Here is a 109,983-nt window from a genome sequence, read left to right as displayed (position 1 = left end):
ACATTTATTTAACCAATGTGATTACATTGGCTGTACTTAAGTACAAAAAGTGCTAAATTTCTAGTACATACACCTCTTTTTATACAAAACATCAAACTTCTACTGGGATATAAAATTAAGCATGATTAAACAGGTTTTAAGAGATTTACTGTGTAGTTATTTAGCAGTAATGAGCTTTAACTCATTGGCTCAAAGCAATGATGAATATGATAATCTATTGATTGAACTGCAAAAATTAGTTTCTGAAAAGAAATACACTCAGGCTTATCAAAAAAGTAATAGCGAATACCAGTACCTGGGCGAACCCGTATACGACTTTTTATTAGGGGTCAGTGCACTTAAAACAGGGCATGCGGCGCCAGCTGTATTTGCCTTTGAACGCGTGGTTGAAAATAATCCTAGATGGTATGAAGCTCGCTTGTACTTAGTTCGCGCTTATTTAACCGTTAATAATTTACCTGCTGCCGATACTCAAGCTTTAATACTGATTAACTCACCTAACACACCTAATAACATAAAATCTTCGGCACAGTCGTTACTTGATACAACCACACTTAAAAAGCAAGAAGCTGGGCGTTCTTATAAGCAAAATATTGAGCTTGCACTTGGCGTTGATGGCAACGTAAATGCGGGTACGGCAGAAAATACGATTATAATTCCTAATATTGGTGAATTTTTATTATCGTCAGAAAGTAAAAGTACGCAAGACAACTATGCGCGACTAAATTACAGAGGAAAGTACTCTCACCCCATAGATCAAAAAAGTTTAATCACTTTGAGCGTTAATACCGGGTGGTACAAGTTTGCAGAACTCAGCCAATACGATCGTATAAATGCGCATATTAATGCTGCCTATCAATATAAACAAAATGACATAAGTTGGTTTGCACAAGTATCGACGACTCCATTGATGCTTGATGGCGATCTTTATCGTACTGAATCCGCTTTAACAGCAGGTGCTAGTTATAAGTTGAATAAACAAGTTAATTTATTTAGCTCTGCGACTGCGGGGGTTTTAAACAATAGATTTGATGAAAAGCTCAATAATTCGTTTTATGCAATAAACGCAGGAGCTAGCTATGCAACTAAGCAATGGTTTCAAAGTTTAAGTGTTAACGCTAAAAATGAAGAAGCCGATATTACTGAAGGTGAATTTAATAGCCGAAATATTACTAGCTTGTACTACCAAGCAAACACTCAACTAGCTCAACATTGGCAGTTGTTGTCTCTTGCTGGATACCAATGGATTAATTATAAAGATGATCACCCTTTATTTTTACAAGAACGTGCCGATAACCTTCTTATGTTCTCAACTTCTGTTCGCTACTTAGTTAATCGTGATTTAGCAATACAGTTGGCTGCCAACTATCAAGATAAATCCAGTAATATTTCTTTATTCGAATATGACCGTTTAGATATCAATTTAAGCGCTTCTTACTCATTTTAATTTAAGGTATTTATGAAACATTTACTCCCTGTAATTACCACTTTACTGTGTGTAAGTTTTTATACACAAGCGAATGATCCTGCTGGTAAAACTATTTTAGCGCGAGGCTCTGTACTAGCGGTTGATGGAAGCTCTGAACAACAACGGCAGTTGCAGCGCAGAGATACCGTTTTTGGTGTAGATCGCATTACGACTGGAGAGAAAAGCAAAGCGCAATTTTCAATGTCGGATGGTGGTTTAATCGCTTTAAAAGAAAATTCAGAACTAAATATTGCTAACTACGAATTTGATGATAATACCCAACAAGGTTCTGCTTCTATTGAGTTACTTAAAGGTGGTTTACGCTCTATTTCGGGTGTGATTAAAAAAAATGGCGGCTCTTATAATGTAAAAACCCCCGTTGGCTCTATTGGTATACGTGGAACACATTTTGAAGTTCAGCTCGTTGAAGGCAATGTGTTTTTAGCTGTATGGGATGGCGCAATAGATTTAACTTTAGAAAATAGTAGCGTAGTTTCTTTGGGTGATAACGAGGCATTTTCGTTTGCACAAATTACAGCCTCTGGTGAAGTATTAAAAACGACGCGTGCGGCACGTGTGTTTGATCAAAATATAGTAACGATCGACCCTAAAGATGACAACGAAGAAGAGACTGAACAAGCATCTGTAACTGAAGTTGAAGTAAATGCTTTTGAAGCAGATACAGATACTATGGATATATATTCTGAACAACAATTTCAAACAGTTAGCAGCGCATCTTTAGTCGATCAAATAGCTCAGCGCCAAGGTGTATTTAACTATGAAGTATCAAGCTTTAATGTAAATTCGAGTGTGGGTGCTGTTACTGACTTTGCTATGACTATGGCTGTTGATTTTGATAATGGTACGGTACCTGATGGCGAAATTAGTTTTAATGACGCCGGCGGAAATTGGTATGCGGCTTACAGCGGTTTAATAAATTTAAGCGAACTTGACCTAGCCGTTACATTTGCATCCCATGGCAACAATAAAGCCGAGGGCGATGTTGATGCAATATTTTTGAATGACTTAGACAATATTACTGGCAACTTTAATCTTAACGAAATAAATAATCCGGATGTAAATGCTAGCGGTTCTTTTAAATTAGAACCATAAACACATTGGATACAAAGCTTTTATTATGGAGTATTTAAAATGACAGCAAAAAATATATTTTTGCTTGGTTCTATGGTGTTTTTGTTAAGTGCTTGTGGAGGCTCAGAAGAAAGCCCTGCTCAAGAGGTTATACAGTCACCTAGCGCGGAAATAACACCGTCAACTGTTACAAGCTATATAAATTTGGCTGGCATTATAGCAAGTACTCAAACCCAAAATACAAAAGTTTTAGGAGCTGTCACTTCAAGTAGAGGAGTTGTTGGCTCAAGCATAGCCAATACACGCGCTGATATTGTTTTTTCACAAATAAACGAAACAGTGCAAGGCAATGTTTCTTTTTTACTTGAAGCTTCGGATGCTGATGGCATTGCTGAAGTTAATTTGGTGCTTCCTAGTGTCAATAAAAGCATATCACTTTGTTCTTCTGATTGTGGCTTTGACTACGAAAAATCAATTATAGGCCTCAGCCCTGCGCTTTATGGCGTAACTTCAGGTGAAATACGCCTAGAAATATGGATAACTGACACTTTAGATAACCAAGTCCTTGCTGATGCAATTACTTTTAACTGGCAACCATATCAAATTGAAGGGGTTACAGCTCAGCGAGACGAAGATAATATTAGTATTTCGTGGCAAGCTAACCCCGAACTTAATCGTTATAATGTTTATATTGCAACTCAAGCGGGTGTCTCATCTACTAATATTAATGAATTAGAAAACGGGCAACAATTTTTAAGTATTCAAGATACTACATTAAACATTACCGAGTCATTGACAGATAAAAGTTATCAAGTACTTATTACCGGTGTTGATGGCAGTGGTGAAAGTGGCTTTGCTAATACAATAAACATAGCACCAGTGGGTGGAGAGCTTGCATTTGCGCCAGAAGCTAATGCCGATCAGTTTCAGATAAATGAAGATCAAACTCTACAAGGCAACGTATTAACAAATGATACGAATCAATACAGTGGCGATTTACGTGTAAATGCTGATGCATTAATTCTACCGCAGCATGGCACTCTTAATATAGATGAAAATGGTGATTTTACTTATATCCCTATTGTAAACTTTAATGGTGAAGATGCCTTTAGCTATCAAGTTGCTAACGAGCTAGGCATGACAGACACCGCAGTTGTAGAGATAACTATTTTAGCTGTTAATGACGCCCCTATTGCGCTTGATAATACTTATAACATTACAAACAATGGAGCCTTAGTTGTCCTATCGCCTGGCTTACTTATTAACGATAGCGATATAGACTTAGATAACTTAACTGTTGATACAACGCCTGTTAGCGAACCGACAAGAGGGCAATTAACTCTTTTTGATAATGGTGGCTTTGAATACCAAGGCGAGCAAAACATGCAAGGTGAAGACAGCTTTCAGTATAGAGTTGTTGATGCACAAGGTGCTCAGGCTATTGCTAATGTAACCATTGTAAGTTCAAACACTAACGTAGCCCCTGTAACAAAAAATGATAGCTATAGTTTAAGCGAAGATGAAACACTTGTGGTTACAGCAGCCAATGGTGTGCTTAGTAACGATACTGACCCAAATAATGACAGTTTTTCAGTTGATGAAACATTTATTGTAGCACCAACACATGGCCAACTATTATTAGCAATTGATGGCAGTTTTAGTTATATACCAGATGCTAATTTTAATGGTGTTGATCAATTTCAATATCAAGCTATCGACTCTTTAGGAGCGACTTCTACAGCGACAGTAACTTTAATAATAAACAGTGAACCTGATAACCCTGTCGCACAAAATGATGCCTATCAATTTGGTAAAAATAAACTATTTGAAGTAACTACGCAAAATGGCCTACTAGTTAACGATTTTAATATTGAAGCTGGCGATTTATCAGTTAATACGACAGCAATTAATACGACTCAAAATGGCGAGCTTACATTAAAAGTTGATGGCTCGTTTACTTACCAGCCAGACTTAGGTTTTATTGGTGTAGATAGCTTTACTTATTCAATTTCAAATGAGCAAGGCTTAACCGCAACAGCCCAAGTAACGTTAAGTGAAAGCGGTGTTAATACTTTTCCAGAAGCCAATGACGATCAATATACGTTAGATGAAGACAGCTCTGCATCTCTATTAGATGTGCTAGCTAACGATACAGATGAAGATGGCGATACAATTTCTATTTCTAATGTAGAAAATGTTGTTGGAGAGGCGACTATTGTTGCCGGAAAAATAGAGTTTACTCCACCAGCCAACTTTTCAGGTGAGATAGTACTAACTTACACCATTACTGATGGCTATAGCGCTGGTAATGAAGGTATAAACGACAGAACAGCTAGTGTGACTATTACAGTCACACCCGTTAATGATGCCCCTATTGCAAATGCTGATTCAGTAACGATGAACGAAGATGCCCCTGCGGTATTAGTTAACGTATTAACTAACGACTCCGATATTGATGGCGATATTCTTGCAATAACAGCTGCTACTGCAGATATAGGTTCTGCATCTATTGTTGATAATAAAATCCAATACACGCCTGTTGCTAATACAAATGGAACTGCAATTATTAGTTACACAATAAGTGATGGTAGCGGCGGTACTGCAACGACTAACTTAACAATTACTATACTACCAATAAATGATACTCCAATTGCAAACGCTGACTCAACTACAATGGATGAAGATGCTGCGCCAATACTAATAAACGTATTAGCAAATGACTCTGACGTGGATGGTGATAGCCTCATGATCAGCGCTGTCTCGGCAGATACTGGCTCGGTCTCAGTGATAAGCAATCAAATTCAATACACTCCTGAGACTAACAGCAACGGTTTAGCAACGGTTACTTATACCGTAAGTGATAGCAGCGGTGGTTCAAGTACAACAACATTAACTATTACTATTACTCCCGTAAACGATGCCCCAGTTGCAAACGCAGACTTGGCTACCATGGCTGAAGATGCAGCGCCGATACTAATAAACGTATTGGCAAATGACTCAGACGTGGATGCCGATAGCCTCACTATCAGTGCAGCCTCGGCAGATACTGGTTCGGTCTCAGTAGTTGGCAATCAAATTCAATATACACCGGCAGCCAATGTAAATGGACTCGCAACTGTTGTTTATACGGCAATTGATAGCAACGGTGGTGCCAGTACAGCAACACTATCTATTACTATTACTCCCGTAAACGATGAACCCATTGCAAATGCCGACACCGCGACTATGGATGAAGATGCTGCGCCGCTACTCATTGATGTGCTGATTAATGATACAGACGCTGATAGTGATAGCCTAAGCATAACAGCAGCGTCAGTCGATAGCGGTTCAGTATTCGTTGTCGATAACAAACTACAGTACACACCGGCTGCAAATAACAACGGTATTGTTGTTGTCAGTTATACTGTAAATGATGGGAATAACGCTACAGGTACTGGTAGTTTATCAATTACGATTACTCCTATTAACGATGCTCCAGTTGCGTCAAACCAAGGTTTTAATATTAGCGAAAACGCAACCGATGGTGACACTATTGGGACTGTTAGTGCCTCAGACATTGAGAACCAAAATTTAAGTTACACCCTACTCAGTGGTGCTCCCATATTCGAAATAAATAATGATTCTGGCTTATTAACTGTAAAAGGTGAAAGCCCGTTTGATTTTGAAACAACTCCTCAGTACATATTGAGCCTAGCTATTACTGACGACGGTACGCCTAACGAAACAACTACTATTAATATAATAATTGATGTCACTGATGATGCGGAGCCTCTAGTTCCTGTTGAAGATGAAACATTTGGTCGTCCTATAACAGGTGAACTTGAGCTTTCGGGTGTTTTTTCAAGTGGTAAATTTAATGACAGTATTGAGCTAAATAATAACCTTTACTTTGTAGGTTTTAGTAATAACAGCGACAAAGATATTGTTATTGCATCCTATACAACGAGTGGTGTAATAAATACAGCATTTAACAGTGATGGCGTTAAAGTATTAGATTTAGAAAATGATGAAGAAGCAACTGCTATTATCTCTGATGGTACAAGCCTCTTTGTTGCTTACACTAGTTTTGATGGCACAAATACCGAAGCATGTTTGTTGAAAATGAATACCGCTGGCGTATTAAGTAATAACTCTGGAGATAATAATTCAGGTATTCACTGTACCGCATTAGCAAGCACTCTCGTTATTAATGACCTTGAGTTTAGCGACAATAAAATTCAAGCTGTTGGTAAGTCATTTAATGGTAACGACGACGATAGCTTATGGATAAAATACGATATATCTACACTCGCTTATGAAGCCGGAAGCCCTAAAATAGTCGATGTGAGCGGCGCTAATAGAGATGACGAAGCGTTTGCTATTAAAAACTTTAATAGCTCTGACCTTATGGTTGCCGGCAGTGTAACAAGTGCAACTGGCGATAAAGACGTACTTATTCGTTATTTAATTTCTGATGGTGAAAACAACGGAAGTTTTAATGGTAGCGCAGCATTATCGTTCGACTTGTCTGAGAATAATAAAGATGACGAATTATTTGCAATTGGCGGTGCTAAAAACACCGACTTTACAGCTTTTGCAGGTGGTTACATAACTCGTAACAGTGGTGAAAAAGAAGCCGTGGTTTTGGCTATTGATAAAACGGGTACTCTTATAACGAGTTTTGGTGATGCAGGTACTGCTATTTACGATATTGATGGTAACGGTGGTGCAGGTAATGGTGGCGCGAACGTAACAGGCGTAAAATACGAGCCAATTAAAAATGGAATTACTTTATCTGGCACTACCGGTGTTTCAGCTAACGAAAAGTTATTTTCTGCCCGTATTTTAACTTCAGACGGCTCACTTGATAGTACTTATGGTGCATCAGGTATTAATATCATTTCAGATATCAATGGAAAACAATTTGCAAAATCAGCAACTATAGATGCTAATGATACTGTATGGATATCGGGTGTTGTTGACGACTCAACCACCAAACCATTTGTTGCTGCAGTTGACGAGCAAGCCACATTATTTACCAACTTTGCAGACGTTGGTTATCTTGCTTTTGATACTATAAGCGCAGAATCTGACGATGAATCAATGCACGTTTTACAGCTTAGCAATGGCCCTGATGCTGGGAAATATATTCTTGCATCAACTGCTAAATCGGGCTCAACTACTAAGTTAGTATTAACACGCTTTACGAGTGCGGGTGATATCGATACTGGCTTTAGCGAAAGTGGCCATAAAGAAATTGCCATAGGTTTGAGTAACTCACGCATCGCTTTAACCGAGCAAAGCGACGGTAAATTAGTTATTGCAGGCTCTAAAAATAGTGAAAATGGTGAAGCGGGTTTTGTAGTTAAAGTTGATCAGTCTGGTAATTTAGACACATCATTTGCAACAGACGGGGTATACACAAGCTCTGTAAGTGGCGCAGAATTGGTAAACCTGACAGATATTGCACTTGATAATAGCGGTAACATTATTTCTGTTGGATCAATCGTAACAAGCGGTACTCCTAGCCCAATCGTTATAATGTTAACGCCAGAAGGCACCCTCGAGCCTAACTTTGGCACTGGCGGAAGTATCATAGGCTCAGCCTTTGAGTACTATAACCGCGTACATACCGACAATGCAGATATTTTCATTGGTGGTAAATCAGTATTAAGTGGCACTTCAAAGCTAATTGCATTGAAGCTAAGCTCAAACGGTACTGAGGTCTTTAAATATGTAGGTGAAGAAACCACAGATACCGACAATAAAATAGCGCAGATTTTAACTGACACAACCGGGAAGTTATATTTAATAGCAAACCTTATTGATTCGCCAAATAAAGCCAATGTTATTAGGTTGCTTGTTACGGGTGCGCTTGATACTAGCTTTGCTTTAAATGGTGTCGGTGAATATACCTTGGCGTCAAGCGGTAACACTGAGCTAAGTAGTGCAGCGCTCGATAGTAGCAATCAACTTATTTTAGCCGGCATGGCTAACAATAAAGGAATGTTAGCGCGTATTTTAACTGACGGTACTTTAGATAATACGTTTGGAGCCAGTGGTGCCGGATTTTATGAAGCAAGCCAATGTACCAGTACACATGTATTTACTTCAATCATCTTACAAAATGACACCCAAGTTGTTGTAAGCAGCACCTGTAATGACACTAACTCTAACAATGTTAGTATTTCTAAATTCAATTTTGTAGAAGATGGAGCTTAGCCTTAAATTATGAAAGTTGAATTTTTTGGTGTTAGAGGCTCAATGGCTTCAGCAGGAAGTAATACACACATTTTTGGAGGAAATACCTCATGTGTGTACATTGAACAAAGTAACGGTAAAGATCTTATTTTAGACTCTGGTACCGGTATTGTAGAACTCGGTACACGTTTACTAGAAACACAAAGCCCTATCAATATTTTGCTAACGCATAACCATTGGGACCATATTCAAGGGTTTCCTTTTTTTAAACCAATCTACCAACCCAACCGCAATATAACCATTGTAGCTGGCAACGTTGATGATAAAAAAAGCCAAGATGCCATATTAAAGCAAATGAGTGGTTCGTATTTTCCGGTGTGTTATCAGGATTTACCTGCCAACATTACGCTTAGTACTGATTTATCGTCTCAAAAGCAATTTACACTTAATGGTTTTTTGGTTTCGACTGCTCCACTAAATCACCCTGGCGGTGGTACTGCTTATTGTATTAAAGCAGATGAAAAAAAGGTGGCTTACGTTACCGACAATGAGCTAAATCCGCCAGAAAAAGCAAACACAAGTATTAGCGAATGGGTCAATTTTATTGAAGGCGCTGATTTACTAATTCATGATGCTCAATTTATAGATGCAGACTTGCCTCTTAAACATGGTTGGGGGCATAGCACCATAGATCAGGTGGCTGAGCTTGCTATAAAAGCGAGTATTAAAAATGTGGTTATTATTAGCCACGATCCATCAAGAACCGATGAACAGTTATTGGCTATAGAAAAATATTTACACACGCAGTACGCTCAACAGGTAAAAATAGAGTGCGGCCGAGAAGGACGAGTTTTTGATTTTTAGTCTATCAAGGAGCGTTACTCATTAGCTCCTTAAAACCAATTACTTCAAAGCACTTTTTCATTGGCGCTGTTATTACATTATTAATTGCATCAATAGAGCTATTTTCAACTGGGTCGCTTGCAAAGTTAGTTAATCGCGTAGAAGGTATAATATACGACTCTCGGTTGTTACTAACACTTTCAGAGACGCCTAGGCGTATTGATGAAACCGTTGTAATAATTGATATCGACGAAAGGAGCATGCAAGAACAAGGACGCTTTCCTTGGAGTCGCTCAAAAGTAGCTGACCTTGTTACAAAGCTTACTGATGCAGGTGTTATTGTTATTGCATTCGATATATTTTTTTCTGAGCCGGAAGAAAATCCTGTTACAAAAATTATGTCTAAAATTCCAGATTTATCAAAAAAGTACACTATTCCCTTTGCTGAAATTACTAAACAGGTAGATGCAGACACAAAACTAGCAAGCGCATTATCTAAAAATGATACTGTTCTTGGTTTTTTATTAATTGATGAACAACTCACTAATCAAAACTTGCCAGCTAAAAGCAGTGTTGTATGGGCAAATGCAGATCATACTAATTCACAAATAAACCAGTTCCCTGGTGCTATTGTAAATATTCCTCAGTTACAAAATGCTACAACGGGCACCGGTTTTATCAATGCACATAGCGATGAAGATGGCTTTATACGTAAAGCAGCTCTTATAAATCGAGTTGGCAATAAGCTCTACCCTTCTTTAGCACTTGAAGTTGCTCGACTTTATACCCTTGCTGAAAACATAGAAACTCGTTCCAATATATTAGATGGTATAACGTTATTCGAAGGTATAAAGTTTCAAGATAAGTGGATTCAAACTGATGAATATGGGCAAATATTAATTCCTTACAAAGGGCGTGCACATAGCTTCCCTTATTATTCGGCTACCGATATTTTGACCAAAAAGATTGGTTTAGAGGAATTAGAAGGCACTGTAGCGTTTATTGGTACATCGGCAATTGGACTCGCTGATTTAAGATCAACACCTGTTGGTTTACAGTATCCCGGTGTGGAGGTTCATGCCAATATATTTGAAGGGTTAATGCACCCAGAGCTACTGCCATCTAAACCTAATTGGTCACTGGGAGCAAGTTTACTCATCATTGCATTGACGGGTAGCGTACTGTCGTTTTTTAGCCACGGTAAGAGCGCACGTTTTATTATAATTTTGTCTCTTACAGTCACAAGTGTCGTTATATTTTCAAACGTGTATTTATGGTCAGTACAAAAAATTAGTTTACCTTTATTAATGCCTCTTTTACTTATCATTATATTAGCGGGTTACTACATCATTGTTGGATCTATCGCTGAAATGAAACATAGCCGAAAAATAAAATCGATGTTTGACCAATATGTACCTCCTGAGCGTATAGATCAGATGATATTACAAGGTAAAAGTTTATCTCAAAAAAGTGAGCGAAAAAATATGACGGTGCTATTTGCCGACATCCGTAGCTTCACTTCTTTATCCGAAAGTATGTCACCTCATCAATTAAGCGACTACCTAAACGAATATCTTACAGCTATTACCAAAATCATATTTGATCATAACGGAACTATTGATAAGTACGTAGGCGATATGGTGATGGCATTTTGGAATGCCCCGCTAAAAGATGAAAACCACGCTCGCCATGGTGTTGAAGCCGCAATGGGTATGATTAACGGGTTAACGCAAATAAATCAGTTATTTGCAGAAAACAATCAGCCTGCAATAAAAATTGGTATCGGTTTAAGTACTGGCGATATGAATGTAGGTGATATGGGTTCGGTTTACCGTAAAGCCTATACAGTTCTTGGTGATACTGTTAATTTAGGTGCTAGAGTAGAAAGCTTGACCAAATTTTATGGCGTAGCTATTCTTGTTACAGAAGAAACGATGAAGGAATGCCCCCATATTTCATTTCGTTTAATAGATAAAGTGCAAGTTGTCGGAAAAACAACGGCTGTACAGTTGTTTGAGCCTATAAACTTTACAGATAAGCTCGATGAAGAGCAGTTAAATGAAGTTGAAAAATCACAGCAAGCCATAACTCTTTTTTATAATAAAAAATGGCCACAAGCACTTAGCTTATTTAAAGAACTACAAAGCACGACCGTATTTAGCTCTGACGTTTATGGTATTTTTATCGAACGTATTAAGGGCACTGATTTGCAAACACTCGCTAAGGATTGGAATGGTGCCTTCAAACATACTAAAAAGTAGTAAACATATGCGACAGCACATTATAGATAAAACAAATCTTCAGCATTTTATCGATATTAGCATTAGGCTAACAACAGAAAAAAATTCGTCTAAGTTACTTGATGAAATACTGCAAGTTGTGATGTCGATAGCAAATTCTGATGCTGGCAGCATTTACTCGATTACCCCAAACAAACAACTCAAGTTTGAAACGGTAATAAATAAGTCATTAAATCTTTATTTAGGTGGCACTTTAGGGAGCCCTGTAGATTTTCCTAATATAGATCTTTTTATTGATGGCAAACCAAATGAAACAGCTATTGTTGCTCACTCCGCAAACTCTGGCGAAGTGATTAATATTCCTGACGTGTATGATGCCCTGCCCTTTGATATGAGCGCAGCTCGCAAAATGGATGCACGCACGGGTTATCGCTCTGAGTCCATGCTAACAATTCCCTTGAAAGATCATGAAGATGATATCATTGGTGTCATTCAGCTTATAAATGTTAAAGACGAGCAAAATAAAAATATTCCTTTTAGTGAAGAACTCGCCACTTTAATTCGATCTTTTGCCTCTCTAGGCGCTATTTCATTAACTAACTCAACACTGATTAAGGGAATGGAAGATCTTTTTTCAACCTTTGCTGAAACAATTGCAATGGCAATAGATGAAAAATCACCTCATACCGGCGGCCATTGTAAAAGAGTGCCAGCGCTCACATTAATGTTAGCTGATGCAGTCCATGATATAGATAAAGGCCCATTGGCTTCATTTTCGATGAGTGAAGCTGACCGCCATGAACTTGATATAGCAGGCTGGTTACATGACTGTGGGAAAATCGCGACTCCCGATCACATTATGGAAAAGTCGACAAAACTAGAAACTATTTTTGATCGAATAAAATATGTAGATGCTAAATTTGAAATAATTAGCCGAGATTTAAAAATAGCGTATCAGCAAAAAATCATCTGTGCGATGAAGCTGCAAAAACCTATCGAAGTTCAACAATTTGAACGACTACTTGATACCGAACTTAAACAGTTGGCATTAGACCGTGCATTATTACAGCGTGTGAATGTAGGAGGCGAGTTTTTAGGTGATGCAGAACTTGAGCACATTGAACGCATTGCAAACAAATACCAACTCGTTATAAATGATATTAATACACCATTGCTCTCAGCTGATGAAGTTGAAAACTTAACAATACGAAGAGGCACGTTAACGGAAGCCGAACGTGAAGTAATGAAGCGTCATATGGATGTAACTAAAAATATTTTAGATGCCCTACCGTTCCCTAAACACTTAAGCAATGTTACTGAATATGCTTTAGGTCATCATGAAAAACTTGACGGTACTGGTTACCCTAGAGGTTTAACCAAAGAGCAAATGTCGGTGCCTGCAAGGTTAATGGCTATTACGGATATTTTTGAAGCGCTGTCTGCGGTAGACAGGCCTTACAAAAAAGCAAAACCGGTCAGTGAATGTTTATTTATTTTGGGGTCAATGGTTGCTAAAAACCATCTTGATGCTGACATTTTTGCTATTTTTATTGAGTCACAAGTTTATAAAAATTACATCAATGAGTATGCAAATCCTGAGCAGTTAGATGAGATAGATTTAGATAACTTACCAGGCTACACACCTATAAGTTAATAACTATAAAAGCGCATTTCCATCTAAAAAGCTTTATTGCAAACAAAACTATTCAAACAAAAAAATGCCACCTTACGGTGGCATTTACACACGGGGTTATTTCTACTTATAGAAATCCTTTTACTTTTTATTTGTTTTTTAGTGTTGTTTTATTAACAAAAAATATGGTCATAAAGGTAGCATTAAGCGCTTTATGTAGCAACCGTAAAAGAAAAAGTTCATCTTTCTGCCATATTTCTGAAATAAACTAAAACGCAATTAAATTCGCTTCTAAAAAACAGCTATATCTTTATACACACGTATTTTTCTTCTAGGTATTCATCAAGCCCTTGATGCCCGCCTTCGCGGCCTAAACCTGATTGCTTAACGCCACCAAATGGTGCAACTGGGTTGGATATAACACCTTCATTTACGCCGACCATACCAAATTCAAGCCCTTCACTAACTCGGTAGACTTGCTTGATGTTTTGGCTGTAAAAATAAGCTGCTAGACCAAATGGTACATCGTTAGCCAAGGCAAGCACTTCGCTTTCTTCATCAAAAGGAATAACCGTTAATACTGGACCAAATACTTCTTCGTGGTAAATATCCATCTCGGTAGTTACGTTATTTACTATTAATGGGTTTTGAAAGCTGCCACCTAAGTCACTATTATCGCCAATCAGCGTAGCGCCTTTATCGAGTGCGTCTTGTACTAACTGTTGTACTTTCTCTTTGGCTTTAGGATAAATGAGTGGACCAATATCGACATCGTCTTCAAAACCATTTGCCACTTTTAACGCTGCAACCTTAGGGGTGATTTTTGAAAGTACTTTATCGAGAATATTACGCTGTATAAAAATACGGTTTGCAGCAACACATGCCTGCCCACTATTTCTAAATTTAGCCGCCATTAATCCTTCAACTGCTTCATCTAAATCTGCATTATCAAAAATAATAAAAGGCGCATTACCACCGAGCTCCATTGATGTACGTTTAATTGTGTCTGCACATTGCGATAGTAACTGCTTACCTACACCGGTAGAGCCGGTAAATGTAAACTTACGCACGACTTCTGAATCAGTCAGCATTTTACCGACTGTTTTAGCATCTTGTGATACGAGTACGTTAAATGCACCTTTAACAAAACCAGCTTGATCGGCCAGATAAGCAAGTGCAATAGCACATAGTGGCGTGTGTTCAGAAGGTTTAAGTATAAAACTACAGCCCGCAGCGTAAGCTGGAGCTACTTTACGAGTAACCATAGCAACAGGGAAGTTCCAAGGCGTTATACCCGCCACAACACCTACAGGCTGCTTAAAACTAGTTAAACGATGCGAGTTATCTGTTGGCGGAATTACATCACCGTAACTGCGCTTGGCTTCTTCTGCAAACCATTTGATAAAACCAGCACCGTAATCAATTTCGCCAAGCGATTCTTTGAGCGGCTTGCCTTGCTCTTTGGTCATTAGCTCTGCAAGAGTTTGTTTGTGCTTTATAACTAGCTCATACCAGCGCATTAACGTTTCGCTTCGCTCGGTCGCATTCGTAGTTTTTAACTTAACAAAAGCCCCTTGAGCTGCAGTTATTGCGCTATTTACACCCTGCTCGTCAATATCGCTTACATCAACAATACTTTCTTCGGTCGCGGGATCGTTAACGCTAAAGTGCGTATCAGTTTTATAAAATTCGCCGTTAATAAATGAGTCTGAGAAAGTTAAATTATTCAAAATAGATCTCCTAAAGGCTACGTATAAAAATTACAGGTACGTGTTAATTTAGTAACAAGCGAGGTGTAAAACCTCACCTACATCAACACATACGCCAAACTTGTAGGTGCGAATTTATTTCGCGCTTATGCAACATAGCGAGGTATAAAACCTCACCTACATCAATACATACACCAAACTTGTAGGTGCGAATTTACTTCGCGCTCATGTAATTTGGTTTTAATGCAGCTTTAATGCAAAATAAAGCGAGATATAAAACCTCACTTACAAAAATGAACGCATACAAACAAAAAAGCCGCTGTATCAAACAGCGGCTTTTAATATATACATCGTTAAAAACTAGTGCTCTTCATTAACGATATTGAGATTGTACTTAGGTATTTCAACCACCAAGTCCTCATCTCTTATAATTGCTTGGCAACCAAGGCGTGACTCTGGCTCTAAGCCCCATGCTTTATCTAGCATGTCATCTTCTAGCTCATCACTTTCTTCAAGTGAATCAAATCCTTCACGAATCACTAAATGACACGTAGTACATGCACACGACTTTTCACAAGCATGCGCAATGCTAATACCATTTTTAAGCGCAGCGTCGAGTACTGTTTGGCCTGTAGGTGCTTCGATTGCAGCGCCGTCAGGACATAATTCAGGATGTGGAAGAAAAACAATTTGTGGCATTCTAATCTCTCTTAAATGTTGTCTACTGACTGCCCTGTAAGGGCTTTTTTAATTGATGCATCCATTCTGCGCGATGCAAAGTCGCTACTCGCATTATCGACTTTTTCGATAGCTGCTTTAATTTCGCCAGGCTCTTGTGCATTTTCGCGCACTTTTACCAGTTCTGCAATTTCAGTGCGTAAGTTAGCTAGTTGCATATCATCAAGCAATGCACCATCAGCTGCAAGTGATGCATTAAGCGCTTCTATTACACGCAGTGCTTCTACTTGTTGCTCTTTGAGCATACGCGCTTGCATATCGCCTTTCGCGTTACTCATTGACTCTTTTAGCATGTTAGCTACTTGGTCGTCAGATAAACCAAACGACGGCTTAACTTGAATTTCAGCTTGTACGCCTGTTGATTTTTCCATTGCAGATACACTTAATAAACCATCTGCATCTACCTTAAAGGTCACACGAATATGCGCAGCGCCTGCCGCCATTGGTGGAATACCTTTTAAGCTAAATTTAGCAAGCGATCGACAATCATCAACAAGCTCACGCTCACCTTGCAGCACATGCAACGACATTGCCGTTTGGCCGTCTTTGAACGTTGTAAATTCTTGCGCGCGTGCTACCGGAATCGTTGTATTGCGTGGAATGATTTTTTCAACCAAACCGCCCATAGTTTCAAGGCCTAGCGACAACGGCAATACATCAAGTAATAACATGTCAGAATCAGGCTTATTGCCAATTAACACATCAGCCTGAAGCGCAGCACCTAAAGCGACAACACGATCAGGGTCGATTGAAGTTAGCGGCTCTTTATCAAAAAAGCTTTGTACTTGGCTACGTACTAGTGGCATACGGGTTGAACCGCCCACCATAATAACTTGCAGTACTTCGTCGTTTTCTATGCCAGCATCTTTTACAGCACGACGACACGAACGCAGTGTTTTTTTAACGAGAGGCATAGCCATTTCGTCAAACGTTTCGCGTGTTACTTCTACTGTGTATTTTTGATCGTCAAACTCAAGACCCACGTTTACTTTGGCGTATTGGCTTAGTGCTTCTTTACAGGCCTTTGCTTTATTGATGAATAAACGTAAAACTGAAGGTGATAAAGATGAGACACCCGTTTGCTGCTTAAAGTAATCAACTAGTAATGAGTCAAAGTCATCACCACCGAGGCTTGAGTCGCCGCCAGTGGCCATTACTTCAAACACACCCTGGTGTAATCTAAGTACTGATATATCAAATGTACCACCGCCTAAGTCGTAAACAGCAATAATACCTTCTTGGCCAGAATCTAAACCATAAGCAACCGCTGCTGCTGTTGGCTCATTTAATAAACGTAGTACGTTAATACCAGCAAGTTCTGCGGCATCTTTAGTACTTTGGCGCTGCGCGTCATCAAAGTACGCAGGCACTGTAATTACAGCCCCTAAAATTTCTTGATTACCAAAGCTTTGCTCAGCACGTGATCTTAATGCAGCTAAAATATGGCTTGATGCTTTAATTGGGCTGATTTTGCCAGCCGCAGTTTCTATTGCTAGCGCACCATTGTCTTCACAAAACTCATACGGTAATTGGCCATAACTTTGCTCTATTTCAGCCTGAGTTTTGCCTAAAAAACGCTTAACCGAAATAAGTGTATTAGCAGGATCTTGCGTTGCTGCTTGTGCAGCCTCTGCGCCAACAGTAATACCGCCTGCTTGATAACGAACAACCGACGGTAACATAGCCGCGCCAAGATCATCAGTTAACGTGCGGGCTTCGCCACTTTGTACTGTTGCAACTAATGAATTGGTTGTACCAAGGTCAATACCAATAGCTAGTTTATGTTCGTGTGGTGCCGCGCTCTGCCCCGGCTCAGCAATTTGCAATAATGCCATAATGCTCTTTAAACTCGTGTTGCTCGCTTTGCAGCAAGTAATTAATCGTCAAATAAACTGTCTTCAATGCGCTCTAGTTCGTCACGCAACTTATAAACAAACTTCAGTTTACGAATATTATCTGCGGCAAGTTGATATTGCTGCTCATCGTTACTCGCTAGTTGCTCGGCAAGTTGTGCACTGTACTGCGCGTTTAGTTGCTTAATTTGTTTTTCAAAATTTGCAATCGCAGTATCAGGATCGCTTGATGATGTTAGCTCTTCAAGCTCTTCGCGAAGTTCCATTTGCTGCATTAAAAACATTGGATCTTGCAAGGTTTGCTGCTCTGCACGAATATCAACGCCTAGCTCACTCAACATATATTCAGCACGCTTTACTGGGTGCTTTAATATTTGTAGCGCATCGTTAATTTCGGCGGCGCTTTGCACAGCCATTAACTTATCGCGGCTGCTCGCATTAGCGTGGCGATCTGGATGTACAGTACGTTGTAATTCCAAGTAGTGCTTGTTAACTGTTACTAAATCAATATTGTAGTCAACTGGTATTGCAAATAACTCAAAATAGCGCATAACTTCAACCAATAAAATTCAGAAATTAATTTCAAAAATAACAAAGCCCTACATTAACTGGCAGGGCTTATTTATACTACAAAGATATTTAAATCTTAAACGGTAAAGCTTTCGCCACAACCACACTCATCTGCTTGGTTAGGGTTTCTAAATTTAAACCCTTCATTTAAGCCTTCTTTAGTGTAGTCGAGCTCTGTGCCGTCGATGTAAACTAAGCTTTTAGCGTCAACAATTAATGTAACACCTTTAGCCGCAAAAGTTTCATCGTCTTCATTTAAATCGTCAACAAACTCAAGTACATAAGCAAGACCTGAACAGCCCGTCGTTTTAATGCCAACGCGCAGGCCTAAACCTTTACCGCGGTTTGCTAAAAATGATTGTACGCGGTTTGCTGCCGCATCTGTCAATGTCACTGCCATGAGTTTCTCTTCTTACTTCGCTTGTTTGCTTTTGTAGTCTGCAATTGCTGCTTGAATTGCATCTTCGGCTAAAATTGAACAGTGAATTTTCACTGGTGGTAATTCTAGCTCTGCACTGATATCAGTGTTTTTGATTGTCGCTGCTTCGTCTAGCGTTTTGCCTTTAACCCACTCTGTTACAAGTGAAGATGAAGCAATTGCGCTACCACAACCGTAGGTTTTGAATTTTGCATCTTCAATAACGCCAGTGGCAGATACTTTGATTTGCAATTTCATTACGTCACCACATGCTGGTGCGCCTACCATACCCGTTGCCACTGACGGATCGTTCTTATCTAGAGTACCTACGTTACGTGGGTTTTCTACGTGGTCGATTACTTTATCACTATAAGCCATTATTCTATCCTCATTACCTGCTAGGGTATGTGCTCACACTATTAGTGGTGAGCCCATTCAACTGAATCTAAATCAATACCTTCTTGATGCATCTCCCAAAGTGGAGACATCTCACGTAGGCGACCGATAGAGTTTTTCATTAATTCGACGGTGTAATCAATCTCTTCTTCGGTAGTAAAGCGACCAATACTAAAACGAATTGAGCTATGTGCTAATTCGTCGTTACGGCCAAGTGCACGTAATACATAAGAAGGCTCTAAGCTTGCAGATGTACAGGCTGAACCTGACGATACTGCAATGTCTTTTACTGCCATAAGTAACGACTCACCTTCAACAAAGTTAAAGCTGATATTTACAATGCCAGGTACTGATTGGTCTTGTGTGCCGTTAAAGTATACTTCGTCCATATCAGCCATAATGCCGTCGATTAAACGATTACGTAAGGCGCTGATGTGTGCGTGATCTTTTTCGAAATCTTGCTTAGCGATTTTAAACGCAGTACCCATACCCACTAATTGGTGAGTAGCTAGTGTACCTGAACGCATACCACGTTCATGTCCGCCACCGTGCATTTGCGCTTCAAGGCGAGCACGTGGTTTACGACGAACGTAAAGTGCGCCAACACCTTTAGGGCCATACACTTTATGTGCAGAGAACGACATAAAATCAACTTTAAGCTGTTGCACGTCAATTAATACTTTACCCGCGCTTTGCGCTGCATCTACGTGGAACATAATTTTACGTTCGCGACACATTTCGCCAATAGTCGCGATATCTTGAATTACACCTAGCTCGTTATTAACGTGCATGATGCTTACAAGTACTGTGTCGTCACGCATTGTGTCGGCAAGTTTTTGTAAATCAAGTAGGCCGTTTTCTTCAACGTCCATGTAAGTTACTTCAAAACCTTGGCGCTCAAGCTCACGACATGTGTCGATTACAGCTTTATGCTCAGTTTTAGCGGTAATAACGTGCTTACCTTTTTTCTTGTAAAACTGTGCTGCACCTTTAATAGCAAGGTTATTTGATTCTGTTGCACCCGATGTGAAAACAATTTCACGTGGGTCTGCATTAATTAAATCAGCAATATCTGTACGCGCTTGGTCAACAGCTTCTTCTGCTTGCCAACCAAAACGGTGTGAGCGTGACGCAGGATTACCAAACTTACCGTCCATTGTCAGGCATTGCATCATTTCTTTAGCAACACGTTCGTCAACAGGCGTGGTCGCTGCGTAATCTAAATAAATCGGTAACTTCATTTCTCTCTCCGCTGCAGGTCAACCTTAAAGTTGACAGCTTACTTGAATGTTTTCCAACTGCTTAATTGCATTATTGATACTGTTATCTTGGCGCGATGCTATTTCTTTCACATCTGATTTTTCCACCAATTCAGCAAGGGTAATATTATTCAAAAATTCTTCTATGCGTGCGCTTAAGTCTGACCACAAATTATGTGTTAAACAGCGCATACCACTCTGACAGCCGGTATCGGCACCTTGGCAACGTGTTGCATCGACCGATTCGTCTACGGCGCTAATAATATCGCCAACAGAGATAACGCTCGCTTCACGTCCTAGTAAATAACCACCACCAGGTCCACGAACAGAACTTACTAGGCCATTTTTACGTAAACGAGCAAATAATTGTTCAAGGTAAGACAAAGAAATTTCTTGTCTTTGTGAAATATCAGCAAGGGCTACAGGACCTACACCTGTGTGTAGTGCAACATCCAGCATAGCTGTAACGGCATATCTGCCTTTTGATGTTAACTTCATAACGCCCCCTGCACAAAAGAGTGCAAATTTTAATTACCAGAGTAAATTAGTCAAGTATTATCACTTGATAAAAATTTGATTTAGAAACTCATACTTTTAAATTGTAGAGTAAACAAATTTTCAATACTTGACCTCTTTGGTCAAGTATTACAGCTATTGTAATTACCTGAGTATTTTAGTCAAGTATTAGCTAGTTATTTACCTATTGGTTTTTATAACTAATAGCTATACCTAAGTTACTTAGGGATAGCCTTATTAATTGAGGTGAGAATACCGCGTAAAATATTCATTTCGGCATCTTCAGGGTGAGCTCGGTTAAACAAACGGCGTAATTTAGTCATAACTAAACCAGGGTGTTGTTTGATGATAAAACCTGTTTTGAAAAGTGTATCTTCAAGGTGATCATAAAACAGCTCTGTTTGCTTTGAGCTTGGGTAAACAGCATCGTCTTCTTCAACTTTTTTAGGTTGTTGATTTAAAAATGCCATACGCGTTTCGTAGCTAAGTGTTTGTACGGCCATTGCTAAATTAAGCGAGCTGTATTCTGGATTAGCAGGAATACATACATGGTAATTACAAAGCTGTAATTCTTCGTTAGTTAAACCACTGTTTTCACGACCAAATACTAGCGCTACAGGGCCATTTACGGCTTCAGCAACGAGTTTTTCACCACATTCACGTGGTTCAACCATTGGCCACGAAAGCGTACGAGAACGCGCACTTGTGCCAATCGTTAATGTACAGTCAGCGATAGCTTCTTCAACAGTACCTACAATGACTGCATTGCCTAAAACATCAGTTGCGCCTGCAGCTAATGCACTTGCTTGGCTGTCTATTTCGCAAGCAGGATCAACTAAATAAAGTTTTGATAAACCCATGGTTTTCATGGCGCGAGCCGCCGAACCAATATTGCCGGAATGTGACGTGTTAACTAAAACAATGCGAATATCATCTAAGATCATTACTGTGCTACTTTGCTATGCCAAAAAATTGCGCAAATTCTAACATGAAAGTGCAATAAGATCCTAGATTCAAAAGGCTAGATCCTAAGATCTAGCCCAATATAACAATTCTTACATGGATCAGTTCTCGGGATATAACGCCGATTTGTTTTGATGCTTAAACCATTGCTGCTTTTACATAGACATCAAAACGGTTCTTTTTGGTTTTAATTTGCATACTTGGGGTTTTGTCATTTAAAAATGGGGCGTAATCGGGGCGTTTTACTACTACGCGCTTACTGGCGAGTGGGTAGGCGAATTCGAGTAAATCGTCAGCGTCGGTATCTGCACCAACAAGCTCTTGAAATACACGCATTTCTTTTTTAACTAATGCTGATTTTTCGCGGTGCGGGAACATAGGATCTAAATAAACCACATCGGGCATGCTTTCACATTGCGATAGTAGGGTATGGCTTGAACCAAATATTAGGCTCATATTTTCTTTCATCCACAAACCAATTTCAATATCGCTATAGGCTCGCTTTAAGCCATCGTATAAAAGTGCAGCTACAACCGGGTGACGTTCATGTAATATAACTTTGCACCCTAGCGAGGCAAGTACGAAGCCATCTCGCCCAAGGCCTGCGGTAGCATCGAGTACAACAGGCGTTGCACCTTTATTTAAGCCAACCGCTTTGGCAATTGCTTGCCCTTTACCACCGCCAAACTTACGCCTATGGGCGGCAGCACCGGTTACAAAATCAACGTTAATTGCACCTAGTTTGGGCTCGTCGGTTTTAAATAGGCTTAACCCTTTATCGTCGTAATGTAAGCTAAAGCCACTGCAATTTTGCGCCCATTGGGCTAAACCAAAGCGTGTTTCTAATTCATTTAAATAAGGACGTAACTCTTTAAAAGCACACTGAATAACCACAATAAACTCCGACGATAAAATACGCCTGTAGTATATCAACCGCTTTACTTTAAAGCACTAAAATAGCTCTATATCGCTATGATGATTAGTATTAACCTTTGCGGCTTCCGCTTTAGTGCGTAAATTAGATATAAGTTCATTGCGGCTTTCGGCAACCTGTTTAAGCTGATATTTGATAAAGGCTAAATCACTATTAGCCGATACAAATAACTGCATCGTTTGATCCAGTTGGGATATATATAAGGTGAGATCCGCAGGATTTGCTTGTGTTTGTTGTAGCTTAATGGCGCAGTCAAGTTCATGTAGCTGCTCTATAAATATTTTAGTACTTTTGTTTTGCTCTACATTTTGAGTAGTTAACTGCTTAACAATGTCTTGAAGGGCTGTACTTATTTGAGCTGCCTGCTCATAACTGCTTTCGCTTCTTTCCATGGTAACAACCTTCTCGTTGGTCACTTCTAATATATGCGGGAAAAGATCTTTGTAGCGCCCGTACAAAGCATCGTTATCAACAGGCATATTTTTTATCAAAAGGGATACTTTGGGATAATTAATAATAGTACTGCTACCAATATCAACAAATCGTTGAGCATGTCGATGTTGCTCTAGCAGTTCTTGCTCTAGCGGGCAAACACCACTTTGCTGGCTGTAAAAAATACCTTTGCTTTGATACCAAAACACAACCACAACATCTAAATTTAAAGGTGCAAAAAAAGTAAAAAAGTATTCGCTTAACGATTGAAAGTTATTAGCGTGATAACTTTGTCCAACGTAGCGCATTATACGCCCCATATCGCCCGACTCTGTCATTGCTATTTCAGCTGTTTTATTCGCTTTTACTATATCCAATTTAAGTTTTGCGCATTTTTGCCTATATTCGTAAAGTACCTTTATTCGCGCTATTAACTCTTCTGCGTTAAAAGGTTTTGTAATGTAATCGGATGCGCCGACGCTGTAACCTTTTACCCGATCGCTTAGCTCTATTTTAGATGAGAGAAACATAACGGGAATATCTTGAGTATTTTGACTTTGCTTTATTGTTTTACATACGTCATAACCTGACATACCTGGCATTTCAATATCGAGTAAAATAATATCTGGGTTGTATTTATTGGTTAGCCTTAATCCTTCATCGCCATCTTTTGCATGAATTATTTTACAAAACCCTGCTAAAGACTCTTCAATTATATGATGAACATACTTGTCGTCATCAATTGCCAATACCAACTTTGCCATGCCTTAGTCCATTTTATTAGGTGTGCTAAAAGCATAGTACGGTAGGATGAAATTACTAAAAATTATTAGATAATAATTTTAAAATAATAAAAAAGCGCCATTAAGGCGCTTTAATTTGGTTTGTGCTAAATATTAATTTTTAAACAGCAATACCGCTATGGCGTAGTAACGCGTCGACATTTGGCTCACGACCACGAAACTTTTTAAATAATTCCATTGGCTCTTCGCTACCGCCTTTTTCTAAAATGTTTTGCATAAAGGCTTGCCCTGTTTCGGCGTTAAAAATACCTTCTTCTTCAAATTTAGAAAACGCATCAGCAGAAAGTACTTCAGCCCATTTATACGAGTAATAACCTGCACTATAACCGCCGGCAAAAATATGACTAAAACCATTTTGAAAACGGTTAAACTCAGGCGGTTTAACGATTGATGTGCGGCTACGTACATCGTTTAGTACTGCTTGAATTTGGCATTGCTCACCCACTTTGTAATCGTTATGGATTTTAAAGTCGAATAACGAAAACTCAATTTGACGTAGCATTTGTACGCCTGAGTTATAGTTTTTAGCAGCAAGTAACTTATCAAGTAACTCTTTAGGTAACGGCTCACCCGTTTCATAATGACCTGAAATAAAGCTCAGGGCTTCTTCGTCGTAACACCAGTTCTCTAAAAACTGACTAGGAAGCTCTACCGCGTCCCATGCAACACCATTAATACCCGCAACAGGCGCGGCATCAACTTGTGTCAGCATGTGGTGAATACCATGACCAAACTCATGAAATAAAGTAGTTACTTCGTCATGAGTAAACAGCGCCGGTTTATCGCCAACCGCCTTATTAAAGTTACACACTAAATAAGCCACTGGAGTTTGTAGTTCGCCGTTAGCACGCACTTTACGGCCCATACAGTCGTCCATCCACGCACCACCTCGTTTGTGGTCGCGTGCATATAAATCTAGATAAAAGCGTCCACGAAGCGTATTGCTACTATCTACAATTTCAAAAAAGCGTACATCTTTATGATAAGTATCAAAATCAGTAACTTCTTTTACGCTAATACCAAATAAGCGATTAACGGTTTCGAATAATCCACTTAATACTTTATTTGCAGGGAAGTAAGGACGTAGCACTTCGTCTGAAATTGCATACTTTTCTTGCTTAAGCTTTTCGCTGTAGTAACCAAAATCCCATGCCTGTAATTCAGAAATACCATGCTTTTGCTTAGCATACGCTTTTAGCTCGGCCACTTCTTGCTCTGCTTGTGGTTTTGATTTAGCTGCTAGGTCTTCTAAAAATGAAAATACTTGTTCTGGTGTTTCGGCCATTTTAGTCGCCAGTGACTTTTCAGCGTAATTGTTGAATCCTAGTAACTGTGCAAGTTCATGGCGAAGCGCAAGCTCCTCGCTCATAATATCTGAGTTATCAAACTCACCGGCGTTAGGGCCTTGGTCTGATGCGCGCGTAGAAAACGCAGTGTAGGTTTCCCTGCGTAGTTCGCGGTTATCTGCGTAAGCCATTATTGGTAAATATGATGGAAAATCGAGTGTAAATAACCAGCCATCTAATTCTTTACTTTTTGCGGTATCGGCTGCAAGTGCAAGAGCTGATTCTGGCAAGCCAGCTAAGTCGCTCTCATCAGTAATATGCTTGTGCCACGCTAAAGTCGCATCCATTACATTGTTGCCAAATTTTGAGGCAAGCTCAGATAAACGTGCGCTTATTTCACCATAGCGTTTTTGTTGTTCTGGCGCTAAAGCAATACCCGATAATTTAAAATCACGCAGCGCATTAGTAATTGTTTTTTGCTGTGCTGTAGTCAGCGTTTTAAATTCGTCGCTGTTATAAAGCGTATTATACGCGTTGTATAAACCTTGGTGCTGACCTACAAATGTTGAATATTCAGATATTAACGGTAAGCATTGCTCGTAAGCTTCGCGTAATTCGTCGTTATTCATTACTGAATTTAAATGCGATACAGGGGAAAACATGCGCGATAATTTATCGTCAGCTTCTTCAAGGGGTAATACTAAGTCATCCCACGTGTACGAACCTTTAGCTAACACGTCATCAATGGCTTTACGACAAAGCTCAATACCGTCTTTTAGTGCGGGTACTACATACTCAGGCTTTATTTTTGAAAATGGTGGTAAGCCTTCAAGGCCAATTAGTGGGTTGCTCATAAATACTCTCTTTGCGTTAATGCATTAGGTTTTAAATTGGGTCTAAAAGTAAAAAAACAACTCAACTGCTTTTAAGTTGTGTAATTTTAATAGGGTTGCTCCAGAGCAAAACACAAATAACCCATTAATGAGTCAGCCACTTTATAACGCTCTAGTACCGTATCAACTAAATTATTGCTACATACTTGCTTTTGAGTCAGCGGGCTAATGGCTATAAAGTCTTTTCGCTTGAGCTCATTTATTAATGGGTGCTCTTTTTCAAAACCTCTTGGTGGGCGTTTTAGCGACTCTCCTGACATTTCAAAAATAGATTTAAATTGCTCATCATAAATTGCTTTTTTATAGCTATTTGGATTTTCATCTATGCAGGTTCTGATTGCGTTAAGCGCCTTTGATTCTGGTCGCCAAATACCAGCACCTATAAAACATTCGTCATTTGCTAAGTGAAAATAAAAACCCGGGGCGTGTACGTTTTTTCCCATAAAATGGCGAAATTGAATCCCTACATTAATTTTATATGGGGTTTTATCTTTACTAAAACGCGCATCCTTATGGATTCTCATTAAACTACCGCCCACTTTTTTATCTGATGCGACAAAATGGCTAGAAACCTCAGTAAGTGGTGCTTGCATTTGCCTAATGAAATCTAAAGCGGGCTCTCTTACGTATTCCTCATACTGTGATTTATGGTCATTAAACCAGTCTCTATTATTGTTTTGATCAAGCTGAGCAAGAAATTCGAATGTTTTTTTACTAAACATAGGTCACCTAAACACTCTTTATTTTTAAAACTTAATGTTATGCTAATGCGCATAAAACTCAACGCCTAAGGACATAAAATGACACAACACTTTGATTATATTGCAATCGGTGGTGGCAGTGGTGGTATTGCCTCTGCAAATAGAGCGGCAATGCGTGGCGCTAAAGTAGCACTTATAGAAGCAAAACACATGGGCGGCACGTGTGTAAACGTGGGCTGTGTACCTAAAAAAGTAATGTGGCACGGTGCTCAGGTTGCTGAAGCAATTAATTTATATGCCCCAGATTACGGCTTTAATGTTGAAGTTAAAGGCTTTGATTGGAGCAAGTTAGTACAAAGCCGTGAAGCCTACATAGGTCGAATTCATAAAGGTTATGACAGTGGCCTTGCTAGCAATGGCGTTACTGTAATTAAAGGCTTTGCTAAATTTGTAGATAATAAAACAGTTGAAGTAAACGGCAAGCACTACACAGCCGACCATATATTAATTGCAGTAGGTGGACGCCCAAGCATTCCGCATATTGAAGGTGCTGAGCACGGTATCGATTCTAATGGCTTTTTTGAATTAAAAGAGCAACCTAAACGCGTTGCAGTAATAGGCGCAGGTTATATAGCTGTAGAACTTGCTGGTGTATTACATGGTTTAGGTACTGAGACGCATTTATTTGTACGTAAGCATTCTCCGCTTCGTAACTTTGACCCTTACATAGTTGAAACGCTTGTTGATGTTATGGCTGCTGAAGGCCCTACTCTTCATACAGAATCTGTACCCCATAAATTAGTTAAAGAAGACGATGGCTCAGTAACGCTACATTTAGATAATGGCAAAAGCCATAACGTAGATCAGGTTATTTGGGCTATTGGCCGCGAGCCAACAACCAATGCTATTAACGTTGGTGCAGCTGGCGTAGAAGTAAACAGCAGTGGTTTTGTAAAAGTTGATGAGTATCAAAATACCACAGCTGAAAATGTATACGCGGTAGGCGATATAATCGAAAACGGTATTGAACTTACACCGGTAGCAGTTAAAGCAGGGCGTACTTTATCTGAGCGTTTATTTAATAAAGAACTCCCAGATGATTTAAAAATGGATTACAGTTTAGTTCCTACGGTTGTATTTAGTCATCCACCGATTGGTACTATTGGTTTAACTGAGCAAGAAGCTATTTCTCAGTATGGCGAAGAAAACGTTAAAATTTATCAATCTGGTTTTACGGCTATGTACACAGCGATAACTAAACATCGCCAGCCTTGTAAAATGAAACTTGTATGTGCCGGCCCAGACGAAAAAGTAGTTGGCCTACATGGGATTGGTTTTGCGGTTGATGAAATGATTCAAGGTTTTGCAGTCGCCATGAAAATGGGCGCAACTAAAGCTGATTTTGATGCCGTTGTTGCAATTCACCCGACTGGCTCGGAAGAATTTGTAACGATGCGCTAGGCGCTAAACTCTAAGTTATTAATTATAAAAAGCCCTTGCTAAGTAAACAGTAAGGGCTTTTTAATGCTTGTTATATTTTGCACAACAAACCACTTAAAACGTCACATTAAAAACATCCATTCAACATTAAATAAATATCTAAGCCATTATTTTAACAGCAAAAATTTTAGACCAATAAAAATATTAAAAGTTTAAATTTTGTTTTGGCTTTAAGGCATTTTTACAATTAGAATCTCGCGCATTTATAGTTTCTCTTGGTTATTTATGTTTTTACTGCGATCTTTTATTTATTTATTATGCCTAGCCGGTGTTGCTTATTTAATTCAACTAGAAGGCTTTGAATTAAAACAGTATGCACTTTACAGTGAAGAAACTCTTACTGAACATATGCAAGATGTTTTAACTTTTTTAAGCTGTATTTTGTTTTTTTACGCTTCGCGAATTAACTTTCAACTCAAAATACCGGCAGTATTACTTGCTGCGTTATCGGCAATGATGTTTGTAAGAGAGTTTGATACCTACCTCGACTTATACTTTTTTGATGGCGCTTGGCAAAGTATCGTCTATTCAATTTTAGCTGGCGTGTTTGTTTATTTAACAACAAAGAGAGGAAGTATTTTTGACTCTTTAAAAGCCTATAGCCTCACTCCTAGTTATGGAATTTGCTTATCAGGCATGGTTACTTTACTCGCATTTTCGCGAATGATGGGCAAAGGTGCATTTTGGCATTCAGTAATGGGCGATGACTACGTACGTGCGGTAAAAAACATTGTTGAAGAGGGTATAGAAACGCTTGGCTATACTCTAATCTTTATTTCAGCCATTGAGCTTGTACTCATATGCCGAAAAAAAATGGCTAAAAATCACAAACATTGCACTGATGAAGTAACTCAATAGCGTCGCTCGATTTTTATTGGTTACTCTTTTTGCACTAAATTTGCTAATTGGTTTAATAAATCAATATACTTAGCCTGTTTTTATCAACTCGCGTTTAATTGGATATTATGACTAAAGATATATTGCTGCATCCGTTTCTTCTTTCAATTGTAATGATCACTATTGCATTTGTATTAAAAGTACTTGTTGATAAGCTCGCTAAAAATCGCGCAGAAAAAAAGGAAAAAGATATTCGTTACATCGCACACAATATTAAGCACTTTATTAATTTTGTAATGATGATATCGCTGCTATTTGTGTGGTCTACTGAAATTCAAAACTTTGCACTTTCTATTGCTGCTTTTGCTGTGGCGATTGTGCTTGCAACGCGCGAGTTTATTCAGTGTGTGATAGGCTTTTTTTACCTCGTAACAACTCGCCCGTTTAGAGTCGGTGATTGGATACAAGTAGGTGATTACTTTGGTGAAGTAGCTGAAACTGATTGGATAAAAACAACCATGCATGAAATTGATATACATACTTATCAATTTTCAAGAAAAACCATATACATACCTAATAATAAGTTAATTACCAGCTCTATTAAAAACTTAAACTTTGTAAAACGCTTTGTTACACATCATTTTATTATTGTCCGTCGAGAGAGCTTTAACCCGTACCCTATTCACGACACACTCACTGAGCAAGCTAAACTGTACTGCGAAGAATTTCAAGAAGTAGCAAGTCGTTATAATTCAATGATTGAGCGTAAACTCGATGCAAAAATATCTGGTCCAGAGCCGGTAATTCACTTTGGTACAACCGATTTAGGTGAATTTAAAGCAAGCTTCACCTTGTTTTGTCCGACAGAAAAAGCGCTTGAGATAGAGCATAAATTAACAGAGTGCTTTTTTGCGTTATGGTATAAAGAAGCTGAAAAAAATAAAGAGGATGAAGGAGAAGTATAAACCCCGCCTTCATTAAAACAAAAAGCGCGAATTTACTTCGCGCTTGAGTAATATTTAAGCTGTACCACCGACCGTTAACTGATCAATTTTAAGGCTTGGTTGGCCTACGCCTACCGGTACGCTTTGACCATCTTTACCACAAACACCCACACCTTTATCAAGTGCTAAGTCGTTACCAACCATCGATATTTGCTGCATTACTTCTGGGCCATTACCAATAAGCGTTGCGCCTTTAATTGGTTGGGTAATTTTACCATTTTCGATTAAATACGCTTCTGATGCGCTAAATACGAACTTACCTGACGTGATATCAACTTGTCCGCCGCCAAAATTAGGCGCAAATACACCTTTTTTAACGCTACTGATAATATCAGCTTGGCTGTGCTCACCACCTAACATGTAAGTATTAGTCATGCGAGGCATTGGTAAATGTGCATACGACTCACGACGTGCGTTACCGGTAGGATTTACACCCATTAAACGCGCGTTTAGCTTATCTTGCATATAGCCTTTTAAAATACCGTTTTCGATGAGTACGTTGTAAGCGGCTGGTGTGCCTTCATCATCCACATTAAGTGAGCCACGGCGATCAGCCATTGTGCCATCATCAACCACAGTACACAGCTCAGATGCTACTTTTTGGCCCACTTTACCACTAAACGCAGACGCGCCTTTACGATTAAAGTCGCCTTCAAGGCCATGCCCTACCGCTTCGTGTAAAAGCACGCCAGGCCAACCATTACCAAGTACAACTTCCATCGTGCCTGCAGGTGCATCAATAGCCTCAAGATTTACTTTAGCTTGGCGTACCGCTTCTTCTGCAAATTCCATCCAACGCGGTTTACCATCAACAAGCTCTTTAAAGTAACCATAATCTAAACGTGCACCACCGCCTGCGCCACCGCGTTCACGGCGACCATTTTTTTCAAGCAGTACTGAGCAGTTTAAACGAATAAGCGGGCGAATATCGGTGGCAAACGTACCATCACTTGCTGCGATTAATACTTCTTCGTATACCGCTGACATTGAACTAATTACTTGCTCTGCATCGGGTGCTAGTTCACGAATATAGTTTTCAAGTTCGCGTAATAAGCTCACCTTGTCGGTATCGCTCATACTCGAAATTGGCTGATGCGGTGCAAACTGCTCTTTAGCTTTAACATCACTAAATACTTTAATCGCTCTATCTTCACCAGCATCTGCAATGCTACGAGCCGCTGTAGCCGCTTTATTAAGCGCTTCAAGATTTATTGCATCAGAGTAAGAAAAACCTGTTTTTTCGCCGCTTACAGCACGTACACCAACGCCGCGCTCGACGTTATAAGAGCCTTCTTTAACTAAGCCGTCTTCAAGCACCCATGATTCGTGGTGGCTAGATTGAAAATATAAATCGGCGTAATCCACTTTATGCTGATGTATATAAGCGAGCGTTTTTTCGAGCTCTTCTCTATTTAGCTGGCTGTCGTGTAGTAAATGCTGTTCAACCGAATTCATAATAAATGCTCTCTAAATCGTTGATGAGACTGCACGGGCATATCTCGTCTAATTTTTTGTAACTGGTCTAAGTCTGCGTTGCAACTTATAAAACCGGTGCCTGTTGGCAATTCACTCAGGATATTTCCCCAAGGTGAAATAATAATACTGTGGCCATATGTTTGTCGGCCATTTTCATGTGTACCGTGTTGAGCCGCTGCAACCACATAACATTGTGTTTCTATTGCGCGCGCTGTTAATAACGGCTGCCAGTGTGCTTGCCCTGTAGGGACTGTAAATGCACTTGGTACTAAAATAATATCGGCGCCTTGGCGTACTAGTTCGTTGAATAAGCCACTAAAGCGCAGATCATAACATACTGTTAAGCCTATTTTACCAAAGGGAGAATCAACAACAACCACATCGCTACCTGCTTGGGTAAAATCTGACTCTCGATAGCTACCTGTTTGATCATCCACGTTTACATCAAATAAATGTATTTTGTTATACGTTGCAACCAGCTCGCCTTGATTATGATATAAGTGCGATGCTGCATAATATTTATGTTCGTTAAATGGCTCAGGTATTGTGCCTGCATTTAACCAAATATTATGGTGTTGGCACAATTCACTAAGTTGTAGTTTGTATCGCTCAACTTGCTTAGCAACACGTAACGTATCGTTACCACTTTTACTAAACACTAAAAAAGCCTCAGGCAAACAAACAAGTAATGGCCTTGCTGTTGGGAGGGTTTTAAGAGCACGCTTTAAGCTTGCTAAGTTGTCATCAGGGCTTAGCCCTGAACACATTTGTAGGGCAACTATTGTGGGTGTGCTTATGTTTGCTGTTTTGTTCATTGCGTTGCTGTTACTTGTGCATCTTTAAGCTTTAAATCGACTGATGCTTGTGGCTGATTTTGCGCAGCTTGCGGTAACGTAACTTCACGACTTTTTCTGTCGAGTTCTTGAACTATAGGATCGTTCATTTTACCCGTTACTTTAAAATTTATCTCTGAGATAACGCGTGCAGAGTGAATAACTTTATCAATTGCTAAGGCAGCAAGCCCTGTTACTGGATTTACCATCCATGCAACTATAACCGGAATGCTCGAGGTTACTTGTGGCGCTACAGCAAGGTCATAGTCTATATCTAGCGTATTTAAATTTGCGTAGCCTTTAATAGTTAAATCGGCGGGCACACCGTCCATTTTGGTATCTTTAGTGTAAGCGATACCTTCTTCTAGCTGCATAGAGCCTTGCATGCTGTTATAAAAAAAGCCCTTTGAAAAGACATCTCTAAAATCAAGTTTTAGCTTACGTACTAATGAATCAAGACTCAGTAACGAAAATACGCGTGCACCACCATCGCTTATTTCAGTTAAATGACCTTCGCCTAAATCCCAAATAACCTCACCACTTAACGTTTTCACATCAAAATCATAAGGAGCAGCTTGCCAAGTAAGATCATAATTTAAATCGGCTTTTGAGTCCTTAATTGCAGAGGTAATATCAAACTCACCAAACAATGCGCCTATGTCATCACTTTTAAGCTCGCCACTTAGCGTTGTTAAGCCATTTTGCCACTGCCCTTTAGTGCGTAGCACATGATCGCCTTTATCGACCACAAGCTCTGATATTGATAAGCGCTCGCCATCACCTAATAATGACGCACTCACTTTATCAAGTTGGTAGCGGTCAATTTTGCAGTCACTGCATTCAAACTCAATGGCAGGTATTTGAGTAAGCCAACTCAAGTCTTCCTCGGGAAGTACATCTGTTATTTCAAGTACTTGTTCATTGTGCGGTGCAAAATTAAGCCTTAAGTAATCGGCATTAATTCGTATTGGCTGGCTAGGCTGTGATGTAGGAATAAACACCCCAGCTCTAAGTTCTTTAGCATTTAGCTTTAGATATAAATCGTCTTTTGATGGTGCTAAACGCATTTCAAAGTCATTAAAAATGATGTTACTCGCATCAAGCATACCTATATTTGCGACCACCTCATTGAGCGGTGGCATAATCCCTTTTGATTTTTTATCTGGGTTTGCTTTACCGGCTTTAATTATTTGATCAATCAGATCAAACCAAGGCACTAATTCACTCTGTTCAAGATTTATATTTACGCTTAAGTCTTTTTGGTTTAATCCTAAATCTTGTTTTCCGAGCACAAAATGGACATTGCTAAACTGTGATTTACCGTTTTCTAAAATAGCATTAAAGTAAAACTGTTGATTAGCGTTTGCTGTAATGAGATTAGAAATGTCATCACCTTGTACTACTGCATCAAGCGCCCACACTTGTTCACTATTTTTATTATAAGGTGCAGGTAAGTTACTCGTTAAGCCAAGTAGTTCTGAGTTTACCTGTGCACGGTAATTAAAGCCTTGCTCGGTAAAATTAAGTACTAAGCCAATATCAACATCACTTTGCCCGCTTAAATAATTTTTTAATATACCTTGTCCACTATCTATTAGTGTATCGGCGTCAATTTTGGCGTTTATATCTATATTTGCTTGGTAATTTTTTGCATCACTTTTACTGCTGTAATTAATAGTTAGCGGCATGCCCAGCCACTTCGCAGTCGCATTTTTAAGTGTGATGTTGTCGTTTTTAAAATTAAGCTCGCCAGTTAAGTTTTTAAGCTCAATTCCTGGCGTTGCTATAAATACTGGCAAGTCATTTAAATTAACCTTGCCGCTAACACTGGCTCCGCCTTTAAATTTTGAGCCTACTAAAAGCTCAATACTGGCATCGGCTTCCCCTTTGCCCTGCACAACTTTAAAAATTTCAGCGAGAGGTTTGGCAATAGGTGTCGCTGCGAAAAAGTCATGTAACTTTTCCATTTGTGCTTTTTTATCAATTTGCACAATAAGTTCATCTGCATTCATTAAATCTGCAATGCTTACCTGTACACTATTACCAATATCTAAATTAACCAACTTACCTTGCTGGCTATATATATCCATACGCTCATTTTCAAAATGTAGCTGTACATTGGCATTAGTGACCAAAGGCCAATCAGGATCAAACTCATAGGTTGCGTTGTCTATTTGCGCTAATACATTAAACTGACCGCTGCCATCGGTGAATGGAAAGCCAGATAAAGGTCCTGCAAATAAGACTTGTGCTTTAGATACTTCTCCGCCTTTAATTGCACCATTTAAATAGCTAACGAGCTCAGGGCTCATTGCTTTTAATGGGAAGTAATGACCTGCAATTTTGGCATCTGGGGCGAAGGCTTCAGCGTAAAGATCTAATCGAGGATCATCTGTTAGACTAATTTGTAATTCTGCAGCAAGAGTAACTTCATTATTATCAAACCATATATTGTCACTACTTATATGCCAGCCATCATCTCGTTTAGCTAAATCTAGCTCTACATTTAGCTGATTATAATTTATGTCGTTACTAAAGCTTTCGCCTGTAACTAATGTGCCGTTTTCACCAAATAAATTTATTCGACCACTACTTTGATTAAGTAAACCACTTACTCTAAGTCCTTGTGCTGCAGGTACCGACCTTAATTCTTGCCAACCAATATTGTCAGCCTCAAACCATAATTGCCATTTCTGTGCATTAGAAAAATTTAAATAAGCTTGATCTATTTGCCCGCTAGGTTGGCGCTCTAAAAATGGTTCAAGTGCATTAAAATTACTTAGCCCTGCTAGGTTACTCAGTAATTCAAAATCAACTTGATGGAGCCACACTTTATTTTGCGACCCTAGTTGAGCTTCAAACTCTAAACTTGGCCATGCTTTATCGTTACTATTAAATGTTAAACCGGTGCTTTTTAAGTGCCAGCTATTTTGTTCTGGATATAAATGGAATCCACCTTCACTCAGGCTGACTTGTTGGCTTTGCTCTTCTCGCTGCCAACGCACAAAGCTTGGTAGCCACTGCATTTTTATATCGCTTACAAGGCCTTTATCTAGTTTTAGCCACGCTTGTAAATTAATATCGCTATGCAGTTGTTGCTTTTGCGTATTTATATATTGTGCTAGCCAGTTAGATACATCGACCTTATTAGCCTGCACATAAATGTCGCCCGCAACTTGCTCTAGGGTATCGCCAGTAAGTGCAATGCGCGCATCAAAGTCACCAACCGAAATACCCGGCAGTGCTAAGCTCCCACTGCCAAGATGTTGCTCATCTTCATTTTGCCAAACAATATTTTTGAGGAGTAACTTACGTTCTTTACCATCTTCTAGAACAAAGTTAATACTGGAATTTTCTATTGCAAAATGACCCGTTTTACCCAAAAACAGTTCTTCAATTAGCTCTTTTTGCTCAAAAGAGACTTCGTCGTTATCAGCGGTTTTAAATAAGTTGGTGATATTTACACTGGTATGAAACCCATTAATAACAAAATAATTAGATCTAAGTTGCAGTGCTTTTAGGCTTTCCCATAAGTTTAGCTCTAAGCTGGTTTTAGCAATGGTGAGTGATATTGGCGCGGTTTCGTTATCTTTAAACGATAAATTCTCTAGTACTAATGCAGGACCACTGCCCTGCCAACTAGCTGATATCTCACCGATAGATAAGCTTATTTCAAACTTTTCGTGTAAATAGCTTTCTATATTACCTTTGTATTCGTTTGCATACGGGAGGGTATATTTTAAAATTGAAACAATAACGGCCAGTAATACCAAAATTATGGCGCAGGTCTGCCATAACTTTCTAAAACAAAAAAAACAGACCGCTTTTGCTTTCATTACATCATTACCACATCAAACTGTTCTTGGCTGTATAAGCTCTCTGTTTGAATATTGACTTGCTTACCAATAAATAGTTCAAGCTCGGCAAGGTTATGATACTCATCGTTTAGTAGGGCTTCGCTCACAGCAGGCGCTGCATATACCATAAACTTATCGGCAGCGTATGCTCGGTTAACACGCACTATTTCACGTAGTATTTCGTAGCAAACCGTTTCAACTGTTTTTTGCGAACCACGACCAGAACACGCAGGACATACATCACATAAAATATGCTCTAAGCTTTCGCGTGTACGTTTACGCGTCATTTCAACAAGCCCAAGCGCTGAAAGCCCATTAATATTTGTTTTAGTGCGATCTTTTGCGAGTGCCGATTCAAGTGAATGTAATACTCGGCGCTTATGATCCTCACTTACCATATCGATAAAGTCGATAATGATAATACCGCCTAAATTACGCAGCCTAAGCTGGCGCGCAATTGCAGAGGTTGCTTCTACGTTGGTATTAAAAATCGTTTCTTCTAGGTTACGATGTCCTACAAATGCACCAGTATTAACATCAACAGTCGTCATTGCTTCTGTTTGATCAATAATTATATAACCACCGGATTTTAGCGTAACTTTACGATGTAGTGCTTTTTGAATTTCGTTTTCAACGTCAAACAAATCAAATATAGGTCGCTCACCTGGGTAGTATTCGAGTACTTGAGACAGTTGTGGAACAAACTCTTCAGTAAATAACTTTAGCTCTTCATGAGTAAGTTTAGAGTCAACGCGAATGCGCTCCATATCTTCGCCTACGTAGTCACGTAGGGTTCTAAAGGCAAGCGTTAAGTCTTCATGTAGAATACTGGCTTTACTGGTTTTTTTGCGACGAGCTGTAATTTTTTCCCATAGTTTTCTTAAAAAACCGGCATCGTGTCGTAATTCTGCTTCGCTAGCGCCCTCGGCTGCTGTGCGAACAATAAAACTGCCATTTTCATCGCCATATTCTGCGACTATTTTTTTAAGGCGTGAGCGCTCTTCTTCAGTTTCAATACGCTGACTAACCCCTACGTGGGTCGCATCTGGCATAAACACTAAATAACGAGAAGGAATGGTAATATCAGTGGTAAGTCTTGCGCCTTTAGTGCCTAGCGGATCTTTTACCACTTGCACCATAATGTACTGGCCTTGACGAACTAACTCTCTAATATCTTGTACTTTTTTTATTGGTACGTCGTCTACACCTTCAACAATGGAGGCACTATTTACAATATCGGATGCATGCAAAAACGCCGCTTTTTCAAGGCCGATATCAACAAAAGCAGCCTGCATACCCGGAAGTACACGACTTATTTTTCCTAGGTAAATATTGCCTACAATACCTAGATTACCAATTCGCTCTAGCTGTATTTCTTGCAGTACACCGTTTTCTATTAGGGCAACACGGCTTTCGCTCGGTGTGACATTGATCAGTAATTCTGTACTCATGTTACCTTCTTAAGAATGTTTTTAATAATTGTTCGGTCTCATATAAAGGTAAGCCTACAACGGAAAAATAGCTACCTGCAATGTGGGTAACAAAACGCCCGCCTAAGCCTTGAATGCCATAGCCACCGGCTTTATCTTGTGGCTCTCCTGTCTCCCAGTAGGCATTAATTTCTTCATCTGTTAGGGCTTTAAAAGTAACATCAGTGCTTACAACACAGCTAATTACATCATTTTGCGTCGCAAGTGCAACAGCGGTGAGAACTTGATGTGTATTACCTGACAGGCGTTTTAATGTGTTTGTAAAATCGTTTTTATCACGAGGTTTACCCAGTGATTCGTTGTCGATAACAACCACGGTATCACTACCAAGCACAGGACGATCAGTATATCCAAGCTCAACACCGCTTTGTGCTTTTAAGCGCGCTAAACGCTCAACAAGAGCTCCAGGTTGCTCGTTTGGAAGTGGGCTTTCATCTGCATCAACACTAAACTGTGTAAATTCGACACCTAATTGGCTTAATAACTCTTTACGGCGGGGAGAGGCTGATGCCAAATATATTGAGGTAGTCATTACCTGATCCTAAAATGTCTGCGATATTTACGAAGCAGTAAAAAGACCCAAAACCAGCTAACCATTCCGGTTGCTACTGGCCATAAATACTGTGGATTAAAGTAAACATCTAACAAAAAATGATTTAGCCAAAATTGCATTAAATGGTACAGCGCTAAAAATAAACCAACTAATAAGCTTTGTTGCCAAAGCGAAAAGTTACGAATTTTTTGAAAGTTACTTGCGGTTATAAATATACATACTGAGAATGTAAGCGAGTTCACACCTAGTGGTGAGCCAGATGCTAAATCTATTAATAAACCAACAACCCATGCAGTACCAATATTTAAACGATGCGGTACTGCCAATGACCAATACATAAGTACAAGTAAAACCCAATCAGGCCTAAATGGTTCAAATGAAAATGGCAGTGGCATTAGTGCCATTATTAACGCAAAAAAGATGCTTAGCGCAATTAACAATGAATAACGGTTAATCATCGCTGATTTGCTCCTGTTGATTACGCCATAAAATAACCAGCAAACGAATGCGATCTAACTGTGCAATTGGCTCTGCAAAAACTTGTGCAAACGGGCGGCCTTCATCACGATTTATTTCGGTTACTACAGCCACAGGGTATCCTTCAGGAAATGTGCCACCTAAACCTGATGTAACAAGTACATCGCCAATTCGCACATCTAAACTGTGTGGAACGTGCGAGAGCTTAACTACATTAATTTTACCTATGCCTTCAACTACTGTTCGTACATCGTTTCGAAGTATACGTACAGGTGTTGCGTGTGTGGTGTCGGTCATTAGTAGTACGCGTGAAGTAGTTGAGCCAACTTTTGTAAGTTGCCCTACTACACCCATCTCATCAATTACAGCTTGGCCTTCACTGAGCCCATCAGTAGTACCACGATTAATAACAACCTGATGACTATATGGATTTGAATGTACAGAAAGTACTTGAGCAATAATTTTACGATTTGGTTGCTTTGCTGATGAGCCTAATAAGGCGCGTAGTTTTTGGTTTTCTCTGGCTAGAAATTGATACTGCTGAAGTTGCTCGCTTTGTAGCATTTGCTTTTTTTTCAGCGCTTCGTTTTCAGTAAGAAGTTGATCCCGCGTGTGTAGACTTTTAGCACTTAAGCTAAATAATTCGTAGGGTAAGTTGGCAACATAAATGAGTGGGCTAACTAAAGTATTTAGGCTGGTACGAACAACGGTACCACCTTGCGTATATCTGTCTCCAACTATGAGTACGATACTCAAAAGCACTGCGACAAAAAGTCGCAGTTGCAAAGAGACTGTGCGTCCAAACATTAATTTCATTAGTCGTAACTAAAAACGTCACCACCATGAACATCGATCATTTCAAGTGCCTTACCACCACCACGTGCAACACATGTAAGTGGATCATCGGCAACAACAACCGGAATACCCGTTTCTTCCATTAATAAACGGTCTAAATCTTTTAACAATGCGCCACCACCAGTAAGTACCATACCGTGCGCAGAAATATCTGAAGCCAGCTCTGGTGGTGATTGCTCAAGCGCAACCATTACTGCACTCACAATACCCATTAACGGCTCTTGTAGAGCTTCTAAGATTTCGTGTGAGTTGAGTGTAAATGAACGCGGAACACCTTCTGCAAGGTTACGACCACGTACTTCAATTTCGATTGGCTCATCAGTTTTAAACGCAGAGCCAATTTGATGCTTAATATTTTCTGCTGTCGCTTCACCGATTAAGCTACCAAAGTTACGGCGTACATAATTAATAATAGCTTCGTCAAATTTATCACCACCAATACGAACAGATGATGAGTAAACAACACCATTAAGTGAAATAATAGCAACTTCAGTTGTACCACCACCAATATCAACAACCATAGAGCCTGTTGCTTCTGATACTGGTAAGCCTGCACCAATAGCCGCTGCCATTGGTTCTTCAATTAAGTAAACTTCACGAGCGCCTGCACCCATTGCAGATTCACGTATTGCACGTTTTTCTACTTGAGTAGCCCCACATGGTACACAAATTAGTACACGCGGACTTGGGCGCATAAAGTTATTGTTGTGAACCTGTTTAATAAAGTGTTGTAACATTTTTTCTGTTACAAAAAAGTCGGCTATAACACCGTCTTTCATTGGACGAATCGCTTTTATATTACCCGGTGTACGACCTAACATAAGCTTTGCTTCTGTACCTACAGATGCAACACTTTTAGGCCCACCAGCACGTTCTTGGCGGATAGCAACTACTGAAGGTTCATTTAATACAATGCCTTCGTCTTTTACATAAATTAGGGTATTGGCTGTACCCAAGTCGATCGATAGATCGTTAGAAAAAATACCACGGAGTTTTTTAAACATGAGGCTGGATGACCTTTGAAATACGTTCTTATATTAGCTGCCTCACTTTAACATGCTCAACTGTATGAGCAATATAAAGCGCAGCGCCTTTGTGAATTTATGAAAAAAGGAAGCAAAGCTTCCTTAATTGAATTTTATCGTTCGCGAACTAAGCGAAAACCAATGTAGTTAGATCTAAAATCAGGCGCTAAAATTAAACGCGTAGATGCGCGAGCAAGGCTTGGTGCAAAGTTCCACGCTCCGCCTCTTACTGCTACATCAGACTCACCTGATTCTTTATCGGTCCATTCCCATACATTGCCTACGGTATCGTATAATCCAAATGCATTTGGAGAAAAAGAACCTACTGGTGATGCACGTCTGTTTGACCATTCACTACCACACCAACCACAGTTAGCTAGGTTTTTACCAATTTCGTTACCCCAAGGGTATTCTGTTTCGGTTCCTGCGCGTGCTGCGTATTCCCACTCAACTTCGTTAGGTAAACGAAATTGCTGTCCTGTTTGACCCGATAACCACTCAGCGTAAGCTTTTGCATCGTTATAAGTTAAACATACAGCAGGAAAGTCACTACCTTGCTCAAAACCAGGATTACGCCAATTTAAATTTGCTTCCCATACTGGTTCGCCATTTAAATAATACGCACACCCTTTATTTTTTTCCGCTTGAGTTTTATAACCTGTATTTGCTACAAACTTTTCGTAGGCACCCACGGTTACTTCTTTACTTTGCATAGCGAAAGAATTCGCTATTACTTTTTCAATTACTGGACGTTCATTAGCTAAACCATTGCCGTTGATATCGCCCATTTTAAATTTGCCTGCAGGAATAACGACAACCGGCGTTTCAACGTTTGCATTTAATACATTAACGTTTTCACTAACCTGGCGTGTTGTTACTTCTGGTTGCTCTCGAGTATAGGTCGGTGCAGCAATCGACTTAGGCTTTTTTACTAAATTTGCATTAATTGTTTGCGCTTTATTCAAATCAACACGTGCTTGATAAGGTTTATAACCAAGTTTACGTATTTCAATGTTATGAATGCCCGGCGGTAAACGTGTAATCAAGCGTGTTGAGCCAAAGCTTACACCATCGATAAACACTTCATCATCGTATACGTTTGATCGTAATGTCAGCTCTACTGATTGATCCTTCTTCTTATTAAGGATAGAAGGGTAATCTTTTTTTACCGATGCAGGTTTAACTGAATAATCACGTATTGGCTGCTCATTTAAACGAGAAACCGAAACCGTGTTGCTATTATCCGCGCTATTACTGAATGTTAACTGACTATCAGTAAATGTATTGTTATACGCTGGTTGATAAGCAGCCGTAAGCGGCGTGCCATACTCAGAACAATAGCGGTTATCTATGCTTAATAAGCTACATAAACGGCTGCTATTAACTTCGCCACGCATAGTTACGCTTAAGTTAACGTTGTAATTACCTTGGCCGCTAAATGCACTGTTAACTACATGGCTACTTAATATTTGTACTTGAGCGCCCGCCAAATTACGTTTTGGCTCAACAATGCGCTCTTCTGTTAAGTTTGCAAAAATTTGATCAACAAAGCGTTTAGTTGCTTTTTGTAGACCCATTTGCTGACCGCGTTGCTCACACGCTGCTAGCGTTTCTGTTCGCTTACAGTTAATAGTATGGTTAACCTCAAGCGTACCTTCACGTGTAAACTCGTTACGTAAACGCTCCACGCGGGCTGTAGTTAACTGCTCTTTTAAACTTTCTAATGTATTTAAAAGCGTATGCTTAGCAACACGAATCTGTTCTATGTCTTTACGGTGGGATGCAATTGCCGCCAACTGCATAGAAATATCATCTTTATTTTGCTTATGATCAATCACCGCTTTTTGATAGCGTGATTGAGCCGCACTAATATTAATAGTGGGATCATCAATTAAACGACGGTACATTTCGTTCATCGCATCGAGCGCTTGGTTTTTTTCTTTATCTAGCTCTGTAGAACGAGAACGAAGTAGCTCTAATTGATTTTGTAACTGACTTTCTTCTTTAAGATGTTTTTCAAGTATTCTTGTCGAGTTATCGTATTCTGTCTGTTTAACACTAATCTCTGAGTCAATTCCAGTCACTGTAGCTGTGTCTTGTGCAAATGCACTACTAGCTAACAAACTAGCTGAAATTAACAGAGATAAAGGAGTAATTCGCATATATTCCAGTCCCAAAAAGCGGCAATTATTTGGTCGTTATTATTTTTTATAATTAAAGCCTTATGCTATGTACTTGCAGCACAAAACACAAGCTTTGTTCAATTATTATATTAGTTTACAACTATTCGCGTGTTTCACGCCAGTAAATAACCCGATCATTTCCTCTAAAGCGTCCAAATTGTAAAATAGTACGAGGATCAAGCTGTGTTCCATCGCCCTGCCAATCCCACTTTAACCAATCATAAGTATTATATTCTAAGGTAAATTCACCCAAACCATTTGGCTGTGCATAAATACCGTTATCTGCCGGATACACTCCCGCCTCTAGCTGGCCAGATGCATCATTTCCGTATTTATAGGTTAATTGTGGGCTGCTAGGTGCTATTTGAGTGATTTGGGTATGATCAAATACACTACAATTATCTTCAGCGTTATTTACAAATCCACTGCCGTTGTAATACTGAGCCTGCATAGGAATAAGTAAAGGGTCGAGATCGGAGCCTGCGTTATTACCAAGTACTAAGCGTCCAAATCTAAACTCTATTGGTAATGCATTTAGTCGCACGCTATTACAACCACCCGAGCATGCTGTTTGTGTATTAGGTTTATCATTTGCATCAATGAGTGTTGCCCCTTCTATGTCAGAAAGCGTTGCCATTAAGCTCACCATAGCGAACGGTCCGTCTGCTTGTCCTACACCGAATCTTTTAAGTGTCGTGTTGAGTTGGCTCATTTGCCATTGGCCATCGTTTGTATCTCCCCAGTTGTTATTTCCTAGGTTTACTAAGCGGCTAGCAAAATTAGTTGCAGGTACATAGTTACCTACTTCATTATTTTCGGCATTAACGTCTACACTCGATTTATCAAAGCCCTCTTTATAATTAGCCATTAGCTCACCATTTTGATTTTGTGCTTGTACTGTAAAGCTAAGTTCAAAGGGTTGATCAAGGTAAGTTAAATTACTGCCGTATTGCGTGCATTGCGCGGCAGCTTGAACCCCCACTACCTGAAACTGCGAAGGTGCAAAGCGACCAACGTTGTACAGCTCTCCTTTTACGTCTCCGGCACCAAAATAATCGGCATCTTGAAGGCCTGCGGTTAAATCAATTATGCCAACTTGGTCGTAATTATATTGCGATATAGATTCACTCAAACTACCTGTATCACTAAAAGATGATGTAATCATCGCTTCAAGCGTACCTTGAGTGCCTGGCGTAGGCGCTTTTAGTAATGGCTCTACAAGCGGTTGCTCTGTAATAAAATGCTTAGCAATGGTGTTATTTGTAATATTGCTGTAGTTGTCTGGGAAACCATCGTTGTTAGTGTCTTGCCCTGTTTGCCACTGCACCGCATTCATTTTTAAATCAAATGCTTCGCCCGTTAGTCTAAATAAACTCCCATTGGCATCTGCTGCATAGCCATCACTTGCAACTTCCATCGCTAATCCAAATGGCTTTACAACATATTCATTTGAGCTACCCGTTAAATTTACTGATAAATTAGTTAGTGGGTCTAAAATTAAGTTGGTTTTTACATTTAAGCTCAACCTTCCTGCATCGGGATAATTTATAACAATCGGGGCTTTAGACTCACTATCAAAGTTAAGTATGAATGATTTAGAGGCTTGCTCTACCGCAAAGGTATTATTGTTATTACTAAGTGAAACCGTATCGGAGCAACTTGCACCAGCACTGCATGTGTACGATAAATCTAAGCTTACATCGCCACCGGCGGGAAATGCGGCTTCGCATACACCTGTTGTAGTACTTGTTTTTACCGCTTGAATAGATAGCGCTTTTGTATTAAATCCAGTATTTGAAGGCTTTGCTGATAACTGAGTAGGAATTGTAGTATTACCATCGGTTTCGTTATTAAAAATAAACCCTGCATCAGAAAACGTAACTTTACAGCCGCTTAATCCAACATTATTACCTGCAATATAACAACGAAGCGGTGCAGAAGGATCCGCAGTGTTATATCCAAATGTAACACTGCCTGTGGTGCGTTTAGCAAATTCGACAACTGCTGAGCCTGTAAAATTAATATTCTCCCCTGTAACCCAGCTTTGCTGACCACTATTATCTGGAGAAAGATTCAAACTAGAGGGCTCTGCAAATAATAAATCGCAGGCGTCATTAGCGCAGGCTGTGAGTGTCATTTCTTTAGCTTCACACGTTAGGCCTTTGTTATCGCTGATTGTTAAACGATAATGATCTAGGGTTTCTGGTGTATAAATTCCACAAAAACCAGGGATGCTTTCTGGTACTGGTAGAGCGTCAAACGTTGAGCTCCCTTCGGTAATTATTTGTGTACCCGATGTAATTGAGCCCTGATACGTTACATTTTGCGCGATTCTTACCTCACCAGTGGCAACAATATAGCCCGCAATATTTGCATCGGCTGCAATAGCAACCGCACCATCCACATAAATAGCCAAGTATGCGCCAGTTTCTACTACTATATTTGTTTTACCTATATTCAAAAATGAAGTTGATAAAAGTGATGTTGTGTCTTTTAAAAAAATACGTGTAGGCGCTGTTACCCTGTACTCTGTTTCCAGCATACTTAACTGCAACTCATCGTAATAATAATCGCCAGCTAAAGATGTAGGTACGGGTCCTGTTGAACTACCATCGTTTGTAACCGTTGGCACCTGCGCCGCTTGATTGGGCTCTAAAGAGTTATAACCACCAGCAACACACGCCTGACCATTACATAAAGGAGGGCTCGTCAGCGCTGTAGAAATTAAATTTGTGGTGGTGACAAACTGCGCATTACCATCGGTTATTTCTACCCCCTGCACCAGCTGTACTTCACCGTTGTTATAAGTAGAAATAGCGCCTGGGAATAACGTATCACAATCTAAAATATCACCATTAAATACAAAGGTACTGGTCATGGCGAGTATTGATGCTTCCTCGTTTACGTGACGGCGCTCGTTATCGCCATCACGATCTTCGTCAACAACAAGCCCTAGCCTGTCAGTTCTTAGGTTACAGCTGCGTAACCACCCGCCATCATCTTCTTGGCGTGAGTTTTTACTTGCAACCACCAAAGGAGCCACACTAAAGTTATTAGTAAAACTAAAGTAATTACAGCCATCGCTCCAACCGTCAATTTCAAAGCCTGTGAAAAAAGTTTCCCACGATACCTCAACGCCATTATCGTCAGTAAATGTGCGGTTACTTCCTGGCTCCACTGCCATGTAAGCAACAGTTTCGTTTTTTATGAGCCCAAGTGCTGTTTCAGATGCCTCTAAAGCAATATTAACGCCGCTGGCAGATAGCGAATTACTTTCTACTGCAACTGTTAAAAACGGAATTAATGCCTCAGAAGGTGGATTGCTGTCTATGCTATTGAGTGTTTGTAACGAATGGAAAAAGTTTGGCCTTTGAGTAAACGGTTCAGCAAATGTTAAAGACTTATAGCCTTTAGGTGTCAGTGGAGCAAAGCCAGACTTAGAGCCATACTGTAATTCGAGCAATAAGTCTGTACTGCCCACTTCCATAATTGTGCCGTCTGGAAATTGATGCACACCATACTCAACAGCTAAATAGTGCGCCCCCATACTAATATGTCCACCATCTTCTCCTGAAGGTTCAAGCGGTAAGGCCTCAAAGCTAGTTGTGGTTATATTACGTATTCTTATTATTGCAGGGTTTCCACCTTGGTTTGTTGAGAGCATAAAGACAGCAGGAGGCGTTATATATTGCTGTTGAAAATTTACTTTTGTCCAAACAGGCGATGTGTATGTATCTTGCAGCTCTATATAACGGCCCTCGATTTTTGGAGGCACTGCATTTGCGTGATTACAAAGTAACACGCAGCTAAAAAATATAATGACTAATGCACTTTTTATCATGGTAAAGTTTTAGCCTCCACACTGAGTGTTCTTTGTGTTTCCCAATAATCCTTTCTGCAATCATTTCCTACAGGGCAATTAATTGCGGCGCACGTTGCACTACTTTGTAAGTAATAAATATTAACAAGCCCGTTTGTTGTGCTGCTGTCGGGTAGGTCTATATATTCATCGCAACTCACCAGCACGTTACAATTAGCTAAATATGCAGTTTGAAAGGTTAAATTAGTTGTAACTGATGCACAGCTTTGCACTGAGTTGTTTACTGGAAATAGTTGCGTTAAGCCGCTTTCTAGGCCGCTTTGTGCTGCCATAAAAGCGCGAGCCCCGTAGTACTCAATCGTATTTTGTTGAGATGCACCAGAAAGCACTTTAACTAATGCTAATCCTAGTGCTAATAAAGCAACAATAATTACCAAAGAAACAATTATTAAGTTCCCTTTTTGTTTACTGGGTAAGGCTTTTCCGTGATGATTTTTTTTAAGGTACATTAGGAATATGCACCTCATGGTTAAAATTCATTACTTCAGTATCGTTAAATTGCATTTGCGCATTCACATTAAGCACAGCGTTTCTTTTTAGGGAGAGTGAATCAAGAGTAAAAAACAAATCGCTAGCTAAATTATTGGCAATGTAAATACCTAATAAATCACGTTTAACACCACTGCTTATTTGTAAGCTCACGGCATCTAGTTGATTAACAGTAAAACCGTAATTGGTATATCTATATAAATACTGCCCTTCAACGCAAAAACTTACAGGTTGAGAGAGTAAATAAAGGCGTTTACTCGGCGACTCTTGGGCAAATGCTTTGCTAAATTGCCACTCATCAATTTCGCTCGCTGAACTATTAAATGCTGATACTTGCAAGCGCTTACTATTATTCTCATCGTATATATCAGCACTGCTTAATGGGTAAATAGTTGCCCAATCTCCAGCTTGCGGCTGCGTTAAATTATTAAGTTCAAAATCAACAGCGCTAACATTATAAGGCGCTACGGTAGGTAGGTAATTTGTATAGTGAGTCGCCGATAAAAACGGCGTAAATTCTAAGCACTGCTGAGCACTGCACGCTCCGCTAGTGCTGTTATCGCAAGAAAGCCTTAACGAATTTGGTGTAGCGTGGCGAAGTTCTTTACTAAGTCGCGTTATTAAAAATCTGGCCTGGGCTACTGCTTCTTGGCGTTCAACACCTTGCGAATAAATACTGACCCCAGCACCAATAAATGAAAATGCACTTACGGCTAAAATACCAATAATAACCATGACAAGTAATAGTTCTATAAGGGTAAATGCATTTTGGTATTTAGCTGCTTGCATTAGTAATTCCCTTTATATGCACTAAATCCGTAAACTTCCCCTAAGGGTGATGTTACTTCAATAGTAATACGCTTAAAGGTTTTGCCATCGTTAATGGTCAATTCGTTAAAGTCGCTATCGTACTCAACTTTAATAACTAAGTTAAAGTCACTGTACTCGCTTAACACCTCACCTAAGCTATTAGTAATAGGCTGATTAGAGAGTGCAATATAGTCATCTACATCGTTATAACTGGTTCGGGTTTCTAGGCCTGTACTTAAGTCATCCGCGCCTAAATCATCTATTGCGGTACAAGGCTCTGCACCTAAGGTTGTTTCGCCGCAACGTCTAAAAGGTGCGCTTCTATCACTGTGCTCATCAAACGACTTACTTTGGATTTCGTTCATTAATGATTGACCAAATTCAGAGGCTCTTAAAGCAATAATTGGCTCTGCACTTTTCTTTGCTTGAGGGGCAATGAGCGCGGTAATAATGCTCAATGCAATCGCAAACATGACGATGCCAATAATAAGCTCAATTAAAGTAAAGCCTTTTACTTTAAGGGCACGCATAGATAAGCCCTTCACCACTTATGCATACGCCAGCTAATCCAACATCTATTCGACACTGCGAAGTGCAGGTTTGATTTGATTTACCTAAAGGATCAAAACTAATTTGGGTAAATATATTCGCGTTACTATCTAAAGCACTAAATGCTATATCACTTCTTTGCGTGTTTATTTGTACCACTAAATGATCGGTGTTATTAATATCTGCTCCACCGGTACATGTATCGGGTGTGGGGGGAGCAATAAGTGTGGAGGTAATATAAAGAGTATGGCAACTTGTTGTCGCTGTATTTTGCATTGCACGTAGCTGCACTGTTCTCAGTGCATTTAAAGTACGATCGCGATACGAATAGGCGTCTTCTGTTGAGCTGCCCAGAAATTTGGGAACTGCCGTTACCGACAGTATTCCCAATATCACTAGAGTAATAATTAACTCAATGAGTGTGAAGCCACGCAATCGTTGCTTACTACTGCTTATCATTTATGTAGTTAACAGCCCGTAGTAACAAGTGTAATAGTAGGTGGAGTTACTACAACAGATCCAGAACCACCGTCACTAGCTTCTGTATACTCAATTCGACAATCGTCTGTTTGTACATAACTATTAGGAAAGATAATTACCTGTTCACCATCAGTCACGGTAGTTTCTACAAGGTTAAAATCACCACCATCCACTGTTGCTCCAGTAGCAGTTCCGTCCGCAAAATCTACATCCAAAAATGCATTGAATGCAATGAGTGAAGCTGCTGGATAACCATATACAGTTGGAACAGGGGCACCAGTATCTACAGTAACTTCCGCTTCATCTTTCTTGTGATCACTAGCAATAATAGATTTGCCATTCACAATATTCATGCCACTGCGAATAGAGCCCTGTAAGCCTTCTAGAGTTGAAGCATTTGCATCACCTTGCAAGTTTAAAAAACGAGGTGCGGCGGTAACTGCTAAAATACCTAAAATAACAATTACGATGATCAATTCAACAAGTGTAAAACCTGCTTGTTTATTCATTGGTAAACTTTTTAACGATTGCGTTTTCATAAGTAAGCCTCTTTTTAATTACTTAATTTTTAAATATTTTTACTTTGCCTGTTTTAGCAAAGTATGAAAAACCTGTTAAACCTGATATTTCACTCGTATTAGTAGGTATACTTTTAATATCAATGGTATGAGTTAAATAGTAGTCGCATTGCGTACTTTCTGCATTGTACCTAACTAAAAAACTTACACTTTTTATTCTTGATATTTCATCACTTAACGTACTACTGGGTGCGTCTTGTAAAATTACATTTAAAACTTGGCGACATTTATTAGCATTTATAGCTTCTGCACGAGTATCTTTTTTTTCTGTTTCATCGCTTGTTGGTGTACCTAACACTCCATCAATACCAACTATTACACCTCCATAATTAACAAATGTTTTGTTTGACCTACTGCTTGGTCTTCCTTCTAATTCCCATTGACCCCTAACCATGCCAACGGCCGATGAGAAAGCACCTGCAATAGCGTCTACGCTCGCATTATGCGCTTGATTTTTAATACCTATATATTGAGGTATAGCAAAGCTCAAAATTACTGCCAGTAAAATAACAACAATAACTAACTCAAATAATGAGAAACCTTTTGAGTAAGCCTTTGACGCAATCACTTGGTTAATTACCTTTAATCGCTGACATCATGTTCCACATAGGCATAAAAATACCCAACGCTAAAATCAGCACCATAATGGCAACAAACACAGTTAAAATAGGTTCGATTTTTGCAGTTAAACTACGTAGATCGTAATCAACTTCACGCTCATAATAATCAGCAGCCTCTTGTAATAGCTCATCAACCCGACCAGTTTCCTCTCCCACCGCAACCATCTGTAATACAAGCTGAGAAAACAGCTCAGAGCTTTTTGACGCTCTAAGTAAACTATCGCCCTTTTCTATATCTTGGCGCATAGTAACAATCGCTTTTTCCATATAACTATTATCTACTGCATGCGCAGTAAGCGATAACCCCGTGGTCATAGGTACACCAGAGCGCAATACCATAGCTAGACTTTGGCTGTAGCGCGCAAGCAAAGTACGTTTTAGAATATCGCCAATAAATGGAATTTTTAATTTATATTGATCCCACTTAAAGCGCCCAGTATCTGTATTTAAATAACGCTTCCATGCGAATACCGCGCCAATACCCATGATCAACAACAACCACCAGAAATTAACAAAGAAACTGCTAGTACCAATTAGTATTTGTGTCATTAATGGCAATTCGGCATCAAACTTGGCAAACATGCTCGCAAAGGTAGGTATTACAAAAATATTCAAAATAACCATTGCTGCTACAAGAGCCAAAATAACAAAAGTGGGGTAGCGCATTGCTGCTTTTATTCGTTTGCGGGTTTCTTGCTCTTTTTCAAAATAAATAGCGAGTTGGTAAAATGCATCCTCTAATCGACCAGAACCTTCACCAACCATAACCATTGACACGGTTAAACGGCTAAATACTTCGTTATGTATCGCCATTGCACTGGATAAGTCACGGCCTTGCTCAAGTTGCCTGGTAACTTCCATCAATACATTTTTAAATTCTTTATTTTGTGTTGTATCTGCCAGCCCAATCATTGCTCGTATAATTGGAATACCTGCTTTTAATAGCGAATACATTTGCCTAGAAAACATAATCATGTCGTCTAGTGTTATTTTTTCGACAAATAAATTATCAAAAATTTTAATATTATTTTTTGTTTCAACTAAAGAAATTGATATTGGTATAAATTGACGCTTCATTAAACTATCGGCTACGCCAGCTTGGTTACTCGCTTCTAATTGGCCTTTTACCAATACACCTTTGCTGTCTTTCGCTTTATAGCTATATAGTTGCATCAATATCCCCTACAATTTCTGGGATATATTCAGCCACTTTAAATACTTCATCTAAAGAGGTAATACCTTGCTTAGCGTAATTTAGTGCCATTGTTGAAAGTGGTGAAAAGTTAGCACTATTTTTAGCTGCTTTTGCAAAACCTTGTGTGTCGTTAACCCGTAATGCATCCATCATCGCATCATCCATTTCGAGTAGCTCAAAAATACCAACACGCCCTTTATATCCACTGTGATTACATGCAGTGCAACCTTGCCCTTTAGAAAATTGAGCATCTGTAATCTCTTCGCCTAAATATTTTAACCAACTTAATTCTTGGCGATCTGGCAAGTACGGTACTCTGCAGTCATTACATACTCGTCTTACTAATCGCTGAGCAATAATCGCGCGCAGTGAACTTGCAACTAAATAGGCTGGTGCGCCCATGTCGATTAAGCGCATAGCACTGGTAATTGCATCGTTGGTATGTAACGTTGATAGTACGAGGTGGCCTGTTAAAGCGGCCCTTAATCCAATATCTACGGTTTCTTGGTCACGCATTTCGCCAACCATTATAATGTCAGGATCTTGCCTTAGAGCGGTCCGTAAAATACTTGCAAAGCTCAGCCCTATTTTATTATTTATTTGTACCTGGTTAATACGGCCAATACGATACTCAACGGGATCCTCTACTGTAATAATTTTACTTTCTTGTTGGTTTAACTCACTTAATGCACCGTATAGTGTGGTTGTTTTACCTGAGCCTGTTGGCCCAGTAACTAAAACCATGCCATGAGGACGTTTTATAATGCTGCGTACACGTTTTAATATGTGTACTGGCATGCCTGTTTCATCTAACGATAATAATCCTGCTGATTGATCAAGCAAACGCATTACAACTGATTCGCCATGCTGAACGGGCATAGTAGATAGGCGCACATCAATACTATGGCTACGCACTTTTATATTAAAGCGACCATCCTGAGGGAGGCGTTTTTCAGATATATCTAATCCCGACATAAGCTTTAAACGTAGCACGAGTGCCGATGCTATTTTTACTTGGTTAAGAGTGTGCTCTTGTAATATGCCATCTACACGTTGACGAATGCGAAGCAAACCTTCATCTGGCTCAATGTGAATATCAGATGCGCGAACTTGCACAGCATCTTCAAATATTGATTGCAGTAGCTTTACAACGGTTGCATCAGATGTTTCATCACCTAAAGAGTTTAAATCAAACTCTTCTACGTCTTGATATTCTTCATGGAGTTGTGCTGCAAAGTTAGTAATTTCATCTGTACGACGATATACGTTGTCAAACGCAGCCATTATTTGACTTTCTTGTACAACAGCTAAATCTATTCGTTTAGGAGCAAGCATAGTTGCAAGTTGATCAAGCCCCCTTAGATCAGCAGGATCGCTCATCCCGACTAAAACAGAGTCACCATTGTCTTCAATTACTAATGCTCTGTAGCGACGTGCATAAACCTCAGATAAAAGCTTAGATACATCAGCTGATATTTTTCGCTGTGATATATCTAAAAAAGGTACTTGTAATTGCTGCGCTAAAAAACGTAATAGTTGTGGTTCACTAATAAACTCAAGTGTAATAAGCGTCGAACCTAATTTACGACCCGTCGCAGCTTGAACGTTTAGCGCTTCGCTTAGTTGCGCTTCGGTGATCATGTGCTCATGAACAAGTAAATCCCCTAAGCGCATTTTTAAACTAGGTCTCATACGGCCTCCTTTAGCGCAACTAAACGCTGTAATGCATGCTGCGTCATAGCTGTATTTAATCCACCTAAATCTAGAGCCACTTTGTAAAGCTGTTTAGCATCGAGGTACTCTCCTAATGCATCTTTTGAGGTTGCAAGTGCCAGCCACCACTTAGCTTGACTAGGCTGTAGTTGTGTAAGATGTTTAAAGCTTTCAAGTGCTTTATAGTGCTTACTCGCACTTTGTGCTGCAGTACCTTGCAACACCCAAAAATCAAGATTCGCTTGAGCCTCAAATTCATCACTTAAAAGCAGTAATACTCCTTCATACTGCTGTTGCATAATGAGTATTTTGCTTAGCATTACACGCCATTCAAGTACGTTAGGGTTTTGGCGAATACCCGCTTGCAAAACCTGTTGTGCTGAATTTATATCTTGTTGTTTAAAGTAGGTTGCAGCTAGTAAATTTCGAGCCTCTACGTGTAAAGGCGATTGCGCTAAAATAATATTTAAATCACTAATGGCTTCGTTGTATAAGCCAAACTGTATTGCTTGTTTAGCTGCGGCTAATTGCTCAATCAATAAAGCCTGTGGCGACTTAGCTTCTGCCACGCTTTTAGTCATAGTATTTTGAGACTTAGTTTTAATCATTGGAGTAATTTTTGGTTTGCTGACAATAGCTTCACTAGTTACCAATATATTATCTTTAGCTAGTGCAGGGCCTTGTTTAACCTCGGCAATTACAACTGGCTCAGCCGTTGGTTGAGAAACCAGTAATGTTGCTTCACTCAACTTGGATTCAGCTAAATCATTCACTTCTGGTTTTATTTGCTCAACTTGCACAACCGTTTTCACAACATCTTGCTCAACTAAAGGTTCTACATTGCTTTTTTCATCTTGATAATCAGATAAATTAGAGCTTAGAACCGCGACCATTTTTTGCTGTGGTAACACAGACTCACGTTGAGTCTCTTTTTTGTCGGCGGTCGGTAAATATAGGTATGCTAAAAAAATGACACTTAGCATAATAAGTAAAATTACGGCTTTAAATGCAATATTTTTTACATCATATATCGGCTTTAAACTTATACCTTCTTGAATACTTACTTGTTTAGCTTCTCGTTGCTCAATATTTTTAAGCATATTATTTATAACGCTCATAACAACTGCCTCCATACCCATATGGCAGCAATAGCTAAAACACTAAACATTAACGCGCTGTAGCTCCAATATTGTCCGGTTCGATACTTTGCGCAGTCTTCAGTATCTTTTATGGCAAGTTGAATATGGCGATTTGTTATTATATTTAACCCTTCACCGTAAGCTTGTAATAGTGCTTTGTGGCATAAAATATTAACTAACCTAGGAATTCCACGGCTAGCTCTAGCAATTTTGAGCCCCATACTATTATTAAATAAAGGAGGCCTATTAAACCCTGCAACTTGTAAGCGGTGATTAATATAATAAACAACCTCAGCGCCAGTCATCGCCCGTAATTTATACGAAAAACTGATACGTTGGCGTAATTGCCTTACTTTGTTGTTTGCCAGCTTTTCATCAAGTTCAGGTTGCCCAAATAACACAACTTGAATTAGTTTTTCGCTTTCTGTTTCTAAGTTTGTAAATAATCTCAGCGCCTCTAGAGTCTCCCAACTCAAGCATTGCGCCTCATCTATCAAAAGCACTACACGCTCATTATCTTCTTGTAAGTCGAGTAAGTGATGATTTATAAGCTGCCCTAGTGCTTGCTGATCTAATGCTTTATCTACGTCCATACCCAGCTCAATGGCAATCGCCCATCTAAGCTCTTCTGGGCTTAAATAAGAGTTAGGTAAATAAGCCACAATGTAATCTGGCTCAAGTTGGTTTAATAGCTTTCTACAAAGTAGCGTTTTACCAGTCCCAACTTCACCAGTGACTTTAATAAACCCTTCACCCATTTCAATAGCTGTTGTTAACACTTGCATCGCTTCATGGTGCGGTTCAAGTGCACAAAAAAACTCTGTGTTAGGGGTTAACGTGAAAGGCATTTCACTTAAATTAAAAAAGCTTAAATACATAGTTAGTTTTCATACCATGTTTTTAAAAGCTGACGGCTTTCACCTTGTTGTTTTTTCCAAGTATCTGGCATAACAACCGTTGGTTTGATTAGAATAATCAGTTCTTTTTTCTCTTGGCGTTTACGAATACTTTTAAATAAATTGCCAAATAATGGGATATCCCCCAACACGGGGGTTTTTGATTCTTCATCCTGTGTTGATGTTTGCATCAAACCACCAATAACCACTATTTCGCCACTTTGAGCGCGAATAACAGTATCTGATTCTCGAATGTTACTTTGTGCTAGAGGCAACTCAAAACGTTGATCGTCTAATGTAATTACTTTTAGCTGCTCTTCTGTTTCAGTTACTGAAGGGTGAACATGCAAAATAACTGAGCCGTACTTGTCAATTTGCGGCGTTACATCTAGGGCAATACCAGAAAAGAACGGCGTTAAATCAATTTCAGGCGAGGTCGTTGTAGCAGTACCCGTTACCGTCGTACTTGATACATTAGTAACAAAATATTCGTCTTGCCCTACTTTTATAACTGCTTTTTGATTGTTTGTAGCGGTAACTCGAGGGTTAGATAGCATTTGCACATCACCTTGCGTTTCAAGCAAATTAATAACCCCGTTAAAGTCTCCTTTTTGAATGGTTAGCGATGACGCTCCACCAATTGCGGCTGAAATACTATTACTAATAGTAGAACCCGCTGTTGTAGCAAACGAAATACCGCCTTCTAAACCACTCGCTATACGCTCCCAGTTAACTCCCTGTTGGTACTCATCTTTTAAAGTTACTTCTATTATTTTTGCTTCTAGAATAACTTGGCGTTGCAGGTTTTCTTGGCTTTGACGCAAAAACTCTTTTAGCTGACTAATTTCGCTTGGTAATGCATTTACGGTTACCAAACTAGCTTGTGGGCTTGCAACAACATAGCGCCCATTGCTTGCGCCAATTAAAGACTTAAGGGCGACTTCTAATTCTTTCCAAAAATCATTTTTATTAATTGTTTGGATTCGAGAACCGTTTAAATCTAAGCTTTGATTATCGCCGCCAAACTCATTATTTTGCTGGTTACTACTACCTGAACTTGAACCACTCGAACTACTGCCACTTTGTGCAAATTGACTAACCCCACCAGCAACCACACTCACTGTAGACTGACCATGGCGCTGCATCATTAAATAATTTACAGGTATTGTTTCTGTGCGCATTTTGGCTGGCAGTACTTGTACTATTCGTCCTTCATTAACAATATCTAAAGGATACATACGCTTAATAACTGCAATGACTTCATTAAAAGTAACGCTTTTAAGATTTAAACTAATTGTACCATTTACCTCTGGATGCACAGCAACACTAAAAGGCGTATCGTCTGTTAAGCCTGCAAAAAAGGCGCCTATTTCAACGTCATTAGCGGCTACATCAAAACGCTTTATAGATAAATCATCACTTATAGTTTGCTCATTATTTATTGATGATAGTAGGCTTTGGGTAAGCTCACTCGGCATCTGTAAAGGCTCAATCGCTTTAGCTTCTACAGGTTTTTCAGCCAGCTCTTGTTCTATATGAGTTTTAACTTCTTTACCAGGCTTAAAGCTATGGCAAGCCGTTAAAAATGTAGGCAATAATAGGAGAACAAGCCACGGGTAAGATAAATTATTTTTTAATTTCATAGTCATATAATTCTAATTTTATTTGTTTATCGTCATTTGCTAGCACAACCTGTTTTGAGTTTATGCTTAGCACCCGAAAATCGTCTACAGCATCACCCACTCGATAAATATGGCCAGAAATAATAGCCTTAAATGCTGTACTGTTTTTAATAATAGATTGCAATTTAAGTTCTGTGTTTTGAGTTACACTCTTGTTGTTATTTACATACATATTTGGTTGAGTAGGATCGCGTAATTGCGCTAATGCACTGGGTGCGAAAGTGAACAAAAGTAATAAAAAACATAAATTATAATGCGATAAATTTTTCATTAGCGCTCACTGTAGCAATTTGTAAAGTTAATTCAGCTTGAGGGTACTCTAGTACCTGATAACTAAACTCCTGTATTAATAACTTATCTTGATTATTTTTTAATGCGGCTAAATATTTTTGTAAGCTAAAGTAGCTACCTTCTAAAGTAACGACCATCTGATGCTCAAAAAATAATGTTTGCGTATCATGTTCACCTAGTTTTTCTACATCGATAGCCTGTGCTGGTTTGACATTAAAGTTACTCACTTTTACGTCGCTACTATCTACGAGCAAATCTTTTAAAACGGCAGGTACATTTTTAGCCGCTACAAAGCCTTGGCTAAAACTATTAAGTTGATTATTTATTTCTGCTAACTCATCTCTGGTTTGTGCAATTTGACTGCGTAAAACCTTAGTGTAGTCGTAGTTTAGTGCTTGATTTAACATGGAGAGTTGCGCATTTATCTGCTGTAACTCCTGCAATGCTGCATTTTGTTCAGAGCGAATATGAGCAACTTCATCTTGCTGTGGAAAAATAACAAACCACAGGCCGAGGTAAATCACCATGAATAAGCCTACAAATACAGTGGAATACTTCTCACGCTTTTGCAGCGATGCAAATTGAGCTCGATACTTTGCCCAAATAGGCCAACCTTTGTCTTTCTTGTTGTTCATGGTTTAGCGCCTTTATCAGCAAGGTCGGTCGCCACATTAAATTCACTCAGACCATCTTTTGTTGACAGTTCTAAAACTGAAAATTCTTTATCAATAAAAAAAGGTGACTGCTTTAAATTATTAAACCACATAGGTAAAAATTTTGACTGCGATACTTGCCCTTGAAACGTGACACTTTGCCCTACAAATTTAATATGGGTAAGCCAGATATTAGGCTCGTGATACTTAGCTAAATCTTGCATAACCTGCGCATAGTCGGTTGCGGATTGATCTGAGCTTTGCTCTAAATAACTAAATATTTGCTGCTTATGCAAAACCTCTTGCTGAAGTGTTTTTAGCTCATTAATAAAAATTGTTTTATTTTGCTTCTCTGCTAGCTGCTGTTTTACAACTTCTAACTGAGCTTTTCCTTGTTTGAGATATTCCTTTTTTTGTTCTAAATCAAGCTCACTTGAATAAGTTTTATAACTGTAAAAAGCCCACGTGATTGCAATAATTAATAGCGCACCTAACCACAACGTAATCATTCCAGACAAAGGGACTGGATCTCGGCGTACTCGTAAGGTTTTTTGATAAAAATTAATCCGGGTTTTCATAGAACAGACTCCGGATCTGTTAATTGATAGGCTGCCCCGAGCGCATAATAAAAGTTTGGCTCTAATTGCTGCGCTAATTCTAAGTTAGGCGCAAAATCTACAACTTTTACTTGTAAAAACTCTGCAAGACCGGCTCTAAGAGTTAATGAAGATAAATCATCGCACTGTAGCTGTATGCTGCGAATTGGCGGTTGCTTGAGCTGGCTTTCAAAAAAGTCCATCGAACGCTGAATTTCTAACCCTAACGCCTCTACTAGTTCTTGGTTTTGATCCTTATCTGAAATACCTAAAAAACCATTTAATCGCCTAGCTAATACTAATTGTCCATCACGAATAATTAAGATTCGAGGTTCATGATTAGCATGCTGCACAATCAGCATATGCGCCTCTTTGTATGAGCCAAATAAAGTTACTAAAACCATTTCTTCAGAGGTCATTGCACGCAAAACTGGTTTAGTTTGTTCAAAACTGTCTATAAACGGAAGTAGCTGCAGCTTATTGGTAATAAATACATTCATTTTGCTGCTTTGCATTGGTAACGTTATTGGATAATCGATAAAGTCAGCTACAATGTTTTCAGAGGCTATATCAACTAAATCTTTTGTAGTCCAAGGCAGCGACTGAATGATTTCTTCATCACTAAGGTTTGGTTTATCCATTTGCACTATTTGATAAAAGTAGTGCGGTATGACTAAATTAACTGCACAAATATCAGTAGACACCTCATTTGTACAAGCAACAATTGCAGCGGTATAATCGGTTTGCTCAGACACATTTACACTGTGAGAACTGTGAACCATCCATTGGTCGCGTTGTTTTTTTAAACATACCGCGTTAACAGTATCTGCGTAAGTTGCAACACCAATAGCTGTATTTGGATCTAAACTACGATTTAACCATGAAAACAGCTTTTCTTTCATATAGCTACTATTGTTAATTGAGTATGAAATAAGTGTCGTACATTTTAACTACTTTGCCAAATTGAAAACCAATAAAATGCATGAAACATTCAAAATAGATGAAAATAACTATATTCAACAATTAGATAGCTCGTTTCTAAAAAAGAGAAATATTTGTTTAGGTATAAAACGTGATGATTTACTCCATCCGCTAATAAGTGGCAATAAATGGCGTAAATTAAAATACAATTTAGCGCATATGCAAAAGATAAATAAAACAGAGCTTCTGACTTTTGGTGGTGCGTTTTCAAACCATATTCACGCCTGCGCAGCCGCAGGAAAAGAATTTAATATAAAAACTCATGCGATTATTCGCGGACCAGAACTGGATAACAACAACCCAACAATCCAATTTGCAAAACATTGTGGTATGAACCTACATGTTGTTAATCGTATAGAGTATCGAAAACGCCAAGACACCGATTACCTTAATGCTTTGCAAGAGCGCTTTCCAAATGCTTATATCATTCCTGAAGGTGGTACAAATGAGCACGCTTTATTAGGATGTAAAGAGTTAGTACAAAGCTTACCCGAACATAACTACTTAGCTTGCCCTACAGGTAGTGGTGGCACGCTTGCTGGATTAATAGAAGGCAGTGCTTCAACAACACAAGTTATTGGTATAGCGGTATTAAAACAAGCTGATTATTTAAATCAAGAAATAAAAAAGCTCAGCGCTAAAGCTAATAATCAAACTAACTGGCAGTTACTCACAGAGTTTCATGGTGGTGGTTATGGAAAATTTTCACCTGAGTTATGGCAGTTCTGCCAAGATATAGGCCGCACACACAACCTACCGCTTGAGCCTATTTATAGCGGAAAAATGGTGTATGCATTGTGGCAACTTATTGAGCAAGATTATTTCCCATCTGGGAGTAAGATTATTGCGGTCCATACCGGCGGACTTCAGGGGCTAAATGGTCTTAAATATAGAGGCTTAATTTAATGAAATACCGCTTGCGTAAACTCTTGAAGTGGCTCTGAAAAGTAAAACCCTTGAGCTCCAACCACTCCCAACTTGGCAAGCGTAAACAACTCTTTTTGAGTCTCTACCCCAACGGCATATACGGGTAAATTTAAAAGGTTTGCGGCTTCGACTATCTTTTTTATTTGCCTTTGATTTTGATTTTTTTCATTTAACAAATGAATTAGATCGTATGATAATTTAAGCCCACATACTTGGTTATAATCAGCTAATACAGCTACTTTCTCACTGCTTTTTACATTATCAATTACCATTTGTGAACGGCTTTTTTTAATTATATTTAGTGCATTAGTTATCGATTTTCTATGAGTAAAAAATTCTGTCTCGCTTATTTCAAATTGTAATTTAGCACTTAATTTAAGTTCAGCTATTTGACTAGGTAGCCACTCCCAAAATACATCGTTAAACCAATTTTTAGGGTGCAGATTTACACTAACTGTTTGAGCCGAAGATTCACTCAGCATTAGCTTTTTAACTTGTGTTATTACGGCTTTATCTAATATTAAAGCGTCTTGATTACTATAAACCTGATTAATAAAATAACGAGCAGCTAGTAATCCAAGTTGGCTATGCCTAACCCTAATAAGCGCTTCATGTTGTAAAATCTCCCCACTAGAGAGCTCAAATAAAGGCTGGAAGAATAATATAAACTTATTCTTTTTAATATTTTCGATAACCTGTTTACTCGAGAGTGGTTTTTCTTGGTAATAATTTAACGCTAAGCGGTGATAGTGCTGTACTGAGCTGCTTTGCGATAGCATAAGTGCTGATTTTGCTAACTGATAAACCGCAATTTTATCTGCGCCTACTCGATAGTCGCACGCACCTATTTTAATGTTTTTATGAGTCATACTTTTTTGGTAATTTTGGCATAGTAAAAACACGCTCTGATGAAGCTTTTCAACGTAGCTGTCTAACTCGGGAGTAGATATATGTGGCAAGGTGATGGCTAAGTAATTGGAATTTAGTATTTTTACCGACACATCTTTAAATCCAGTCAATTTTCTAGTGATTAACACTTTAAAAATAGCTTCTTTATCGGTTTTCTTATCAAAGTCACATTCAATGAGTAAAAATAAGCTATGTGATGCTCTATTAACCCCATACAAAGAACTTAATTCGCATTTTTTTACTTGTTTAATTAATCGTATTTTATTTTGTTTTTGTTTAATAATTTTAGTAGGTTGTATCATTGTATTTTTGGGCGTAATTTTACGACTTACATTCAATAACCCCCACCAGCGATAAGACCAGCCAGCGGCGCCTAATATGATCAAGTTTAGCAATATAAATAAGTAACTTTGTGTTACCCAAGCAGGATAGTGATAGAGGCTCAGATTTAATGTTTTGTAAGAAAAAACTTCGCGCTCTATATTCACTAAATGCTTAAAATGCTCTGCAGGCTTTGGCACTTCCAACATAAAACCTTCACTTTTAGCTAATGCAGCCAACGCTTCATTGTTCATAGAAGGAGATAAATTCAGCTCGTAAACGTGTTTAACGAACTGCTGCCCAGAAGCATGAACTTTTTGATGTAATGCATCATTTAAAATAAAATTAAAACTAATAAGTATCATTAAAAATAAGACAAAAGAGATACCTTTGAAGTACTTGAAAAGCCAGATTTTACTCTTTTGCATAGCCTGCCACTCGTTAAATTATTAACTAAAGTGTTGTTCAATATCTATAGAAGTACAAGGCTATAAACTAAGTTTAAACGTTTATTAATAGTGCTAAACAAAAAACACTCAGATAAACGAGAACTTACATAAACAAACAACTATGCCCTTTATTTTATAAATAGATTAAATTGAATCCTCAAGCTTAAGCGCGTTTTGTTTGTACTATATGCAGCGAAGCTGTGTGCTTTGTTTATAGTGCCTAACTCACTAACTTCTGACATTGATAATTCAACCTTTGCTGAAATAAACATATGGGAAAAGGATGTATGAGATTTCATATAGCAACCGGTGAGGAAAATTCTATTTTATGAATTGTCTTTTTAAGTTATCCAAAATAGGCTCAAGCCAACGGACGATATTACGATAGGTACTTAATATGGATAATTATTAAATCACTTTAACGGCTCAGTTATTTAAACAGCGGATTATAGTTTCACGTAGATTTTTAGCTTTAATAGGCTTTGCAACATGCGCGTTCATGCCAATGGATAAGTATCGTGTAATATCATCTTTCATAACATTAGCTGTTAAAGCAATTATTGGAATATTTGCGATTGCTTTATCACTATCGTTACGAATAATTTTACTTGCCTCAACCCCATCCATAATAGGCATATGAATATCCATCAAGATAATATCGTACGATTGCGATTTCACGGCTTGAATACATTCGAGTCCATTGTCGACCAAATAAATTTGAGCATCCGCATTTTCTAGTATGTTTGTAACTATTAGTTTATTGATCGAGTTATCTTCCACAACTAATATTTTGATACCTGCTAGCGACTTTTCACTTACTGCATTTACCACAGGCACTTCATTCAGAGAGCCTACTACTTTACTTTCAATCGCCTCATACAAAACACTCGTGTATACAGGTTTCTGCAAAATAGTTTTTATACTTACTTTTTTGGCTCCATTATTTAGTAAACTTTCGTCACTCATTATAAGCACAATAGTGTTGGCATAAAGTTGAGGGTTAATATTAAAAATGCGTATTAAAAAAGTTTCGCTACTCATTGATGGCATTGCCCAGTCGACAATAATAACTTTAAATTTCTCTTTATTGTGTTCAATAATATCAATAGCTTGTTTAGCAGATTGACAGGCCGTACATGCTAGCCCCATAGCCGTTAGCTGATTTTCAATTACCTTAAGATCATCTTCATTATCATCTACAATTAGTACTTCAAACGCATCAGTAAAAGTTAGGTTAGGAGTATCATCAATTAACGCTTGGTTATTCAGTTTCACCTTAATTGAAGCTATAAATTCACTACCTACACCTTGAGTGCTTTTTACCGTTATATCTCCCCCCATCGATTGGCATAAACGCTTACTTATAGTTAAGCCTAAACCTGTGCCGCCAAACTTCCTGGTTGTAGAGCTGTCAGCTTGAGTAAAAGATTCAAATAAATCGGCAAGGCTTTGCTCGGCAATGCCAATACCTGAATCTTTAACAATAAAATACAAACAAACACTCTTAGGATCGGATAATGATCTTTTTGATTCTATTAATACCGATACAAAGCCCTGTGTAGTAAATTTAATTGCGTTAGAGCATAAATTTAGCAGTACTTGGTTTATTCGAACTACATCACCAATTAAATTGAGTTTGACCTCTTCACCAATGACAATATCAAATGTGATCCCTTTGCTTTGAGCTAACTCATCAAAAGTTGCTTTGATGTAGTCAACAACCGAATTTACAGAGAAAGGAAATTCTTCAAGGTTAATGTTTCCAGACTCAATTTTTGAAAAATCTAAAATATCGTTAATAACTACAAGGAGTTGATCTGAAGAATATTTAATTTTATTTAAATAATGTTCATATTCCCCAGGCAAACCTTTTTCGAGCAAAATGTTGGTTAAGCCAATAATCCCACTCATAGGCGTTCTAATTTCATGACTCATATTTGCTAAAAATTCAGACTTAGCGGATGTCAGCTTTTCGGCCTCGTCTTTGGCTTGCAACAGTTCTTCAGTACGCTGATCAACGCGAGACTCTAATCTTTGCTTTTCTTCATCAAGCTCTTTTAAAAGTTGGATGCGGCGTTGATTTAAAAACAATACGAAAACTAAAAAGCTGCTAAGAATACAGATAATCGCAGTAGCGCTGTAAATCAATGTTTTATTTTGCTCAAAATAGGTTGGCTCGTAATAAGATATAATCGACTTTTCTGGCAAGCTTTGTGAAGCTATATCGAACTTGTTTAATTGACGCCAATCGTAAGCATAAACACTTAGTTCTTCACCACTGATTGCACTTAGGCTTTTATTTTCATTGTATAAAATTATCGAATCGGCAATACGTGCGCCTATTTTTTCACCCGACAACACATACCCACCAACAACACCTGAACCTAATAGTACCTCCCAATAACTAAAAACGGGCGCTGAACTTGCTTCAGCTAATCGCTCTACTAGCTGATAAGGGCTAAGAGATTTATTATCGTAATACCTGAAAATGGGTGTAAACAATATAATTGAATCATCTGGCGCATTTTTTATTCTAGTGAGTAGCTCTGGCATTGAAAGATCAAACCACTTTTCTACGTCTAAATACGAAAAGTCACGGTTAATAACCGAAAATAGCCCTCGATAAAAGCTCATCCCAATATCATTTTTTGTATCTAATATAACGATTAATTTTTTAGGCTTCATTAAATTAACAGCGCTTGCTGTTGCTTGCGCGTAGTCTAATTTAGCTTGGATCACTGCTCCATTGGTGCTTTCAGGTAAACTAAATTGAGCGCCTGGTTCTAAATATATTCTTGGAGCATTTATAAAAAAATCATCTAATTGCGATAAAAGTACAGCTGCAGAAGGCGACTGAGTAACAATGATATCTATATGCTTATTTTTATATTTTTGCTTAAGGTAGTCCTTCATTAACTGTTTTTGATTTGCTTCATCAAAGCGGTTTACATCCATATTTTCAACGAAGAGCTCATAACTAAAAGAACGTTCTATAAGTTTTTTACGCAGTCCAGAATCAACACTTTTGTGCCAAGGCATATCTTGGTTTGTTGAATTTATAAATAAAACATGAGTAACATTTGAAGAAGATTGAGCGTTTGAAATTGGACTCAAAAATAGAAAAACAAGAAATAAAAATAAGATATTAGTTTTCATGTTTCTCATTGTGCAATCAAGGTAAAAGTCTTTTAATGGTAAGTGTTAACGATATATATATCAATTAAAGATAATGTAAATTTCACCATAATTTAACATGCTTACTAATACTATTTCATTTTATTGCTTAATGACGATATTCATTGATAGTTCTTGGGTGTCCTCACTGAACAACCCGTATAAAAAAGCCCCGTATGAACGGGGCTTTTCTGTAATAAATCTTTACACTTTAAAAGTTCCAGAACTAGAACGGGATATCGTCGTCAAAATCAATGGTCGGTTCCATTGGGTTTGATGCACCACCTTGCGGGGCGTTTTGCGGTTTAGGAGCGAAGCCACCTTGCTGTTGTGGTGCACTTTTTTGCTGTGGTGCATAACCACCTTGAGGCTGATATTGATTACTTTGCTGCTGTGGTGCTGGAGCCGGTTTTGGTTGTGCTGCTGGTGCGGCTTGTTGCTGTGGATTATAGCCACCTTGCTGTGCGCCTTGACCTTGGTTATTTTGACCGTAACCACCACTTTGTTGGCCACCTTGCGGCTGATTACCTTGGTAACCACCACCTTGTTGGCCGCCTTGATTACCTTGATAACCACCGCTTTGCTGATCGCCACCGCGTGCGCCAAGCATTTGCATTTGACCTGTAAATCCGTCAACTACAATTTCAGTTGTGTATTTTTCTTGGCCTTGTTGATCGGTCCACTTACGTGTTTGAAGTTTACCTTCAACATAAATTTGTGAACCTTTACGACAATATTCACCAACAATTTCAGCTAATTTGCCAAAGAATACAACACGATGCCACTCAGTTTTATCAACCATTTGGCCAGTGTTTTTATCTTTATAGCTATCCGAAGTTGCTAAGGTAATATTTGCTACACCGTTACCGTTAGGCATATAACGAACTTCAGGATCTTGCCCTAAATTACCAACCAAAATTACTTTGTTCACACCGCGTGCCATGGAACCATCTCCTATAAATGTTAGATTAAACCAGCGACTTTACGCGCTTGGTCTAGGTCAAATTCTTTATCATTAATCTTTAAATAGCTGCGACTTTCATCGCGAACCACAGTTGCTTCTATTACGCCAGGTAAAGCAACTAACTGAGAAGCAAGTGTTTGAGCATGCTCTTCAGAATCTAATTTGGTCATTAAACTAATAACTTTACTTTTGGGTGGGACTTGCATTTTCCACGCAATAATAAGCCATATTAACCCAACAAGTGCCGCTGCCGCAAACACAGCTTGCGTCGTTGTCGTTTGTGCTACATAACCACCTAACATACCGCCTAAAAAGGCGCCTAAAAACTGACTAGATGAGTAGCCACCCATTGCTGAACCTTTTTGGCTTGCAGGTGCTATTCGCGATACAAGCGCAGGCATAGTGGCCTCTAAAAAGTTAAACGCCACAAAATAAAGCAGCATACACACAGCAATGCCTACTACACTATTAACCCATACCGACATTGCTAACATACTAATAGTTAACAAGGCTACTGAGCCAATAAATGCTTGTTTTTCTTTCTCTTTTTTAATGGCTACAATCATTATTGGTACCATTAATAAGAATGCTAAAAATAGCACTGGAATATATAAATACCAGTGATGGTCTGCAACCAAGCCATCTTTAATTAACTGGCTCGGCAGTACGACAAATATAGTGGTTAGTGTTAAATGTAATAGCAATACACCTGCATTTAATCGTGCTAACTGAGGATGCTTAATTAGTTTTTTAATGTCGCTAAAGCTTGCTAATGTATCACCTTTGGGTGCTTTATTTACCGCATTTGGCACTAGCATGGTCACTATAAATATACCAAAAACAGCTAAAATAGCAGTTAACCAAAATACACCAGCAATACCCCACGAAGCAGCAACAATTGGCCCAAGTAACATAGCAAAGGCAAAGCTCATTCCTATGCTCATACCAATAACAGCCATTACTTTTGGTCGTTGCTCATCGCGGCTTAAATCTGAGGCAAACGCAAGTAGCGCACTGGCTATTGCGCCCATACCTTGTAGAGCGCGGCCTACGGTAACCATTTGAATAGAGTCAGCTAATGCAGCAACTACAGAGCCAATAGCAAATACGACTAAGCCACCAACAATAACCTTTTTACGACCAATTTTATCGGATAAGCGACCCATAGGTATTTGTAATACGGCTTGCGTTAAACCATACGCACCAATAGCAAAACCAATCCAAATAGGCGAAAAACCTTCAAGCGATTGTCCATAAATAGCCAATACAGGCATCAGCATAAACAAGCCGAGCATTCTAAATGCAAACACACTCGCCAGCGATACTGCGGCGCGCTTTTCTCGTGAATTAAGTGAAGATGCGGTCATTATCTGCGTGATCTTACTCTATGAAAAATTGAGGTTGGGATTCTACCATAAGCTTGGCAATAATTAATCGCCTATAAGTAAGGATTTTTCATTGATCAAGGATTAATATTGCTTCGTATTATGCGATACTGAGTAAATAATTTTGGTAATAAACGAGATAGCATGGAAAACATTGAAGTCCGAGGCGCCCGTACGCATAATTTAAAAGACATCAGCCTAACCATCCCACGTGATAAATTAATAGTTATTACTGGTCTATCTGGTTCGGGGAAGTCATCACTTGCATTTGATACACTTTATGCAGAAGGACAACGCCGGTATGTTGAATCACTCTCTGCGTATGCAAGACAATTTTTATCGCTTATGGAAAAGCCTGATGTAGATCACATCGAAGGCCTCTCTCCTGCAATTTCTATTGAGCAAAAATCAACGTCTCATAACCCACGCTCTACGGTGGGTACTATTACCGAAATTTACGATTATTTACGACTTATGTTTGCCCGCGTTGGCGAACCACGATGTCCTACACATGATTTACCACTTGCTGCGCAAACAGTGAGCCAAATGGTAGATACTGTTTTGGCACTGCCTGAGGGCAGTAAATTAATGCTGCTTGCGCCTATAGTAAAAGAGCGTAAAGGTGAGCATGTTAAGTTATTAGAACAGCTATCGAGCCAAGGTTATATTCGCGCCCGTATAGATGGTGAAGTATGTGACTTGTCTGATCCACCAACACTTGAGCTTCATAAAAAACATACTATAGAAGTAGTTGTAGACAGATTTAAAGTAAAAGATGGCTTACAACAACGCCTAGCAGAATCGTTCGAAACCGCACTTGAAATGTCTAATGGCGTGGCACATGTAGCATACATGGATGATAGCAGCGCTGAAGAAATTCTATTTTCAGCAAACTTTGCCTGCCCTACTTGTGGCTATGCAATGACTGAACTAGAACCGCGTTTGTTTTCGTTTAATAACCCTGCTGGTGCGTGCCAAACCTGTGATGGTTTAGGTATACGTCAATATTTTGATCCTAATCGCGTAGTGCATAACCCAGAGTTAAGCCTTGCTGGCGGTGCAATTAAAGGCTGGGATAAACGCAGCTTTTATTACTATCAAATGCTACAAGCCGTTGCTGAGCATTATAGTTTTAATTTAGATGTACCTTATCAAGATTTAGACAGCGACTCGAAAAAAATTATTTTAGATGGCTCTGGTAGCACTAAAATTGCGTTTAATTACCGTAACGACCGTGGCGATTTAATTACGCGTAATCACGAGTTTGAAGGCGTTTTAAATAACATGAATCGCCGCTACCGCGAGACCGAGTCAAACTCTGTACGCGAAGAACTTGCTAAATACCAAACAAGCCAAGCGTGTCCTAGCTGTCATGGCTCGCGCTTACGCGAAGAATCTCGAAATGTATTTATTGGGCAAACCAATTTACCAGCAATTACATGCATGAGTATTGGTGAAGCTATGGAATTTTTTGAAGGGTTAACGCTAACCGGACAAAAAGGCCAAATAGCTGAAAAAATACTAAAAGAAATTCGCGACCGTTTATCATTTTTGATTAACGTTGGCCTAAATTACTTATCACTTGAACGCAGCGCCGACACACTATCAGGTGGTGAGGCTCAGCGTATCCGCTTAGCGAGCCAAATTGGTGCCGGCCTTGTAGGTGTAATGTACGTACTAGATGAGCCATCTATTGGATTACATCAACGCGATAACGACCGCTTGCTACAAACACTGGTCCATTTACGCGACTTAGGTAACACCGTTATTGTAGTAGAGCACGATGAAGATGCTATTCGTGCCGCTGACCATATTATTGATATTGGCCCAGGCGCGGGCGTTCATGGTGGGCATATTATTGCTCAAGGAACACGCGACGATATTTTAGCAAGCAAAGAGTCTGTTACGGGCCAGTTTTTATCTGGCGTACGTAGAATAGAAATACCAAAAGAACGTCATCCAACGAACGACAAATGGCTAGAGCTATTTGGCGCAACAGGTAATAATCTTAAAAATGTGGATTTAAAAATCCCATTTGGTTTAATGACCTGTGTGACAGGTGTATCGGGCTCGGGTAAATCAACGCTAATAAACGACACTTTATTTAAACTTGCTCATACAGAGTTAAATGGCGCAACAACAGCCGAAGCGGCATCGTATAAATCAATTAGCGGTTTAGAGCATTTTGATAAAGTGATCGATATTGATCAAAGCCCAATTGGTCGTACTCCGCGTTCAAATCCGGCAACCTACACAGGTATATTTACCGGTATTCGTGAGTTATTTGCAGGTACGCAAGAAGCGCGCTCACGTGGCTACAAAGTAGGTCGCTTTAGCTTTAACGTTAAAGGCGGACGCTGTGAAGCGTGTCAAGGTGACGGCTTAATTAAAGTTGAAATGCACTTTTTGCCTGATGTGTATGTACCGTGTGATGTATGTAAGAGCAAACGCTATAACCGCGAAACACTCGAAGTACAATACAAAGGTAAAAACATACACCAAGTGCTTGAGATGACTGTTGAAGACGCTCATGATTACTTTGATAAAATACCGGCTATTGCCCGTAAACTTAAAACGCTGATGGACGTCGGTTTATCGTATGTTCGTTTAGGACAAGCCGCTACTACTCTTTCAGGTGGTGAGGCGCAACGTGTAAAATTAGCGCGCGAGCTATCAAAGCGTGATACAGGTAAAACGCTCTACATATTAGATGAACCAACAACAGGCTTACACTTTGCTGATATTGAACAGCTGCTTGTTGTACTTCATCGTCTGCGCGATCACGGCAATACAATTGTTGTTATTGAGCACAACCTCGATGTTATTAAAACAGCAGACTGGGTTATCGATTTAGGACCTGAAGGCGGTGCTGGCGGTGGTGAAATACTCATTGCAGGCACACCAGAAGAAGTAGCCGAATGTGAGCGTTCACATACAGGGCATTACTTAAAACCTCTATTAAATAAATAGAGGTTAAGTTTTGACAAATCAATCGGCATTAAAGTTATTTAACCGTCGAGATTACACTTAATTAAAAATGGCGAGAAGACTCACTTCTCGCTATTTTTTTGCTCTAACTTTCATTTATCAACATAATACCAATCCGCAATAATACTTAATCATTTTGCGGGGCTAAACGTGTCGCTACCTGTGTTAAAAAATTCTCATTTAGACAACTAAATAGCGAATTTTTTGCCTAGCTATCAACACGTTTTTCCACCCTCAAAATAGATCTCTTAATTAAGCGAATTGGTATAACAATCGAAAATGCTATTAAAGAAAAACAACACACTGCTACAAACTTAATCTAGAAAGATAGACACGCCCTAGTCATTCCAACTTATCTGTATTATTTGCATGTCTTTATATTTTGATGCTGTAAAGAAAATATGATTGTTATCACTAATAAAAAATGCGATAGGTTTAAAATCCACATGTACATCTTGTACTGTTTTATCTTCTAAATTAAGCCGAGCAACTCTTGAAATTGCATCAGAGTAGTAAAGGTAATTTCCATTAATGGCAAAAATTTGTGCTTGTCGCGCGTCTTTAGGCAATTCCCAATTCTGTTTATTTGATAATTTAATTAACTGATTATTAGTAATTGCATAGTTAGTACCGTCAGCACCTGAAATTAATTTATTGGCTTTAATATCCTCAAATATAGTTGTGTCTCGCGTTAATAAATTAAACTGACCAAATAGATTTTCTGAACCGCTTCGCTCTAAATAAATTATACTTTCATTATCTTTAGACCATACATAGTTTAGTATCTTTCGCCCTTTAAACTCAGCTATGGTATAGAGCTTGTTCGACATAACGTCAAAAAATGCAATATCACTATTAACTCTTAATAAAACCCGATCTTGCTTACTCGATACCCTTAGTCCACCAATAGCAAAGTTAGATTTCCCTTCATAAGTAAAGTTACTAAGCTGCTTTGTAAGTCCGTTTTGAGATAACCACAACTGACTGCTGCCAGAGCGCTCGGATACAAAAATATGCGCTGGTCCTTTCTCATTAATTACTTCTGCAATGATGTAGTCGTCTTCATCACTTTTGTAGAGTGCCTCATACTCAGGAGCATCGCTAAAAAGATTAGTCGCTTTAATTAACGAAAATGCTTGTGTTTTATTTGCTGAGTAAAAAAGGCTATTAGCAGATTGAACTGCAATATAATAAGGTGAAATTGCTGGGGTAACCGTTAGTGTGCGCTTAATAATATTATTTTTATCAAACACTATGGTTGAAAGCTCAGAGCCTTCAAAAACAATCACGCCTTTATCGTCTGCAAGCCAGTCAAACGCGAAGCTAATTACGCTTTTCTTTGCTTTAAATAACCGCTTAGTTTCATGGGTTTCAAAGTTGTAGCTAAATACAGAAAAAGGCTTACCCTTTTGACTAAGTACATATGCTATTTTACTACCAGAATGAGATAAACGAGGCATGATTACGCCATACATGACGCCTGGTGGTGGGATCACTATGAATTCTTTTTTAAGTTCTAAATCATATTTATATAAACCTGAACCCTCATGCTCATTTTTATATTCGGTGTAATAAATATGCTCACCACTTTCGTCTACTTGCGCATAACCTGTGTATCTAAGGTCACACTTTTTAATTAAGGTAGCCTCTCCTATAACAGGAAATTGGCTTAAATCGACGAGTACCATTTCACACTTTTGCTGCTTTAAGTTGGTCGCTTGTAACAACACAGAGCGCTGATTTAACTGCCACGATAAAATTGATACTTGAAAGCCAGGATAGGTAATTTCAACCTCCCTTTGATCAGATAGTCGCTTTACAAATGCATGCATTACGTCATTTTCAGGTTCAACATTTGTATAAGCTAAATATTGTTTATCTGAAGACATCTCAGGGTGAACCTCACTGCCTATATTCCACGTGCTTGCTACCTTATTAACCGTGATCTGTTTAATCTTTTCACTAGAAGGTGCATTAATAAAAAACAACCCAAACCATATTAAAAAGCACAGGCAAATAATGACGAATAAAGAATAAATCAAAAACTTTTTACTATTCTTTCTTTGAACCGGTTGCGAAATAGTTGCAGTAGCTACTTCTTCATTTTTGGCAGAAATACCCGTTGAGTCAGGAAAAATATTTGTAGACTCTTTAGAAACATTTACTTGCGTTAAACGTTCAGGTATTACTGTTAGGCTATACCCTTTACGGTAATGCGTTTTTAAAAGCGGTGCTTTTTCAATTGGGTGGGCAAGCTGCTTTCTTAACTCTGAGATTGCACGGTTAATCGCATTATCATCAACAAAGCTCTGTTGCCACACACTCTCAATAAGCTCTTGGCGGGAAACGATTTGTTGAGGCTTATCTATAAAGTGGAGTAATAACTTTACTAAAAGTGGATCTAATTCCCTTTCTAAATGGTTTGAAGTAATCACACAGCGATTACTAATAAATTGCCAAGGTCCGATTTGATAATTCATAGTCTTTACGTATTTTTATTTTTATAAACCGTATCACATCTATACTTTATTTTATAGAAAAGCATTTTAAACCTTATATTAGCATTATAATGTTTGAAGCTAACATACTAAATTAAAACAATTATTTACCTTTAAAACCTTATCTATTAATTGCTCATAACTAGATAAGCGACTCTTAATAAATTCAGCGATATTCTTTAAACCGTCATCAACAAGCAGCTTAGTAAAAAATCATTTGTGATTCTAAATTGGCTGCAGTTAAAAATATAAAAGGTTTAATTATGAACAGCACAATGAAAAAAGTACTACCGGCTTTACTACTAGCAACTGCTTTTAATACTACTTCAGTTATTGCAGCTGACACTAAACAAGACACCGTTCAAAATAATTTTGAGAAATGCATGATTGGTGAAAGCATGAAGGCAATTAACCCTGCTAATCAAAAACTACAAAAAACAAACAAAATAGACGCTTCTGAGTCTTTAAAAAACAATGTTGATACACAAACGTTACTTTCTTCACTGGATGAAAAAATATCAGCTGAGCTTGACTCTTCAATGAGCAAAATAAACTCGCAAATTGATAAAAACCTTTCAAAGGTAACATCGTCAATCACTGCATATTTCAGCAATGTGTTATCGAACTAAAAACAATAAAATTAAAAGTTATATTAAGGAATTATCATGAAAAAATTCACAAAAAAATTAGTATCTGCCAGCGTATTACTTAGTTGCAGCCTTTTAGCAAATACAGCACAGGCTCAAAGCTCTGTATGGAAAGTAAGTAATGGCAATGACTCACTATTTATTGGCGGTACAGTTCACATACTACCTAAAGCTGAAATGCCACTGCCCGCTGAGTTTAACCATGCTTATGAACAAGCAGATACAATTATTTTAGAAGCACCCTTACCTGATCCAGCCGACACCAATGCACAAATGCAAATGCTAGGTGCACTATCGTATACAAATAACGAAACGTTGAGTCAAAAGCTAGAACCCCAGGTTAAAGCTTCACTTGAAAATAAGCTTAGCGAGTTTGGCGCTAACCTAGCTAAGTTAGATGGTTTTCGCCCTGCTATGGTGAGTATTGTTTTAATGTCGATGGAGCTTCAAAAGCAAAACTTAATGGGTGAAGGGGTTGATGCTTATTTTACTAAAAAAGCGACTGAAGATAACAAAACAAAAAATTACTTAGAAACAATGGAATTTCAGTTAGAGCTTTATAAAACAATGGGTCAAGGCAACGAAAACGATTTCATTAAACGTAACTTAGCTGAGCTTCACAACTATGGCGATATGTTTAAAGGACTTTTAGCTGCCTGGCGCAAAGGTGATACAGACACACTGAATAAAGTGGCACTTGAAGGTATGCAGAAAAATGATCCGAATAGCTATAAACAACTCATTACAGATAGAAATAATGATTGGTTACCAAAAGTAGAAGCCATGTTTAACAACGACAAAAATGAGTTTGTACTTGTTGGAGTTGGCCACCTTGCAGGACAAGATAGTTTACTTACCTTACTTGAAAACAAAGGCTACAGCGTTTCTTTAGTCAGTGTTGATAGCACGGCAGATATAACAGTAAGAGGGGCTGAATAATGGATAAAACAGACAAACTAGCGATATCGCTACTGTTTCTATTTGGGTCTATCATGTTGATATGTGCTATATAAAAAATGCCGCTAACAAGCGGCATTTTTTTATTTTAATAAACTTACCCGCGAGGAATAAAACCAAGCGCATCGTATACCGATTTTAATGTTTTCTCAGCACGTACACTGGCTTTTTCAGCACCTGATTTCATTATGCTATTGAGTAGGTTTTGATCTTCTCTGATCTCTTTAAAGCGAGCTTGAATTGGCTCAATCATATTTACAACTGCATCAGCTGTATCTTTCTTTAAATGGCCATACATTTTATCTTCATACTCAGGCACTAGGTCTTCTATTGAGCGCTTAGTTGCAACACTTAATAAAGTAAGCAAGTTTGATACACCAGGCTTCTCGCTGCGATCAAAGTAAATACGTGCTTGTTCGTCTGAATCAGTTACTGCTTTTTTAAGCTTCTTCACAATTTGTTTAGGCTCATCTAATAACATAATGTAACCATTTGGGTTTTCGTCAGACTTAGACATCTTTTTAAGTGGATCTTGCAAGCTCATTACGCGTGCACCAAACTCAGGAATGTACGGCTCTGGTAATTTAAATACGTCGCCGTATAAATTATTAAAGCGTGTTGCTATATCGCGAGTCAGCTCTAAGTGTTGCTTTTGATCTTCACCGACGGGTACTTGATCAGCTTGATATAATAAAATATCCGCAGCTTGCAATACCGGATATGAAAATAAGCCCACGTTTACGTTATTTGCATGCTTAGATGACTTGTCTTTAAACTGAGTCATTCGATTAAGCTCACCCATTTGCGCGTAACAATTTAATACCCACGCTAACTGTGCGTGTTCAGGTACTTGTGATTGTACAAATAAAGCAGATTTTTCAGGGTCAATGCCACATGCCGCGTAAAGAGCAATACCATCCAACACTCGAGAGCTCAGTAATTCAGGCTCTTGGCGAACTGTAATAGCGTGTAAGTCTACTAACATAAAGAAACTTTCGTGGTCTTCCTGTAACTTTAGCCACTGGTTAATAGCGCCAACATAGTTGCCTATTGTCATACCACCGGTTGGCTGAATGCCGCTTAAAACTACTGGTTTACTCATGATTTTCCTTTATTTTGCTTAATTAATAATATTTAACGCTGCGTTAGAACAGGTATTATATCTAAGAAGTGATCGCATAGGTACTGTGGATTATAGTCCTTAAGATTTTCACCTTGGTTATAGCCATAACTAAGTGCAATTACGTCTATATTCGCGGCTTTAGCTGCAAGTATATCGCTTTTAGAATCACCTATCATTATTGCTTTATTAGGCTGAGCATTTAGTTTTTTGCAGGCAAATAGCAATGGCTCTGGCGATGGTTTTTTTGCCATGTCGTCACCGCATACAATCACATCAAAATGACTCGTTAGTGCCAGTTTATCGAGTAATTTTTCTGTAAATATTCGAGACTTATTAGTGATTAATGCTTTAGGCATACCACGAAGTGCTGCAAGCCCTGTTTCTACATGTTGATACAAAACACTATACTCACCAACTTGTTGTTCATAGTGTTTATAAAACTCTAATATTGCTTTAGCACTAAGTGACTCATCTAGATGTTCACTCACTTGCATATCGCCACTCAAAGCCCGTTTAACGAGGACCTCAACCCCATTACCGACCCAGCTTTCCACCAAGCGTTGGCTAACAATAGGGAAAGCAAGACCACTCAAGGTTAAATTAATAGCAATATACAAGTCGTAAACGCTATCAACCAAGGTACCATCTAAATCAAATAAGGCGACATCGTACTTCATTACTTAACACTTCCAAGCTGTTTACGCATTTGATCAATCACAACCTTGTAATCTGGTTGATTAAAAATAGCTGAGCCTGCAACAAACATATCAGCACCCGCTTGTGCTGCTGCTGCAATATTATCGACTTTAATACCCCCATCAACCTCTAAGCGAATTTCTCGACCTGATTCAATAATACGCTGTTTTGCTTGGCGTAATTTTTCAAGCGTATGAGGGATAAAACTTTGCCCACCAAAACCTGGGTTTACCGACATTAGCAAAATGGTATCGAGCTTATCAATAACATGGTCTAAATAGCTTAGGCTTGTTGCTGGGTTAAACACTAAGCCTGCTTTACAGCCGTGATCTTTAATTAACTGTATTGTACGGTCAACATGCTCACTGGCTTCAGGATGAAAGGTAATAATTGATGCACCCGCCTCTGCAAATAATGGAATAAGACTATCTACAGGCTTAACCATTAAATGCACATCGATAGGTGCTGTAATGCCGTAATCTCTGAGTGCTTTACACACCATAGGACCAATTGTGAGATTAGGTACATAGTGATTATCCATTACATCAAAATGAACCACGTCAGCGCCCGCATCGAGAACTTTATCAACATCTTCGCCTAACTTTGCAAAGTCAGCAGACAAAATAGAAGGGGCTATTAAATATTTTTGCTCTGGGTTAAACATGATTAACTCCATCAATAAATAGTGTATTGCGTTAATGTAACTTAATTGAAGATGTTACCCAAGTAATATGGCGTAATAGCCCCTATTTCAGGTAACTTTAAGTTTGATATTTAATCAATATTTGCTATGATTAAAAAAGTAACAAATTATTGGATTTCATCATGCGTGCTTTTAAAACTGGGATATTAATTGCGTCGGCATTACTGCTTATCGGGGCGTTTAGCTTTGGTTCAAGCTCTGAGCAAGAATTAAGCTCAGTGGGTAATTGTCATAATACACAAGTGGTAAGTGTTCAAAACACATTAACTACGTGTATTAAAGTTGAAGAAGAGTCATCGTGGTTTTCATGGTTAACTGGCGATAGCCGTAGTGCTCAGTTTCATTACCTCGATTTACTAGAGCTACTTACTAGCTCAGAAGATTCTAAAAACACTCCATCTTTAAAACCTTTATTTTAAATAATGCTGCAACTTTTTAGTGCGTTGCAAAGTGTGCTAGCAGCATTTTTTGGTGTTCAATCTGAAAATAAACGCCAAGTCGATTTTAAACAACACTCTCCTATCTCTATCATCCTAATCGCGATTGTACTATTTATTGCTTTTGTTATCGCAATTTACGCAGTGGTTGCTTGGGTGCTAAATACATAGCCATCAACTCGTCAACTTTATTTCTAGAGCCACCTTTGGGGCTAATAGTGCGCTTTACTTGAATTTGGTCAAGTGATGCTTGGCTATAAATTTTTCGAGTCCATACGGTATCGTGATTGGAAATGAGTACTGGTGTATCATTTTCAAAGGCAGCCTTCTCAGCCAAATTAGCCAAATTAGCCTGATCATCTAAATTAAACCCCCCTTTAGCGTAAGACGTAAAAGAAGCTGTTTTACTTAATGGTACATAAGGCGGGTCGCAATAAATAACAGCATTGTTAGGCACTAACTTAAAAACGTCATCGTAATCTAAACAGGTGAAGGTTGCTTTTTGTGCTTTTTCAGCAAAAAAATACATTTCTTTTTCAGGAAAATAAGGCTTTTTATATTTACCAAAAGGCACATTAAAAATACCTTTTAGGTTGTATCTGCACAGTCCATTGTAACCATGGCGGTTCATGTATAAAAACAATATTGAACGTTCATATACATCACGGCTTTGATTAAACTGCACACGATATTCGTAATAAGCATCTGCGTGATTATTCAAATCAACAAATAACTTTTTAGCATCACTAATGAGCTCATCCGGGGAGCTTTTAAGCTCTTTGTATAAGTTAATTAAGTCTGCATTTATATCGTTGAGAATATAGTGTTTAAAGTCACTATTTAAAAACACAGAGCCTGCACCAACAAAAGGTTCAACCAACGTATCAGCATGCTTGCTAGCTTGGTTTAATCGCGCATTAATGTTTTCAACTAGGCTGTATTTTCCGCCGGCCCATTTAAGGAAGGCTCTACTCTTTTGTTGCATTGGCTCTTTACTTCAATCTGGTGTTGCGCGATTTTACACTAAAGTAGTGTGTTTTACTGATCTACGAGTGCTATTTCTTGCTTTATTTTACTAATTTTTTTATAGAAAGGTTTATTTTTTTTAACCCCAGCAGATAAAGTATCCATTGCTGATTTTGCTTCGTTTATACTTCCAAAACTACCAAATGTAACAACCCACCATATTTTATTATTTCGCTTCGTTTGGTAAGTATGAGTTTGCTGCTGTAGATTGAATTGAGCAATAAAGCTATCGCTAACTTCCTGCTGAGTTACGGCTAATAATTGAATAACACTATTTGTATCTGTTTGCTGCATGTACCATATATTATCTTGGCTACTCTGAGTTTGCTCTGCTGTATTTACTTTTAGAGCTTCAGATTTAACCTCACTTGATACACTGCTTTTATTATTAGTACTAACATCAACATCACTGTCTAGTACGTTAACGGAGTTGGCAGACTCGGTAAGGCTTTGCATGATCGCAGGCACATCATTAATGTGTTCGCGTTCTAGCTTAATAGGTTGCTCAACTACTTTTGGTTTATTTAGGCTCGCTACTGGGTCATTTTTCTTTATAACCGGCTCACTTACTTGCTCTACAGATATTGCTGTATTTACGACTTGTGTTTCTTCCTGCTGATAATACTGTTGCCACCACTGTGTCATATCCGACTTATAAAGTAGCCCAATAATTAAAAGCATAATCAACAGCATCAAAATCAATAGGTGCAATCGCCAAGATACTTTGTCCTTAACGATAATATCGGCTATGTGCTCACTAGGTTGCCAAGCAAGCAATAAACTGGGATTACCTTGAGCCTCAGCTAAAAAAGTACTAAAAACAGGGTCTTCATCATAAGGTAAGTCTGAAAAATACCATTGTAATAACATCTTACTTTCTCGAAGCGTTAGCGGCTCCAAGTAAATTTCAACAGCGTTGTTTAAAGGCAGCTTAGACTGTGAAGCTATTATTATATATAGCGTATTTGGGCTGTTCTTAGAAAGTAACTCAAGCTCAATTAACATCTCATCAGATAATTGCCTACCGCCATCAAGTACCCATAAACATGGCCCACATGGTTGTTGCTGGAGCAACTGGTAATAGTTTTCAGGTAAACTTAAGTTATGATCGATCAGGGGAGAGTTAAAGCTTTGTTCTAATAACTCACTCATTAGCTGAGCGTCAGTCATTTGTGCACTTACTTGCACGAAGGCTTTATTAAAGTCGTTGTATTTATCTGTAATGAAGGTTTCGAGCATATAACTTTTACCTAGCCCAGAAGTGCCAAGTAAAACAATTAAATTTTGCCCGTACTCAAATTGCAGTGCGATTCTATCCACCAAAGCCGCACGGCTTGGTAAAATTTGTGACTGCATTTACTGCTCGATTAAGTCTCTAACTTGATCATCAGATACATTATCAACTAATGCACACTGGCCAAATTGGGTAGGTAGAATAAAGCGGATAGTGCCTTTTTTATTCTTTTTGTCTTTACGCATATGCGTTAAAAACTGCTCGCTAGTCATTTGCTTTGGAATTTCTGTTGGTAAATTATATAGCTCAAGCAGCTTAATAATTCGATCAACTTCGCTTGCGCTTAAATCTTGGCGTGTCTTGGCAAGTTTGGCTGCTAATACCATTCCTGTTGCAACAGCTTCGCCGTGTAACCAAACGCCATAACCCATCTGTGCCTCAATTGCATGGGCAAATGTATGGCCTAGGTTTAACAAAGCTCGTAAGCCGTGTTCTTTTTCATCTTGAGCAACTATAAGCGCTTTTATTTCACAACATCTAAAAATGATATGCTGTAAGCATGCTTCATCTAGTTGCTGCAAATTAGCTACATTTAGCTCTAAATATTCAAATAATTCGGTATCGTAAATCAGACCATACTTAATTACCTCAGCCATACCTGCTGCAAACTCTCGTGCAGGTAGAGTGTGTAATGTTTGCGTATCAATAAAAACCGCTTGAGGCTGATAAAATGCCCCTATCATATTTTTACCTAACGGATGATTTACTGCCGTTTTTCCACCTACCGATGAATCAACCTGTGAAAGCACTGTCGTTGGTATTTGAATAAACGGTACGCCGCGCTGATAACAAGCCGCTACAAAACCAGTTAGGTCACCTACAACACCACCACCTAACGCAATTAGACACGTATCTCGGCCACAGTTATTTTGTAGTAAAAATGCTGATATTTTTTCAAACCATTCCAGTGATTTATATTGCTCACCGTCAGGAATAATAAAAGATAGCGGATTTAGATCAGCTAATGAATCAAGTAACCTTTGCAAATATAAAGGCGCTATTGTGTCATTAGTAATGATGATAGGCCGACAATCACCAATGTGGTGAACCAGGCGGCCATTATCTTGAAGTGCAGATTGCCCAATATAAATAGGATAACTTCGCTCGTCCAAATTAACAGTTAATTTAAGCATGCTTGGCTATTCCTTTATTATTGGTTTTTAAAAATCTAATTTCTCGATGATTTGGTTAGCAACAACTTTAGCGCTTTGCTCATCGGTACGTACAACAAAATCAGCAACTTCTTTGTATAGTGGCTCGCGTTCTTCTGCTAAGCGCTCTAGTACGTTACGAGGTGCTTCTTCAGTTTGCAGTAATGGGCGACGCTTGTCGCGTTGCGTGCGTGCAACTTGCTTCTCTATAGGTGTCTCTAGGTATACAACGATACCTCGAGCCGAAAGCTTGTTCCGGACTTCTTTGCTCATTACTGAACCACCACCGGTAGCAAGTACAATACCTTGCATCTCGGTTAAATCGCCAATAACAGACTCTTCTCGAAGTCTAAAGCCTTCTTCACCTTCAAGATCGAATACCCATGCAATATCTGCACCTGTGCGGCGTTCGATTTCTTGATCAGAATCAACAAATTCAAGGTGTAATTGGTCAGCGATGTGACGACCAATCGTGCTTTTGCCAGCCCCCATGGGGCCAACTAGAAATATATTACGTTTCTCAGCCATATCTTTTAGTACAAACAAACTCTAAAATTTGAAATAAAACCCCGCCTAACGACCTGGCCCCAAAATTAAGGAGGGGATTATCTCAGTAATTGCGGGGGTATTTCAAGTCAATTAGCATAAAAAGCCATATAACGAGCAATTAATCTAAATAATCACCCGTTGGTTAACATAAAACCACTGTATTTTAATCAATTTGTATTTTTGGTGTCACAAAAATAAGTAATTCACGCTTTTCATTAAACTCACTTGTGGTTTTAAACAGTCTTCCTACGTAAGGAATGTCACCTAAAATTGGCACTTTACTCGTAGTATTAATGATCTGCTGCTGGAAAATACCACCGAGTACTACGGTTTGTCCATTCTCCACTAACACTTGTGTTTGAATCTCTTGGGTATCAATAGACACTGCTTCACCTGTTCCGGTTTGTACGGTATCGCCACGCGTGTCTTGAGTAATAATTAAGTCTAGAATTACTTTATTATCAGGTGTGATATGAGGTGTTACTTCTAAGCTTAGTACCGCTTTTTTAAAGCTTACGGTAGTAGCACCACTTGAAGCTGACTCAGTGTAAGGAATTTCAGTACCTTGCTCTATTCGTGCTTTTTGCTGATTAGCCGCTATGATACGCGGGCTAGCAATAATTTCGCCTTTATTTTCTTCTTCAAGCGCACTTAACTCTAAATCAATTAACGTACCGTTAGCCAATTTTGCTATATGCAAACCAATGCTGGCCGCAGGATTAGAAATTGGTAAATTTACATTTAATCGATCTGAAATGCTTGGCGCATTTGTAGTTGATGTTGCGTTATAAATACCTTCAGCGCCTTCAAGGGAGCCTGAAATACCAACACTACTACCTTGGTCACTAAAGCCCCATCGTACACCTAAGTCCTCAGTAACGTTATCGCGCACAGTTACCATCCGAGATTCGATTACAACCTGCTGTACTGGAATATCGAGTGTTTCTATCATCCGGCGAATGTTTTCTATACTCTTTACAGTATCTTTTACCAATAAAGTATTTGTACGCTGATCAACCGATACACTACCGCGGGCAGTTATAATACTGTTCCTATCTGTTTTTAATAAGTCAGCAAAATTTTCGGCTTTAGCGTAGTTTAATCGAATGTATTCACTATAGAGTGGTTCTAAGTCTTCAACTTGCTGTTTAGCTTTTAAATCTTTAGCTTCACGTGCTGCAAGCTCCTCTGCAGGCGCTACCATTAAAATAGAGCCATCCATGCGTTTATCTAGCCCTTTAATACGCAGTACTACGTCAAGCGCTTGATCCCACGGAACGCCATCTAAGCGCAGTGTTATATTACCGGTCACTGAATCACTGGTTACTAAGTTAAAATCGTTATAACCCGCAATAATTTGTAGTGCTGCTCGCACAGAGATATCTTGAAAATTTAAGGTCATAGGGCGACCTTGATACTCAACGCCACCATCTAAATAGGCGTTTTGCGTTTCATCTTTTTCTACCGTCAGCGTTAAAATATTATCTATTTGCTGGTACGTAAATGTAAACTGAGCGTTTGGCTCAATAACGACACGACTTAATCCGTCTTCTTTAAAAGTCTCGATATTACTTACGACAGTACCAAAATCTAATACATCTAATTCATAAAGTAGGTCATCTAAAATATCGGTGTGATGAAAGTCAGCGTAAATTTTCCCGCCACTCTCATGGACTTCAATTGCAGCTTGAGTGTCTTGTAAAAATACGAGTACTTTCGCTTCGCCCTTTTCACCACGTCTAAAATCAATTGATTGGATACGGTTAATGTAATTTCCACTTACGTCACCTGAGTCCATCGCTACATCTTCATTTTCAGATTCTGTAAGAGGATTATCAGACACGCGTATTGATACTAAGTTGTTATGAACTTCAGTTTCATAAATTTTTAATCTATCGAGGTTTACCGTTACTTTTAAACCACTGTTAGTTAAAACATTAGTAACACTGCTAATTCCAGCTTGATTAACTTCAACATCATTTAAACCAACCTCTAACTCTGCGGTATCAAAAAACATTTCGATTCGGGCTGGGCTATTAAACACCTGAACTTTTGGCTCAAGCGTTAACTCTTCATCAAAAACAAGCTGTAACTCAGTTTCGCCTTTAAGTAATGGATTATAACGAACATCATAAAGTAACGGCCCTGCAACGGCTGAATTTACAGTGACTAAAGCAACAGCAGCCAGTAATGTTCGTGAAATACGATGAAGCCAAAGTACATCCTTATGCATGCTATTTTTACCTTTTTTATTATTAATTTGCGCCATCTGTTGCCGCCTCTAACATTTCTAATTTAGTCAAGCGCTCTTTCCAACAGCCAGACCCATCAGGGATTAATTCCACTAACTCTATATAGTCGTTACTTACTGTTTTTACTTTGCCATCATAACTACCAAGGTAATTCCCTACCGTTACACGATGCAAAGTAGCATCAGCTGCTGTTATTAATGCCCATATTTGTCCACTAGAACCAATTGTGCCTTTCATTGCTAAGTTATCTAGCGGGTATTTTTCTAACGGTTCGCGGCGACGCTCTTGATCAGGGTGCAAACAGTTTTTTACTTGTGTTAATTTATTTTGGATTATCTCAGGCTGAGGCGCTACAAACGGGCTACGTAGCTGACCAGCACTGTACTCAAATATTTCAAACTTTGTCAGCTCAGGAATTGATTCAACCTTTGGTGTTGTGCTTGCTTTTACCTGATCAATAAATTCTTTTTGCTCAGACGTATCATCATTACAACCACTCAAAACAAACACCATTACTACAGGTACTACGCGAAGGAGCTTCATTTTTTAACTCCTTCTTCATAACGATATGTTTTTGCGACAACACTAAATGTTAACTGTTTATCGCCCGATGATAAAATAGAAAAGTCATGTAAGCTTACAATTCGTGGTAACTGAGCTACTTTACCCACAAACTCACCAAACTCATGGTAGGTTCCTATCACTTCTATTTTAATCGGTAATTCAGTATAAAATTCTTTCTCGACTTCTGGTAACCAACCTATTTTTAAAAAAGTCAGACCACTTGTTGTGCCAACATACGACAAATCATCAAGTAAACCAGGGGTTTCGTTAGAGGTAGGTAAACGTTTTAATAATTGTGAAAACTTATCTTCCATTTCAATCATTTGTTGACGATAGATCTCAAGCTTACTCGCTACTGCGTATTTAGTACGATAAGTTGTGCGTAACTCGACCTCTTTCGCAACTGCACTGTGGTAACTATCAATTTCATCAGAAACTAACAGGCTATAACTAAAAAACAATACAAGTCCGGCAACAAACGTACAGCAAATTGCTTTAACTGCAATAGGCCAATCGCCAATGTTATCGAGCTCTATTTCATTCCAATCAATTTCACTCAGTGCTTTAAAATCAAGGCTCATCGCTAACCTCACCAATTTTATCAAATGGTTTTACATAAAATTCCATATTAAAATCACTAAGTAAACGCGAAGATTGATCGCCTGCAACAATGCCTTGCATTGAAGGATTCTCTAGTAAATATGAGCTTTGTACTTGGCGCAGCATTGTTGATAAACGGTTATTAGATTCACTGCGTCCCAATACATGAATTTGGCTACCTCGGCGCTCGAGTTTTGTTAAATAAACCCCACCCGGCACTATTTTGGCAACTTCATCCATTATTTGCGTACCCAAATTACGGCTGCTTTGTAATTCTTCAATGAGCCTCATACGCTGTTGTAAGTTTTCTTTTCTTTTATCTAAACCTCTAATTTCACTAATTTTTTTATCTAGCATGCTAATTTCTGAACTTAAATAGTTATTCTTTAAGTTTTGACCGTCTTTTAATGAACTATAAAAAGAGCTTAATAAGTACATACTCGCAAAACAAAGTATAACGACACCAATAAGTATAGTTACAAATTTCTTTTTCGATTCTTCGCGCTGCGATTCACGCCAAGGAAGTAGATTTATATGTGGCATGTTGAAAAGCTCCTTAATGCCAACCCTGTCGCAATTGCAAACTGCGTTTTGTGACGTTGCATTACATTACGATCTACTTTTGGAGAAATTTCCATATTTTCAAAAGGCTCAGCAACGACAGAGTGAATACCTAGTTCTTCGATGAGTAATCGGTCAATACCTTTAATCATCGATGTACCACCCGTTAATACAATATAATCGATTTGCTCTTTGCCACTGGTTGTTAAAAACATTTGCACCGCACGTCGCACTTGTTGAAGTAACGAAGTTTGAAAAGGGGCTAATACTTCAAAGGTGTAGTTTGGCGGTAAATCACCTGATGTTTTACCAATCTCAGCTTCATCAAAGCCTTTATTATAATAAGCAACGATACTATTTGTATATTGGTCACCACCAAAAACTTGGTCACGTGTATAAATTGTTTCCCCAGCTTGAACAACGCTCACAAGCATTAAAACCGCACCAATATCAACCACAGCCACGCATTTATTAAATGCGTCGCTAGGTAACTGTTGGTAATACACATCCATTGCACGACTTAATGCATAGCTTTCTACATCAACTATTTTAGCTTCTAAATTTGCTGCTTCTAAAGCGCCAACACGCGCTTCAACACTTTCAGTACGGGCAGCTGAAAGCAAAACATTCATTTTACTAGGATCGGCTTCATTCGTCGAAAGCTTCTCAAAGTCGAGGCTTACTTCATCAAGAGGATATGGAATTAAACTATCGGCTTCAATTTCAATTTGCGACTCAAGTTCAGCATCAGTTAACGATACATCCATGAAGATCACTTTTGTGATGACTGTTTGGCCAGAAACAGCCACTGCCGCAAATTTTAACGACTTTGGTAATTTTTTTCTTAATTTTGTAATTACGTTACCAATCGCTTCAATATCTTGAATTGTACGCTCACTCATAGCGCCTTTTGGCATCGGCTCAATTGCAAGTGCTTCAAGTCGAAATCCAGTTTCAATTTCACGTAAAAGCACAGCCTTAATAGAGTGCGATCCAATATCAATTCCTACCATCATTTGGGACGGTTTTTGAAATAGTTGACTTAGCATGTTTCAACTTGGCCTTTGTTTTAATAATAAACAAGTTATAATTTTTATATGAAAAAATATTATTCATTTTTTAATCAATATATACTAGCAGTCAAAACTCGCAATTGGGAGTCCATTTAGGGAAATATAAGTGATTTTATTAAAACGAACTTTACAATTTTTTATCATTTGTGTGTTAATTGGTCTGATTACTTTGATCAGTCTTTATTACTACGTTAAACCTGATATCCCCAGTGTGCAAGTTTTAAAAGACGTGCAATTACAAACTCCTATGCAAGTATTCACTAAAGATGGGCTTTTAATCAATCAATTTGGTGAAAAACGTCGTATTCCAGTGACTATTGATGAAATTCCTCAAACACTCATTAATGCATTTCTAGCGACAGAAGATAATCGATTTTACGATCATATAGGCATAGACCCTATTGGCATCGTACGTTCGGCTGTTGTTCTTATATCTACTGGCGAGAAAAAACAAGGTGCAAGTACTATTACTATGCAGCTTGCTCGTAATTTCTTTTTAACACGCGAAAAAGCATATATACGTAAAGTTAAAGAGATATTTATAGCGCTTCATATCGAAGATGTATTAACAAAAGACGAAATTTTAGAGCTTTATCTTAATAAAATAGAATTAGGTAATCGTGCTTTCGGTATTGGTGCAGCAGCGCAAGTTTATTACGGTAAAGAGCTAAAAGATTTAACACTTGCACAAATGGCGATGATTGCAGGTTTACCTAAAGCACCTTCTGCATTAAACCCAATTCGTAACCCAACGCGTGCAAAAGCACGCCGAAATGTAGTTTTAGGCCGTTTACTTACCGAAGACTATATAACACAAGAGCAATATAACGAAGCAACTAGCCAACCTACTACAGCTTATTTTCACGGCGCAGAAATAAACTTATACGCACCGTATATCTCTGAAATGGTGCGTGCCGAAATGGTTTCGCGCTATGGGGTAGATAAAGCATACAACTCAGGTTTTAAAATTTTTACCTCAGTAGAATCAAAGGTTCAAAAAGCAGCGCAAAACGCACTTGTAAATAACTTACACAATTACGATATGCGTCATGGTTTTAGAGGTCCAACTGATATTTTATGGAATCCTGAAACACAACCAGCTTTAACTGAGCAACAAATACTCAATAAATTACAGAGCGTAAATGAATTAGGCACTTTAAAAGTTGCAGCAGTACTTAGTGTTAATGATAAAACAGCTACTGTATTACTTAAAAACGGTGAACAAACAACCCTCACTTGGGATAATTTAAAATGGGCGCGTAAGTATATTACTCGCTACCGCCAAAGCTTTGCTCCAAAAGCAGCTACCGACATTTTAACACCAGGTATGCAAATATGGGTACGTCAAAACGAAGATAGCAGCTTCTTATTAAGCCAAGTACCGGAAGCATCAAGCGCTATTGTCTCACTCGATCCACAAGACGGTAGAATAAAAGCCATTGTAGGGGGTTACAGCTTTGAGCAAAGCCAATACAATCGTGCGGTACAAGCTAAGCGTCAAGTGGGTTCTAATATAAAACCTTTTATATATTCAGCAGCACTTGAAAAGGGCTACACGCTTGCGTCTATATTAAACGATGCACCTATAAACCAATGGGATAAAAGCCAAGGCGTAGCATGGCGTCCTAAAAATAGCCCCGCTGTTTACAACGGTCCTATTCGAATTCGCCGTGCTTTAGCACAGTCTAAAAACGTTATTTCGGTGCGCTTACTGCGTGGTGTTGGATTACAACGTACAGCTGATCACTTACTAAAATTTGGCTTTAAAGACGCTGACATTAATCGCAGTGAATCATTAGCCCTTGGCAGTGCTTCCATTACTCCCCTTGAACTTGCCCGAGGCATGAGTACATTTGCCAATGGCGGTCACTTAATTGAACCTTACTTCATCTCAGAAATTCAAGATGCTTATGGCAATGTATTGTTTAAAGCAAACCCTGCTCTTGCCTGTGACGAAGAGCCTTTGCCAACACTCAATGCACTCTCAATTCATAATAGTGATGGTGAAGAGGAGCAAACTAAAAAATGTGCACCGAGAATTATTTCTAAGCAGAATGCATTTTTAATTGCCGATGCTATGAATAGTGCAATCTGGGGGGGGGGTAGCTGGGCTCATAAAACAGGTTGGAGTGGAACCGGTTGGCGAGCACAAGCACTAGACCGTCGCGATATTTCGGGTAAAACAGGCACAACTAATGACTCAGTAGATACCTGGTTTAGCGGTTTTAATAGTAATGTGATGACCTCAGTTTGGGTTGGCTTTGATAATCCGGGCAACGCTCTTGGTCGCTCTACATATAACAACAACCTAGATAGCAGCCAAATATCAGGTGCTGAATCGGGCGCTAAAACCGCACAGCCAGCATGGGTTGAATTTATGAAAGCGGCACTAGAAGGCAAGCCCGAAGCTCCAATTGAGCCGCCTGAGGGACTTGTTTCTATTCGTATTGATTTAGCTACTGGTTTATTAAGCCATAAAAATGACTACACAAGTCGATTTGAATATTTTGAAAAAGGCACCGCACCTACAAAGTATGTGCTATCTCAGCCTAACGATATATTTGAAGAAGACACTAAAACAGAAGAAGAGCTATTTTAATAATATGTACGTAATACAAAAACGGCAGCTTATTTAAGCTGCCGTTTTTATTTAAACCAAAGGTTTATTTTAAGTTTTGAACAAGCCAATATAAATCAGAGTGCACACCCGCAGCGGTCACTTCCCTACCCGCTCCTGGTCCCTGAATCACTAATGCGTTATCGCTATACCATTTGCTATTAATGACAAAAATATTATCACCAGGAGTAAGGTTTGCTAACGCATCGCCATTAGGCACATACGCTATTCCCACTTTAGCGATTACTTCACCTTGTTTGATTTCTAACAAGCCCGTGTATCTAAGTACTGAATTTTTAGCTTTTGCTGTAGCTGCATGCTCTTCAATGAATGCATCTAGCTGTGTTTTTTTATTTAAAAAGTCATCCCAACTTGCCAGCGCAAGTTCATCAGGCATCAATGCCGATAAGCTAATATCGTCAAGTTCAAGCTCTACACCTAGCTCTCGAGCTAAAATAAGTAGTTTACGCTGCATATCTCGCCCAGATAAATCTTCGCGAGGGTCTGGCTCTGTGAATCCCATTTTCTGAGCTTCTAGTACCAACTCAGAAAATGGCCTAATTCCATCATATTTACTGCATAACCACGAAAGCGTGCCTGAGAAAACACCTTCTATACGTGTTATTTTATCGCCACTATTTTGCAAATCAGCCAAAGCAAAGTTAATAGGTAAGCCAGCGCCTACACTGGTGTTATATCGCCAATGTAAATTACGTTCTAAAATATTACTACGAAGTGCTTTATACCAAATAGTAGATGCTGTTCCAGCGTATTTATTAGCACTAATTAAATGACAGTCTCCATCTACAAAGTCTGGATACAACAAGCTAAATTGTTCACTTGCGGTAATATCAATCACAATTTTATGCTCGTAATCGAGCTCATTTATAGCATTCAGTAAATCTGCAGATTGATAGCTATTAGCCTCATGCTGCCATTGAGTTTTCCATTGCAGCGTATTAATACCACTTGCATTAAACAACATTTTTTTAGAGCGAATTAGACCGACTAATTTAATACTAAAGTCATCCGATAAGCGCTCAAATTGTGCCGATAACTGTTTAATAAAAACGTCGCCAACGTTACCAAGCCCCGCAACTATAATTGCGATTTCTTGGCCTTTATTAATTAGCTTATCGTGTAAGGCACTTTGTATATCACTATCTATAAATTGATCGGTAAGCAATAAAGCATATCCAGTATCTTGATGGACAAAACGAGGTTTTATGCTGTGGAGTTTTAATAAGTCTAGCGCTTGTAAGCTCAATGTATTAACGTCTTGCTCAGGCGCTACAATTGCGCAGCCATTTAAATTTGACTCGCTAATATTTGCTCTACCCGCAAAGTAATTAATAACCAGATAAGTTTGTGCTGCTGGCACTACCAGATACACTTCACCATTATGGTTAAAGTGATGAAGGCTATGCTGAATAAGCTGACTAACACTTGCAACCTCTCCTTCACTTAACCCTTCAACCATTAATAGGTCAACATTTTGCAACGTGGTTATAAAACGTTTTTTCTTCGCTGAACCTTTTTTTACTATATCGGTTGGGCTTGCTTGCACATCAAAACTACTGCGAACAGCTAGCTTAATATCTGTGTTTTTAAGTGGCGATAGTGTTTTTGCATGTAATACAGGATTACCTAAACGAGCCAATAAATTAGCTTGTCCACGGCAAATTTTGCCGTATTTAATCGCTTTTTGCACTTTACGTGGATCAGTACTAAACACTCCTTGCGTATCAGTCCAAATACATACCTGCTTAGCATTACAGTAATTTGCTAGTAGTGTTGCGCTGTAGTCACTACCATTTCGGCCAAGCGTTACAGTCTCACCATTGATATCTGCGGCTATAAACCCAGTAACAACATTTATTTTATTAGGAAAAATTAACTGCCCACATTTCTGCGCATTTTGCGCATGCATTAATTCACCATCATTCAAGGTAAAAAGAGTGCGGGCATCTTGAGCACATGCCTCAATATTTAGCTGCTGTAAATAAATGGCGAGTAAGCGTGCTGACCACAATTCGCCATGTGCAAGTAACGCAGCCTCTTTTAGCTGCTCAGCTTGAGCAAGTTCTGCAATATCACTAAGTTCGGTATTTAGTGTTTTAAGTGCACTTCGTTTTAAATCAGCTTCTAATAGCTGCTCTATTAAGTCTCTTTGGTGATTATTTAACTGTAGTAAAATATCAGCTACCGCTTGATTGTCTTGCTTTTGATAGCTTTGCCAAAGTAATACTAGCGTATCGGTTGTCTTACCCGCAGCCGATACCACCACACAGTCACCCGGTTGAGTATGTGTAATTATTATTTTTGCAACGCTTTGGTATCGCTCACTTGAGCTTAAACTCGAGCCACCAAATTTATGTATACAATTAACCATATTAATCACCAAAGCGCCGGACGGGCTACACTTAATTTAACGTTACCACCAGAAGTGCCTGCACCTTTGCCTACACGGACAACATTTTTATTTTGTCCTGGTTTTACAAGTTCAAACACTCGCTCAAAATCAGCAACTAAATCGTATATATCTTCAATACCTACCGAAATACGAATAAGCGTATCGCCCACACCCGCTTCTAAACGTGCTGTTGCGTCCATACCTGCGTGCGTCATAGTTGCAGGGTGACAAATTAAGCTCTCTACGCCACCTAGTGACTCAGCTAAACTAAAGGTTTTAAGGCTAGTTAAAAATGCCGCTGCGTCGTTTATATCGCCTTTAATATCAAAACTAACCATGCCACCAAAGCCAAGTTGCTGTGCTTTAGCAAGTTCATGTTGAGGATGTGACTCAAGACCTGGGTAGTAAACTTGGCTTACATATTCAGAGTTTTCAAGATACTTAGCTATTGCCAGTGCATTTTCTTGATGCTGTCTTAGGCGCACATTTAAAGTACGTAAACCACGAAGCGTTAAATAGCTATCAAAAGGCGCCCCCGTAATACCAATGTTATTAGCCCACCAAGCAAGCTCATCGCCTAACTCTTGTGTTGCGGCAATAACAGCGCCGCCTACTACATCGGAGTGTCCGTTAATATATTTAGTGGTTGAATGCACCACAATATCTACACCAAACTTAATAGGGTTTTGCAGTGCAGGCGACAAAAATGTGTTATCTGCAGCCACCAATGCACCGCATTGCTTAGCCACATCAGTAACCGCTTTAATATCTGTTAAACGAAGTACTGGGTTACTTGGGGTTTCTATCCAAATAAGCTTAGGTTTAATTACTAAAATTTGTTGAAGGCTTTCTTCTTTTGTTAAATCTAATATTTCGAGCTTTAGTAGTCCGCGTTTTTGTAAAGATGTAAATAAACGATAGCTGCCACCATAACAATCATGTGGAATTACTAACGTATCGTCACTATTAAGTAGCTGAGTAGCTAAATGCACGGCAGCCATGCCTGTAGCTGTAATTATGCCACGAGCGCCACCTTCAAGCTTAGCAAGCGTCTCAGCTAAAATATCACGATTAGGATTACCGCTACGACCATAATCATACTCACGCTTAGTATCAAAGTCGGCAAACGAATAAGTAGTCGATAAATAAATTGGCGGTACCACCGCACCATGATGTTTATCAGCATCAACGCCGTTACGTACAGCAATGGTTGCTTTGTTTTTTTCGCTCATATTCGTCACCTGATTAATTTGGATGTTTAGACGTCTAAAAGAGTAAGTTATCCGTTTTGATAAGTCAAAGTATTTTAAAGCTCTAGATGGCTAAAAGTAGAAGGAGCCTCTGCGAATAACACATTTTAGCTCACAAAAGTGTGCTTATCTTTACACTCACAATAGGCTTATTAAGATAGATCGGTATCTATTATTTGACTATCTTTTTTAAATCGATAGAATTTCACGCATATTTACACGCTTTTTATACCGTGTGAGAAATTAATAATCTGAGGCAACGATACATCTTATGGCTAAATGGAATGGTGAGTATATTCACCCATACGCAGAACACGGTAAAAAATCAGAGCAAGTTAAAAAGATCACCGTTTCGATCCCGCTAAATGTATTAAAGGTATTAACTGACGAACGTACACGTCGTCAAATCAATAACCTTCGCCATGCTACAAATAGTGAATTGCTATGTGAGGCATTTTTGCATGCTTTTACTGGCCAACCTTTACCAAATGACGATGACTTACGTAAAGATAACGCCGAAAAAGTGCCAGAAGAAGTTAAAAAAATAATGCAAGAAATGGGTCTAGAAGTACCCGTTTTAAACGAAGAATAAATACTACAAAGACAAAAAAACCTCAGTAATTACTGAGGTTTTTTTATGTCTAAATTTTATTGCATAGCTCTACTGTATAGATTTACTGCATATAATTTTCTGGCAAATCAATTTGCGCAACACCTGACTCAACAGCAGCTAGGGCAACAGCTCTTGCTATACGCGGCAGTAAACGAGGGTCCATTGGTTTTGGAATAATATACTGTGCACCAAACTCTAATTTATCTACGCCTGCTGCTTTTAAAACTTCTGCAGGTACAGGCTCTTTAGCAATACTACGGATAGCCTCAACTGCAGCAATTTTCATTTCATCGTTAATAGCGCTTGCACGCACATCAAGCGCACCACGGAAAATAAACGGGAAACATAAAACATTGTTAACCTGATTAGGATAATCAGAGCGCCCTGTTGCCATAATTAAATCGTTACGTGCGCCGTGCGCAAGTGCAGGATCAATCTCAGGATCTGGGTTTGAACATGCAAACACAACTGGTTTTTCAGCCATTAGCTTTAAATCTTCAGCCGCTAATAAGTTAGGGCCAGAAACACCTACAAACACATCAGCATCTGCAATTACATCTTGCAATGTACGCTTATCTGTATTGTTAGCAAAAAGCTGTTTATATTCATTTAAATCATCGCGGCGGGTATGAATAACACCTTTGCGGTCAAGCATGTAAATGTGTTCGCGCAGTGCTCCGCACTTAATTAACAGCTCCATACACGCAACAGCGGCAGCGCCAGCTCCTAAACATACAATAATTGCATCTTCAATTGACTTACCTTGTACTTCTAGCGCATTTAACATGCCCGCAGCAGTTACAATCGCAGTTCCGTGTTGATCATCATGAAAAACAGGAATGCTACAACGCTCTATTAATGCTTTTTCAATTTCAAAACACTCTGGTGCTTTAATATCTTCAAGGTTAATACCACCGAATGTATCGGCAATATTGGCAACCGTATTAATAAAGTCTTCTGTCGTACGGTGCTTAACTTCAATATCAATTGAATCAAGGCCAGCGAAACGTTTAAACAATAACGCTTTACCTTCCATTACAGGTTTAGATGCTAAAGGGCCTAAATTACCAAGTCCGAGAATTGCAGTACCATTAGTGATAACCGCAACCATATTACCTTTACCGGTATATTTATATGCATTTGCAGGATCTGCAGCAATTTCACGTACAGGTTCGGCAACGCCTGGGCTATAAGCTAGGGCTAAGTCTTGAACTGTTTCAGCGGGCTTTGTTAGCTCAATGCTAATTTTACCAGGTACGGGGTGTGAGTGATAATGTAGTGCTTGTTCACGAAAGTCAGACATAACGCGATGGTATCCTGCAATTTAAGTTAAAGTGAGAGGTGGAGTCTTGGGGTACGATACCCTTATTATTTTTAAATTCCAAGCAATATCAGGTCTATCCTGTTATATACTATATCCTTTAATTTTAAGAGGTTTTTCAGTAACTTTGCAGGATTATATAAACATTTAATAAATAAAAATTCACCTAAAAAGTAAGTTTTAAGGTGCTTTTATGCCTAGTGAAATATTAAAAAAATGTATGTATAAAGTATCACCATAAACTTAAATAACTGCCTACTACTCTACTTTAAAAACAGATAAGCCCACGTTAGCTACTTTTATCAACCTAGTTAAAAATTGTACTATTTAAAATATAGAGAATATCTATCGATTTGTCTGTAAAGGTTTATGCATACTCAGAATAAGAATAGGAAATAGTTATGCAAAGAGGGATATAGCTAAAGTCAGCGAAATAAGATAATAAACAACAAATTTTAGGCACAAAAAAAGCACCCTAAAGTGCTTTTTTAACTAAACAGCAATAATTATTTCTTGCTGGCAAGTGCACCGAAGCGCTTGTTGAAGCGATCAACACGGCCGCCAGTGTCTAAAACTTTTTGCTTACCAGTGTAAAACGGGTGACACGCAGAACATACGTCTAAGTGAATGTCTTTACAAAGAGTTGAGCTAGTTTCGAATTGGTTTCCGCATGAACATGTTGCAGAAATTACTTCGTACTTAGGGTGAATACCTTCTTTCATAGGAACCTCTAGTTAAGGCCGCATCGCTCTCCAAACCCGAAGTCTGGCACCATACGTCGTTAAAACAAATTTGTTGGTGGCGGATTTTATCCAACAACGTTCCCCTACACAAGTATTTATTTATGTTTTAGCCAAAAAAGTGAACAATCTCTTCCTCAAGCACTATTGCTAGTAGGTTTTTTACGGTAATTTTAGTACATTACAGCATTAATTTTACGGGTTGAGTTGTTATGAGTTTTGTTGAAGTTGCTATTAAAGTCCCGCTCCCACGCACCTTTGATTATAAAATAGAAGAACAGCTCAGCGGCCTCTCAACGCCTTTACTACCCGGTATGCGCGTTTTGGTACCTTTTGGTAACCAAAAAAAAGTGGCTGTTGTTCTGGGTATTAAAAGCAGTACCGACGTCCCTTTAGATAAAATTAAGAATATTATAGAGGTAATAGACGACGCCCCTATTTTAAGTACTCAGCACCTAGATCTCCTTAGCTTTACCGCGCGCTATTATTGCTATCCCTTAGGCGAAACTATTCATATAGCGCTACCCGCTGTACTTCGCCAAGGTGAATCACCTGATAAAACCAGTATTAATATGGTTGCTTTAACTGAAAAAGGCGCAAAAGTACCGTCATTAAAAGCTAAAACACAGCTCAACTTATTAAAACAGTTATCGCAATCAGGTAAGTCATCGTTAACTGAGTTAAAGGCACTGGGCTTTAGTAAAAAAACAATAGATAGCCTAATAGATAAAGAGCTTATTACGCAAACTATTGAACACGATAACCAATGGCAAAGCGTTGTACCAACTGTCGGTAGCAAACCTATACTTAATAAAGAACAAGCGGTTGCCTGTACAGCAATAAATCAAAGTACTGGATTTAGCAGCTTTTTATTAGAAGGCGTCACTGGCAGTGGTAAAACAGAAGTGTATTTACAGTGCCTAGAAGAAGTATTAAAACGTGGTGAGCAAGCATTAGTATTAGTGCCAGAAATAGGTTTAACGCCACAAACTGTAAACCGTTTTCGTCGCCGCTTTCCTGATACACCCATTATGCTTTGGCACTCAGCACTTACCGATAACGAACGCTTACAAACATGGCGCTTTTGCGAAAAAGGCAGTTGTGCGATAGTTATTGGGACGCGTTCGAGTATTTTTCTGCCATTTTTAAAACTAGGTATGATTGTTGTTGATGAAGAGCACGACTCGTCATTTAAACAACAAGATACCCTTCGTTACCATGCCCGTGATTTAGCCGCTTACAGAGCTTTTCAGCATAAAATCCCGCTTATATTAGGCAGCGCTACACCCGCGCTTGAAACACTTCACAAGGCAATTAATAACAAATACCAGCTATTAAGCTTAACTGAGCGTGCACAAACAGCGACCGACAACCAATTTAAGTTACTCGATATGAAAGGCCAACCCGACCAAGCGGGTATTGCCCACGCAAGCCTTGCTACTATGCGCCAGCATTTAAATCGCGGTAAACAGGTTATGGTATTTTTAAATCGCCGAGGTTTCTCGCCAACCCTAATTTGTCATGAGTGCGGTTGGTTGAGCGAATGTAAACGCTGTAGTACCAGCGCTACATTTCATAAAGCGATTGGACAAATGATCTGTCATCACTGTGGCGACCAGTACCCTGTCCCTCACCAATGTCCTGATTGCGGGAGCACACAAATATTCCCTAACGGTAAAGGCACAGAGCAAATTGAAGAGTTTTTATCTACCGAATTTCCTGATACACCTGTTACTCGTATAGATCGCGATTCAACTCGTCGTAAAGGTAGCCTTGAAAAAGCACTTGATGAAATCAACCTAGGAGGCGCACGCATTTTAGTGGGAACACAAATGCTTGCCAAAGGCCATCACTTTGCAGATGTAAGCCTTGTTATAATTTTAGATGTAGATAGCGGCTTATACTCATGCGACTTCAGAGCGACAGAACATTTAGCGCAATTAGTCACCCAAGTAGCGGGGCGTGCTGGACGTTCAGGAGAGCCTGGTCAAGTGTTATTACAAACACACTTTCCAGAACACCCTCTTTTACAAGACTTAGTTAATAATGGTTACCAAGACTTTGCCCGCTTTGCACTGAGTGAGCGCGATGATGCTGACTTACCGCCCATTACAAATATGGCCATTGTGCGTGCACAAGGGCATAGTATTAAACTAGTCGTCGATTTTTTGACGGATTTGGTTCCTGTGAATGGGGTATCTGGTATACAATTGCTCGGTCCGATCCCTGCCCCACTTGAAAGAGTCGCAGGTATGTATCGTTTTCAATTGCATATTCAAGCGCAAGATCGCCGCATATTACATCAGTACCTTGCGCAAATGGTTGATTATTTAAGTACCAGTAAACTTGCACAAAAAGTACGCTGGAGCTTAGACGTAGACCCTATAGACATGATTTAGGTTAAGGCCAAAATAACACCATGGCACAGCACGATTATATTAATAAAAAGCCTGCAGGCAGAAACAGTAAAAAAAATGCACCCGCTAAAAAACCATTTCCTATTCTTTTAGCCGTTATAGCCATCTTACTCGTAGGTGGTTTTGCCTACACACTATGGTTTATTAAAAGTAATGCCGATCCAAAACTTGTCGAAAAACAAGCAAACCCATCTGCGCCCGCAAAAGTGGAAGTTGTTATTCCACGCACACCAGAATTTATTAAAGAAATTAGAAACCACGAGATTCAAGTTGAAGTAAAAGAACTTGAGCAAAAAGGTCCTTATGTTATGCAGTGCGGTTCTTTCAGAACTCATGCACAAGCTGAATCGTTAAAAGCTAAAATCGCATTTGCAGGGCTCATTTCTGAGATAAAACAGGCTGAAGGCAGCAATGGTACTTGGTATAAAGTACGTTTAGGTCCTTATAAAACCAAACGCCAAGCCGAAAGCGATAAAAACAAACTTAAACGTGTAAAAATAGTCGGCTGCGGAATTTGGGGCTGGACTTGAAAATAAACCATTCACCCATATAACCTCATCATAATCGTTTTTTACGAGTTGCCTCTGCAGCTCGATGATGAGGAATAACATGACTACTATCGTAAGTGTTCGCCGCGGCGACAAAGTTGTAATTGGCGGCGATGGCCAAGTTTCACTTGGTAACACCGTAATGAAGGGCAACGCCCGCAAAGTTCGACGTCTTTATAATGGCAAAGTAATCGCTGGTTTTGCCGGCGGTACTGCTGATGCCTTCACTCTTTTCGAACGTTTTGAAAGCAAATTAGAAATGCACCAAGGTAACCTAACTAAAGCCGCAGTAGAAATGGCTAAAGATTGGCGAAGTGACCGTGCACTTCGAAAACTCGAAGCGCTGCTCGCCGTAGCAGACGAAACAGCCTCTTTAATTATTACCGGTAATGGCGATGTAGTTCAGCCAGAAAACGATTTAATTGCAATTGGTAGTGGTGGTAACTTTGCGCAATCAGCTGCAACTGCCCTTTTAGAAAATACAGATTTAAGCGCTCGTGAAATAGTAGAGAAAAGCTTAACTATTGCAGGCAACATCTGCGTATTTACTAATAACTTCCAAACAATCGAAGAATTATAATAGGAACTATTATGTCTGATATGACCCCAAGAGAAATTGTTCACGAGCTAGATCAGCACATTATAGGTCAGGCTAAAGCTAAAAAAGCGGTTGCTATTGCACTTCGTAACCGCTGGCGCCGCATGCAATTAAATGAAGATTTACGCAGCGAAGTAACACCAAAAAATATATTAATGATTGGTCCGACAGGTGTAGGTAAAACAGAAATTGCTCGCCGTTTAGCAAAACTTGCTAACGCACCATTCATTAAAGTAGAAGCGACTAAATTCACTGAAGTTGGTTATGTTGGTAAAGAAGTAGATACGATCATACGTGACCTCGTTGATGTTTCAATTAAAATGACTCGCGAACAGCAAACTAAAAAGTTTAAACATCGCGCCGAAGAAGCAGCAGAAGAGCGTATCTTAGATGCACTTTTACCTCCTGTTAAAGACCAATATGGCGAAAGCCAACGCGACGATACTTCATCTACTCGCCAAACATTTCGCAAAAAATTACGTGAAGGTCAGCTAGATGATAAAGAAATCGAGATTGAATTAGCGCAAGCTCAATCAAACGTAGAAATTATGGCGCCTCCTGGTATGGAAGATATGACCAACCAGTTACAAAGCATGTTTCAAAACATGGGCGGCGATAAACGTACTAAACGTAAGTTAAAAATTAAAGAAGCCTTCAAACTATTAACAGAAGAAGAAGCCGCTAAATTAGTAAACCCTGAAGAGCTAAAAGAACAAGCTATTTTTGCAGTAGAGCAAAACGGTATTGTGTTTATAGATGAAATAGACAAAATTTGTAAGCGCGGTGATTCTTCAGGCCCAGATGTTAGCCGAGAAGGTGTTCAACGCGATTTACTACCTCTAATTGAAGGCTCAACGGTAAACACTAAGCACGGCATGGTTAAAACTGACCATATGTTATTTATTGCCTCAGGTGCGTTCCAGATGTCTAAACCATCAGACATGATACCTGAGCTACAAGGTCGCTTACCGATTCGAGTAGAACTTGAAGCACTTACTGCCGATGACTTTAAGCGTATCCTTACAGAGCCGCATGCATCGCTTACTGAGCAACAACGAGAGCTCCTTAAAACTGAGCAAGTAACGATTGAGTTTAGTGATGATGCAATTGAGCGCATTGCTAAGGCAGCGTGGCAAGTTAACGAAAAAACCGAAAACATCGGTGCTCGTCGCTTGCATACTGTGATGGAAAGATTGATGGAAGAAATTTCATACGATGCTTCTGAAAAGGCAGGTTCATCACTTGTCATTGACGCCGCTTACGTTGAAAAACATCTAGGTGCACTTGTTGAAGATGAAGACTTAAGCCGCTTCATTCTATAAAACGAATATAAACGTTATACTAAAAGCCTCCAGATTGGGGGCTTTTTAATGGGATATATAAAATGAAACACGTAATAAAAGTGCATTATCATAGTGTAAGTAAAAACATAGATGTTTATTTTGATGATGATAGCCAAGCAGTCTTTAGCTGTGAATTCTTACGCGTTCACTCCCCCTCAGCTGAAGTGCAGGGTCATGGCTCTGGCCCTATGAAACTGGTTTTAAATAAGCAATCCGTAGGTATAAAAAATATAGTACCTGTTGGGCATTATGCACTGCGGTTAGATTTCGATGATGGTCATAACAGTGGGTTATTCAGCTGGAGTTATTTTGAAAAACTACAAGCGCAGCAACAAACATTGAGCAATGAATATTTGGCACGCGTAGCCGAGCACAAACAAAACAAAAACAGTGTACCAATAAAGTTTATTCCTTAAACCTTACAGGTAATTTAGGTGGGTATTTTAGATTAGTAACCTAAACCCTGGTTAAGATATTTACTATCCAGGGTTCAAGTTAGTTACACTTTAAACTTATCAATAGCGCTAAATAACACTCTAGCTTGCTCAGATACTTCTTCGCTAGTTTGGGCGTTTTTAGCAGCATGTTCAGTTGCATCTTGCGCAATATCACGAATTCTGACTACATTTTTATTAACCTCTGATGCCACCTGGCTTTGCTCGTCAATAGCAACCGCTATTTGAGAGCTCATTTCCATTATTGTTTGCACATCTTCAGTAATTGCGCCTAATAACTCACCGGCTTTAATTGCTTGCGAGGCACTTTCATCGCCTTGAGAACGACATTTGTGCATAATACTTACCACTTCTTGAGTACGCTGCTGTAAAGTACTTATAATACTCTCAATCTCACTTGTAGACTCTTGAGTGCGTTTTGCTAATGAACGAACCTCATCTGCAACAACAGCAAATCCACGACCATACTCACCAGCACGAGCTGCTTCGATTGCCGCATTAAGTGCAAGTAAATTTGTTTGATCTGCAATACCCCGGATTACATCAAGCACTGACCCAATTGTTTCGCCATCTTTTTCAAGTTGAGATACTACATTTGATGCATTCCCTAACGAATCAGATAGAGCCCTGATGTGCTTAACGGTAGAGTCTACTTCACTACGCCCTTGTTGAGCACTTAGGTTTGTTGATTCGGCTTTTTTTGCGGCCGCTTCAGTATTATGTGAAATATCTTGAATCGTCGCCTGCATTTCAGTAGCTGCAGTTGCAACCATATCAGCCTCATGCAATTGCTCTTGCATACCAGAGCTTGTTGCCGCAGTACTTTCTGATAAATGTTCGGTTGCCACATTAAGCGTATTTAAAGCACCATTAACTTCGTTAATCAAGTTCTTAAAATCGCCTATTAAGCTATTAAAGTCGACCGTCATAGTGGTAATTTCGTCTTTACCTGTTTGCTCTATCATTACGCTCAAATCGTTATTACGACGAATATCATTAATAGTGTGATAGACCCGCTCTATAGGCACAATAATCGAGCGACTCGTGAAATAAACCAACACTAAAACAATAATGCCAGCAGTCACAAAAATAAGAATAGCTAAAAACTGTGCCTGTTCAACGCTTTTATCTACCTGTTGCTTAGTGCTTAATAGGATCTGCGCAACGATTGCATCACTTTGTTCAACACTTTTACGCATTTCTCCGAGTGCACCTGAATTTAAATCTAGCCCCAATTCAACCTGTGCCTCTACCAATGCCTGAAATTGAGTTTGGTAGGAGTTTAGAAAGCCATTTAATTCAGCAGTATACCCACTATCAAATTGAGCCTGAGAGATTTGCTGCTTTAGAGTATTAACCCCTTCATCAAATCGAGTTAAATACTTAAGGTCAAGACGTAGCATAAAATCTTTTTCAGCTCGTCTTAACTGTAATATTGAAGATAAGAGTTTGTAATCACCTTGCTCTTTGATCAAACTTTCAATCTCATGAACTGCACTTCTTAGTTCGCCATACAATCCATCCGTAGGATGTAACCCTATGCGTTTTTGTAGCACAACAACACTCATAAAATCATTGTTATAAGCACTTATTAAACTCTCTAGATTGCTTATTTTTTGGGTTTCGATACCCTGCTCTTGCATAATTAAGTTCAGCTTAGCAATTTTACTTTTAAGCTGATTATAATCTTGTTCAAATAAGTCTAATGCTTCTTTTTGTTTATAAAAAAGAAAGTTTTTTTCATGTTTACGCAGTTCTAATTCATGAATATTAAGCTCTTCAGCAAGCTGAATTGTTTTATTCAAGCTTAGCGTTGCTCTCGCTTCATAAATTATTACGCATAAAAGGACCACCATTGCTAAACCAACAACGACTGCGTTTAATTGTAAACGTCGTTTGATTGTTAAGTTTTGTAAAAAATTCATCGCTAACGCCTTTTTTTAATATGCATATTTATTATAGCTGATAGATACGAAGCGACTCATTAATTTAACTTTTTATTATTCTTTGTTATTCCTCGCTTTTTTATGTTTATCACTCTAAACCCACGCTGTCCCATAAACCTTTATGTAACGATTGTGTATTATTCCATTGTTTTTTTACCAACCAGTCAATTAAAGGCGCGGGATCGCTTGGGTAATTTATTTGCTTATTTTGTGGTGCGCTATTCCAATCATCAAGAGCTTGCGGGTTTAAATAGTTCATTACATGCGCCATACCCATAGCAAACAATGTTTGCGCATTTGCAGTCTGTTCAAATTGTCCGTTTAAAGGCTTTAATAGTAACTTTTTACCTAACTTAAGCGCTTCGCTGGCAAGCTCAAACCCAGCATTACCAATAACTCCACTCGTGTTTGCTAAGTCGTTTAAAAAACTCAAACGCGATGGGGAGCGTAAATGTATATGTCCAAAAGATTCATTGCGGGCATTTGGGTGATAGCAATAAAATTCTTTTTCGGGAAAGTCTTTTAAGTAATCAACAATGCTATCTAAGTTTTCAAAAGGTAAATATACCAATACCTTGTTCATCACCGCGACAGGGTTTTCATGGTTATGATGAGCAATAAACGGCGGGATTATATTATTTGCAAAAGGTTGCCAGTGCACGCCTAGGTATGTAGACGCTGGTGCATAATGTTTAATTAGCGATTTTCTGAATATCCCTCGACCAAACATAGGTACGTTATCTGACAAAAATGCGGCTTGATGACTAATGCCAACAACAGGTATATCAGCTCTTTTTGCAGCCCACGCTGTAACGGGCTCAAAGTCATTAAGTACAAAATCGTACTGCTTTATGTCAAGCGATTTTATATCTCTCACCAGCTTACAAATTCGCATATTTTTAAGTGTTTTTAAATTTTTTATTTGACCATTTTCAGTACTAAACGATAAGCCCCGATACGCTTTATAATCTGAGAATTCATGCATATCAAAATAATCTTTATTTGCTCGTCCTGAAAACACATAATCAACATCAATACCGAGTTTATTAAAGCAGCTAGCCATAACCCTAGCTCGCGTTATATGACCATTACCGGTGCCCTGCACTCCATACAATATTTTCATACAGGTACCACGAGTGCTAACGCAAATAAACCACAAAAACTGCCAATAATCGCACCAATAACGATATCAGCTGGAAAGTGTACGCCTAATATCACACGAGAAATAGCCACACCAGCAGCCCAACTAAGTAGTAGCCATACATACTCAGGAAAAAAATGACTTAGTATAATTGCAACTAAAAACGCTGCAGCGCTGTGACCAGAGGGTAAACTAAATTTATCACTTGGTACTATATAGGCATTTTTTACTAAACAGTCGCATGGGCGGATCCGGGCAAATCTGTTTTTAGCTAATAAATAAATAGGTCTTTCTAAAGCAAAACCAATCAATATCGCTACAGGTAATAATTGATGCTGCTCATTATTACTAAGCCACCACACTGCTAAACACACGAGTATGTAAAGCCCACCATCACCGCTTTTAGATAACCCGAACGCCATTGTTTTAAACCACTTCGGTGAGTTGCAATTAAATAGAGTTAAAAATAATTGCTCATCTAGCAGAGCTGCCCTTTTAAACATATTATTGTTACCCATCACTTACCCCTCATTGCATAATATATGAACACCGATTTAGCTTAGGTGTTGTAAATAACAATTGAGTGACGCTTTTAAGACACTATTATTGCGATTAGTGTTCTAGCTCATGTTTTGCCTAAATTTACTGCGATTAAGTCGTTGTTATTGCTTATAAGGAGGGTATACTGAAGTATAAATTAATGTATCTTTTGAGGATAAAATAATGGATTACAGCACTTCTGATTTATGCGACCACTTTGCTGATGTGGTTGATGTGCTAGAGCCAATGTTCATCAACTTTGGTGGTCGACACAGTTTTGGTGGCCGCATTAAAACGGTTAAATGTTTTGAAAATAATGAACTGATCCGCGAATTACTTTCTCAAGATGGTACAGGCTTAGTACTTCTTATTGACGGTGGTGGCTCAACTCGCCGTGCACTTATTGATATTGAATTGGCTGAACTTGCACTTGAAAACAACTGGAATGGGATTGTTGTTTACGGCGCAGTACGCCATGTTGATGAGCTTGAAGAACTCGATTTAGGCATTCAAGCAATTGCTTCTATTCCTGTTGCAGCCGACAGCGAAGGTGCTGGCGAAGATGCTATAGGCGTTAACTTTGCAGGCGTATCATTTTTTGATGACGACTTTATTTATGCTGATAGCACAGGCATTGTTTTATCTGCAGAAGAATTAGAATTGGAAGTTGTAGAAGTATAACGTGACCACCCATTTAAAAGTATATGATGAAAGCGCGGTTAGATCACTTTGTTCTAGCCGCGTAAATGAAAAAAAAGCATGGCAATCAATGGCCTTGCTCGACACTCAAGTAAACCTGCAACAGGCACTTATTGACGCTGCTCAATTTGGTATTCGCTATGTACTTCTTGGTATTTGCGAAGATATAGGCCCAAAAGCAAACTTAGGAAATGGCGGTGCGAACGAAGCATGGCCGGCTTTTTTAAAACGCTTTTTAAACCAACCTCATAATCAGTTTATTGCCACTCAAAAAGTACTTTTATTGGGTGAAGTAAATACTGATGATTTAATGGCGCAAAGTAACCAACTTAATAATCAGCAAGCCCAGCAGCTAACTCAATTACGAGATTTATGCCAACAACTTGATGAGCGCGTAGAGTCAGTATTAAGCCTTATTTTTAAAGCAGGGCTTGAGCCAATAGTTATTGGTGGCGGCCATAATAATTGCTTGGGAATCATCCGCGCACTCAGCCAGTCAAAAGACACACCTGTTAATGCAATCAATTTTGATCCTCATGCCGACTTTAGAGAATGTGAAGGTCGCCATAGTGGTAATGGATTTCGTTACGCGTATAACGAGCAACATCTAAGTAATTACCATGTTATTGGCTTACATGAATTAAAAAACAATCAAGCAATTATAGATGCAATGAGTGAAGCTAACTTTAAGTTTGATAGTTATCAATCCATACAAGTTAAGCGCAAAATTACACTAACGCAGGCAATTGAAAATGCACTAAGTAATTTTAATGATTCACCACTGGGTGTTGAAGTTGATTTAGATAGTATTACTTATATGCCAGTTAGTGCGTATACATATTGTGGATTTAGTGTGAGTGACACTGAGCACTTTGTGCATTTAGCTGCAAGCCATCGCCACTCTATGTACTTACACTTATGTGAAGCAGCGCCTAGTCAACATCCTAACGGGTTAGATGCCGGTGCTGCCCATGTAGGGCAAGTAATTAGTGCACTTGTAAATAGCTACCTACAAGCCAAAGAAAACACTTAACGTTGTTGAACCAATCGCCACTCTTTTAGCCAGCTCATTAAACCGATACTACTTAGCGGGTGACCAAAGTAATAACCTTGGGCAGCATAACCTTTTAAGCTTTTTACAAACTTAAGTTGCTCAAGTGTTTCTACTCCTTCAAAAATTACTTTTGTTTTTTGTTGGCTATGCATATCAACCATTCCACCAACAAGACTGCGTATATTGTTTTGATTACTAAAGTCAGCGGTAAGTGAAGGTGAAACCTTAATATATTCAACTGATAAACTTGGTAGCTTAGAAAGCAGTACCGGGTTATCACCAAGTCCATCAACACATACTTTTAAGCCTATGTTATTAAGCCTTGCTATCATACCTCTGCCTTTGTCATCTAAACCAGCAAAAATATGTAAAGGGCATTCAACAATTAAGTCTCCCGCCTCTAAGTGATGCTCATTTATAACAACATCAACAAATTCAACAAACTCTTCATTTAGCATTTCAGGGCCAAATACGTTAATGCTAAGCGGTATAGAAATACCTTCTACTCTAAGCGCCATTGCAAGCTCAGCGGCTCTTTCCATTACAAATTTAGCAAGCGGGTAACCAAGCCCTGCAATTCTGATGTCGTCAATAAAACGATTAGCAGATAAAATTCCTTGCTTAGGATGCTGCCAACGCAGTAGTAATTCTAAAAACTCAATTTGACCATTGTCATTACAAATTATAGGTTGAAAATAGAGTTCTAATTCGCTCGAAAAATCAATATTTGCCAACTCTTTTAGTCGCGCTTGTTGCTCTCGCAGTTCAATCATCATTTGTTGATGATAAGGCACAACCTTGCGATTTGGGTGGCTATCGAGTGCTAGGTATGCGTACGATATTAAATTATCAAAGTTATTGTCTTGCTCATTACAATCAACATAACTCGCCCTCGCTTTTACCTCTACAGTGCAGTTAGCAACATTAAATGGCTTAAGCGTTGCACCCAGTATTTGTTCAATAACCAACTCATGTAAATGTTTTTGATTCGCGAAACTACAAATAAACGCAAAGTTAAGGCCCCCTAAGTGGGCTAGCTTTTCTTGCCCTACTAAAGTCACTATTTCGTCACTTGAAAGTAATTCTTTTATTCGATTAGCCGATTGTGCTAAAAGTATATCGCCAAAATCACGTCCAATATGCTGGTTAACTTGCTCAAATCCTTCAAGACGAATAACGACTAATGCAGCACTTACCTGCTTATTGTCGCACCATGCATAGTAACCTTGACGTAACTGTTTTCTATCTGCAAAAACCGAAAGCGGTGACTCTTCAATAAATGCATCATCTGTTGGTTCTGGCTCTATCACGACTTCTATTTCAGCGCTTTCATCATTTAAAAAGCCAACAATAGTTAATAATAATATTGCTAACACAACCCAAAATAGCGGAACTTCCAATAATAAATGAGCTGAAAATAGAACAACAAATAAAAGACCAGCCAGTGAGCTGGTAATAATCATGCTCCAATTATTTCGCTCAAAGGCTTGCCATAAATGAAAACAAAATCCAAAGGCAAGTAGAATGGCAAGCCAGGCCGCACCACTGCTCAAAATAGCCAAACCAACAGCTGCTGTGCATAAATAACTAAACTTAATACTGACATTTTTAACGGCAAATAAAGTGGCAATCATCGCCATCAATAGTGCACCACTAAAAAATATTGGAAAATTACTGTCGGTTAGTATGTTCAAATTAACGGCATCCGTATTCGCTAAAAAAGTTTAAACCAGATTATATGTGGGTAAAAATAATACAAACTAGTTAATTCTACCCAAAATCCATAAATTTAACAGTTTATTTACGCCAAATTGGTAACTTAATTGTGATGGATGACTTATTTGCCAATGTGCAATATCAGCTCTTGCGCCAACTTTTAAAATACCACGATCGTCTAACCCTAGTGCTTTAGCTGCATTACGAGTAACACCTGCCAATGCTTGCTCGGGTGTTAATCTAAACAATGTGCATGCCATGTTCATCATCAAGTGCACTGAGCATAGTGGTGAAGTACCTGGATTAAAATCACTCGCAATAGCTATAGGTACTTTATATTGATTAAGTAACTCAATAGGTGGAAATTTAGTTTCTCTTAAAAAATAAAATGCACCGGGTAATAACACCGCGACCGTCCCAGCGTTTGCCATGGCTTTTACACCCTCTTCATCAAGATGCTCAATATGATCTGCCGAAAGGCCATTGAACTGCGCCACCAGCTCAGCACCATGTTGATTAGATAACTGCTCAGCATGGCATTTTACTGGGAGATTATGCTTTTTAGCCGCCTCAAAAACACGTTTGGTTTGCGAATGACTAAAGCCTACATTTTCACAAAATACATCGACTGCATCAGCAAGGTTATTAGCCACTACCTGATCAAGCATATCAGTACATACCAAATCAATATATTCATCAGCGCGGCCTTTGTATTCAGGCGGTAGAGCATGCGCCCCTAAAAAAGTAGTTTTAATATCAATAGGATGATGCTCACCTAATAAACGAGCTACTTCTAATATTTTTATCTCGTTTTCAGTATCCAGTCCATAACCCGACTTTATTTCAACGGTGGTTACACCTTCTTTTAACAACGTATTTAAGCGATCTTTTGCATCAACAAACAATTGCTCACGGTCGGCTGCTCTCGTCGCTTTAACCGTACTTGCTATGCCACCGCCTTGTGCCGCAATTTGCTCATAACTTACACCCTGCAAGCGCTGCTCAAACTCTTGCGATCTTGAACCTGCAAACACTAAATGCGTATGACAATCTATTAAGCCCGGCGTTAACCACTGCCCTTTTACACTCAATGTCGGCGTTGCAAACACATCAAAATTGGGCAACGTTGATTGCTCTCCAATCCACGCAATTTTACCATTTTTAATAGCTATAGCAGCATTTTCGATTGCGCCATAAGGGGCATTTATATTGCTATCCATAGTGGCAATATTGGCATCAGTCAAAAGTAAGTCAATTCCTTCTAACTCATAATTTTTTGTTGTGCTTTGCATTTTGCAGCCCTTTTTACGCCCAGAGTGATGAAAATATAGTCTAACAACCCATCTTGTATATACAAGACAATTGTGTCATCTTATTTATATAATTTATTTTTAATGTAACCATAAATTTAATGACGACACCTAAATTTGCGCAAATAAAACAATTCATTGTTGATAAAATTCGCAGCGGTACGTGGCAAGAAAACCAACGTGTTCCCTCTGAAAACGAACTTAGTAGTCAATTTAGTGTCAGCAGAATGACAGCCCGCCGAGCACTAAGCGAATTAACCGAGGCAGGTATTTTAACCCGCAGCCAAGGGCTAGGTACATTTGTAGCCACATTTAAATCGCAGTCATCGTTACTCGAAATAAAAAACATTGCTGATGAAGTAAAAGAACGTAACGGTAATTACACCTGTAGTGTACTCATACTTGAATCAATAAATGCAGTCGCACCTATTGCCATTGCGCTTGG

The 109,983-nt window shown here is 38.9% G+C and carries 89 protein-coding genes (1 of these 89 cut by a window edge); 25 read left to right on the top strand and 64 right to left on the bottom strand.

Annotated elements, in window-relative coordinates; translation table 11 throughout:
• Window positions 1–121: 121 nt before the first annotated feature.
• From BW142_RS15380 to BW142_RS15355, 6 genes are read left to right on the top strand one after another with little or no spacing between them, the layout of a single operon-like run.
• Complete coding sequence (locus tag BW142_RS15380) at window positions 122–1,447, top strand: surface lipoprotein assembly modifier (protein WP_076925412.1); 1,326 nt, start codon at window positions 122–124, stop codon at window positions 1,445–1,447.
• Window positions 1,448–1,459: 12 nt separating this feature from the next.
• Window positions 1,460–2,581, top strand: a complete 1,122-nt coding sequence (locus BW142_RS15375; RefSeq protein ID WP_076925411.1) for a FecR family protein — start codon at window positions 1,460–1,462, stop codon at window positions 2,579–2,581.
• Window positions 2,582–2,620: 39 nt separating this feature from the next.
• Complete coding sequence (locus tag BW142_RS15370; protein WP_076925410.1) at window positions 2,621–8,761, top strand: Ig-like domain-containing protein; 6,141 nt, start codon at window positions 2,621–2,623, stop codon at window positions 8,759–8,761.
• Window positions 8,762–8,770: 9 nt separating this feature from the next.
• Window positions 8,771–9,604 carry an MBL fold metallo-hydrolase gene (locus BW142_RS15365; RefSeq protein ID WP_076925409.1) on the top strand — a complete coding sequence of 278 codons (834 nt, stop codon included), beginning with the start codon at window positions 8,771–8,773 and terminating at the stop codon, window positions 9,602–9,604.
• A gap of 20 nt (window positions 9,605–9,624) precedes the next feature.
• On the top strand, window positions 9,625–11,844 hold the full coding sequence (locus BW142_RS15360; protein ID WP_076925408.1) for an adenylate/guanylate cyclase domain-containing protein: 2,220 nt from the start codon (window positions 9,625–9,627) through the stop codon (window positions 11,842–11,844).
• Entirely contained in the window at window positions 11,816–13,477 is a 1,662-nt protein-coding gene (locus BW142_RS15355; RefSeq protein WP_076925407.1) for an HD domain-containing phosphohydrolase, read from the top strand. The genes BW142_RS15360 and BW142_RS15355 overlap by 29 nt, the downstream gene beginning before the upstream one ends.
• 281 nt (window positions 13,478–13,758) lie before the next feature.
• Here the strand turns inward: BW142_RS15355 and BW142_RS15350 are convergent, their stop codons facing one another.
• From BW142_RS15350 to BW142_RS15290, 13 genes are all read right to left on the bottom strand, one after another.
• The gene (locus tag BW142_RS15350) at window positions 13,759–15,186 is read right to left on the bottom strand and encodes an NAD-dependent succinate-semialdehyde dehydrogenase (protein WP_076925406.1); all 1,428 of its coding nucleotides are present in this window, start codon (window positions 15,184–15,186) and stop codon (window positions 13,759–13,761) included.
• 339 nt (window positions 15,187–15,525) lie between these two features.
• Window positions 15,526–15,864, bottom strand: coding sequence for an ISC system 2Fe-2S type ferredoxin (fdx, locus tag BW142_RS15345; protein ID WP_002958430.1), 339 nt, complete (start codon window positions 15,862–15,864; stop codon window positions 15,526–15,528).
• An 11-nt stretch (window positions 15,865–15,875) separates the two neighbouring features.
• Entirely contained in the window at window positions 15,876–17,738 is a 1,863-nt protein-coding gene (gene hscA / locus BW142_RS15340; protein WP_076925405.1) for a Fe-S protein assembly chaperone HscA, read from the bottom strand.
• Window positions 17,739–17,779: 41 nt separating this feature from the next.
• Window positions 17,780–18,307: a co-chaperone HscB gene (gene hscB / locus BW142_RS15335; RefSeq protein WP_024598032.1), complete on the bottom strand. Its 528-nt coding sequence runs from the start codon at window positions 18,305–18,307 to the stop codon at window positions 17,780–17,782.
• Between the two features lie 95 nt (window positions 18,308–18,402).
• Entirely contained in the window at window positions 18,403–18,726 is a 324-nt protein-coding gene (iscA, locus tag BW142_RS15330; RefSeq protein WP_007377674.1) for an iron-sulfur cluster assembly protein IscA, read from the bottom strand.
• Between the two features lie 12 nt (window positions 18,727–18,738).
• Window positions 18,739–19,122, bottom strand: coding sequence for a Fe-S cluster assembly scaffold IscU (iscU, locus tag BW142_RS15325; protein ID WP_002958426.1), 384 nt, complete (start codon window positions 19,120–19,122; stop codon window positions 18,739–18,741).
• Window positions 19,123–19,163: 41 nt separating this feature from the next.
• Window positions 19,164–20,381: an IscS subfamily cysteine desulfurase gene (locus tag BW142_RS15320; RefSeq protein ID WP_002958425.1), complete on the bottom strand. Its 1,218-nt coding sequence runs from the start codon at window positions 20,379–20,381 to the stop codon at window positions 19,164–19,166.
• Between the two features lie 24 nt (window positions 20,382–20,405).
• Window positions 20,406–20,897, bottom strand: coding sequence for a Fe-S cluster assembly transcriptional regulator IscR (gene iscR, locus BW142_RS15315; protein WP_007586371.1), 492 nt, complete (start codon window positions 20,895–20,897; stop codon window positions 20,406–20,408).
• Between the two features lie 236 nt (window positions 20,898–21,133).
• Window positions 21,134–21,859: a tRNA (cytosine(32)/uridine(32)-2'-O)-methyltransferase TrmJ gene (trmJ, locus tag BW142_RS15310; RefSeq protein WP_024589846.1), complete on the bottom strand. Its 726-nt coding sequence runs from the start codon at window positions 21,857–21,859 to the stop codon at window positions 21,134–21,136.
• A 157-nt stretch (window positions 21,860–22,016) separates the two neighbouring features.
• Window positions 22,017–22,772, bottom strand: coding sequence for a class I SAM-dependent methyltransferase (locus BW142_RS15305; protein ID WP_024598033.1), 756 nt, complete (start codon window positions 22,770–22,772; stop codon window positions 22,017–22,019).
• A 57-nt stretch (window positions 22,773–22,829) separates the two neighbouring features.
• Window positions 22,830–24,008, bottom strand: a complete 1,179-nt coding sequence (locus BW142_RS15300; RefSeq protein WP_076925404.1) for a response regulator — start codon at window positions 24,006–24,008, stop codon at window positions 22,830–22,832.
• A 139-nt stretch (window positions 24,009–24,147) separates the two neighbouring features.
• The gene (gene prlC, locus BW142_RS15295) at window positions 24,148–26,187 is read right to left on the bottom strand and encodes an oligopeptidase A (RefSeq protein WP_076925403.1); all 2,040 of its coding nucleotides are present in this window, start codon (window positions 26,185–26,187) and stop codon (window positions 24,148–24,150) included.
• A gap of 86 nt (window positions 26,188–26,273) precedes the next feature.
• Window positions 26,274–26,948: a DUF2461 domain-containing protein gene (locus BW142_RS15290; RefSeq protein WP_076925402.1), complete on the bottom strand. Its 675-nt coding sequence runs from the start codon at window positions 26,946–26,948 to the stop codon at window positions 26,274–26,276.
• A 78-nt stretch (window positions 26,949–27,026) separates the two neighbouring features.
• Here BW142_RS15290 and gorA point away from each other — a divergent pair, with 78 nt between their 5' ends.
• From gorA to BW142_RS15275, 3 genes are all read left to right on the top strand, one after another.
• Entirely contained in the window at window positions 27,027–28,388 is a 1,362-nt protein-coding gene (gorA, locus tag BW142_RS15285; protein ID WP_076925401.1) for a glutathione-disulfide reductase, read from the top strand.
• 264 nt (window positions 28,389–28,652) lie between these two features.
• Window positions 28,653–29,285, top strand: coding sequence for a hypothetical protein (locus BW142_RS15280; protein WP_076925400.1), 633 nt, complete (start codon window positions 28,653–28,655; stop codon window positions 29,283–29,285).
• A gap of 107 nt (window positions 29,286–29,392) precedes the next feature.
• Window positions 29,393–30,229 carry a mechanosensitive ion channel family protein gene (locus tag BW142_RS15275; protein WP_010553762.1) on the top strand — a complete coding sequence of 279 codons (837 nt, stop codon included), beginning with the start codon at window positions 29,393–29,395 and terminating at the stop codon, window positions 30,227–30,229.
• A 54-nt stretch (window positions 30,230–30,283) separates the two neighbouring features.
• Here the strand turns inward: BW142_RS15275 and tldD are convergent, their stop codons facing one another.
• The 25 genes from tldD to BW142_RS15150 form a co-directional block, all read right to left on the bottom strand.
• Window positions 30,284–31,723 (bottom strand): metalloprotease TldD, encoded by a 1,440-nt coding sequence (gene tldD, locus BW142_RS15270; RefSeq protein WP_024589854.1) that lies wholly within the window; start codon window positions 31,721–31,723, stop codon window positions 30,284–30,286.
• A complete protein-coding gene (locus BW142_RS15265) occupies window positions 31,720–32,559 on the bottom strand; it encodes a carbon-nitrogen hydrolase family protein (protein ID WP_076925399.1) in 840 nt (279 codons plus the stop codon). The genes tldD and BW142_RS15265 overlap by 4 nt, the downstream gene beginning before the upstream one ends.
• Entirely contained in the window at window positions 32,556–36,413 is a 3,858-nt protein-coding gene (locus BW142_RS15260; RefSeq protein ID WP_076925398.1) for a YhdP family protein, read from the bottom strand. Before BW142_RS15260 ends, BW142_RS15265 begins: the two co-directional genes overlap by 4 nt.
• Window positions 36,413–37,885 (bottom strand): ribonuclease G, encoded by a 1,473-nt coding sequence (gene rng / locus BW142_RS15255; RefSeq protein WP_007586345.1) that lies wholly within the window; start codon window positions 37,883–37,885, stop codon window positions 36,413–36,415. The genes BW142_RS15260 and rng overlap by 1 nt, the downstream gene beginning before the upstream one ends.
• Window position 37,886: 1 nt before the next feature.
• The gene (locus BW142_RS15250; RefSeq protein WP_076925397.1) at window positions 37,887–38,456 is read right to left on the bottom strand and encodes a Maf family protein; all 570 of its coding nucleotides are present in this window, start codon (window positions 38,454–38,456) and stop codon (window positions 37,887–37,889) included.
• Entirely contained in the window at window positions 38,456–38,935 is a 480-nt protein-coding gene (gene mreD / locus BW142_RS15245) for a rod shape-determining protein MreD (protein WP_076925396.1), read from the bottom strand. Before mreD ends, BW142_RS15250 begins: the two co-directional genes overlap by 1 nt.
• Window positions 38,928–39,770, bottom strand: coding sequence for a rod shape-determining protein MreC (mreC, locus tag BW142_RS15240; protein ID WP_171972332.1), 843 nt, complete (start codon window positions 39,768–39,770; stop codon window positions 38,928–38,930). The genes mreD and mreC overlap by 8 nt, the downstream gene beginning before the upstream one ends.
• Window positions 39,770–40,813 (bottom strand): rod shape-determining protein, encoded by a 1,044-nt coding sequence (locus BW142_RS15235; protein ID WP_007586338.1) that lies wholly within the window; start codon window positions 40,811–40,813, stop codon window positions 39,770–39,772. Before BW142_RS15235 ends, mreC begins: the two co-directional genes overlap by 1 nt.
• Before the next feature lie 134 nt (window positions 40,814–40,947).
• Window positions 40,948–42,996, bottom strand: coding sequence for a formylglycine-generating enzyme family protein (locus BW142_RS15230; protein WP_024598044.1), 2,049 nt, complete (start codon window positions 42,994–42,996; stop codon window positions 40,948–40,950).
• 121 nt (window positions 42,997–43,117) lie between these two features.
• Complete coding sequence (locus BW142_RS15225) at window positions 43,118–46,858, bottom strand: H-type lectin domain-containing protein (RefSeq protein ID WP_076925395.1); 3,741 nt, start codon at window positions 46,856–46,858, stop codon at window positions 43,118–43,120.
• Window positions 46,855–47,346, bottom strand: a complete 492-nt coding sequence (locus BW142_RS15220) for an agglutinin biogenesis protein MshP (protein WP_076925394.1) — start codon at window positions 47,344–47,346, stop codon at window positions 46,855–46,857. Before BW142_RS15220 ends, BW142_RS15225 begins: the two co-directional genes overlap by 4 nt.
• Window positions 47,336–48,175, bottom strand: a complete 840-nt coding sequence (locus tag BW142_RS15215) for a type II secretion system protein (RefSeq protein ID WP_076925393.1) — start codon at window positions 48,173–48,175, stop codon at window positions 47,336–47,338. The genes BW142_RS15220 and BW142_RS15215 overlap by 11 nt, the downstream gene beginning before the upstream one ends.
• Window positions 48,175–48,726, bottom strand: a complete 552-nt coding sequence (locus BW142_RS15210) for a type II secretion system protein (RefSeq protein ID WP_076925392.1) — start codon at window positions 48,724–48,726, stop codon at window positions 48,175–48,177. The genes BW142_RS15215 and BW142_RS15210 overlap by 1 nt, the downstream gene beginning before the upstream one ends.
• Window positions 48,713–49,204, bottom strand: coding sequence for a type II secretion system protein (locus BW142_RS15205; protein ID WP_076925391.1), 492 nt, complete (start codon window positions 49,202–49,204; stop codon window positions 48,713–48,715). Before BW142_RS15205 ends, BW142_RS15210 begins: the two co-directional genes overlap by 14 nt.
• A gap of 8 nt (window positions 49,205–49,212) precedes the next feature.
• Window positions 49,213–49,764: a prepilin-type N-terminal cleavage/methylation domain-containing protein gene (locus BW142_RS15200; protein ID WP_076925390.1), complete on the bottom strand. Its 552-nt coding sequence runs from the start codon at window positions 49,762–49,764 to the stop codon at window positions 49,213–49,215.
• A gap of 22 nt (window positions 49,765–49,786) precedes the next feature.
• Window positions 49,787–50,371, bottom strand: coding sequence for a prepilin-type N-terminal cleavage/methylation domain-containing protein (locus tag BW142_RS15195; protein ID WP_083707592.1), 585 nt, complete (start codon window positions 50,369–50,371; stop codon window positions 49,787–49,789).
• A gap of 4 nt (window positions 50,372–50,375) precedes the next feature.
• Entirely contained in the window at window positions 50,376–51,596 is a 1,221-nt protein-coding gene (locus BW142_RS15190; RefSeq protein WP_076925388.1) for a type II secretion system F family protein, read from the bottom strand.
• Window positions 51,583–53,310: a GspE/PulE family protein gene (locus tag BW142_RS15185; protein ID WP_076925387.1), complete on the bottom strand. Its 1,728-nt coding sequence runs from the start codon at window positions 53,308–53,310 to the stop codon at window positions 51,583–51,585. Before BW142_RS15185 ends, BW142_RS15190 begins: the two co-directional genes overlap by 14 nt.
• A complete protein-coding gene (locus BW142_RS15180) occupies window positions 53,307–54,449 on the bottom strand; it encodes a tetratricopeptide repeat protein (protein WP_076925386.1) in 1,143 nt (380 codons plus the stop codon). The genes BW142_RS15185 and BW142_RS15180 overlap by 4 nt, the downstream gene beginning before the upstream one ends.
• Complete coding sequence (locus BW142_RS15175) at window positions 54,446–55,348, bottom strand: AAA family ATPase (protein WP_024598054.1); 903 nt, start codon at window positions 55,346–55,348, stop codon at window positions 54,446–54,448. The genes BW142_RS15180 and BW142_RS15175 overlap by 4 nt, the downstream gene beginning before the upstream one ends.
• Window positions 55,349–55,350: 2 nt before the next feature.
• Window positions 55,351–57,009 carry a pilus (MSHA type) biogenesis protein MshL gene (gene mshL, locus BW142_RS15170; RefSeq protein ID WP_076925385.1) on the bottom strand — a complete coding sequence of 553 codons (1,659 nt, stop codon included), beginning with the start codon at window positions 57,007–57,009 and terminating at the stop codon, window positions 55,351–55,353.
• Entirely contained in the window at window positions 56,993–57,319 is a 327-nt protein-coding gene (locus BW142_RS15165) for an agglutinin biogenesis protein MshK (RefSeq protein ID WP_024594540.1), read from the bottom strand. The genes mshL and BW142_RS15165 overlap by 17 nt, the downstream gene beginning before the upstream one ends.
• The gene (locus tag BW142_RS15160) at window positions 57,297–57,974 is read right to left on the bottom strand and encodes an agglutinin biogenesis protein MshJ (protein ID WP_076925384.1); all 678 of its coding nucleotides are present in this window, start codon (window positions 57,972–57,974) and stop codon (window positions 57,297–57,299) included. Before BW142_RS15160 ends, BW142_RS15165 begins: the two co-directional genes overlap by 23 nt.
• Window positions 57,971–58,570, bottom strand: coding sequence for a PilN domain-containing protein (locus BW142_RS15155; protein ID WP_231616675.1), 600 nt, complete (start codon window positions 58,568–58,570; stop codon window positions 57,971–57,973). Before BW142_RS15155 ends, BW142_RS15160 begins: the two co-directional genes overlap by 4 nt.
• Window positions 58,567–59,490, bottom strand: a complete 924-nt coding sequence (locus tag BW142_RS15150) for a hypothetical protein (RefSeq protein WP_024598058.1) — start codon at window positions 59,488–59,490, stop codon at window positions 58,567–58,569. Before BW142_RS15150 ends, BW142_RS15155 begins: the two co-directional genes overlap by 4 nt.
• 76 nt (window positions 59,491–59,566) lie before the next feature.
• Between BW142_RS15150 and BW142_RS15145 the strand changes: the two genes are divergently transcribed.
• Entirely contained in the window at window positions 59,567–60,475 is a 909-nt protein-coding gene (locus BW142_RS15145) for a pyridoxal-phosphate dependent enzyme (RefSeq protein ID WP_076925414.1), read from the top strand.
• Here the strand turns inward: BW142_RS15145 and BW142_RS15140 are convergent.
• From BW142_RS15140 to BW142_RS15125, 4 genes are all read right to left on the bottom strand, one after another.
• Entirely contained in the window at window positions 60,472–62,091 is a 1,620-nt protein-coding gene (locus BW142_RS15140) for an EAL domain-containing protein (protein WP_083707591.1), read from the bottom strand. The two genes, BW142_RS15145 and BW142_RS15140, sit on opposite strands and share 4 nt — an antisense overlap.
• 510 nt (window positions 62,092–62,601) lie before the next feature.
• The gene (locus BW142_RS15135; RefSeq protein WP_076925382.1) at window positions 62,602–65,331 is read right to left on the bottom strand and encodes a response regulator; all 2,730 of its coding nucleotides are present in this window, start codon (window positions 65,329–65,331) and stop codon (window positions 62,602–62,604) included.
• 244 nt (window positions 65,332–65,575) lie between these two features.
• On the bottom strand, window positions 65,576–66,292 hold the full coding sequence (gene ssb, locus BW142_RS15130; protein WP_024598062.1) for a single-stranded DNA-binding protein: 717 nt from the start codon (window positions 66,290–66,292) through the stop codon (window positions 65,576–65,578).
• 20 nt (window positions 66,293–66,312) lie between these two features.
• Complete coding sequence (locus tag BW142_RS15125; protein ID WP_010553785.1) at window positions 66,313–67,680, bottom strand: MFS transporter; 1,368 nt, start codon at window positions 67,678–67,680, stop codon at window positions 66,313–66,315.
• A 162-nt stretch (window positions 67,681–67,842) separates the two neighbouring features.
• On the opposite strand from BW142_RS15125, the gene uvrA reads away from it, so the two are divergent.
• A complete protein-coding gene (gene uvrA / locus BW142_RS15120; protein ID WP_076925381.1) occupies window positions 67,843–70,668 on the top strand; it encodes an excinuclease ABC subunit UvrA in 2,826 nt (941 codons plus the stop codon).
• A gap of 356 nt (window positions 70,669–71,024) precedes the next feature.
• On the opposite strand, the gene BW142_RS15115 is transcribed toward uvrA, so the two are convergent.
• Entirely contained in the window at window positions 71,025–73,166 is a 2,142-nt protein-coding gene (locus BW142_RS15115; RefSeq protein ID WP_076925380.1) for a winged helix family transcriptional regulator, read from the bottom strand.
• Window positions 73,167–73,447: 281 nt separating this feature from the next.
• On the opposite strand from BW142_RS15115, the gene BW142_RS15105 reads away from it, so the two are divergent.
• Window positions 73,448–73,813 (top strand): hypothetical protein, encoded by a 366-nt coding sequence (locus tag BW142_RS15105; protein WP_076925379.1) that lies wholly within the window; start codon window positions 73,448–73,450, stop codon window positions 73,811–73,813.
• Between the two features lie 36 nt (window positions 73,814–73,849).
• Window positions 73,850–74,770 carry a TraB/GumN family protein gene (locus BW142_RS15100; RefSeq protein WP_076925378.1) on the top strand — a complete coding sequence of 307 codons (921 nt, stop codon included), beginning with the start codon at window positions 73,850–73,852 and terminating at the stop codon, window positions 74,768–74,770.
• Window positions 74,771–74,885: 115 nt separating this feature from the next.
• Here the strand turns inward: BW142_RS15100 and trpS are convergent, their stop codons facing one another.
• The 3 genes from trpS to rpe are packed head-to-tail and all read right to left on the bottom strand — an operon-like array spanning window position 74,886 to window position 77,271.
• On the bottom strand, window positions 74,886–75,890 hold the full coding sequence (gene trpS / locus BW142_RS15095) for a tryptophan--tRNA ligase (protein WP_076925377.1): 1,005 nt from the start codon (window positions 75,888–75,890) through the stop codon (window positions 74,886–74,888).
• Between the two features lie 32 nt (window positions 75,891–75,922).
• On the bottom strand, window positions 75,923–76,588 hold the full coding sequence (locus BW142_RS15090; RefSeq protein WP_076925376.1) for a phosphoglycolate phosphatase: 666 nt from the start codon (window positions 76,586–76,588) through the stop codon (window positions 75,923–75,925).
• Window positions 76,588–77,271 (bottom strand): ribulose-phosphate 3-epimerase, encoded by a 684-nt coding sequence (gene rpe, locus BW142_RS15085; protein ID WP_024598068.1) that lies wholly within the window; start codon window positions 77,269–77,271, stop codon window positions 76,588–76,590. Before rpe ends, BW142_RS15090 begins: the two co-directional genes overlap by 1 nt.
• 161 nt (window positions 77,272–77,432) lie before the next feature.
• On the opposite strand from rpe, the gene BW142_RS15080 reads away from it, so the two are divergent.
• On the top strand, window positions 77,433–77,729 hold the full coding sequence (locus BW142_RS15080; protein WP_024598069.1) for a hypothetical protein: 297 nt from the start codon (window positions 77,433–77,435) through the stop codon (window positions 77,727–77,729).
• A gap of 3 nt (window positions 77,730–77,732) precedes the next feature.
• A complete protein-coding gene (locus tag BW142_RS15075; RefSeq protein ID WP_076925375.1) occupies window positions 77,733–77,918 on the top strand; it encodes a DUF2970 domain-containing protein in 186 nt (61 codons plus the stop codon).
• Here the strand turns inward: BW142_RS15075 and BW142_RS15070 are convergent.
• From BW142_RS15070 to BW142_RS15030, 9 genes are all read right to left on the bottom strand, one after another.
• Window positions 77,875–78,732, bottom strand: a complete 858-nt coding sequence (locus BW142_RS15070; protein WP_024589888.1) for a Dam family site-specific DNA-(adenine-N6)-methyltransferase — start codon at window positions 78,730–78,732, stop codon at window positions 77,875–77,877. The genes BW142_RS15075 and BW142_RS15070 overlap by 44 nt on opposite strands.
• Window positions 78,733–78,785: 53 nt before the next feature.
• A complete protein-coding gene (locus tag BW142_RS15065) occupies window positions 78,786–80,129 on the bottom strand; it encodes an AAA family ATPase (protein ID WP_076925374.1) in 1,344 nt (447 codons plus the stop codon).
• Window positions 80,130–81,200: a 3-dehydroquinate synthase gene (aroB, locus tag BW142_RS15060; RefSeq protein ID WP_024598071.1), complete on the bottom strand. Its 1,071-nt coding sequence runs from the start codon at window positions 81,198–81,200 to the stop codon at window positions 80,130–80,132.
• 27 nt (window positions 81,201–81,227) lie between these two features.
• Window positions 81,228–81,746 (bottom strand): shikimate kinase AroK, encoded by a 519-nt coding sequence (aroK, locus tag BW142_RS15055; RefSeq protein WP_004589350.1) that lies wholly within the window; start codon window positions 81,744–81,746, stop codon window positions 81,228–81,230.
• A 184-nt stretch (window positions 81,747–81,930) separates the two neighbouring features.
• Window positions 81,931–84,036 carry a type IV pilus secretin PilQ family protein gene (locus BW142_RS15050; protein ID WP_076925373.1) on the bottom strand — a complete coding sequence of 702 codons (2,106 nt, stop codon included), beginning with the start codon at window positions 84,034–84,036 and terminating at the stop codon, window positions 81,931–81,933.
• Window positions 84,023–84,562, bottom strand: coding sequence for a pilus assembly protein PilP (locus BW142_RS15045; RefSeq protein WP_007586272.1), 540 nt, complete (start codon window positions 84,560–84,562; stop codon window positions 84,023–84,025). Before BW142_RS15045 ends, BW142_RS15050 begins: the two co-directional genes overlap by 14 nt.
• The gene (locus BW142_RS15040; protein ID WP_007586270.1) at window positions 84,559–85,164 is read right to left on the bottom strand and encodes a type 4a pilus biogenesis protein PilO; all 606 of its coding nucleotides are present in this window, start codon (window positions 85,162–85,164) and stop codon (window positions 84,559–84,561) included. The genes BW142_RS15045 and BW142_RS15040 overlap by 4 nt, the downstream gene beginning before the upstream one ends.
• Entirely contained in the window at window positions 85,154–85,726 is a 573-nt protein-coding gene (locus BW142_RS15035) for a PilN domain-containing protein (RefSeq protein WP_076925372.1), read from the bottom strand. Before BW142_RS15035 ends, BW142_RS15040 begins: the two co-directional genes overlap by 11 nt.
• Window positions 85,714–86,793, bottom strand: coding sequence for a pilus assembly protein PilM (locus BW142_RS15030; RefSeq protein ID WP_024598074.1), 1,080 nt, complete (start codon window positions 86,791–86,793; stop codon window positions 85,714–85,716). Before BW142_RS15030 ends, BW142_RS15035 begins: the two co-directional genes overlap by 13 nt.
• 130 nt (window positions 86,794–86,923) lie before the next feature.
• Here BW142_RS15030 and BW142_RS15025 point away from each other — a divergent pair, with 130 nt between their 5' ends.
• The gene (locus BW142_RS15025) at window positions 86,924–89,416 is read left to right on the top strand and encodes a PBP1A family penicillin-binding protein (RefSeq protein WP_076925371.1); all 2,493 of its coding nucleotides are present in this window, start codon (window positions 86,924–86,926) and stop codon (window positions 89,414–89,416) included.
• A gap of 64 nt (window positions 89,417–89,480) precedes the next feature.
• Here BW142_RS15025 and metL read toward each other — a convergent pair whose 3' ends face one another.
• Together metL and metB are read right to left on the bottom strand one after the other, a co-directional pair.
• Window positions 89,481–91,826 (bottom strand): bifunctional aspartate kinase/homoserine dehydrogenase II, encoded by a 2,346-nt coding sequence (gene metL / locus BW142_RS15020; protein WP_076925370.1) that lies wholly within the window; start codon window positions 91,824–91,826, stop codon window positions 89,481–89,483.
• A gap of 5 nt (window positions 91,827–91,831) precedes the next feature.
• Window positions 91,832–93,079 carry a cystathionine gamma-synthase gene (metB, locus tag BW142_RS15015; RefSeq protein WP_076925369.1) on the bottom strand — a complete coding sequence of 416 codons (1,248 nt, stop codon included), beginning with the start codon at window positions 93,077–93,079 and terminating at the stop codon, window positions 91,832–91,834.
• Between the two features lie 289 nt (window positions 93,080–93,368).
• Here metB and metJ point away from each other — a divergent pair, with 289 nt between their 5' ends.
• Window positions 93,369–93,689 (top strand): met regulon transcriptional regulator MetJ, encoded by a 321-nt coding sequence (metJ, locus tag BW142_RS15010; RefSeq protein ID WP_007586263.1) that lies wholly within the window; start codon window positions 93,369–93,371, stop codon window positions 93,687–93,689.
• An 82-nt stretch (window positions 93,690–93,771) separates the two neighbouring features.
• Here metJ and BW142_RS15005 read toward each other — a convergent pair whose 3' ends face one another.
• Both BW142_RS15005 and rpmE read right to left on the bottom strand, forming a co-directional pair.
• Window positions 93,772–95,013, bottom strand: a complete 1,242-nt coding sequence (locus BW142_RS15005; RefSeq protein WP_076925368.1) for a malic enzyme-like NAD(P)-binding protein — start codon at window positions 95,011–95,013, stop codon at window positions 93,772–93,774.
• A gap of 524 nt (window positions 95,014–95,537) precedes the next feature.
• Window positions 95,538–95,753, bottom strand: coding sequence for a 50S ribosomal protein L31 (gene rpmE, locus BW142_RS15000; protein WP_076925367.1), 216 nt, complete (start codon window positions 95,751–95,753; stop codon window positions 95,538–95,540).
• A gap of 230 nt (window positions 95,754–95,983) precedes the next feature.
• Between rpmE and priA the strand changes: the two genes are divergently transcribed.
• The 5 genes from priA (at window position 95,984) to BW142_RS14975 (ending at window position 101,093) form a co-directional block, all read left to right on the top strand.
• Window positions 95,984–98,170 carry a primosomal protein N' gene (priA, locus tag BW142_RS14995; RefSeq protein ID WP_076925366.1) on the top strand — a complete coding sequence of 729 codons (2,187 nt, stop codon included), beginning with the start codon at window positions 95,984–95,986 and terminating at the stop codon, window positions 98,168–98,170.
• 20 nt (window positions 98,171–98,190) lie between these two features.
• Window positions 98,191–98,718: an SPOR domain-containing protein gene (locus BW142_RS14990; protein WP_024600429.1), complete on the top strand. Its 528-nt coding sequence runs from the start codon at window positions 98,191–98,193 to the stop codon at window positions 98,716–98,718.
• 79 nt (window positions 98,719–98,797) lie between these two features.
• A complete protein-coding gene (gene hslV / locus BW142_RS14985; RefSeq protein ID WP_002958366.1) occupies window positions 98,798–99,316 on the top strand; it encodes an ATP-dependent protease subunit HslV in 519 nt (172 codons plus the stop codon).
• An 11-nt stretch (window positions 99,317–99,327) separates the two neighbouring features.
• The gene (gene hslU / locus BW142_RS14980; protein WP_024600428.1) at window positions 99,328–100,656 is read left to right on the top strand and encodes an HslU--HslV peptidase ATPase subunit; all 1,329 of its coding nucleotides are present in this window, start codon (window positions 99,328–99,330) and stop codon (window positions 100,654–100,656) included.
• A 62-nt stretch (window positions 100,657–100,718) separates the two neighbouring features.
• Window positions 100,719–101,093, top strand: coding sequence for a gamma-butyrobetaine hydroxylase-like domain-containing protein (locus BW142_RS14975; RefSeq protein WP_076925365.1), 375 nt, complete (start codon window positions 100,719–100,721; stop codon window positions 101,091–101,093).
• A gap of 83 nt (window positions 101,094–101,176) precedes the next feature.
• Here the strand turns inward: BW142_RS14975 and BW142_RS14970 are convergent, their stop codons facing one another.
• From BW142_RS14970 to BW142_RS14960, 3 genes are all read right to left on the bottom strand, one after another.
• A complete protein-coding gene (locus BW142_RS14970; protein WP_076925364.1) occupies window positions 101,177–103,057 on the bottom strand; it encodes a methyl-accepting chemotaxis protein in 1,881 nt (626 codons plus the stop codon).
• A gap of 109 nt (window positions 103,058–103,166) precedes the next feature.
• Window positions 103,167–104,201 (bottom strand): MJ1255/VC2487 family glycosyltransferase, encoded by a 1,035-nt coding sequence (locus BW142_RS14965; protein WP_076925363.1) that lies wholly within the window; start codon window positions 104,199–104,201, stop codon window positions 103,167–103,169.
• Window positions 104,198–104,737 (bottom strand): phosphatase PAP2 family protein, encoded by a 540-nt coding sequence (locus tag BW142_RS14960; protein ID WP_076925362.1) that lies wholly within the window; start codon window positions 104,735–104,737, stop codon window positions 104,198–104,200. Before BW142_RS14960 ends, BW142_RS14965 begins: the two co-directional genes overlap by 4 nt.
• Window positions 104,738–104,942: 205 nt before the next feature.
• Here BW142_RS14960 and rraA point away from each other — a divergent pair, with 205 nt between their 5' ends.
• Both rraA and BW142_RS14950 read left to right on the top strand, forming a co-directional pair.
• Window positions 104,943–105,440, top strand: coding sequence for a ribonuclease E activity regulator RraA (gene rraA / locus BW142_RS14955; RefSeq protein WP_008169908.1), 498 nt, complete (start codon window positions 104,943–104,945; stop codon window positions 105,438–105,440).
• 1 nt (window position 105,441) lies between these two features.
• Entirely contained in the window at window positions 105,442–106,491 is a 1,050-nt protein-coding gene (locus BW142_RS14950; RefSeq protein WP_076925361.1) for a formimidoylglutamase, read from the top strand.
• Here the strand turns inward: BW142_RS14950 and BW142_RS14945 are convergent.
• Window positions 106,488–108,152: a GGDEF domain-containing phosphodiesterase gene (locus tag BW142_RS14945; protein WP_076925360.1), complete on the bottom strand. Its 1,665-nt coding sequence runs from the start codon at window positions 108,150–108,152 to the stop codon at window positions 106,488–106,490. The two genes, BW142_RS14950 and BW142_RS14945, sit on opposite strands and share 4 nt — an antisense overlap.
• A 120-nt stretch (window positions 108,153–108,272) precedes the next feature.
• A complete protein-coding gene (hutI, locus tag BW142_RS14940; protein ID WP_076925359.1) occupies window positions 108,273–109,520 on the bottom strand; it encodes an imidazolonepropionase in 1,248 nt (415 codons plus the stop codon).
• Between the two features lie 119 nt (window positions 109,521–109,639).
• Between hutI and hutC the strand changes: the two genes are divergently transcribed.
• Window positions 109,640–109,983: the 5' portion of a histidine utilization repressor gene (hutC, locus tag BW142_RS14935; protein ID WP_024600420.1), read on the top strand. The gene runs 364 nt beyond the window's last position; 344 of the gene's 708 nt are visible here — the first part of the coding sequence; the start codon lies at window positions 109,640–109,642; the stop codon falls past the right edge of the window.

Origin of the sequence: Pseudoalteromonas sp. EB27, assembly GCF_001974875.1 — a bacterium.
In the GTDB taxonomy this organism is placed as follows: domain Bacteria; phylum Pseudomonadota; class Gammaproteobacteria; order Enterobacterales; family Alteromonadaceae; genus Pseudoalteromonas.
The sequence above is the reverse complement of the archived record's forward strand: the minus strand, read 5'-3'. Positions and strand labels throughout refer to the sequence as shown.

Bases quoted from the DNA above. Each gene is read 5' to 3' on its own strand.
- hutI (WP_076925359.1), bottom strand. From the start codon at position 109,520: ATGCAAAGCACAACAAAAAATTATGAGTTAGAAGGAATTGACTTACTT.
- hscB (WP_024598032.1), bottom strand. From the start codon at position 18,307: ATGCGCTATTTTGAGTTATTTGCAATACCAGTTGACTACAATATTGAT.
- BW142_RS15230 (WP_024598044.1), bottom strand. From the start codon at position 42,996: ATGCGAATTACTCCTTTATCTCTGTTAATTTCAGCTAGTTTGTTAGCT.
- BW142_RS15160 (WP_076925384.1), bottom strand. From the start codon at position 57,974: ATGAACAACAAGAAAGACAAAGGTTGGCCTATTTGGGCAAAGTATCGA.
- mreC (WP_171972332.1), bottom strand. From the start codon at position 39,770: ATGAAATTAATGTTTGGACGCACAGTCTCTTTGCAACTGCGACTTTTT.
- fdx (WP_002958430.1), bottom strand. From the start codon at position 15,864: ATGCCACAAATTGTTTTTCTTCCACATCCTGAATTATGTCCTGACGGC.
- hscA (WP_076925405.1), bottom strand. From the start codon at position 17,738: ATGGCATTATTGCAAATTGCTGAGCCGGGGCAGAGCGCGGCACCACAC.
- BW142_RS15070 (WP_024589888.1), bottom strand. From the start codon at position 78,732: ATGCAACAAAAGAGTAGAGCCTTCCTTAAATGGGCCGGCGGAAAATAC.
- BW142_RS15280 (WP_076925400.1), top strand. From the start codon at position 28,653: ATGTTTTTACTGCGATCTTTTATTTATTTATTATGCCTAGCCGGTGTT.
- BW142_RS15355 (WP_076925407.1), top strand. From the start codon at position 11,816: ATGGTGCCTTCAAACATACTAAAAAGTAGTAAACATATGCGACAGCAC.
- uvrA (WP_076925381.1), top strand. From the start codon at position 67,843: ATGGAAAACATTGAAGTCCGAGGCGCCCGTACGCATAATTTAAAAGAC.
- BW142_RS15205 (WP_076925391.1), bottom strand. From the start codon at position 49,204: ATGATAAGCAGTAGTAAGCAACGATTGCGTGGCTTCACACTCATTGAG.
- BW142_RS15210 (WP_076925392.1), bottom strand. From the start codon at position 48,726: ATGCGTGCCCTTAAAGTAAAAGGCTTTACTTTAATTGAGCTTATTATT.
- rng (WP_007586345.1), bottom strand. From the start codon at position 37,885: ATGAGTACAGAATTACTGATCAATGTCACACCGAGCGAAAGCCGTGTT.
- metB (WP_076925369.1), bottom strand. From the start codon at position 93,079: ATGAGCGAAAAAAACAAAGCAACCATTGCTGTACGTAACGGCGTTGAT.
- BW142_RS15260 (WP_076925398.1), bottom strand. From the start codon at position 36,413: ATGAAAGCAAAAGCGGTCTGTTTTTTTTGTTTTAGAAAGTTATGGCAG.
- BW142_RS15375 (WP_076925411.1), top strand. From the start codon at position 1,460: ATGAAACATTTACTCCCTGTAATTACCACTTTACTGTGTGTAAGTTTT.
- BW142_RS14990 (WP_024600429.1), top strand. From the start codon at position 98,191: ATGGCACAGCACGATTATATTAATAAAAAGCCTGCAGGCAGAAACAGT.
- trmJ (WP_024589846.1), bottom strand. From the start codon at position 21,859: ATGATCTTAGATGATATTCGCATTGTTTTAGTTAACACGTCACATTCC.
- prlC (WP_076925403.1), bottom strand. From the start codon at position 26,187: ATGAGCAACCCACTAATTGGCCTTGAAGGCTTACCACCATTTTCAAAA.
- tldD (WP_024589854.1), bottom strand. From the start codon at position 31,723: ATGAATTCGGTTGAACAGCATTTACTACACGACAGCCAGCTAAATAGA.
- mshL (WP_076925385.1), bottom strand. From the start codon at position 57,009: ATGAAATTAAAAAATAATTTATCTTACCCGTGGCTTGTTCTCCTATTA.
- iscA (WP_007377674.1), bottom strand. From the start codon at position 18,726: ATGGCAGTGACATTGACAGATGCGGCAGCAAACCGCGTACAATCATTT.
- BW142_RS15175 (WP_024598054.1), bottom strand. From the start codon at position 55,348: ATGTATTTAAGCTTTTTTAATTTAAGTGAAATGCCTTTCACGTTAACC.
- rraA (WP_008169908.1), top strand. From the start codon at position 104,943: ATGGATTACAGCACTTCTGATTTATGCGACCACTTTGCTGATGTGGTT.
- BW142_RS15100 (WP_076925378.1), top strand. From the start codon at position 73,850: ATGAAAAAATTCACAAAAAAATTAGTATCTGCCAGCGTATTACTTAGT.
- BW142_RS15090 (WP_076925376.1), bottom strand. From the start codon at position 76,588: ATGAAGTACGATGTCGCCTTATTTGATTTAGATGGTACCTTGGTTGAT.
- BW142_RS15370 (WP_076925410.1), top strand. From the start codon at position 2,621: ATGACAGCAAAAAATATATTTTTGCTTGGTTCTATGGTGTTTTTGTTA.
- BW142_RS15155 (WP_231616675.1), bottom strand. From the start codon at position 58,570: ATGAAAACCCGGATTAATTTTTATCAAAAAACCTTACGAGTACGCCGA.
- BW142_RS15275 (WP_010553762.1), top strand. From the start codon at position 29,393: ATGACTAAAGATATATTGCTGCATCCGTTTCTTCTTTCAATTGTAATG.
- aroK (WP_004589350.1), bottom strand. From the start codon at position 81,746: ATGGCTGAGAAACGTAATATATTTCTAGTTGGCCCCATGGGGGCTGGC.
- BW142_RS15145 (WP_076925414.1), top strand. From the start codon at position 59,567: ATGCATGAAACATTCAAAATAGATGAAAATAACTATATTCAACAATTA.
- BW142_RS15140 (WP_083707591.1), bottom strand. From the start codon at position 62,091: ATGATACTTATTAGTTTTAATTTTATTTTAAATGATGCATTACATCAA.
- BW142_RS14965 (WP_076925363.1), bottom strand. From the start codon at position 104,201: ATGAAAATATTGTATGGAGTGCAGGGCACCGGTAATGGTCATATAACG.
- BW142_RS15215 (WP_076925393.1), bottom strand. From the start codon at position 48,175: ATGCAAGCAGCTAAATACCAAAATGCATTTACCCTTATAGAACTATTA.
- rpmE (WP_076925367.1), bottom strand. From the start codon at position 95,753: ATGAAAGAAGGTATTCACCCTAAGTACGAAGTAATTTCTGCAACATGT.
- mreD (WP_076925396.1), bottom strand. From the start codon at position 38,935: ATGATTAACCGTTATTCATTGTTAATTGCGCTAAGCATCTTTTTTGCG.
- BW142_RS15165 (WP_024594540.1), bottom strand. From the start codon at position 57,319: ATGAAAAATTTATCGCATTATAATTTATGTTTTTTATTACTTTTGTTC.
- BW142_RS15005 (WP_076925368.1), bottom strand. From the start codon at position 95,013: ATGTCTGACTTTCGTGAACAAGCACTACATTATCACTCACACCCCGTA.
- BW142_RS15320 (WP_002958425.1), bottom strand. From the start codon at position 20,381: ATGAAGTTACCGATTTATTTAGATTACGCAGCGACCACGCCTGTTGAC.
- aroB (WP_024598071.1), bottom strand. From the start codon at position 81,200: ATGCTTAAATTAACTGTTAATTTGGACGAGCGAAGTTATCCTATTTAT.
- BW142_RS15135 (WP_076925382.1), bottom strand. From the start codon at position 65,331: ATGAAAACTAATATCTTATTTTTATTTCTTGTTTTTCTATTTTTGAGT.
- BW142_RS15300 (WP_076925404.1), bottom strand. From the start codon at position 24,008: ATGGCAAAGTTGGTATTGGCAATTGATGACGACAAGTATGTTCATCAT.
- BW142_RS15050 (WP_076925373.1), bottom strand. From the start codon at position 84,036: ATGGCGCAAATTAATAATAAAAAAGGTAAAAATAGCATGCATAAGGAT.
- BW142_RS15235 (WP_007586338.1), bottom strand. From the start codon at position 40,813: ATGTTTAAAAAACTCCGTGGTATTTTTTCTAACGATCTATCGATCGAC.
- BW142_RS15105 (WP_076925379.1), top strand. From the start codon at position 73,448: ATGAACAGCACAATGAAAAAAGTACTACCGGCTTTACTACTAGCAACT.
- metJ (WP_007586263.1), top strand. From the start codon at position 93,369: ATGGCTAAATGGAATGGTGAGTATATTCACCCATACGCAGAACACGGT.
- BW142_RS15180 (WP_076925386.1), bottom strand. From the start codon at position 54,449: ATGAGCGTTATAAATAATATGCTTAAAAATATTGAGCAACGAGAAGCT.
- BW142_RS15225 (WP_076925395.1), bottom strand. From the start codon at position 46,858: ATGATAAAAAGTGCATTAGTCATTATATTTTTTAGCTGCGTGTTACTT.
- BW142_RS15250 (WP_076925397.1), bottom strand. From the start codon at position 38,456: ATGACTACCTCAATATATTTGGCATCAGCCTCTCCCCGCCGTAAAGAG.
- BW142_RS14970 (WP_076925364.1), bottom strand. From the start codon at position 103,057: ATGAATTTTTTACAAAACTTAACAATCAAACGACGTTTACAATTAAAC.
- BW142_RS15150 (WP_024598058.1), bottom strand. From the start codon at position 59,490: ATGAAAGAAAAGCTGTTTTCATGGTTAAATCGTAGTTTAGATCCAAAT.
- BW142_RS15035 (WP_076925372.1), bottom strand. From the start codon at position 85,726: ATGCCACATATAAATCTACTTCCTTGGCGTGAATCGCAGCGCGAAGAA.
- BW142_RS14975 (WP_076925365.1), top strand. From the start codon at position 100,719: ATGAAACACGTAATAAAAGTGCATTATCATAGTGTAAGTAAAAACATA.
- BW142_RS15125 (WP_010553785.1), bottom strand. From the start codon at position 67,680: ATGACCGCATCTTCACTTAATTCACGAGAAAAGCGCGCCGCAGTATCG.
- BW142_RS15030 (WP_024598074.1), bottom strand. From the start codon at position 86,793: ATGCTAAGTCAACTATTTCAAAAACCGTCCCAAATGATGGTAGGAATT.
- rpe (WP_024598068.1), bottom strand. From the start codon at position 77,271: ATGTTTAACCCAGAGCAAAAATATTTAATAGCCCCTTCTATTTTGTCT.
- ssb (WP_024598062.1), bottom strand. From the start codon at position 66,292: ATGGCACGCGGTGTGAACAAAGTAATTTTGGTTGGTAATTTAGGGCAA.
- BW142_RS15045 (WP_007586272.1), bottom strand. From the start codon at position 84,562: ATGAAGCTCCTTCGCGTAGTACCTGTAGTAATGGTGTTTGTTTTGAGT.
- BW142_RS15065 (WP_076925374.1), bottom strand. From the start codon at position 80,129: ATGCAGTCACAAATTTTACCAAGCCGTGCGGCTTTGGTGGATAGAATC.
- priA (WP_076925366.1), top strand. From the start codon at position 95,984: ATGAGTTTTGTTGAAGTTGCTATTAAAGTCCCGCTCCCACGCACCTTT.
- BW142_RS15380 (WP_076925412.1), top strand. From the start codon at position 122: ATGATTAAACAGGTTTTAAGAGATTTACTGTGTAGTTATTTAGCAGTA.
- BW142_RS15190 (WP_076925388.1), bottom strand. From the start codon at position 51,596: ATGCAACTATATAGCTATAAAGCGAAAGACAGCAAAGGTGTATTGGTA.
- BW142_RS14960 (WP_076925362.1), bottom strand. From the start codon at position 104,737: ATGGGTAACAATAATATGTTTAAAAGGGCAGCTCTGCTAGATGAGCAA.
- BW142_RS15265 (WP_076925399.1), bottom strand. From the start codon at position 32,559: ATGAACAAAACAGCAAACATAAGCACACCCACAATAGTTGCCCTACAA.
- metL (WP_076925370.1), bottom strand. From the start codon at position 91,826: ATGGTTAATTGTATACATAAATTTGGTGGCTCGAGTTTAAGCTCAAGT.
- BW142_RS15040 (WP_007586270.1), bottom strand. From the start codon at position 85,164: ATGAGCCTTGATTTTAAAGCACTGAGTGAAATTGATTGGAATGAAATA.
- BW142_RS15290 (WP_076925402.1), bottom strand. From the start codon at position 26,948: ATGTTTAGTAAAAAAACATTCGAATTTCTTGCTCAGCTTGATCAAAAC.
- hslU (WP_024600428.1), top strand. From the start codon at position 99,328: ATGTCTGATATGACCCCAAGAGAAATTGTTCACGAGCTAGATCAGCAC.
- trpS (WP_076925377.1), bottom strand. From the start codon at position 75,890: ATGAGTAAACCAGTAGTTTTAAGCGGCATTCAGCCAACCGGTGGTATG.
- BW142_RS15115 (WP_076925380.1), bottom strand. From the start codon at position 73,166: ATGAATTATCAAATCGGACCTTGGCAATTTATTAGTAATCGCTGTGTG.
- BW142_RS15365 (WP_076925409.1), top strand. From the start codon at position 8,771: ATGAAAGTTGAATTTTTTGGTGTTAGAGGCTCAATGGCTTCAGCAGGA.
- hslV (WP_002958366.1), top strand. From the start codon at position 98,798: ATGACTACTATCGTAAGTGTTCGCCGCGGCGACAAAGTTGTAATTGGC.
- iscU (WP_002958426.1), bottom strand. From the start codon at position 19,122: ATGGCTTATAGTGATAAAGTAATCGACCACGTAGAAAACCCACGTAAC.
- gorA (WP_076925401.1), top strand. From the start codon at position 27,027: ATGACACAACACTTTGATTATATTGCAATCGGTGGTGGCAGTGGTGGT.
- iscR (WP_007586371.1), bottom strand. From the start codon at position 20,897: ATGAAGTTAACATCAAAAGGCAGATATGCCGTTACAGCTATGCTGGAT.
- BW142_RS15185 (WP_076925387.1), bottom strand. From the start codon at position 53,310: ATGAGACCTAGTTTAAAAATGCGCTTAGGGGATTTACTTGTTCATGAG.
- BW142_RS14945 (WP_076925360.1), bottom strand. From the start codon at position 108,152: ATGGCGATGATTGCCACTTTATTTGCCGTTAAAAATGTCAGTATTAAG.
- BW142_RS15220 (WP_076925394.1), bottom strand. From the start codon at position 47,346: ATGTACCTTAAAAAAAATCATCACGGAAAAGCCTTACCCAGTAAACAA.
- BW142_RS15075 (WP_076925375.1), top strand. From the start codon at position 77,733: ATGCTGCAACTTTTTAGTGCGTTGCAAAGTGTGCTAGCAGCATTTTTT.
- BW142_RS15080 (WP_024598069.1), top strand. From the start codon at position 77,433: ATGCGTGCTTTTAAAACTGGGATATTAATTGCGTCGGCATTACTGCTT.
- BW142_RS15200 (WP_076925390.1), bottom strand. From the start codon at position 49,764: ATGAAAACGCAATCGTTAAAAAGTTTACCAATGAATAAACAAGCAGGT.